Annotated in this window: 94 protein-coding genes, 2 tRNA genes and 3 pseudogenes (1 of these 99 only partly in view); 49 read left to right on the top strand and 50 right to left on the bottom strand. The window is 70.4% G+C overall.

Annotation, left to right across the window (positions count from 1 at the left end; translation table 11 throughout):
* Both ON759_RS12490 and ON759_RS12485 read right to left on the bottom strand, forming a co-directional pair.
* A pseudogene (locus ON759_RS12490) lies at nt 1-417 on the bottom strand (hypothetical protein); the annotation flags it as partial.
* Nucleotides 414-1,010 carry an RNA polymerase sigma factor gene (locus ON759_RS12485; RefSeq protein WP_271680718.1) on the bottom strand — a complete coding sequence of 199 codons (597 nt, stop codon included), beginning with the start codon at nt 1,008-1,010 and terminating at the stop codon, nt 414-416. The gene ON759_RS12485 and the pseudogene ON759_RS12490, both read right to left, overlap by 4 nt.
* A 109-nt stretch (nt 1,011-1,119) precedes the next feature.
* Between ON759_RS12485 and ON759_RS12480 the strand changes: the two genes are divergently transcribed.
* Nucleotides 1,120-3,729, top strand: coding sequence for an EAL domain-containing protein (locus ON759_RS12480; RefSeq protein WP_271680717.1), 2,610 nt, complete (start codon nt 1,120-1,122; stop codon nt 3,727-3,729).
* Here ON759_RS12480 and ON759_RS12475 read toward each other — a convergent pair.
* From ON759_RS12475 to xseA, 3 genes are all read right to left on the bottom strand, one after another.
* On the bottom strand, nt 3,726-5,423 hold the full coding sequence (locus ON759_RS12475; protein ID WP_271680716.1) for a vWA domain-containing protein: 1,698 nt from the start codon (nt 5,421-5,423) through the stop codon (nt 3,726-3,728). The genes ON759_RS12480 and ON759_RS12475 overlap by 4 nt on opposite strands.
* Nucleotides 5,424-5,485: 62 nt before the next feature.
* Nucleotides 5,486-6,913, bottom strand: a complete 1,428-nt coding sequence (locus ON759_RS12470; RefSeq protein WP_271680723.1) for an aldehyde dehydrogenase family protein — start codon at nt 6,911-6,913, stop codon at nt 5,486-5,488.
* A gap of 8 nt (nt 6,914-6,921) precedes the next feature.
* Nucleotides 6,922-8,271: an exodeoxyribonuclease VII large subunit gene (xseA, locus tag ON759_RS12465; RefSeq protein WP_271680715.1), complete on the bottom strand. Its 1,350-nt coding sequence runs from the start codon at nt 8,269-8,271 to the stop codon at nt 6,922-6,924.
* Nucleotides 8,272-8,294: 23 nt separating this feature from the next.
* Here xseA and ispG point away from each other — a divergent pair, with 23 nt between their 5' ends.
* Both ispG and ON759_RS12455 read left to right on the top strand, forming a co-directional pair.
* Nucleotides 8,295-9,578 (top strand): flavodoxin-dependent (E)-4-hydroxy-3-methylbut-2-enyl-diphosphate synthase, encoded by a 1,284-nt coding sequence (ispG, locus tag ON759_RS12460; RefSeq protein ID WP_271680714.1) that lies wholly within the window; start codon nt 8,295-8,297, stop codon nt 9,576-9,578.
* A complete protein-coding gene (locus ON759_RS12455; RefSeq protein WP_271680713.1) occupies nt 9,541-10,281 on the top strand; it encodes a phosphatase PAP2 family protein in 741 nt (246 codons plus the stop codon). Before ispG ends, ON759_RS12455 begins: the two co-directional genes overlap by 38 nt.
* Here the strand turns inward: ON759_RS12455 and ON759_RS12450 are convergent.
* Nucleotides 10,271-11,161, bottom strand: a complete 891-nt coding sequence (locus tag ON759_RS12450) for a GGDEF domain-containing protein (RefSeq protein ID WP_271680712.1) — start codon at nt 11,159-11,161, stop codon at nt 10,271-10,273. The two genes, ON759_RS12455 and ON759_RS12450, sit on opposite strands and share 11 nt — an antisense overlap.
* Before the next feature lie 79 nt (nt 11,162-11,240).
* Here ON759_RS12450 and ON759_RS12445 point away from each other — a divergent pair, with 79 nt between their 5' ends.
* Entirely contained in the window at nt 11,241-14,000 is a 2,760-nt protein-coding gene (locus ON759_RS12445) for a protein kinase domain-containing protein (RefSeq protein ID WP_271680711.1), read from the top strand.
* Here the strand turns inward: ON759_RS12445 and ON759_RS12440 are convergent.
* From ON759_RS12440 to thrA, 10 genes are all read right to left on the bottom strand, one after another.
* Entirely contained in the window at nt 13,970-14,539 is a 570-nt protein-coding gene (locus ON759_RS12440; RefSeq protein WP_271680710.1) for a hypothetical protein, read from the bottom strand. The two genes, ON759_RS12445 and ON759_RS12440, sit on opposite strands and share 31 nt — an antisense overlap.
* A gap of 74 nt (nt 14,540-14,613) precedes the next feature.
* A complete protein-coding gene (locus tag ON759_RS12435) occupies nt 14,614-15,513 on the bottom strand; it encodes a DMT family transporter (protein WP_271680722.1) in 900 nt (299 codons plus the stop codon).
* 44 nt (nt 15,514-15,557) lie between these two features.
* Complete coding sequence (gene murB, locus ON759_RS12430) at nt 15,558-16,604, bottom strand: UDP-N-acetylmuramate dehydrogenase (protein ID WP_271680709.1); 1,047 nt, start codon at nt 16,602-16,604, stop codon at nt 15,558-15,560.
* Between the two features lie 4 nt (nt 16,605-16,608).
* The gene (locus ON759_RS12425; RefSeq protein WP_271680708.1) at nt 16,609-17,664 is read right to left on the bottom strand and encodes a quinone-dependent dihydroorotate dehydrogenase; all 1,056 of its coding nucleotides are present in this window, start codon (nt 17,662-17,664) and stop codon (nt 16,609-16,611) included.
* A 4-nt stretch (nt 17,665-17,668) separates the two neighbouring features.
* Nucleotides 17,669-17,956: a DUF4190 domain-containing protein gene (locus tag ON759_RS12420; RefSeq protein ID WP_271680707.1), complete on the bottom strand. Its 288-nt coding sequence runs from the start codon at nt 17,954-17,956 to the stop codon at nt 17,669-17,671.
* Nucleotides 17,957-17,965: 9 nt separating this feature from the next.
* Nucleotides 17,966-19,498 carry an L-piperidine-6-carboxylate dehydrogenase gene (amaB, locus tag ON759_RS12415; RefSeq protein ID WP_271680706.1) on the bottom strand — a complete coding sequence of 511 codons (1,533 nt, stop codon included), beginning with the start codon at nt 19,496-19,498 and terminating at the stop codon, nt 17,966-17,968.
* A gap of 61 nt (nt 19,499-19,559) precedes the next feature.
* Nucleotides 19,560-19,636: transfer RNA gene (locus tag ON759_RS12410), tRNA-Arg, on the bottom strand.
* Nucleotides 19,637-19,734: 98 nt separating this feature from the next.
* A complete protein-coding gene (gene thrC, locus ON759_RS12405) occupies nt 19,735-21,027 on the bottom strand; it encodes a threonine synthase (protein WP_271680705.1) in 1,293 nt (430 codons plus the stop codon).
* Nucleotides 21,024-21,938, bottom strand: a complete 915-nt coding sequence (locus tag ON759_RS12400) for a homoserine kinase (RefSeq protein WP_271680704.1) — start codon at nt 21,936-21,938, stop codon at nt 21,024-21,026. Before ON759_RS12400 ends, thrC begins: the two co-directional genes overlap by 4 nt.
* An 8-nt stretch (nt 21,939-21,946) precedes the next feature.
* Complete coding sequence (thrA, locus tag ON759_RS12395; RefSeq protein WP_271680703.1) at nt 21,947-24,451, bottom strand: bifunctional aspartate kinase/homoserine dehydrogenase I; 2,505 nt, start codon at nt 24,449-24,451, stop codon at nt 21,947-21,949.
* A gap of 306 nt (nt 24,452-24,757) precedes the next feature.
* Between thrA and ON759_RS12390 the strand changes: the two genes are divergently transcribed.
* Both ON759_RS12390 and ON759_RS12385 read left to right on the top strand, forming a co-directional pair.
* The gene (locus ON759_RS12390) at nt 24,758-25,042 is read left to right on the top strand and encodes a type II toxin-antitoxin system TacA family antitoxin (protein ID WP_271680702.1); all 285 of its coding nucleotides are present in this window, start codon (nt 24,758-24,760) and stop codon (nt 25,040-25,042) included.
* A 38-nt stretch (nt 25,043-25,080) separates the two neighbouring features.
* Entirely contained in the window at nt 25,081-25,554 is a 474-nt protein-coding gene (locus ON759_RS12385; protein ID WP_271680701.1) for a GNAT family N-acetyltransferase, read from the top strand.
* Here ON759_RS12385 and ON759_RS12380 read toward each other — a convergent pair.
* The 4 genes from ON759_RS12380 to ON759_RS12365 form a co-directional block, all read right to left on the bottom strand.
* Nucleotides 25,508-25,909: a zinc ribbon domain-containing protein gene (locus ON759_RS12380; protein ID WP_271680700.1), complete on the bottom strand. Its 402-nt coding sequence runs from the start codon at nt 25,907-25,909 to the stop codon at nt 25,508-25,510. The two genes, ON759_RS12385 and ON759_RS12380, sit on opposite strands and share 47 nt — an antisense overlap.
* Before the next feature lie 2 nt (nt 25,910-25,911).
* Complete coding sequence (locus tag ON759_RS12375) at nt 25,912-27,255, bottom strand: hypothetical protein (protein WP_271680699.1); 1,344 nt, start codon at nt 27,253-27,255, stop codon at nt 25,912-25,914.
* A gap of 9 nt (nt 27,256-27,264) precedes the next feature.
* The gene (locus ON759_RS12370) at nt 27,265-27,591 is read right to left on the bottom strand and encodes a hypothetical protein (protein ID WP_271680698.1); all 327 of its coding nucleotides are present in this window, start codon (nt 27,589-27,591) and stop codon (nt 27,265-27,267) included.
* A 123-nt stretch (nt 27,592-27,714) separates the two neighbouring features.
* The gene (locus tag ON759_RS12365; protein ID WP_271680697.1) at nt 27,715-29,223 is read right to left on the bottom strand and encodes an MASE1 domain-containing protein; all 1,509 of its coding nucleotides are present in this window, start codon (nt 29,221-29,223) and stop codon (nt 27,715-27,717) included.
* Between the two features lie 129 nt (nt 29,224-29,352).
* Here ON759_RS12365 and ON759_RS12360 point away from each other — a divergent pair, with 129 nt between their 5' ends.
* Entirely contained in the window at nt 29,353-29,961 is a 609-nt protein-coding gene (locus tag ON759_RS12360; RefSeq protein WP_271680696.1) for a response regulator, read from the top strand.
* On the opposite strand, the gene ON759_RS12355 is transcribed toward ON759_RS12360, so the two are convergent.
* The 5 genes from ON759_RS12355 to ON759_RS12335 all read right to left on the bottom strand — a co-directional run bounded on the left by ON759_RS12355 (nt 29,962) and on the right by ON759_RS12335 (nt 35,471).
* The gene (locus ON759_RS12355) at nt 29,962-31,209 is read right to left on the bottom strand and encodes a dicarboxylate/amino acid:cation symporter (RefSeq protein ID WP_271680695.1); all 1,248 of its coding nucleotides are present in this window, start codon (nt 31,207-31,209) and stop codon (nt 29,962-29,964) included.
* Complete coding sequence (locus tag ON759_RS12350) at nt 31,206-31,994, bottom strand: L,D-transpeptidase family protein (RefSeq protein WP_271680694.1); 789 nt, start codon at nt 31,992-31,994, stop codon at nt 31,206-31,208. The genes ON759_RS12355 and ON759_RS12350 overlap by 4 nt, the downstream gene beginning before the upstream one ends.
* A gap of 73 nt (nt 31,995-32,067) precedes the next feature.
* On the bottom strand, nt 32,068-32,913 hold the full coding sequence (locus tag ON759_RS12345) for a MurR/RpiR family transcriptional regulator (protein ID WP_271680693.1): 846 nt from the start codon (nt 32,911-32,913) through the stop codon (nt 32,068-32,070).
* Nucleotides 32,914-32,925: 12 nt separating this feature from the next.
* Entirely contained in the window at nt 32,926-34,032 is a 1,107-nt protein-coding gene (locus ON759_RS12340; RefSeq protein WP_271680692.1) for a dipeptide epimerase, read from the bottom strand.
* On the bottom strand, nt 34,029-35,471 hold the full coding sequence (locus tag ON759_RS12335; RefSeq protein WP_271680691.1) for a C40 family peptidase: 1,443 nt from the start codon (nt 35,469-35,471) through the stop codon (nt 34,029-34,031). Before ON759_RS12335 ends, ON759_RS12340 begins: the two co-directional genes overlap by 4 nt.
* Before the next feature lie 388 nt (nt 35,472-35,859).
* Between ON759_RS12335 and ON759_RS12330 the strand changes: the two genes are divergently transcribed.
* The 4 genes from ON759_RS12330 (at nt 35,860) to ON759_RS14030 (ending at nt 43,544) form a co-directional block, all read left to right on the top strand.
* Nucleotides 35,860-38,898 (top strand): TonB-dependent receptor, encoded by a 3,039-nt coding sequence (locus tag ON759_RS12330; RefSeq protein WP_271680690.1) that lies wholly within the window; start codon nt 35,860-35,862, stop codon nt 38,896-38,898.
* 110 nt (nt 38,899-39,008) lie between these two features.
* Entirely contained in the window at nt 39,009-40,247 is a 1,239-nt protein-coding gene (lysA, locus tag ON759_RS12325; RefSeq protein WP_271680689.1) for a diaminopimelate decarboxylase, read from the top strand.
* Nucleotides 40,244-41,830, top strand: coding sequence for a serine hydrolase (locus ON759_RS12320; protein WP_271680688.1), 1,587 nt, complete (start codon nt 40,244-40,246; stop codon nt 41,828-41,830). The genes lysA and ON759_RS12320 overlap by 4 nt, the downstream gene beginning before the upstream one ends.
* 94 nt (nt 41,831-41,924) lie before the next feature.
* Nucleotides 41,925-43,544: a serine hydrolase gene (locus tag ON759_RS14030; RefSeq protein WP_425608481.1), complete on the top strand. Its 1,620-nt coding sequence runs from the start codon at nt 41,925-41,927 to the stop codon at nt 43,542-43,544.
* A 52-nt stretch (nt 43,545-43,596) separates the two neighbouring features.
* Here the strand turns inward: ON759_RS14030 and ON759_RS12305 are convergent.
* From ON759_RS12305 to rnd, 3 genes are all read right to left on the bottom strand, one after another.
* Nucleotides 43,597-43,672: transfer RNA gene (locus ON759_RS12305), tRNA-Ala, on the bottom strand.
* Between the two features lie 62 nt (nt 43,673-43,734).
* Nucleotides 43,735-45,036 carry an amidohydrolase gene (locus ON759_RS12300; RefSeq protein WP_271680687.1) on the bottom strand — a complete coding sequence of 434 codons (1,302 nt, stop codon included), beginning with the start codon at nt 45,034-45,036 and terminating at the stop codon, nt 43,735-43,737.
* Nucleotides 45,037-45,068: 32 nt separating this feature from the next.
* Nucleotides 45,069-46,172: a ribonuclease D gene (gene rnd / locus ON759_RS12295; protein ID WP_271680686.1), complete on the bottom strand. Its 1,104-nt coding sequence runs from the start codon at nt 46,170-46,172 to the stop codon at nt 45,069-45,071.
* 78 nt (nt 46,173-46,250) lie between these two features.
* Between rnd and ON759_RS12290 the strand changes: the two genes are divergently transcribed.
* The 11 genes from ON759_RS12290 (at nt 46,251) to hisIE (ending at nt 56,598) form a co-directional block, all read left to right on the top strand.
* A complete protein-coding gene (locus tag ON759_RS12290) occupies nt 46,251-48,107 on the top strand; it encodes a formylglycine-generating enzyme family protein (RefSeq protein ID WP_271680685.1) in 1,857 nt (618 codons plus the stop codon).
* A 34-nt stretch (nt 48,108-48,141) separates the two neighbouring features.
* Nucleotides 48,142-49,056: a M48 family metallopeptidase gene (locus ON759_RS12285; RefSeq protein ID WP_271680684.1), complete on the top strand. Its 915-nt coding sequence runs from the start codon at nt 48,142-48,144 to the stop codon at nt 49,054-49,056.
* A gap of 122 nt (nt 49,057-49,178) precedes the next feature.
* Nucleotides 49,179-49,493, top strand: a complete 315-nt coding sequence (locus ON759_RS12280; protein ID WP_271680683.1) for a YerC/YecD family TrpR-related protein — start codon at nt 49,179-49,181, stop codon at nt 49,491-49,493.
* A 10-nt stretch (nt 49,494-49,503) separates the two neighbouring features.
* A complete protein-coding gene (gene hisG, locus ON759_RS12275) occupies nt 49,504-50,418 on the top strand; it encodes an ATP phosphoribosyltransferase (RefSeq protein ID WP_271680682.1) in 915 nt (304 codons plus the stop codon).
* Entirely contained in the window at nt 50,415-51,713 is a 1,299-nt protein-coding gene (gene hisD, locus ON759_RS12270; RefSeq protein WP_271680681.1) for a histidinol dehydrogenase, read from the top strand. Before hisG ends, hisD begins: the two co-directional genes overlap by 4 nt.
* Nucleotides 51,710-52,792, top strand: a complete 1,083-nt coding sequence (gene hisC / locus ON759_RS12265) for a histidinol-phosphate transaminase (RefSeq protein WP_271680680.1) — start codon at nt 51,710-51,712, stop codon at nt 52,790-52,792. The genes hisD and hisC overlap by 4 nt, the downstream gene beginning before the upstream one ends.
* A complete protein-coding gene (gene hisB / locus ON759_RS12260) occupies nt 52,789-53,871 on the top strand; it encodes a bifunctional histidinol-phosphatase/imidazoleglycerol-phosphate dehydratase HisB (RefSeq protein WP_271680679.1) in 1,083 nt (360 codons plus the stop codon). The genes hisC and hisB overlap by 4 nt, the downstream gene beginning before the upstream one ends.
* A gap of 7 nt (nt 53,872-53,878) precedes the next feature.
* A complete protein-coding gene (gene hisH, locus ON759_RS12255; protein ID WP_271680678.1) occupies nt 53,879-54,481 on the top strand; it encodes an imidazole glycerol phosphate synthase subunit HisH in 603 nt (200 codons plus the stop codon).
* Nucleotides 54,478-55,224 carry a 1-(5-phosphoribosyl)-5-[(5-phosphoribosylamino)methylideneamino]imidazole-4-carboxamide isomerase gene (gene hisA, locus ON759_RS12250; protein WP_271680677.1) on the top strand — a complete coding sequence of 249 codons (747 nt, stop codon included), beginning with the start codon at nt 54,478-54,480 and terminating at the stop codon, nt 55,222-55,224. Before hisH ends, hisA begins: the two co-directional genes overlap by 4 nt.
* Nucleotides 55,218-55,991 carry an imidazole glycerol phosphate synthase subunit HisF gene (hisF, locus tag ON759_RS12245; RefSeq protein ID WP_271680676.1) on the top strand — a complete coding sequence of 258 codons (774 nt, stop codon included), beginning with the start codon at nt 55,218-55,220 and terminating at the stop codon, nt 55,989-55,991. Before hisA ends, hisF begins: the two co-directional genes overlap by 7 nt.
* Nucleotides 55,984-56,598, top strand: a complete 615-nt coding sequence (hisIE, locus tag ON759_RS12240) for a bifunctional phosphoribosyl-AMP cyclohydrolase/phosphoribosyl-ATP diphosphatase HisIE (RefSeq protein ID WP_271680675.1) — start codon at nt 55,984-55,986, stop codon at nt 56,596-56,598. Before hisF ends, hisIE begins: the two co-directional genes overlap by 8 nt.
* Before the next feature lies 1 nt (nt 56,599).
* On the opposite strand, the gene phaR is transcribed toward hisIE, so the two are convergent.
* The 3 genes from phaR to gluQRS form a co-directional block, all read right to left on the bottom strand.
* The gene (gene phaR, locus ON759_RS12235; RefSeq protein ID WP_271680674.1) at nt 56,600-57,085 is read right to left on the bottom strand and encodes a polyhydroxyalkanoate synthesis repressor PhaR; all 486 of its coding nucleotides are present in this window, start codon (nt 57,083-57,085) and stop codon (nt 56,600-56,602) included.
* 194 nt (nt 57,086-57,279) lie between these two features.
* Nucleotides 57,280-58,020 carry an acetoacetyl-CoA reductase gene (gene phbB, locus ON759_RS12230; RefSeq protein WP_271680673.1) on the bottom strand — a complete coding sequence of 247 codons (741 nt, stop codon included), beginning with the start codon at nt 58,018-58,020 and terminating at the stop codon, nt 57,280-57,282.
* A 35-nt stretch (nt 58,021-58,055) separates the two neighbouring features.
* Nucleotides 58,056-58,964, bottom strand: a complete 909-nt coding sequence (gene gluQRS, locus ON759_RS12225) for a tRNA glutamyl-Q(34) synthetase GluQRS (protein ID WP_271680672.1) — start codon at nt 58,962-58,964, stop codon at nt 58,056-58,058.
* A gap of 84 nt (nt 58,965-59,048) precedes the next feature.
* Here gluQRS and htpX point away from each other — a divergent pair, with 84 nt between their 5' ends.
* Entirely contained in the window at nt 59,049-59,945 is an 897-nt protein-coding gene (gene htpX / locus ON759_RS12220; RefSeq protein WP_271680671.1) for a protease HtpX, read from the top strand.
* Nucleotides 59,946-60,020: 75 nt separating this feature from the next.
* On the opposite strand, the gene ON759_RS12215 is transcribed toward htpX, so the two are convergent.
* Both ON759_RS12215 and epmB read right to left on the bottom strand, forming a co-directional pair.
* A complete protein-coding gene (locus ON759_RS12215) occupies nt 60,021-62,102 on the bottom strand; it encodes an EAL domain-containing protein (RefSeq protein ID WP_271680670.1) in 2,082 nt (693 codons plus the stop codon).
* A gap of 45 nt (nt 62,103-62,147) precedes the next feature.
* Complete coding sequence (epmB, locus tag ON759_RS12210) at nt 62,148-63,194, bottom strand: EF-P beta-lysylation protein EpmB (protein ID WP_271680669.1); 1,047 nt, start codon at nt 63,192-63,194, stop codon at nt 62,148-62,150.
* 111 nt (nt 63,195-63,305) lie between these two features.
* Here epmB and efp point away from each other — a divergent pair, with 111 nt between their 5' ends.
* From efp to folE2, 6 genes are read left to right on the top strand one after another with little or no spacing between them, the layout of a single operon-like run.
* Nucleotides 63,306-63,872 carry an elongation factor P gene (gene efp / locus ON759_RS12205; protein WP_271680668.1) on the top strand — a complete coding sequence of 189 codons (567 nt, stop codon included), beginning with the start codon at nt 63,306-63,308 and terminating at the stop codon, nt 63,870-63,872.
* Between the two features lie 3 nt (nt 63,873-63,875).
* On the top strand, nt 63,876-65,216 hold the full coding sequence (locus ON759_RS12200) for a TRZ/ATZ family hydrolase (RefSeq protein ID WP_271680667.1): 1,341 nt from the start codon (nt 63,876-63,878) through the stop codon (nt 65,214-65,216).
* Entirely contained in the window at nt 65,213-65,938 is a 726-nt protein-coding gene (gene ubiG / locus ON759_RS12195; RefSeq protein ID WP_271680666.1) for a bifunctional 2-polyprenyl-6-hydroxyphenol methylase/3-demethylubiquinol 3-O-methyltransferase UbiG, read from the top strand. Before ON759_RS12200 ends, ubiG begins: the two co-directional genes overlap by 4 nt.
* Nucleotides 65,935-66,612 (top strand): phosphoglycolate phosphatase, encoded by a 678-nt coding sequence (gene gph / locus ON759_RS12190; protein WP_271680665.1) that lies wholly within the window; start codon nt 65,935-65,937, stop codon nt 66,610-66,612. The genes ubiG and gph overlap by 4 nt, the downstream gene beginning before the upstream one ends.
* On the top strand, nt 66,609-67,295 hold the full coding sequence (locus tag ON759_RS12185) for a phytoene/squalene synthase family protein (protein WP_271680664.1): 687 nt from the start codon (nt 66,609-66,611) through the stop codon (nt 67,293-67,295). The genes gph and ON759_RS12185 overlap by 4 nt, the downstream gene beginning before the upstream one ends.
* A 48-nt stretch (nt 67,296-67,343) precedes the next feature.
* Complete coding sequence (gene folE2 / locus ON759_RS12180) at nt 67,344-68,273, top strand: GTP cyclohydrolase FolE2 (RefSeq protein WP_271680663.1); 930 nt, start codon at nt 67,344-67,346, stop codon at nt 68,271-68,273.
* 252 nt (nt 68,274-68,525) lie between these two features.
* Here folE2 and ON759_RS12175 read toward each other — a convergent pair.
* The 3 genes and pseudogenes from ON759_RS12175 to yidD form a co-directional block, all read right to left on the bottom strand.
* A pseudogene (locus ON759_RS12175) lies at nt 68,526-69,390 on the bottom strand (M23 family metallopeptidase).
* On the bottom strand, nt 69,390-70,736 hold the full coding sequence (locus tag ON759_RS12170) for a dihydroorotase (protein ID WP_271680662.1): 1,347 nt from the start codon (nt 70,734-70,736) through the stop codon (nt 69,390-69,392). Before ON759_RS12170 ends, ON759_RS12175 begins: the two are co-directional and overlap by 1 nt.
* Before the next feature lie 8 nt (nt 70,737-70,744).
* Entirely contained in the window at nt 70,745-70,975 is a 231-nt protein-coding gene (gene yidD, locus ON759_RS12165) for a membrane protein insertion efficiency factor YidD (RefSeq protein ID WP_271680661.1), read from the bottom strand.
* A gap of 97 nt (nt 70,976-71,072) precedes the next feature.
* On the opposite strand from yidD, the gene dksA reads away from it, so the two are divergent.
* Together dksA and ON759_RS12155 are read left to right on the top strand one after the other, a co-directional pair.
* Nucleotides 71,073-72,119 (top strand): RNA polymerase-binding protein DksA, encoded by a 1,047-nt coding sequence (gene dksA / locus ON759_RS12160; protein ID WP_271680660.1) that lies wholly within the window; start codon nt 71,073-71,075, stop codon nt 72,117-72,119.
* A gap of 185 nt (nt 72,120-72,304) precedes the next feature.
* Nucleotides 72,305-72,505: a CsbD family protein gene (locus tag ON759_RS12155; protein WP_271680659.1), complete on the top strand. Its 201-nt coding sequence runs from the start codon at nt 72,305-72,307 to the stop codon at nt 72,503-72,505.
* A gap of 73 nt (nt 72,506-72,578) precedes the next feature.
* Here the strand turns inward: ON759_RS12155 and ON759_RS12150 are convergent, their stop codons facing one another.
* The 4 genes and pseudogenes from ON759_RS12150 to cysS form a co-directional block, all read right to left on the bottom strand.
* A complete protein-coding gene (locus tag ON759_RS12150; protein WP_271680658.1) occupies nt 72,579-73,808 on the bottom strand; it encodes an MFS transporter in 1,230 nt (409 codons plus the stop codon).
* Nucleotides 73,805-74,248, bottom strand: a complete 444-nt coding sequence (locus tag ON759_RS12145) for a SufE family protein (RefSeq protein ID WP_271680657.1) — start codon at nt 74,246-74,248, stop codon at nt 73,805-73,807. The genes ON759_RS12150 and ON759_RS12145 overlap by 4 nt, the downstream gene beginning before the upstream one ends.
* A gap of 16 nt (nt 74,249-74,264) precedes the next feature.
* Nucleotides 74,265-75,035, bottom strand: coding sequence for a DUF4344 domain-containing metallopeptidase (locus tag ON759_RS12140; protein ID WP_271680656.1), 771 nt, complete (start codon nt 75,033-75,035; stop codon nt 74,265-74,267).
* 383 nt (nt 75,036-75,418) lie between these two features.
* Nucleotides 75,419-76,588, bottom strand: a pseudogene (gene cysS / locus ON759_RS12135) (cysteine--tRNA ligase); the annotation flags it as partial.
* A 106-nt stretch (nt 76,589-76,694) separates the two neighbouring features.
* On the opposite strand from cysS, the gene ON759_RS12130 reads away from it, so the two are divergent.
* From ON759_RS12130 to ON759_RS12070, 13 genes are all read left to right on the top strand, one after another.
* Complete coding sequence (locus ON759_RS12130) at nt 76,695-77,147, top strand: hypothetical protein (RefSeq protein ID WP_271680654.1); 453 nt, start codon at nt 76,695-76,697, stop codon at nt 77,145-77,147.
* Nucleotides 77,148-77,447: 300 nt separating this feature from the next.
* A complete protein-coding gene (locus tag ON759_RS12125; protein WP_271680653.1) occupies nt 77,448-78,449 on the top strand; it encodes an N-acetylornithine carbamoyltransferase in 1,002 nt (333 codons plus the stop codon).
* A gap of 41 nt (nt 78,450-78,490) precedes the next feature.
* Nucleotides 78,491-79,696, top strand: a complete 1,206-nt coding sequence (locus ON759_RS12120; protein WP_271680652.1) for an argininosuccinate synthase — start codon at nt 78,491-78,493, stop codon at nt 79,694-79,696.
* 13 nt (nt 79,697-79,709) lie between these two features.
* On the top strand, nt 79,710-80,150 hold the full coding sequence (locus tag ON759_RS12115; protein WP_271680651.1) for a GNAT family N-acetyltransferase: 441 nt from the start codon (nt 79,710-79,712) through the stop codon (nt 80,148-80,150).
* Nucleotides 80,147-81,241 carry an acetylornithine deacetylase gene (locus ON759_RS12110; RefSeq protein WP_271680650.1) on the top strand — a complete coding sequence of 365 codons (1,095 nt, stop codon included), beginning with the start codon at nt 80,147-80,149 and terminating at the stop codon, nt 81,239-81,241. The genes ON759_RS12115 and ON759_RS12110 overlap by 4 nt, the downstream gene beginning before the upstream one ends.
* 33 nt (nt 81,242-81,274) lie before the next feature.
* Nucleotides 81,275-82,609 carry an acetylglutamate kinase gene (locus ON759_RS12105; protein WP_271680720.1) on the top strand — a complete coding sequence of 445 codons (1,335 nt, stop codon included), beginning with the start codon at nt 81,275-81,277 and terminating at the stop codon, nt 82,607-82,609.
* Entirely contained in the window at nt 82,606-83,565 is a 960-nt protein-coding gene (gene argC / locus ON759_RS12100; protein WP_271680649.1) for an N-acetyl-gamma-glutamyl-phosphate reductase, read from the top strand. The genes ON759_RS12105 and argC overlap by 4 nt, the downstream gene beginning before the upstream one ends.
* Entirely contained in the window at nt 83,562-84,857 is a 1,296-nt protein-coding gene (locus ON759_RS12095; protein ID WP_271680648.1) for an argininosuccinate lyase, read from the top strand. The genes argC and ON759_RS12095 overlap by 4 nt, the downstream gene beginning before the upstream one ends.
* Nucleotides 84,858-84,860: 3 nt before the next feature.
* Nucleotides 84,861-85,997 (top strand): glutamate 5-kinase, encoded by a 1,137-nt coding sequence (gene proB, locus ON759_RS12090; RefSeq protein WP_271680647.1) that lies wholly within the window; start codon nt 84,861-84,863, stop codon nt 85,995-85,997.
* A complete protein-coding gene (locus tag ON759_RS12085; protein ID WP_271680646.1) occupies nt 85,994-87,253 on the top strand; it encodes a glutamate-5-semialdehyde dehydrogenase in 1,260 nt (419 codons plus the stop codon). The genes proB and ON759_RS12085 overlap by 4 nt, the downstream gene beginning before the upstream one ends.
* Nucleotides 87,254-87,401: 148 nt before the next feature.
* Nucleotides 87,402-89,612, top strand: coding sequence for a CHAT domain-containing protein (locus tag ON759_RS12080; RefSeq protein WP_271680645.1), 2,211 nt, complete (start codon nt 87,402-87,404; stop codon nt 89,610-89,612).
* 17 nt (nt 89,613-89,629) lie between these two features.
* Entirely contained in the window at nt 89,630-91,294 is a 1,665-nt protein-coding gene (locus tag ON759_RS12075) for a ShlB/FhaC/HecB family hemolysin secretion/activation protein (RefSeq protein WP_271680644.1), read from the top strand.
* 12 nt (nt 91,295-91,306) lie between these two features.
* On the top strand, nt 91,307-95,083 hold the full coding sequence (locus tag ON759_RS12070) for a two-partner secretion domain-containing protein (protein ID WP_271680643.1): 3,777 nt from the start codon (nt 91,307-91,309) through the stop codon (nt 95,081-95,083).
* A gap of 27 nt (nt 95,084-95,110) precedes the next feature.
* Here ON759_RS12070 and ON759_RS12065 read toward each other — a convergent pair whose 3' ends face one another.
* Nucleotides 95,111-96,472 (bottom strand): sensor histidine kinase, encoded by a 1,362-nt coding sequence (locus ON759_RS12065; RefSeq protein WP_271680642.1) that lies wholly within the window; start codon nt 96,470-96,472, stop codon nt 95,111-95,113.
* 233 nt (nt 96,473-96,705) lie between these two features.
* On the opposite strand from ON759_RS12065, the gene ON759_RS12060 reads away from it, so the two are divergent.
* Entirely contained in the window at nt 96,706-97,281 is a 576-nt protein-coding gene (locus tag ON759_RS12060) for an OmpA family protein (RefSeq protein WP_271680641.1), read from the top strand.
* A 9-nt stretch (nt 97,282-97,290) separates the two neighbouring features.
* Nucleotides 97,291-97,680 carry a DUF4280 domain-containing protein gene (locus ON759_RS12055; RefSeq protein ID WP_271680640.1) on the top strand — a complete coding sequence of 130 codons (390 nt, stop codon included), beginning with the start codon at nt 97,291-97,293 and terminating at the stop codon, nt 97,678-97,680.
* 107 nt (nt 97,681-97,787) lie between these two features.
* Here ON759_RS12055 and ON759_RS12050 read toward each other — a convergent pair whose 3' ends face one another.
* From ON759_RS12050 to ON759_RS12010, 9 genes are all read right to left on the bottom strand, one after another.
* Nucleotides 97,788-99,353: a hypothetical protein gene (locus tag ON759_RS12050; protein ID WP_271680639.1), complete on the bottom strand. Its 1,566-nt coding sequence runs from the start codon at nt 99,351-99,353 to the stop codon at nt 97,788-97,790.
* Between the two features lie 2 nt (nt 99,354-99,355).
* On the bottom strand, nt 99,356-99,712 hold the full coding sequence (locus ON759_RS12045; protein ID WP_271680638.1) for a hypothetical protein: 357 nt from the start codon (nt 99,710-99,712) through the stop codon (nt 99,356-99,358).
* A gap of 11 nt (nt 99,713-99,723) precedes the next feature.
* Nucleotides 99,724-100,269, bottom strand: a complete 546-nt coding sequence (locus ON759_RS12040; RefSeq protein WP_271680637.1) for a DUF4123 domain-containing protein — start codon at nt 100,267-100,269, stop codon at nt 99,724-99,726.
* Between the two features lie 148 nt (nt 100,270-100,417).
* A complete protein-coding gene (locus ON759_RS12035; protein ID WP_271680636.1) occupies nt 100,418-102,535 on the bottom strand; it encodes a type VI secretion system Vgr family protein in 2,118 nt (705 codons plus the stop codon).
* A 123-nt stretch (nt 102,536-102,658) separates the two neighbouring features.
* Nucleotides 102,659-105,319, bottom strand: a complete 2,661-nt coding sequence (gene tssH, locus ON759_RS12030; protein WP_271680635.1) for a type VI secretion system ATPase TssH — start codon at nt 105,317-105,319, stop codon at nt 102,659-102,661.
* Entirely contained in the window at nt 105,310-106,401 is a 1,092-nt protein-coding gene (gene tssG / locus ON759_RS12025) for a type VI secretion system baseplate subunit TssG (protein WP_271680634.1), read from the bottom strand. Before tssG ends, tssH begins: the two co-directional genes overlap by 10 nt.
* Entirely contained in the window at nt 106,398-108,233 is a 1,836-nt protein-coding gene (gene tssF / locus ON759_RS12020) for a type VI secretion system baseplate subunit TssF (protein WP_271680633.1), read from the bottom strand. Before tssF ends, tssG begins: the two co-directional genes overlap by 4 nt.
* Nucleotides 108,234-108,358: 125 nt before the next feature.
* Nucleotides 108,359-110,146: an MltA domain-containing protein gene (locus ON759_RS12015; protein WP_271680632.1), complete on the bottom strand. Its 1,788-nt coding sequence runs from the start codon at nt 110,144-110,146 to the stop codon at nt 108,359-108,361.
* Between the two features lie 117 nt (nt 110,147-110,263).
* Nucleotides 110,264-110,941 (bottom strand): response regulator, encoded by a 678-nt coding sequence (locus ON759_RS12010; RefSeq protein ID WP_271680631.1) that lies wholly within the window; start codon nt 110,939-110,941, stop codon nt 110,264-110,266.
* Nucleotides 110,942-111,145: 204 nt separating this feature from the next.
* Here ON759_RS12010 and ON759_RS12005 point away from each other — a divergent pair, with 204 nt between their 5' ends.
* The 3 genes in view from ON759_RS12005 to ON759_RS11995 are tightly spaced (at most 58 nt apart) and all read left to right on the top strand, a layout consistent with a single transcriptional unit that may run on beyond the window.
* The gene (locus tag ON759_RS12005; protein WP_271680630.1) at nt 111,146-112,249 is read left to right on the top strand and encodes a TraB/GumN family protein; all 1,104 of its coding nucleotides are present in this window, start codon (nt 111,146-111,148) and stop codon (nt 112,247-112,249) included.
* A gap of 58 nt (nt 112,250-112,307) precedes the next feature.
* Nucleotides 112,308-113,726, top strand: a complete 1,419-nt coding sequence (tssK, locus tag ON759_RS12000; protein ID WP_271680629.1) for a type VI secretion system baseplate subunit TssK — start codon at nt 112,308-112,310, stop codon at nt 113,724-113,726.
* Nucleotides 113,727-113,730: 4 nt separating this feature from the next.
* On the top strand, nt 113,731-114,035 hold the start of the coding sequence (locus ON759_RS11995; RefSeq protein ID WP_271680628.1) for a DotU family type IV/VI secretion system protein. 1,129 nt of this gene lie beyond the right edge of the window; the window shows 305 of its 1,434 coding nt (coding positions 1-305); the start codon lies at nt 113,731-113,733; the stop codon falls past the right edge of the window.

Genomic DNA, 114,035 nt, shown 5'->3' with positions numbered 1-114,035 from the left:
GGGCGCGGGGGCGGCACGGCGGGCCGGCGCGACGTCGGCCAGCGGGGGCGGCGGAGGCGGTGGCGCGACCATCGGACGCTCGATCATGCGCACGTGCATCGCGCCGTCGGCGTCGGCAGCCGGTGCGGACGCCGCGGCGGGCGCGGACGCCGGCTGGGTCGCCGGCGGGCGCAGCTGCCAGGTCAGGCCGGCCGCGATCGCGACCGTGGCCGCGACGCTGGTGGGCAGGATCCAGCGCCGTTGCCGCACCGGGGGGCGTTTCGGGGCTGGGGCCGGAGTCGCGATCGCGGCCCGGGCCGCGCCGAGGATGCGCGCATCCAGTGCCGGGCCGGGCTCGGTTCGGCCATGCAGGCGCGGCAGGCCGGCCGCAACGGCCTGTTCCTCGGCATCCAGCGGCGGGCGCGGCTGGCGGATCATGCCGGCAGCCTCGCGCGGAGCTTGTCCATCGCGTAGCGCAGGCGCGACTTCACCGTCTCGCGCCCGACCCCGGTCACGTCGCCGATCTCCTCCAGCGTCAGTTCCTGTTCCAGCCGCAACAGCAGGACCTCGCGTTGTTCCACGGGCAGGTCGTCCAGCGCCAGCTGCAGCTCGCGCCGGCGCTCGAACTCGGACAATACGCGCTCCGGCGTGTCGGGATCGGCAAGGCGGGCGGTGCGCAGGTCGGCGTCCTCGGGCGGCGGCGGGCGATGCTTGAGCGCGCGCCAGTGATCGCCCAGCCGGTGGTGGGCGATGGTGTACAGCCAGGTGGCGAAGCCGGCTTCCGGGGTCCAACCGGCGCGTGCGGCGATCACCCGTTGCCAGACGTCCTGAAACAGTTCGTCGGCGAGGGCATTGTCGCGCAAGCGGCGCAGCAGGTAGCGGTACAACTTCAGGCGGTGGCGGGCGTAGAGGACCTCGAAGGCGACGGCATCGCCCGCCGCGTAGGCGCGCATCAGGTCTTCGTCGCTGGCATCCGCCGGGTCCACGCCCGCCAGCCTAAGGCCGCGGGGCGGGGCGGGGAAGGGCGACATGCGCTGGGCTGCGGATCGAACGGCCATGCCCAAGGCCAACGCGCGAACGACTGCGGCGGGGTTGCCGGTTCCTGCGCCGGACCGCGTGGTCCGCAGTATGCTCACGTGCATGAACGGGGTGGAAGCCGTGCCAGCGCCGAGCAACACCCCTGGGACGTCCGAAGATCGCGACGCGGTCGAGCGTGCGCAGCTGCGGGCGCAACTGGAGGCAGCGGAACGGCGCATCCAGGCTCTGCAGCGGTCGGAACGCCTGCAACAGGCGCTCTACGAAATCGCGGACGTCTCGGCCGGCGACCTGGACACCCAGGACATGTTGCGGCGGATCCACGCCATCATTGGCGAACTGATGTACGCGGAGAACTGCTACATCGCGCTCTACGAAGGCGAACACGAGGCGGTCCGGTTCCTGTACTTCGTCGACCAGCACGATCCCTATGTCAACGACCCCGATGCCGACATCCCGGTGGCGGAGGGCGAGAACAGCCTGACCCTCACGCTGCTGCGCCGGGGCGAGCCGATGATGGGGCCCTCGACCCTGCTACGCGAGCAAAGCGGCATCCCCTGGGACCGCGAAAACGGGCCCGACAGCGCCGATTGGCTGGGCGTGCCGATGCTGCGCGAGGGGCGCGTGGTCGGCGGCATCGTGGTCCAAAGCTATGAACGCCCGTCGGTGTATTCCGACGACGACCGGGCGCTGCTGGCCTACGTGGCGCAGCACATCCTGGCCGCACTCGACCGTCACACCGCGCGCGAGCGGCTGGAACAGCGGGTCGAGGCGCGAACGCGCGAACTCAAGCAGGCCAACCTGGACCTGCAGGCGGAAGTGCTCGAGCGGCAGCGGGCGCAGGAGGTGCAGCGCGCGCTGTTCCGGATTGCCGAACTCTCGATCGCGAGCGCCACGCTGGAGCAGTTCTACGCCGAGATCCACAAGGTCGTCGGCGGGCTGCTCTACGCGCGCAACTTCTACATTGCGATGCTGAGCGACGACGGCACGATGCTGGAGTTCCCGTATTCGGTCGACGAGCGGGACACCCTGCGCGAGGCGCGCGAGGTCGGCAAGGGGCTCACCGAGTACGTCCTGCGCAGCGGCAAGCCTCTGCTCGCCGACCGCGCGCGGATCCGCGCGCTTGAGGCATCCGGCCGCGTGCAGAGCCGGGGCGCGCTGGCGCATTGCTGGTTGGGGGTGCCGCTGCACCGCGGCGACCGGGTCGTCGGCGTGCTGGCCGTGCAGAGCTATGCCGCCGAGATCAGCTTCAGCGGGCGCGACCAGGAGCTGTTGACCTTCGTCGCCTTCCACATCGCCAACGGACTGGCGCGCAAGCAGGCCCAGGATCGCCTGGTGCAGGCGCATGCCGGGCTGGAGCAGCGCGTCAGCGAACGCACCCGCGAACTGGCCGAGGCCAATGCGGAACTCATGGAGCAGATCGGCGAGCGCATGCGCGCCGAGCGCAAGCTGACGTACCAGGCAAGCCACGATGCATTGACCGGCTTGCCCAACCGCGCCCGCTTGCTGGAACGCCTGGGGCATGCGGTGGCGGCCGCGCGCGGTGACGGCGAAGCCTGCTTCGCCGTGCTGTTCCTGGACCTCGACCGCTTCAAGCTGATCAACGACAGCGTGGGCCATGTGGTCGGCGACGAGTTGCTGGTCGAGGCGGCGCGCAGGATCGTGGGCACGGTGCGGGCGAGCGACATGGTGGCCCGCCTCGGTGGCGACGAGTTCGCCATCCTCGCCGAGCGCCTCGATGGTCCGTCGATGGCGGAGGACCTCGGGCGGCGGGTGCTGGCCGCGCTTGGCGCGCCGGTCTGGATCGCCGGCCGCGAACTGTTCCCCACCGCCAGCATCGGCATCGCGATGTGGCACCCGCGTTACGGCAGCGGCGAGGACATGCTGCGCGACGCCGATGCCGCGATGTACCGGGCGAAGGGCGAGGGTCGCGACCGCTGCATGCTGTTCGACGAACAGATGCGCGCGCAGGTGGTGCGGGCACTGGACCTGGAGGCGGACCTGCGGCGCGCGATCAACGCGGATGCGTTCGAGCCGCACTTCCAGCCGATCGTGCGGATGCGCGACGGCGCGGTGGTCGGCCATGAGGCCCTGCTGCGTTGGCGCCACGAGACCCGCGGCTTGCTGGCGCCGGACGAATTCCTCGACGTCGGCGAGGACAGCGGGTTGATCGAGCAGGTCGACTGGCTGGTCTACGCGCGGGTGATCGCCTGCATGGCGCATGGACTCGAGGACGGTTACGTCGCGATCAACGTCTCGCCGCGGCACTTCCGCGCGCCGGGGTTCGGGCAGCGGTTGCTGTCATTGCTCGACGAGGCCGGGGTCGCGCCATCCCGCCTGCGCATCGAGATCACCGAAGTCGCCTTGCTCGAGGACGCCCCGCGGGTGAGCCGCACCCTGGGCCTGCTGCGCGAGCGCGGCGTGCTCGCCCAGCTCGACGATTTCGGCACCGGCTTCTCCGCCCTGTCCTACCTCCACCGGTTCCCGATCGCCGCGCTGAAGATCGACCGCAGCTTCGTGTCCGACCTGGGCGGCGAAGCCCGTAGCGAAAGCCTCGCGGTGGTGCGCGCGATCATCGCGCTGGCAGACAGCCTCGGCATCGAGATCATCGCCGAAGGCGTGGAAAGCGAGGCCCAGCGGGCGCACCTGCTGGACCTGCAATGCACGTATGCGCAAGGCTTCCTGTACGGGCGCCCGGAGCCCCTGGCGCGCTAGTCCGCCACCGCGGTGGTCGGCGTGGCCTGCATCCCGCGCACCGCGTCCACCAGTTGCACGAACTCGGCGCGCTGGCCCCCGCGGTCTTCGCCGCGCGCCCCGCGCGCCAGCGCCGCGATCGCGTCCAGCGACCAGCCGTCCATCCGCATGCCGCCGCGCAGCGCATCGGCGAAGCCGGCGACCGCGGCCGCGAAGCGCAGCGATTCGCCCGGCGCGGCCTGCAACTGGTCGCGGCGGATCGGTGCCTCGACCAGCCGGCTGGCGCTGCCCTGCGGCAACTTGTAGCGCAGCCGCAGGTGCGCGATCTCCTCGCCGCGCGCGTCGCGTCGCACTTGCGTGGGCGAAGCGGGCGTGCCGGCATAGCGCAGCGGCGGCAGCCGGTCCGCGCCGCTGCCGACCGGGGTGAGCTCGTACAGCGCGGTCACCTGGTGGCCGGCGCCGATGTCGCCCGCATCGACCTTGTCTTTGGCGAAATCCTCGTTCCTGAGCGCGCGGTTCTCGTAGCCGATCAGGCGGTACTCGGCGACCTGCGCCGGGTTGAACTCGACCTGGACCTTCACGTCGCGGGCGATGGTCAGCAGGGTCGCCTGCATTTCCTCGACCAGCACCTTGCGCGCTTCCTGCAGGCTGTCGATGTAGGCATGGTTGCCGTCGCCGACGTCGGCCAGGCGCTCGGCCATCGCATCGTTGTAGTTGCCGTCGCCGAAGCCGAGCGTGCTCAGCGCCACCCCGGACGCGCGCTGGTCGCCGACCAGGGTCTCCAACGCCTGCTGGTTGCTGATGCCGACGTTGAAATCGCCGTCCGTGGCCAGGATCACCCGGTTCACGCCACCCTTGACGAACGACTGCTTCGCCATCGCATACGCCAGCTGGATGCCTTCGCCGCCATTGGTGCTGCCGCCGGCTTCAAGCTGTGCCAGCGCGGCGAGGATCTCGCCGTGGCGATCGCCCGGCGTCGGTGGCAGCACCAGCCCGGCCGAGCCGGCATAGACCACGATGGAGACGCGGTCCTGCGCGCGCAGGTGCGGGACCAGTTGGGCGAACGCCTGCTTGAGCAGCGGCAGCTTGCCGGGTGCGTCCATCGAGCCGGAGGTGTCGATCAGCAGCACCAGGTTGGCGGGCGGCAGGGTCGCCTTGGGCACGTCGTAGCCCTTGATGCCGATCATCAGCAGCTGGCGCTTCGCATTCCACGGCGCGGGCGCGAGTTCGGTGGTCACCCGGAACGGTTGTTCGCGGGTGGCCGGCGCCGGATGCGCGTAGTCGAAGTAGTTCAGGAATTCCTCGGCGCGCACCGCGTCCGCCGGCGGGCGCACGCCTTGCCGCAGCATCCGCCGCACGTTGGCGTAGCTGCCGGTGTCGACGTCGATCGAGAAGGTGGAGACCGGCTGCTCCCTGGTCCGGCGCACCGGGTTGTCGTCGCGATGTTCGTAGCGTTCGGTGTTCTCGACCGGTGCGAATCCGGCTGGCGCGGTCGGCATCGGCGCGACCATGCGCGCGGCCATCCGCGGCGCGGCGACGGACACCGTGTCCAGCGTGGCGGCTTCCGCGGCGGCGACCGGGGGAGGCGGGGGCGCGGGCGAGGCGCCGACGGCGATGGACGCGGACGCGTCGGCGTCCGCCGCCTCGGGTGGCGCGGTGGTGCTGCAGGCGGCGAGCGCGACGAGGATGGCGGCGGCGAGGAACTGGCGTTGCATGGGTGTCTCCCGTGGCGTGGACGCCTCGGTGAACGCACCAGCCTGGCGAACGGGGTTGCGCCTCAGTCGCGCAGCACCAACAGGCGCTCCTCGGTCATGTCGTGGATCGCCCAGCGCACGCCTTCCCGGCCGAGGCCGGAGTGCTTGACCCCGCCGTAGGGCATGTTGTCGACGCGGAAGCTCGGCACGTCGCCGACCACCACGCCGCCGACCTCGAGCCGGTCCCAGGCGCGCATCGCATGGGCGATGCTGCCGGTGAACACGCCGGCCTGCAGGCCGAAGTCGCTGTCGTTGACCCGCGCCAGCGCATCGTCGAAATCGTCGAAGGCCTCCAGGCAGGCGACCGGCCCGAACGCTTCCTTGCGCTGCAGGTCGGCGTCGCGCGGTACGTCGCGCAGCAGGGCGGCGGGGAGCATGTTGCCGCGACGCTTGCCGCGAACCAGCGCGGTCGCGCCACCGGCGATCGCGGCATCGATCCAGCCATCGATGCGCTTGGCCGCGTCTTCGTCGATCACCGGGCCGATGAAGGTGGCCTCGTCGCGCGGGTCGCCGGCCTTGAGCTTCCTGACCGCGGCCGCGAGCTGCTTCGCCAGCGCGTCGTGGTGGTCGCGATGGACCAGGATCCGCTGCACGCTGATGCAGCTCTGCCCGCTCTGGTAGTAGGCGCCGAACACCAGGCGCTCGACCACCTCGGCCAACGGCCGGCCCGGATCGGCATCCACGATGCAGGCGGCGTTGCCGCCGAGTTCCAGGGTCACCTTCTTGCGCCCGGCGCGGGCCTTGAGGTCCCAGCCCACCAGCCCCCCGGTGAAGCTCAGCAATGCGATGCGTTCGTCCTCGGCGAGCGCCGCGGCGTCCTCGTTGCTGCAGGGCAGGATCGAGAACGCACCGGCCGGCAGGTCGGTTTCGGCCAGCACTTCGCCGATGATCAGCGCGCCCAGCGGGGTCTTCGCGGCGGGCTTGAGCACGAACGGGCAGCCCGCGGCGATCGCCGGGGCGACCTTGTGCGCGACCAGGTTGAGCGGGAAGTTGAACGGGGTGATGAAGCTGCAGGCGCCGATCGGCACGCGCCTGGTCATGCCGCGGTAGCCGCGGGTGCGCGGCGAGATCGCGAGCTCCAGCACTTCGCCGCCGATCCGCACCGACTCGTCGGCAGCGATGCGGAAGGTGTCGATCAGCCGGGTCACTTCGCCGCGGGCGTCGCGGATCGGTTTGCCGGCCTCGATGCACAGCGCCAGCGCGAGTTCCTCGCTGCGGGCCCGGAAACGGGCGACGCAGTGTTCCAGCACGGCGCGGCGCGCATCCGGCGGGAAGGCGGCCATCGCGGCCCGCGCACCGTGGGCCGCGGCGATGGCGGCGTCGATCGCCTCCGCGTCCGCGAATGCGCAGCGCGCCACGCGCTCGCCGCTGAACTTGTCGACGACCTCCAGCGCGGTGTCCGCCTGCACCGGGCGGTTGGCGAGGTAGTAGGGCCAGCGCTTGCGCTTCAGGGTCGATGTCATGCCTCGGGCTCCTTGCCTTCCACGCGCAGGTCGAGGCGGCCGTCATGCAGGCGCGCCTGCAGGCGATCGCCGGCGGCGACCGCGTCGATGCCACGGACCACGCGGCCTTGCGCGTCCTGCAGGATCGCGTAGCCGCGCGCCACCGTCGCCAGCGGGCTGATCGCGTGTAGCGACCTGGCCAGCCCGCGCAACTGCAACGCGTGGTGGCGCAGCTGGTGGGCGAGCAGTGTCTGCGGCTGCCCGCGGAGCGCGAGCAGGCGTTCGCGCAGGCGCTCGATGCGCCGCCGCGGGTGGGTGGCGCGCAGCACGGCCTCGGCATGGCCGAGGCGCGCGCGTTCGCCCTGCATGCGATGCCGCAGCGCACTGTCCAGGCGCAGGCGGGCCTGCATCGCGCGTTGCCGCAGTGCGGCCAGCCGCGCTTGCGGCCGCAAGGCCTGCAGCCGCAGGAAGGCGTGGTCGACGCGCTGCGCGCGCTGGCGCGCGGCCTGCGCGACGATGCCGTCGAGTTGTCGGTGCAGCGCCTGCAGCCGCGCGGCCAGGTGGGCGCGGTCGGGGACCAGCAACTCGGCGGCGGCGGAGGGCGTGGGTGTGCGCAGGTCGGCGGCGAAGTCGGCGAGGGTGAAATCGGTCTCGTGGCCGACTGCGGACACCACCGGCACCGGCGAGGTCGCGATCGCGCGCGCCAGCGCCTCGTCGTTGAACGCCCACAGGTCTTCCAGCGATCCGCCGCCGCGGGCCAGCACCAGCACGTCGTAGCGGCCGCTGTCGGCGGCCCGTTGCAGCATCGCGCGGAGCTGGGCCGCCGCGCCGTCGCCCTGCACCGGGACCGGCAGCACATCCACCTCGACCAGTGGGAAACGGCGCCGGAGCACGCTGAGGATGTCGCGGACCACCGCGCCGGAGGGCGAGGTCAGCACGCCGAGGCGGCGCACGTGGGCGGGCAGGGGGCGCTTGCGCGCGGCATCGAACAGGCCTTCGCCCTCCAGCCTGGCCTTGAGTTGCTCGAAGGCCCGGCGCAGCGCGCCCTCGCCGGCGTCCTCCAGGCCATCGCAGACCAGCTGGTAGTCGCCGCGCGCCTCGTACAGGGTCAGCCGGCCACGGGCGACCACCTTCAGCCCCTCGCGCGGTACGAACGAGAGCCACTGGCTCTTCGGCCGGAACAGGGCGCAGCGCACCTGCGCGCGGGCGTCCTTGAGGGTGAAGTAGAGGTGCCCGGAGGCCGGCCGCGACAGGTTGCCGATTTCGCCCTCCACCAGCACCAGCGGGAAGCTGCCCTCCAGCAGGTCGCGCGCCAGCGTGTTCAGCTGGCTGGGGCTGAGGACGTGCGCGGATGACGGCTCTGGCATGTGCGCAGACTAAACTACGCGCCATGAGCAACGCGTCCATTCCCGCCGATCCATCCCCCGCCGACGACCAGGGGCGCTTCGGCTCCGCGCCGCGCCGCGCCACCCGCCAGGTCGCCATCGGCGGGGTCATGGTCGGCGGCGCCGCGCCGGTGGTGGTGCAGTCGATGACCAATACCGACACCGCCGACATCGCCGCCAGCGTGAAGCAGGTCGCCGAGCTCTGGCGCGCCGGCTCGGAGCTGGTGCGCCTGACCGTCAACAACCCGGAATCGGCCGCGGCGATCCCGCGCATCCGCGACAAGCTGGCGATGATGGGCGTGTCGGTGCCGCTGATCGGCGACTTCCACTACAACGGGCACCAGCTGCTGGCCGCCGAGCCGGCCTGCGCCGAGGCACTGGCCAAGTACCGGATCAACCCCGGCAACGTCGGCTTCGGCAAGAAGAAGGACACCCAGTTCGCGCAACTCATCGAGTTCGCCATCCGCCACGGCAAGCCGGTGCGGATCGGGGCCAACTGGGGCTCGCTGGACCAGGCCCTGGCTGCGCGCCTCATGGACGAGAACCACGAACGCGCGGTGCCGTGGGACGCCAGCCGGGTGCTGCGCGAGGCGCTGATCCGCTCCGCGCTGGATTCCGCCGAACGCGCGGTCGAGCTGGGCCTGCCGCGGGAGCGGATCGTGTTGAGCGCCAAGGTGAGCGGCGTGCAGGAGCTGGTGGCGGTGTACCGCGACCTCGCCGCGCGCAGCGATTTCGCGCTGCACCTCGGCCTCACCGAGGCCGGCATCGGCAGCAAGGGCATCGTGGCTTCCAGCGCCGCGCTGGCCGTGCTGCTGCAGGAAGGCATCGGCGACACCATCCGCGTCTCGCTCACGCCGGAGCCCGGCGCGCCACGCACGCAGGAAGTGGTGGTGGCGCAGGAGCTGCTGCAGACCATGGGCCTGCGCGCCTTCACCCCGATGGTCACCGCTTGCCCGGGCTGTGGCCGCACCACCTCGGAGTTCTTCCAGGAACTCGCGAAGGTGGTGCAGGAGCATGTCCGCGCCAAGATGCCGGAGTGGAAGATCACCCGCCCGGGCGCCGAGAACCTGACCCTGGCGGTGATGGGCTGCGTGGTGAACGGGCCCGGCGAATCGCGCCACGCCAACATCGGGATCAGCCTGCCGGGGACGGGCGAGGCGCCGGCCGCGCCGGTGTTCATCGATGGTGAAAGGTCCGTCACCCTGCGTGGTGCGAACATCGCCAGCGAATTCATCGGGTTGATCGACGCCTATGTCGAACGGAAATTCGGGGCACCGCCTACCGCATGAGCCTGCGGAGGCCGCCGCCGCGCTCCGCGAGGACGCGCGCTTCGGCCTGGGGTTCCTGCGCGAACGCTGGCGACGGCTCCTGCTGCTGTTCGCGGGCCTGCTGCTGCCGCTATGGGGCTTCGGCGCACTGGCCGCGGAGCTGCATGAAGGCGAAGCGTTCGCATTCGATGCGCCGCTGCTGCTGTTCGCGCGCGATCTGGCCACGCACGGCTTCGATCGCTTGTTCGTGGCGGTCTCCGCCCTAGGCTACGAATGGGGCGTGGTGCCCGTCGACCTGGCGCTGGTCGCCTGGCTGGGGCTGAAGCGCTGGAAGCGGGAGGGGTTGTTCGCCGGCCTCGCGCTGGGAGGCTCGGCGCTGCTCAACCTCGCGACCAAGCAGTGGTTCGCGCGGGAGCGTCCGTCGCTGTGGGCGTCGATCGCGCCGGAGGCGACCTACAGCTTCCCGAGCGGCCACGCGATGGGTTCGATGACCCTGGCCTGGGTGGCGGTGCTGCTGGCCTGGCGCACGCGCTGGCGGCTTCCGGTCGGCGTCGCCGCGGTGGCGTTCGTGGTGCTGGTGGGCATGTCGCGCATTTACCTCGGCGTGCACTATCCCTCGGACATCCTCGCGGGATGGTGCGCCGCCAGCGCGTGGGCGGTCACCTGCTACCTGCTGGTGTTCCGCGGATTGCGACCCTGGCGGGAGACGGCGGTCAGTCGCTGACGCGCACGCGGTTGCGGCCTTCGCTCTTGGCGCGGTAAAGGGCGGCGTCCGCCGCGGCCATCAGGGCCGGGCGGGTGTCGCGCTGCGGCGCCAGCGCGGCCACGCCGATGCTCACGGTGATCCGTTGCGCCTCGCCGCCCGGCGCGAACAGGGTGCCTGCGACCGCCTCGCGCAGGCGGTCCGCAAGCAGGGCCGCATCGGCGGCCGTGCACTCGGGCAGCAACAGCGCGAACTCTTCGCCGCCGATCCGCGCGGCGACGTCGTCGTTGCGCGCATGCCGGCGCAGGACCGCGGCGACCTGGCGCAGGACCTCGTCGCCCCGGATGTGGCCATGGCGGTCGTTGATTGGCTTGAACAGGTCGACGTCCAGGATGCACAGCGACAACGGACGCCCGTGGCGAATCGCGCGCGCGATCTCCTTGTCCGCCAGTTCGGCGAAATGCCGGCGGTTGCACAACTCGGTGAGCGCGTCGTGGGTGGCGAGCTGGTAGATCTCCTCGTGGTAGCTCGCCTCCACGCTGTCCTGGCTGATGAACTTGAGGATGCTCTCGCCGACCGTGACTTGGTCGCCGTCGACCAGCTCGCGTTCGCCGTGCAGCTTGGCGTCGTTCAGGCGGGTGGTGTTGGTCGCCCCGAGGTCGGCGATGCGGTAGGCGTCATCGGTCCGCCAGATGCGGCAATGGGCGCGCGACACGCTCTGGTGGGCGATGACCAGGTCGGCTTCGCTCGAGCGGCCGACCAACACCGGCGCGTCGCCGATGTCCGCGCGCCGCCCCAGGCCCTCGCCATGGATCACGACCACGCAGGCCGAGCGCCGCGCTGGCCGCAGCGGGCCGGGGCTGTGCAGCGTGCGTTGGGTGGTGTCGTACGGGGATTCCATGGGCGCTCGCGGACTACCGGGGCCAGTGTATAGCGCGTGGCGCGATGGTGGGCACGTAGAATCCGGCCAAGGGGGGCGCATGGGACAGGACCGGCAGGACGACCAGGAACGGACCGCACTGCTCGAGACGCGCACGCGTGCCGTGGGCCCGGATGGCGATGGCGCCGCCGCGTTGCTGGCGCCGGGCATGCGCATCGGTCGTTACCGCATCGATGCCCTGGTCGGGCAGGGCGGGATGGGCGAGGTCTACCGCGCCGAGCAGCTCGAACCCGTGCGCAGGACGGTGGCGCTCAAGGTCTTGCGCGCGCAGACGCTCGATGCGCGGCACCTGGCCTACTTCGAGGTCGAACGCCAGTTGCTCGCGCAGATGCGACATCCGGCGATCGCCCAGGTCTACGATGCCGGCACCACCGCCGAAGGCCATCCGTTCTTCGCGATGGAGTTCATCGAGGGCAGCCCCGTCACGCGCTTTTGCGAGGCGCACGCGGTGCCGCTGCCGCAACGCATCGCATTACTGGTGCGGATCTGCGAAGGCGTGCAGCACGCGCACCAGAAGGGCGTGATCCATCGCGACCTCAAGCCGGCCAACCTGCTGGTCGACGAGGTCGACGGGCGCGCGCTGCCGCGGATCATCGACTTCGGCATCGCCACCGCCAGCAGCCTGACCGAGGGCCGCGAGGTCGCCGGCACGCCGGCCTACATGAGCCCCGAGCAGGCCGCCGGCGACCAAGCGCTGGTGGATACCCGCAGCGACGTGTACGCGCTCGGCGTGGTCCTCAGCGAACTGCTGATCGGACATCGGCCGCTGTCGGCCGGCGAGACGGTCACCGACCAGGCGCGCACGCTGCGCCTGCCGTCCGAGCAACTGGCGACCTTGCCGCCGGACGAGGCCGGGCGCCTGGCGCATGCGCTGGGCCAGCCGTTGGCGCGGATGCGCCGGACCCTGCGCGGCGAACTGGACTGGGTGGTGGCCAAGGCCATGCGCCACGACCGCAACGCGCGCTACGCATCCGCGGCGGCGCTGGCGGACGACCTGCAGCGTTTCCTGGATGCGCGTCCGTTGCAGGCCGTGCCGGCCACCCGCCGTTACCTGCTGCGCAAGTTCGCGCAACGCCACCGCGCGGGCATGCTCGCCGCGAGCGTCGCCTTGCTGGCCCTGCTCGGCGGGTTGGGCCTGTCCGTCTACGGCCTGTTGCAGGCGCGCACCCAGCGTGCGGTGGCCGAGCAGCGCAGCGCGCAACTGGAGCAGGTCGCGGCGTTCCAGCAGTCGATGTTGGAGGGCATCGACATCGAATCGATGGGCGTGGGCATGGCGGACGCGCTGCGCCGCCAGGTGGCGGCGGCCAAGCCCGGCGACCTGGCCGGGTTCGAGCAGGGGCTGGCGCATGCCAGCCCGGCCGACGTCGCGCGCGGGTTGGTCGACCACGACATCCTGGCCGGTGCGGGGCGTGCGATCGACCGCGATTTCGCGGGCCAACCGCTGCTGGCGGCGGATCTCCGCGAGTCGGTGGCGCGCGTTCGCCAGGCCTTGGGCTTGCCCGCCGAGGCCGCCGCCGAGTTCGCACGCGTCGCCGAGGCGCGCACGCGCTCGCTCGGCCCGCGCGATCCCGCGACCCTGCGAGCGCGCCAGCAGCAGGCCTCTGCGTTGCTGGAGGCGGCGGATGCCAAGTCCGCGCTGGCCCTGGCGCAGGCGACCCTGGCGGCAGGCGCCCAGCTGGCGCCGGCCGATCCGTTGCGGCTGCGCCTGCGCCTGCTCGAAGCCGATGCGGTGGCCGCGCTGGGCGATCGCGCGCGCGCGCGCGCCTCGCTCGAGCGACTGCGCGCGGATGCGCTGGAGCTGCGCGGCGAACGCGACCCGGCGACGATGGACATCACCAACAACCTCGCGATCCTGCTCGGCCGGATGGGCGAGCCCGAAGCGGGAAGGCGCCTGCTGGAAGGGCTGGTGCCGTTGCGCACGCAGGTGCTGGGCGAGGCGCACGCCGACACGCTGTCGTCGCTGCACAACCTGGCGGTGATGCGGATCATGACCGGCGACAAGGTTGGCGCGGTCACGCTGCAGCGCGGGCTGGTGCGGATCCAGACCCGACGGCTCGGCGCCGAGCATCCGCACACCCTGGGCGAACGCGGCAACCTCGCCTCGATGCTGACCGACAGCGGCCAGCTGGAGGAAGCCCTGCCGATCGCCCAGTCGGTGCTGGAGGCCCGCATGCGCGTGCTGGGGGCGGCCCATCCGCAGACCCTGCGCGCCCGCCTGAACCTGGCCACCGTGCATGCGCGGATGCAGCGCTTCGATGCGGCCATCGCGCTGCAGCGCGAGGTGGTGGACGCGCGCCTGCGGCTGCTCGGCGCACGCCATCCGGACACCCTGTTCATCGAACTCAACCTGGCCGCCACCCTGCATCAGGCCGGACAGTCGCGGGCCTCGCTGGACCTGCTGGCGCGGGTCCTGCCGCTGGCCCGGGAGGTGCTCGGCGACAAGCATCCGCAGGTGCACATGGGCTACGACATCCGTGCCCAGGACGCCGCCGACCTCGGCGATGGCGCGCTGGAGGTCGCATCCTGGCGGACCCTGCTGGACCTGCGTGCCGCCGCCTTCGGCGCTGCGGACGCGCGGACGGTCGATGCGGCCTGGCAACTGGAGGGCGCCCTGCGCGCGCGGGACGCGACCCGCGAGGCGGACGCGATCCGCCAGCGCTTCGTGCTGCCCTTGTTGCGGGCGGACCCCGGATCGCTCGACGAGGCGCGCGCGGCGAAGCGCCGCGACATCGAGCAGACCGAACGCGAGGAAGCGCGCGCCGCGGCGGCTCAGCGGGTGGCGGCGTCGGCGGGCAGGTAGGCCTGCGGCAACGGCTGCGAGGCGGTTTCCGGCGCCCATGCGAGCGACACGATCCACCAGCGGCGCCCGTCGTGCATCAGCTGGATGCTGTTGATGCCGCGGATCGGCGCGCCGCCCGCGGCGACCGTGCCCTCGTAGGTGCTGAACACCTGCGCGAGGTGGCCGAAGCGTTCGGTACGCCGGGCCAGCTCGCGTTCGCGGAAGCCGCGTTCGACCAGCAGCGGGCCGGACAGGGCGACATAGTCGTTCACTGCCAGCAGGCGGATGCCGACGCTGCCGTCGGCGCGCTCGCCGATCGGCATCATCCGCGCGCCCGGGATGAACAGCGAACGCAGCCGGTTCCAGTCGCGCGCCTGGCCGACCGGCCCCGAGATGACGGCATACAGCGCACCGAGGATGGCGTCGATGCTCTCGACGTCGGCCTCCGCCGCGGCGGGCGCGCTGGTGGCGACCGGGTGGTCGGGCGTCGGCGGCGCGGATTGGGCGTAGGTCGTGGCCGGCAACGAGAGCAGGGCGGCGAGCAGGAGGGCGGGGCGCATGGCGGCATCCAGGTCGGGACTGGCGCAGGGATAGCACGCGCGACGGCGATCCGCCCGTGCCGACCGGCAGGGCCTCAGGTCCCCGGCTCCACCGCCTCGCTGGGCGCGTTGCTGCGGTGCTGCCGGGCCAGCATCGCCTCTCGGTGGGCGATGTAGGCGGTGGCGGCGAAGATGATGCCGGCGCCGACCATCGTCCAGCGGTCGATGGCCTCGTCGAACCACAGCCAGCCGGCGAGGGTGACGATCACCAGTTGCACGAAGCTGATCGGGGTCAGCGCCGAGACCTCGCCGAGCTTGAGCGCCCGCGTCCACAGCAACTGGCCGAAGGTGCCGAGCACGCCCGACAGCACCAGCCACAGCCAGGCCATGCCCTGCGGGGGATGCCAGAACCACAGCGCCGCGGGCAGCGACATCGGCACCCAGAACAGGTAGGTCCACAGCACGATGGTGTCCGAGCCGTCTTCGCGCGAGAGCTGCTTGATCTGGATCGCAACGATGGCGGTGATCACCGCCGCGGCCACCGCGACCAGCGACGCCGCGGTGAAGGCATGCGACCACGGCCGCACGATCACCAGCACACCGATGAATCCGGCGATGACCGCCAACCAGCGCCGCAGCCGCACCCGTTCGCCGAGCAGCAGCACCGCGGCGACGGTGACGAAGATCGGCGAGGAATAGGCCAGCGACACGGCTTGGGCGAGGGGCAGGTGGGCGATCGCCCAGAAGCCCATCCACATGCTGACCACGCCGATCAGGCAGCGGATGAAATAGCGGCGCAGCTGGGTGGTGCGCAGCACGCCGCGCAGGTGCGCGCCCGGCGCGCCCGCGCGCATCGCCGGCCACAGCAGCAGCGGCAGCAGGGCGAGCAGGCCGAACAGGTTGCGGAAGAACGCGATCTCGGCGACCGGCTCGGTCCGCGAGGCCAGGCGGATGCAGATCGCCATCAGCCCGAACGCGACGGTGCTGGCCAGCATCAGGCCCGCGGCGCGCAACTGCAGGTTGGCCGCGGGGCCGGCGCTCACCACGCGTCGCCGACGATGCGCGGTTCGGGTTCGATGGCCACGCCGAAGCGAGCCTGCACCGAGGCGGCGATCCGCCGCGCCAGGCCGAGCAGCTGGGCGCCGCTCGCATGGCCATGGTTGACCAGCACCAGCGCGTGCGAGGCGGCCACCCCGGCGTCGCCGTCGCGCTGGCCCTTCCAGCCGCACTGGTCGATCAGCCAGGCCGCGGACAGCTTGCGGGTGTCGTCGCCGGCGCCACGGAACAGCGGCATGCCGGGATGCGCGCCGGCCAGCGCCTCGGCCTGCGGGGCCGGGACGATCGGATTCTTGAAGAAGCTGCCGGCATTGCCGAGCACGGCCGGGTCCGGCAGCTTGCGGCGGCGGATGCGGATCACCGCTTCGGCGACCTGGCTGGCGCGCGGCGCGCCATCGATCCCCATCGCCTGCAATTCCTCGTCGATGCCGGCATAGCCCAGGCGCGGCTCGAACGTGCGCGACAGCGCGAATTCGACCGCGGTGACCACGTGCGCGTCCGGCGCCTGCTTGAAGCGCGAGTCGCGGTAGGCGAAGCCGCAGTCGGCGGCATCAAGGCGGATGAAGCGGCCGTGCTCGCGATCGTAGGCCTCGACCGCATGGATGCAGTCTCGCACCTCGACGCCGTAGGCGCCGATGTTCTGGATCGGCGCGGCGCCCACCGTGCCCGGGATCAGCGCGAGGTTCTCCAGGCCGCACAGGCCGTGGCCCAGCGTCCACAGCACCAGGTCGTGCCAGCCCACGCCGGCGTCGGCGCGGACCACGGCGTCGCGGCCGTCGTCGGCGAGCAGTGCGATCCCGCGCGTCGCCAGCGACAGCACCACGCCCGTGGGATCTCCCGCGAACAGCAGGTTGCTGCCGCCGCCGAGGACCAGCACCGGGCCCTCGCGCAGCATCGCGTAGCCGAACAGCTCGGGCAGGGCGGCGGCGTCGGTCGCTTCCACCAGCAGCGGCGCGGTCGCGGCCACGCCGAAGGTGTTGCGGGCGTCGAGCCGCGCGCGTTCGACGATGCGGTAGCCCGTGCCCGGCATCGGCTCAGACCGGCGGGATGGTGCCGCGGCTGGGGGCTTCCTTGCGCCGGCGCAGGGCCTCGACGCATTCGCCGACCAGTGCCGGGCCGCGGTAGACCAGGCCGGTGTAGAGCTGCACCAGGGTGGCGCCCGCGGCCTGCTTGGTCGCGGCGTCGGCGCCGTGCAGGATGCCGCCCACCCCGACCAGCGGGATCGCCTCCGGCAGGCGCGTGCGCAGCATGCGCAGCACCGAGGTCGACTTCGCCATCAGCGGCGCGCCGGACAGGCCGCCCACTTCCTCGGCATGGCGTGCGCCCTCCACGCCTTCGCGGGCGATGGTGGTGTTGGTCGCGATCACGCCATCCACCTGCAGGTCGCCGAGCACCCGGCCGGCGGCATCGATGTCGCTCTCGGACAGGTCCGGGGCGATCTTGACCAGCATCGGCACGCGCTTGCCGTGCACGCCCGCCAGCGCCTCCTGCGCCTCGCGCAGCACCGACACCAGCCGGCGCAGCGCCTGTTCCTCCTGCAGCTCGCGCAGGCCGGCGGTGTTGGGCGAGGAGATGTTGACGGTGACGTAGTCGGCCAGCGGATACACCTTGCGCAGGCAGTGCAGGTAGTCGTCCTCGGCGGACTCGTTGGGCGTGTCCTTGTTCCTGCCGATGTTGATGCCCAGCAGGCCGTTGCGCCGGCGCGCGCGCTCGACGTTGCGCACCAGGGCGTCGACGCCGTCGTTGTTGAAGCCGAGCCGGTTGATCACCGCCTCCTGCCGCGGCAGGCGGAACATGCGCGGTTTCGGGTTGCCCGGTTGCGGGCGCGGGGTGACCGTGCCGACCTCGACGAAGCCGAAGCCCAGCGCGAGCAGCGCGTCGATGTGCGCGCCGTTCTTGTCCAGCCCCGCCGCCAGTCCCACCGGGTTCGGGAAGGCAAGGCCCAACGCCTTGGTCGGCAACGGCTTCGGCGCCGCGCCGACCAGCGGGTTCAGGCCGCTGCGGTAGGCGGCCTCCAGCGATGCCAGCCCCAGGCCGTGCGCGCGCTCGGCGTCCAGGGCGAACAGCAGCGGGCGCGCGAGTCCGTACAAGGCGTCAGCGGCCGGCGAAGGCGAGGAACGCGGCCAGCCCACCGAAGAACAGGAAGATCGCGAACACCAGCAGCACCGCCATCGCGATCGACAGGTAGCCCAGCACCAGGCCGGCGATCGCCAGGCCGTCGCCCTCCAGGCGCTCCGGCGCGCGGCGGATCTCGCTGCGCGCCATGTGCCCGGTGACCACCGCCGCCACGCTGCCCAGGAATGGCAGCAGGGTCCAGCCGAGGATGCCGGCGACGAGGCTGACCACGGCGAGGCTGCTGGTCTGGCGGAGGGTGGCGTTCATCGGCGTTCCTCAGAGGTCGAACTTGATGCCCTGGGCCAGCGGCAGCGCGTCGGAATAGTTGATGGTATTCGTTTGCCGGCGCATGTAGGCCTTCCACGCATCCGAGCCCGACTCGCGGCCGCCGCCGGTCTCCTTTTCGCCACCGAAGGCGCCGCCGATCTCCGCGCCGCTGGTGCCGATGTTGACGTTGGCGATGCCGCAGTCGCTGCCGCTGGCGGCCAGGAAGGCCTCGGCGCGCTTGAGGTTGGTGGTGAAGATCGACGAGCTCAGGCCCTGCGGGACCGCGTTCTGCATCTCGATGGCCTCGTCCAGTTCCTTGTACTTCATGACGTACAGGATCGGCGCGAAGGTCTCGTGCTGGACGATCGCGGCGTCGTTGCCGAGGCCGGTCACGATCGCCGGCAGCACGAAGTTGCCCGGGCGGTCGATCGCTTCGCCGCCGGTCTCCACCGTGCCGCCCGCGGCCTTGGCCTGGGCGATGGCGTCGAGGTAGGCGTCCACGCCGTCCTTGCTGTTGAGCGGGCCCATCAGGTTGGCCGGGTCGGTGGGGTCGCCGATCTTCTTCTCCACCTGCTTGTAGGCGGTGACCAGCTTGGCCAGCACGTCGGCGTAGATCGATTCGTGCACGATCAGGCGGCGGGTGGTGGTGCAGCGCTGGCCGGCGGTGCCCACCGCGCCGAACACGATCGCCGGGATCGCCAGCTTCAGGTCCGCGGTCTCGTCGACGATGATCGCGTTGTTGCCGCCCAGTTCCAGCAGCGAGCGGCCCATGCGGCGCGCGCAACGCTCGCCGACCATGCGCCCGACCTTGGTGCTGCCGGTGAAGCTGACCAGCGGGATGCGCTTGTCGTCCACGAACTCCGATGCCAGCTCGGTGCCGGCGTCGTTGAACAGGAAGAAGATGTCCGGGAAGCCGGCCTTCTTCAGCGCTTCGTTGCAGATCTTCATCGAGGCGATGGCCGACAGCGGGGTCTTCGGCGACGGCTTCCAGATGCTGATGTCGCCGCACACCGCCGCGACGAAGCTGTTCCAGGCCCAGACCGCGACCGGGAAGTTGAATGCGCTGATGATCCCGACCAGGCCGATCGGGTGCCACTGCTCGTACATGCGGTGGCCGGGGCGCTCGGAGTGCATGGTCAGGCCGTACAACTGGCGCGACAGGCCGACGGCGAACTCGCCGATGTCGATCATTTCCTGCACTTCGCCGTCGCCTTCCGGCTTCGACTTGCCCATCTCCAGCGCGACCAGCGAACCCAGCGCGTCCTTGTGCGCGCGCAGCGCATCGGCGCACAGGCGGATCGCCTCGCCGCGGCGCGGGGCCGGGGTCGTGCGCCACACCTTGAACGCGGCCTGGGCGCGCTCGACGAGGAGGTCGTAGTCGGCCTTGCTCGACGCATGCACGCGGCCCAGCACCTCGCCGGTGGTCGGGTTGACCGGCTCCAGCACGCCGGCGTCATGGGTCTTCGACCATTCGCCATTGCCGAGGTAAGTGCCGGATTCGACGGCCTGCAGGCCGAGTGCGGTGAGGACGGGATGGGACATGGACGGCTCCGGGCGTTGGGCGCGACGCGGCGGGCGCGAGGCGCGGGATACGGTGGCGAGGTGGCGACCCCGGCGCGATTCGAACGCACGACCTGTCCCTTAGGAGGGGACCGCTCTATCCAGCTGAGCTACGGGGCCACAAGCCCGCGATTATCGCAGCAGCGCCGCGACTCGGCCAATCCGACGAACGATCTGGCGAATCGCCGATGACATTTTCGCAGATCGCCCGGCCTGCTTCACCACATCCGCAGGCGGTCGCGCAGCGCGTCGGCGTCGTTCGCCATGGCCTCCGCGTGGCTGGGCCGCGCCAGCATCGCCGCCAGCGCGGGCGGGGTGGCGACCGGGTGGCCCAGCAGCGGCTCCACCACTTCGGGGAACTTGGCCGGATGCGCGGTGGCCACCACCGCCCAGTCGCCCGGTTCGCCGCGTGCGCGGAGGTGGTCGAGGACCTCGGCGGCGCAGGCGGTATGCGGGCAGGCCACGTAGCCCCGACGCGCCTGCGTGCGCACCACCGCGGCGCGGATCGCATCGTCGTCGACCGCCTCGGCCCGCAGCACGCTGCGCAGTTCGCCCGCGTCGGGATACAGCCATTGCAGGCGTTCGAAATTGCTCGGCGCGCCGACGTCCATCGCGTTCGCGAGGGTGGCGATGCTGGGTCGCGGCGTGTAGTCGCCGCCGGCGAAGAACGCGGGCAGCACGTCGTTGGCATTGCTGGCGAGCACGATGCCGCCGATCGGCATCCCCATGCGCCTTGCGAGCAGGCAGGCCAGCGCATTGCCGAGGTTGCCGGTGGGCACCACGAAGCCCAGCGCGCGGCCGGTCGCGCGCCAATGGCGCAACGCGGCGTGCGCGTAATACGCGGCCTGCGGTAACAAGCGGCCCAGGCTGATGCTGTTGGCGGAACCCAGCGGCACCTCGGCGCGATAGGCGGCATCGGAGAGCAGGGCTTTCGCGATGTGCTGGCAGTCGTCGAAGCTGCCGTCGACGCGGAACGCGCGGATGTTGTCGCCAAAGCAGCCCAGCTGGTGGGCCTGGCGCGGGGACACGCGTCCGTCCGGATACAGGATCGCCACGCGGAAGCCCGGACGCCCGTGGAAGGCGGCGGCGACCGCGGCGCCGGTGTCGCCCGAGGTGGCCACCACGATCGTCAACGGCGTGTCGCCGCGCGGGAGTGCCGCCAGGCAACCGGCGAGGAAGGCCGCGCCGTAATCCTTGAACGCCGCGGTCGGGCCATGGAACAGCTCGAGCACGTGGTCGCCGGGGGCGCCGAACGGCTGCAGGGGCGGGGCGATCGCCAGGGCATCGCTGCAGATGCCGGGCAGGGCCGCCGCCAGCGGGCCGTCGGCGAAGAACGGCGCAAGCAGGCGGGTGGCGACCGCGGGCAGGCTGGCGTCGTCGTCGAACTCGGCGGGTGCGCGACGCGGCCAGTCGTCCGGCATGTACAGGCCGCCATCGGGCGCGAGCCCGGCGGCGATGGCGTCGGCGACGGTGGTCGCCGGCGCGCCGCCACGCGTGCTGCGGGCCTTCATGGCAGCAGGCCTGCGGCGGGGGCGGCGATCGGGGTGAGGTGGCGATCGCTGCCGAAGCCGGCATCGGCGAAGGCCGCGGCCATCGCCTCCGCGGCGATGCGCGCCTGCGCCTCGGTTTCGCACCAGGCGAACACACTGGGTCCGGCGCCGGAAATGCTGGCGCCCATCGCGCCGGTGTCCAGCGCGGCCTGCTGGACCGCGGCGAAGCCCGCGATCAAGGGTGCGCGCCGCGGTTCCACCAGCACGTCACGCAGGCCGGCTCGGACCAGGTCGGCATCGCCGCGTTCGCAGCCCAGCAGGACCTGCGCGAGGTTGGCGCTCTGGGCGACGAACTCCTTCAACGCGTAATCGCCTTGCAGCGCGGCACGCGCGCGTCGGGTTTCCAGCACGGCGTGCGGATGCACGACGGCGGCATGCCACGCCGCGGGCACCTGCACCCGGGTCACCCGCGATGCGGTGGCGAGCACCAGCCCGCCGAGCAGCATCGGCCCCACGTTGTCGCCGTGGATGCCGCCGCTGGCCACGACTTCGCCGGCAAGCGCGCAGGGATACAGCGCCTCCGGTGTGAGCGGCGCATCCAGCAGGGCGTTCGCCGCAACCAGCGCGGCCACGCAGGACGCCGCCGAGCCGCCCAGCCCGGAGCCCAGCGGAATGCCTTTCTCCAGGCTCAGTTCGAAGCCGAACGGCACGCCGGCGACCTGGCGCAGCGAGATCAGCGCCATGCCTGCGGTGTTGCGCTCGGGTTGCAGCGGCAGGTCGGTGACCGTGCCGCGGATCGCGGCGATGCGCACCACCGGCTCGTCGATGCGGCGCACGTGGGCGATGTCGCCGATCCCGGCGATGGCATGGCCGAGGATGTCGAAGCCGACGCCCACGTTGCCGACCGATCCCGGCGAGAAGGCGCTGGCCATGTCGCCGCTCACAGGCGCGCGCCCAGCGCGGCGCACAGCCGCAGCAGGTCGGAGAACACGCCGGCCGCGGTGACCTCCGGCCCGGCGCCCGGACCCTGCACGATCAGCGGGTTGTCGCGATAGCGGCGGGTGGTGAATTGCACGCAGTTGTCCGTCAGGCGCAGGTGGGCAAAGGCATGGTCGGCGGGCAATTCGCGCAGCGCAACCCCGGCGCTGCCGTCCCGCTGCAGGCGGGCCACGTAGCGCAGCACGCAGCCGTTCGCGCGCGCGGCCTCGAGCCGCGCCTGCATCGGCGCATCCATCGCCGGCAGGCCGGCCATGAAGCCGTCGCGGTCGGCATCGCGCAACGCGTCCGGCACCAGGCTCTCCACCTCCACGTCGGCGAGCGACACCGGCAAGCCGGCCTCGCGCGCCAGGATCACCAGCTTGCGGGCGACGTCGGTCCCGGACAGGTCGTCGCGCGGGTCGGGCTCGGTGTAGCCCAGCGCATGGGCCTCGCGCACCAGTTCGGAGAACGGCCGGCTGCCGTCGAACTTGTTGAACAGCCAGGCAAGGGTACCGGACAGGATGCCGTCCACCGCAACCAGGTCGTCGCCGGTGTCGAGCAGGTCGCGCAGGGTGGAGATCACCGGCAGGCCGGCCCCGACCGTCGCTTCGTAGCGGAAGCGGGCGCCACCGCGCGCGCGCGCGGCACGGATCGCCTCGTAGCGCGCCAGCGGGCCCGCGCCCGCCTGCTTGTTCGGCGTGATCACGTGGATGCCGGCGGCCAGCCAGTCCGAATAGTGCGCGGCGACCGCGTCGCTGGCGCTGCAATCGACCACCACCGCATGCGGCAGGTGGCTGTCCAGCAGGTGCGCGCCGAGCGCGGCGAGGTCGGTCGCGACCGGCGCGTCCTGCATGCGCGTGCGCCACTCGGCGGCGTCGCGGTGCTCGCACAGCCACATCCGCCCGCTGGTCGCGAGGGCGCGCAGGCGCAGGTCGATATTGGCATCGCGGCGCAGGCGCGGCAGCGCCTCCTGCAACTGGTCGAGCAGGGCGGCGCCGACCTTGCCGGGGCCGATCACCGCCAGCGCGATGGTCTGCGGCGACAGCCAGAACGCCGCGTGCGCCGCGCGCAGGGCGCGGGCCTGGTCGGCGGCGGCGATCGCCACCGAGATGTTGCGCTCGGAGGCGCCCTGCGCGATCGCGCGGATGTTCACCCGTGCCCGCGCCAGCGCGTCGAACAGCCGCGCCGCGACGCCGGGCGTGCCGGCCATGCCGTCGCCCACCGCGGCCAGCACGCTGATGCCCGGCACCACCTGCACGCCCTGGACCTGCCCGCTGCGCAATTCGCGCGAGAACGCGTCCAGCAGCACGTCGCGGGCGGCATCGGCATCGAGCTCGCGCACCACCGAGCAGATCGAATGTTCGGAGCTGCCCTGCGAAATCATCACCACCGACACCCGCGCCGCGTGCAGCGCGGCAAATACCCGCTCGGCGGTGCCGGGCACGCCGATCAGGCCGGCGCCCTCCAGGCTGACCAGGGCCAGGCCGGTGTTGAGGGTGAGTCCCTTCACCGGGCCGCCGGCATCGCCCTCGGCATCGATGCGGGTGCCGGGGAAGCCGGGGTTGAACGTGTTGCGGATCAGGATCGGCAGGCCGCGCGCGATCGCCGGGGTCATCGTCTGCGGATGGATGACCTTGGCGCCGAAATAGGCGAGCTCGCAGGCTTCCTGGTAGCTCATCGCGGGCAGCGGGACCGCCTCCGGCACCAGCCGCGGATCGGCCGACAGCACGCCGTCGACGTCGGTCCAGATGTGCAGCTCGCCGGCCTCGAACAGGGCCGCGAAGATCGCGCCGGAAAAGTCGCTGCCGTTGCGGCCGAGCACGGTCGGCAGGCCGTCCGCATCGCCGGCGACGAAGCCGGTGGCCACTACCCGCGCTTGCGGATGGGCGCGTCGCCAGTCCGCCAGGCGCGCGGCGCTGGCGTCCCAGTCGACGATCGCCCCAAGCTCGCCGTGGCGCACGCGCAGGACCTCGCGTGCGTCCAGCCAGGCGTAGTCGCCGCCGCGCTGGCGCAGGTGCGCCTGCAGCAGGCGCGACGACAGCACCTCGCCCATGCCCTGGATGCGTTCCAGCGCGGCGCGCCCCGGCTGCCGGAGCAGGCCGACGGCGGACAGCAGTTCGGCGAGCTGCGCGCCTTGCGCGTCCAGCCAGGCGTCCATCGCCGGGTCGTCGCCCAGCAGCGCCTGCGCGGCCTCGCGATGACGCAGCCGCAGCGCGTCCAGCCCGGGCCGCCAATCGGCGCCGTTGGCCGCGGCCTCGGCCAGCGCGATGAGCGCGTCGGTCACGCCCTGCATCGCCGAGGCCACCACCACTTGCACCGGCTCCGGCGCGTCGAGCATCAGCTCGGCGACCCGGCGGATGCGCGCGGCATCGGCCAGCGAGCTGCCGCCGAACTTGTGCGCGCGGCAGCGCACGTCGGCGGGGTGTCGGGAGGGGTCTGCGGCGTCCTGCACGGGTACGGCGTTCATCGGGGCTCCGGGGTGGGGCCTCGCGTCCGGCAGGGAGGGGATCGTCGCCCCGTCGCTCTGTCGAGTGCGGGGCGGTGGTCTTGGGAGGTTATCCAGGCATGACCGACCGCACCGGCGTGGTACCGGTACCGGTGATGGTCGTGGTGGTGGTCATGCGGGACATGGGCCGACTCTGCTGCAGCGCAGCGAAGGCTGTCAAGCGGTGGTTGCGGGTGGAACCGATTGGTCGATGGGGGTCGATCGCAATGGCTTGTACGTCATTTGTGCTAACATGTGCGCCATTGTACGCTAACAGGAGTCGCCGCCATGTTGCCTGCCACCGCGGCCCGTTCAGCCCGCCTCGGGCTGCGCACGACCCCCGCACAGGAAGCCGTGCTGCGCCGTGCGGCCGACGTCGCGCACAAGTCGCTGACCGATTTCATCCTGGACGCTGCCTATCAGGCGGCCGAGCAGACCTTGCTCGACCAGCGCCTGTTCATGGTGTCCGGCAGCCAGTACCAGGCGATCCTGGACCTGCTGGATCGCCCGGAATCCGAAAACGCGGGACTGAAGGACCTGTTCTCTCGCCGTCCGGTCTGGGCCGAAAAGTGAGATTGACGGCACCTCAACCGCTCGATGCCTCGCATCGGGTGGAGGTGTTCGATTGCGGCAAGCCGACCCTCACCGAATGGTTGCTGCGCCATGCGCATCAGGCGCAAGGAAGCGGTTCGGCGCGCACATTCGTTTCCTGCGATGGCCCGCGTGTTGTCGGCTACTACAGCCTGACCGTCGGCCAGATCGACACGCTCGATGCGCCTGAGAGGGTGCGCAAGGGAATGGGGCAATACCCGATACCGCTGGTCATCCTGGCGAGGCTTGCGGTCGATCTGGACTACCAGCGGCGTGGTCTGGGGTTCAGTCTGTTGCAGGACGCCATCCATCGTGCCATCGCCGTTGCCGAACACGCAGGCATCCGCGCGATGCTGACGCAACCGCTGGATGGCGAGGCGGATGCGTTCTATCGGCGCTTCGGTTTCGAGCCGCTGCCGATGGGCGAGCGGCATCTGATCTTGTTGCTCAAGGATGCGCGGCGGATGGCGAGGACGCTCGCTGGTTCTGCTTGATGGTTTGGGTGCGTGCGTCAAACATCGACCAGATCCAGAATGGAAAGGCGAAGATGAAGGCTGCCCCGGCCGATCCGAGCAACCACAAGAACAGAATCGCGCCAATCACGATCATCCAGATGCCTCGTGAAGTTGCACCGGCATAGACCTGTCCTGCGCCCGACCACACGAAGCTCAACAGCACGGCGACTGCCGGGTCCTTTGCGGTGGGATGGACGACAGGTATTGCAGTGCTGTGCTTGGTGGTGACTTGCTGGCCCCCGCAGTGCTGGCAGTAACGCGCAGCTTCATCGATTCTGTTTCCGCAGTTTCGGCAAAATGCCACTGTCGTATCCTCCTGTACCAACGAGTTCACCACTACTGCTCAGGATTTTCTGCTGCACTGTCAGCTGCCGAAACGGCGTCATGCAGTGCTTGATCATTTGCGCTTCTGCTGTACTCGCCACATTGCCGAGCCTGCATGCTCGAGATGCCAGAATTCAGCGATCTTGCATAGGAAAGAAACTGATCTCGAGTACAGGAGCCCCCGGTTCTTTCGTAGTACGAATACTCGGCATCGAACTCGGTTTGAAACGACGAAAGCTCGTCAGGCGCGATTCTGGCGCAATCAAGGCTGATTTCTGCCCTGATCCCTTCCGGCAATCTAGCGATATCTTCCTCGAACTTCGCGAGGCTCTCGAAGTAGCCAGGATTTGTGAGGCCGAACTCCGATGGTGAGCCGAACTGGCGGCAAGACTGCTTGATTGCCGTGATGGCCATGTCCTTGAGCTCGGCAAGCTGTTCTTGCTGAGCGGCGATTTGTTCGACCTGTCGTGCTGTTTTCTGATCCATTTCAGCGCGTGCCAAGGACGCTTCATCCTGTCCGCAGGCCGCCAGTACTTTCTCGACCTCGCCGGAACGATCAATAGCCAGTTCATATGTGCCTGTTCCATTGCCGATTTCGAGCAGCATGGGAAGCGCCTCGCCAAGCATCGACGAGGCGATGAATACCGCCTTGTTTGCGTACTCTCCCAGTGCGAAATAGGTGTAAAGCGGAGTGCTGAAGACATTCCCGTCCTTGAATTTCACCCGTGCGACTGGCATCGAGCCATTCTCCAGATGCAGTGCGGAAAATGCACTTTGTTCTGTTGGCGATTCCATGCTTCCGACGATGGATTGGATTGTCATCCCTGTCTTTCTGGATTGCGGGTTGCAAGTAATTTCGACGTGGAATTGCGTATTGCGGCTGTCGAATGGATAAACACGAGTGGCGGCCAACGTTTTCCCGTCAATGCCGGAAGTCGTCTCGCTCAACTCCCACTCGCTCGTCGAAATTGTCGATGCGGCTGTATCGAACCAACTCCTTATGCTGCCGGCACCCGAATTGCGTGACCCATCGGCCTGACTTGTCAACGTATTCGCCACGGCGGCAAGAAACCAAAATCCGCCTGCCACGGCCAGGATTGCAGTCTTGATTCCCCGTCCTCCAACTTCAATGGGGTGGATCTTGGCCTGCTCGGCGAGGCTCTTGCGCTTCAACAAGTAGGATGAAAAACCGATGATCCAGAGCATCAGAGTGACGATGCCCCATGCGCCGGCTGACATGTTGAACAAGCCTTTCCCGCCGGGGATTTTTCCGATCTTGTGCTTGGTGGCGTCCAGATAAACCCAGACGGCAGAGGCCGCGACGACTGCAACCATGAGTGCATTGAGCAGGGGCATGTGCGGCTCCTAGACGAGATCGTTGATGCTTCGCTCAGCGAGCTGTGCGGTTGCCTTCTCGCTGGGTGAGTCGAACCCCTCATCCCGCAGCCGTTTTCGGATGTCTCGCTTCCAGGCGGCGGCGGTAGGAGCATCCGTGGCTGCGAGTGACGAGGCGTAGCGTTCCTCGAGCCGATGGAATGCCGCGATATCGTGATATGCGCGCTTCAATCGGCGCTTGTTTTCAGCCGCAACCCGCTGATTGGTTGCGGTCCAGTATGTGATCGAGCCTGTGATAAGGCTTCCCAGCACTGCGCTAAAGCCAGTCACCACGGCCAATAGAATCGAATCGTCCATTCGTTCCCCCTGAAGGCTAGGCTGTTCAGCAGCCAAGTCGCATGCGATCAGGGTGCGACAACGTTACGAAACTTCACATAAGAATTTTTCCAGCAGCCCGCTGGTCTGTATTCCATGTATTGTCTAACTTGCAGGCGTCCGGAACGCCACGACCAATCGCATCCCACGTGCACCGCTGCGAATGCGCAACCGCCCACCCAGCAACAACACCCGGTCGCGGATCCCCTGCAGCCCCATGCCGCCGTTGCGCAGCCGTAGCGATGCCGGGTCGATACCACGCCCATCGTCTTCGATGCTCAGCCCGATGCGGATACTGCTGCCGATGCTACGCGCTCGCAGGCGAACAAGAAGATTGCAGGCATCTGCATGGCGCACCGCATTGGTGGCCGCTTCCTGCACGATGCGGTAGATCGCGGTCTGGGTGTCGTCGTCCAGTCGTTCCAGCAGGCCGTCGCCGTCTTCGATATGCAGTCGATAGGCCATGCCGCTGGTTTCCATCAGGTCGCGGATGCTGCCCTGCTGTAACGACCGAGCCAATCCGAAGGCATCAAGACCGGCGGGGCGCAGGCTGTTCATCAGGCCGGATACGCGCCTCCGCATGTGGTCGAGGATCTCGCGCAGGGGCGCGAAAGCCTCGGGATCGCCGGCCTTGCGTTCGGCCAGCTTGATGCGGGTTTGCAGGGCAGTGAGGTTTTGCCCGAGTTCGTCATGCAGTTCCAAGGCGAGCCGGCGGCGGAGGTCTTCGGATATGGACAGGTTGCGGCGAGCGGCGCTACGCAGTTCATCGGAGAGGCGATCCAGACGGACATTGCCCGCAACCAGTGCATCGTTGCGCGCAGTGAGTTCGTCCACCGAGGCGCCAAGCAACAACCCGGACATGCCGATGATGGACAGGAACAACTGGACCTGAACGGCCGCCGCAGTATTGCCGGTCAGGATGCTGGCGGAGGCCACGGCGATATTGGCCAGCGGCAGGGCGATGGCCACGCCGCGCCAGCCGGTTCGCAGGGCGAAATACAGGACAGGCAGGGCGCACAGGCTCGTCGCGAAGAAATACACCGAAGCTCCTAGCAGATCCAGAGTGCTGGCATACAGCAGCAGGGCGGGCAGCAGGACCAGCGGGATGTCGCGCTTCCAACGTTGTGTCTGTGCGGCTTCGGAGCGGTTTCGCAATAGCAGCAATCCGAGTGGCGCCAGCATCAGCGTGCCGTTGATGTCGCCGAGGGCGATTTGCAGGAAGAGTTCCAGGCTGGATTCCGGCACTTCGCCATCGAACGGACGCCATGTGTTGAACACGGCATTCCCCAGCGCCGATGCGGCGATGGCCAGGAGCAATCGCTGCATCGACGAGGCATCGTCCAGCAACAGCGGCTGGCGAGAATGTCGCAACCACCACGGACCACTCATCAGGCCGATCATGCGGGCGAGGGTCAGCGCGGTCATCCAGCCGCCATGGCCGGTAAACATCTGCAAGCTATCCGGCAGGTAGATCGCCCACTCGGCAACCAGCAGGGCCGGCCAGAGCCGTGGTGGTGTGAACAGCAGCCACAGGAAGCGCCAACCTGCGGGCGGATGCCAGTACAGATTCGCGGGCAGCACCAGCAGGTAATGGCCTGCGGCATAGAGGGCCACGGCCAATGGCCACCTGGCCCAGGCGGGAAGCATGTGTTGCATCGGTCACATGGTAGCCGCGGCCGGACGGGCAACGGCGACTGGAAAAATTCCAGTTGGCACCATCTGCTGCGCTGTTACCCTGCGCCGATGATCCGCATCGTCATGGCCGACGACCACGCCATCGTTCGCGCCGGTTTCCGCGCCCTCATCGAGCAGGAGCCAGGTTTCGGGATCGTGGCCGAATGCAGCGCCATCGCAGACACGCGCGAGGCCGTGCTGTTGCAGCATCCGGACGTGCTGGTGCTGGATCTGTCGCTGCCGGGAGGCGGGTTGTCGCTGGTACCGGAGCTCCGCGAGGCGCTACCGGACATGGCCATCCTGGTGTTGAGCATGCACGACCACGAGCCCTGGATTTCGGAGGCGCTGCGACGCGGCGTGACTGGCTACGTGACCAAGGGCGCGGCATCCGACGAGTTGGTGGCCGCGCTGCGCGCCGTCGCCGCAGGTCAGCCCTATCTCAGCAGCGACCTGCAGCAGCCGGCCGCGCCGCGTGCCGGGCTGGAGGCGTTGAGCGAGCGCGAGCAGGAAGTGTTCCTGCGTCTGGCGCGGGGGGAACCCCCCAAACAGGCGGCCATCGAGATGGGTATCAGCGACAAGACGGTGTACCTGCACCGCGCCTCGCTGCGCGCCAAGCTCGGCGTCAACAACGACCTGGCCTTGCACAAGCTGGCGCTGGAACGGGGCCTGCTGGGCTGATCAGCCCTCGCGAAGCGTGCCGGGATCCCCGCGTTCCCGCGACGCGACCAGCGCGTTCGCGGTCATGTCGCCGGTGACATTGCCGACCGTCGCCAGCACGTCCGGGATCGCATCCACCGCCATCAGCACCGGCAGCGGTGCGATCGGCAGGCCCATGGCCTGGGTCACCGGCAGGTTGGTGGCGAGGAAGATTGCCTGCCCGGGCAGGCCCACCGAGCCCATGCTGACCAGCACCGACAAGGCCACGCCGGTGGCGAGCTGCGCGGCGGTGAGGTCCACGCCGAGCGCCCAGGCGATGAAGCTGGCGGTGGCCAGGTACTGGATCGGCGAGGTGATGCGGAACAGCGAGACCGCCATCGGCAGCACCAGCCCGGACACGCGCTGCGGGAAGCCGAGCCGGCGCTCGGCGCTGTCGAGCATCGCCGGCAGCGTCGCCAGCGAGGACTGGGTGCTGGCGGCGACCGCCTGCACCGGCGCGAGCCCGGCCATGAAATGCGCCAGCCGCTGCCGACCAACGACCACCGCCACCGCGACCAGCAACACCGTCGCCAGCAGGTAGAGCGCGCATTCCAGCAGCACGTAGATGCCCAGCGCCTGCAGCACGCCCAGGCCCGCACGCGCGGTCAGCGACAGCACCAGCGCGAAGATGCCGACCGGCGCCGCCCACAGCACCCAGCGCACGATCACGATCATCGCCTCGCTGACGGCCTTGAAGAAACCGACCACCTGGGTGCGCTGCGCGGCCTCGATCCGGGTCAGGGCGAAGCCGAAGAACAGGGCGAAGGTGACCAGCGGCAGCATCGCGCCGGCCGCAGCCGCGGCGACCGCGTTGCTCGGCACGATCGCCAGCAGCGCATCCGCCCAGCCGCCGGTCGCGGCGGGGAGTTCGGCCTCGTGCCCGCGCAACGCCGCGGCCACCGCCGGGTCGGGCTGCAACAGCGAGAGTGCCATCGGCGCGAGCACCGCGGTCATCGCCGCCGCCGCGGTCAGCAGGACCACGAAGGTCAGGATCGCGCGGCGCGCCACGCGCCCGGACTGCGCGGCGTCGCTGGCCTGGTTCACGCCGACGATCACCAGCGCCAGCACCAGCGGTACCACGGTCATCTGCAAGGCGTTGAGCCAGAGCTTGCCGAACGGCTGCACCAGGTCGGCGACCTGCACGCCGAGCGCCGGCGCCTGCCAGGCCAGCAGGATGCCGACCACCACGCCGGCCACCAGGCCGGCCATCACCCGCGCGGTCTGGCTCATCGGGTGGCCTCCGCACGGTCGATGTCGGGCAGCCGCCAGGCGCCCTTGAGCGCTTCGTACTGCGCGCGCGGCAGGGTCACGAACACCGGGTGCCGGCGCGCGTCCAGCCAGGCCAGCAGCGGCGCCATGGCGTCGGGGGCCATCGCCGTGCAGCCGGCGGTCGCCTCGCCCGGCGCCTTCCACAGGTGGGCGAAGATGCAGCTGCCGCCGTTCGCCACGGCGCCGTCGCGGTTGTGTTCGATCACGAAGCCCTCGCGGTAGCGTTGGTCGCCGTCGGCATGCAGGTCGCGGCGCATCGGTTCGGTGGACTGGTCGAGCCCCGCGGCCTTGGCGACGCTGCGGTCGACGATCCGGTTGTACATCGGCGAGGCCGGCACGTCGATGCACCAGTCGTTCGCGGTCATCGCCCGGTAGGGCAGGCCGGTGCGCACGCCCGCGGCATAGCCGAAGGCGGTGCCGATCGCGAACACGCCCGCGGGCGCCTTGCCGTCGCCCTCGCGCTTGACCGGGCCGTCGCTGCGCGCGGCATGCAGGCCGATGCCCCAGGCGGTGCCGGTGCGGCCCACGGTGATCGGCGCGGCATCGCCGACCTGTCGCCAGCCGTCGCCCGCGCGCTCGAAGCGGCGCAACTCGCCGCCGGTCGCATCCCAGTCGGCGGTGGTGACCAGCACCAGTTGGCCGGCTTCGGCCCACGGCGCGGCATCGGTGGACGCGGGCAGTCGGTGGCTGCACGCGGTCGCCAGGACCAGCGACAGGAGCAGGGGAGCGGTCCGGCGGATCGTCATGCGCAAGTTCCGGGAAGGGATGGCGGGAATGCTAGGGGAAAAGCGGCGATGCGGTCCGGCAGGTTGCCGGATCTCATGTCGCATGCAGCGCGGCGATGCGCTCCAGCGCGTCCTGCAGGCGCTCGCGGCACGCCTCGTCGGCTTCGCACAGGCGGATGTAGAGGCGGTCGAGCAGGTGTTGCTGCGCGGCGCGGTACAGCAGCGGGGCGACGTAAGCGCGGTCATCGTGCGCCGATACCAGCAGCGCGTGGTCGGCATGGGCGCGCAGCGGGTTGGCGCTGTGCCGGGTCACGGTGACGATGGGGCCGCCCCCTTGGGCACGGAACTGGCGCTGCAGCTGGGCCAGCGCCGGCTGGCTGCCGTGTTCGGAGAACAGCAGGAGCACGTCGCCGGGGCGAGTCGCGCCGAGGTGGGCGGCCATGTGCGCGGGGTCGGCTTCATGCACCGTGCGCAGGCCCAGCAAGCCCAACTGCTGCGCAAACGCGCGTGCGGGCAGGGCATCGTCGCCGGTGCCGAACGCGTAGCGCGTGCCGGCCTGGCCGATCGCGCGCGCCACCGCGTCCAGGGTGTCGGCGGGATTGATCAGCCGCGTGGCTTCCTCGGCCTCGGACTTGCGCGCCCACAGGCCGTAGCGCAGGGCGGGTGCTTCCGCCGCATGGGCATCGCCGCTGGCGGCGGGCCCGCTGTCGGCACGGACCACCGCTTCGCTGATCGAGAGCTTGAGGTCCGGGTAGCCCTTGAAGCCGAGCTTCTGGCAGAACTTCACCACGCTGGACTGACTGATCCCCAGCGCGTTGGCGAGTTGTTGCGACGAATAGTCGCGCAGCAGCTGTGCGTTCTCGAGGATGAAGTCGGCGATGCGTCGCTCGATCGCCGACATCCGGTCGCGCTCGGCGCGGATCCTCACCAGCGCGGTCATCTCGCGCCTGCCTCAGGCCGCCAGTTCGGCAGCGGGCGCGAGCCCGTCGATGGCGCGGATGCCGAGGCCCGGCGCATCGGTGATGGTGATCTCCGATTCGTTGAACAGCACGCCGCCGGCAACCGGGTCATGGCGGCAGAGCGAGGGACCGTCGAGGTCGACCTTGCTGATCACGTCGGACTTCGCGACCGCCAGGTGGACCGCGGCGGCCACGCCGATGCTGGATTCCAGCATGCAGCCGATCATGCAGTCGACGCCGTACATGCCGCAGATGTCCGCCAGCCGCACCGCGTTGGAGATGCCGCCGGTCTTCATCAGCTTGATGTTGACGATGTCGGCGGCGCGCATGCGGATCAGCTCGATCACCTCGCGCGGGCCGAACACGCTCTCGTCCGCCATCACCGGGGTGTGCACGCGCTCGGTAACGTAGCGCAGGCCGGCGAGGTCGTGCGCCTTGACCGGCTGTTCCACCAGCTCCAGCTTGACCCCCGCGTCCTCCAGCGTCTGCAGGGCGAACACCGCCTGCTTGGCGGTCCAGCCCTGGTTGGCGTCCAGGCGCAGCAGCGCGCGGCCCTCGACCGCGGCATGGATCGCCTTGGTGCGCTCGATGTCCAGGCCGATGTCCTTGCCCACCTTGATCTTCAACGACTCGAAGCCGCGGTCCACCGCCGCTAGCGAGTCCGCGACCATCTTGTCGATGTAGTCGACGCTGATCGTGATGTCGGTGGTGATCACCGGGTCGCCGCCGCCGAGCAGCTTGTACAGCGGCGCGCCGTACAACTGGCCCCAGAGGTCGTGCACCGCGATCTCCACCGCCGCCTTGGCGCTGGTGTTCTTCTCCATCGCCCCCTGGATGAGGTGGGTGATCCGGTTGAGGTTGGCGATCTCCAGGCCGACCAGTCGCGGCGCGATGTAGTGGCGCACCGCCTCCATGATCGAGCCGTGGGTGTCGCCGGTGATCACGGCGGTCGCGGGCGCGCTGCCGTAGCCCACGTGGCCGGTGTCGGTATGCACCATCACCACCACGTCCTCGACCTGCTCCACGGTGCGCAGGGCGGTCTTGAACGGCGTCTTCAGCGGCACGCGCAGCATGCCGAAGCGGATATCGCGGATCTTCATGGTGGCGTGGTTACCCGGACAATATTCGTGATGCGGTCGACGTAGTCGTGGTCCTTGCCGAAGCGCAGCGGCAGCAGCGGCGTGAGCGACACGCCGTTGAGTCGCATCGAACGCAGTTCCCCGCTGGAGTCGAGGTAGCTGCCGCCGCTGGTATCGTGGATGACGTAGGGCATGCCGTCGATGCGGCCGGCGAACATCATCACGTGCCCCGGGATGTAGATCAGGTCGCCGACATCCAGCGCGGCGACCGCGGCCATGCGCTCCGCACGCGATGCCGTGGGTTCGAAGCGCGTGCGCGCGAACACCGGGCTGACCGCCTGGTCGCTGGTGTTGCGCGGCAGTTGCACGCCCATGCTGCGGTAGACCTCGGACACGAAGCCGCTGCAGTCGCGGCCGTTGTAACTGTGGCCCCAGCCGTAGCGCTCGCCGAGAAACTTGAACGCCTGCCGCAGCAGGTTGGCGCGGGTCAGCGGGAGGTAGTCGCCGGCGGTGTCCGCAATCCGCGGCATCAGCGCGGGCGCGAAGCCGAGTCGCCCATCGGCATCACGCACCGGCAGGTCGAGGATCCATGCCGCGTACGGATGCTGGCCATTGACCGGCGCATCGGGCGCGGCCGGCGCCAGCGGGATGCGGGTGCCCATGTCCAGCTGCAGTTCGGATAGGCGCGGTTCCTCGCGGGTGAACACGGTGCGCGGCTTGGCGCCGGTGACCACGCGGTAGGGCGCGCGCGTCGCATGGGCGAGCACGGTGGCGCGGTCGCCCTCGGCGATGGCCTCGGCCTCCACCCATGCTGCGTAGCGCGGGCTGACCACGAACCGCCACTTGCCATCGGCGCTCGCGTGCACGACGACCAGTGGATCGCCAGGGAACAGGGCGCTCTCCTGGAAGCGGTCGATGTCGGTCTCGCCCTGGCTGCTGAACACCCGCAACGTGGTCGGGAAGGCGCGCAGCGCCGCCCGGCGCACCGCCATGCCGTAGCGGGTCGGCTGCTGGTCCGGGATCGCGGCCATCGCGCGATTGCCGGCGAAGCCCGCCAGCGTGTCCGCGGGGATGGGCTTGCCGGCTTCGTCCCACAGTGCCCGGGTCGGCGGCGACGCGAGATCCTCGATCCACGCGGCGACCTGGGCCCGGGGCAGGGTCGCCGGCAGTGCGGCGATGTCGTGCATCGATGCGTCTTCGCGCAGCAGGCGCGCGTTGCGCGCGTCGATCGCGGCGCGATCCATGAGCACCGTGTCCGCGTCCGCGGTGCGCGCGACCCAGAATTCGGCATCGAGGTACGCCTCCTGCACCCCGATCACGCCGCTGGGTGGTACTTGCCACGCGCTGCCGCCGCTCTGGTCGCGCGCGGCCGCGTGCGGGCCGCCGAGGGCGATCGCCAGGGCGAAGGCCAGCCAGCCGACCTTGCCGAACCGACGTGGACCGCTTTGTTGAGTGCGCATGTTCCTCCCCATGTCCCAGCTTGCCATGCCGCTGTCGGGCCGGGTATTCAGGCTTTCAATGAATACGTGATGCCATTGCGTTATACGACAAGAATAAATTATTGACCACCTCGCGACTGCGTGATACACAAGCCGGGAAACGCGGATCGTCTGGGGGACGTCCTGTTGGAAACCACGCTACGCGCCTTCGGGGTCATCGGCATGCTGGCCGGTTGGATCGGCGCGCGACGCCCGCGGCGTCCCCGCCACGCCTCCGCGCCGTGCCTGCATGCATCGCGCCTGCATCCGTCCTGGTTCGGCCAGGCGGCCACTTCCGCTTTCCGCCCATCCGCATCGCCGTCGGTGTCCGTCGGCGGCCCTTCCGTCGTGCCTCGTCCGGAGTGAACCCATGAGTCGTCGTCGCCACCTGCGCAAAACCGCCCTCGCGTTCGCGACGGGTCTCTGCCTGTCCACCCTGGCCATCGCGCCCGCGCTGGCGCAGAGCGCCACCGGCGCGGTCGCCGGACGGGCCACCAGCGGCGACGAGATCGTGGTCACCAATGTCGCGACCGGGGCCACGCGCACGGTGACCGCCGGTGGCGATGGTGGCTATCGGCTGGCCCAGTTGCCGGTCGGCGATTACCGGCTGCAGGTGCGTCGCGGCGGGCAGGACGTGGGCAGCGCGCACGTGGTGGTGGTGTCGCTGGGGGGCACCACCAACGTCAACCTCGGTGGCGACGGCAGCGTGACCAACCTCGCCGCGGTGGAAGTGGTCGGTTCGGCGGTGATCAACCGGGTCGACGTCTATTCCACCGAGACCGCCACCAACGTGACCCGCGAGGAGATCGCGCGCATCCCCGTGGACCAGACGCTGGGCTCGGTCGCCCTGCTGGCCCCCGGCGTGATCGGCGGCAATTCGTCGTTCGGCGGCATTTCCTTCGGTGGTTCGTCGGTGGCCGAGAACTCGATCTTCATCAATGGCCTGAACGTCACCGACTTCTATCGTCGCCAGGGCTTCTCGACGGCACCCTTCGCGTTCTACGACGAGTTCCAGGTCAAGACCGGTGGCTATTCAGTCGAGTTCGGGCGCAGCACCGGCGGCGTGATCAACGCCGTCACCCGGCGGGGCAGCAATGAATTCAAGGGTGGGATCCAAACCACATTCGAACCATCGGCATGGCGGGCGGAGGCCGACGACCACTACTACGCGGACGGGTCGGTGAACGTCCGCAGCAGCCAGGATCGCCAAAGCTTCAACAAGGCCAACGTGTGGGGATCGGGCCCGCTGATCAAGGACAAGCTGTTCCTGTTCGCGATGTACGAGTGGCGCGAAAATCCGTCGCGCTTCACCAACGCCTCCGGCAGCAGCCTGAGCGTGCGCGACTCGAGCAACGGCTTCTGGGGCGGCAAGCTGGACTGGCAGGTCAACGACGACCACCTGCTGGAGCTGCTGGCGTTCTCCGATGCGGGCGACTCGCTGACCAAGGTCTATGCCTACAACTTCGACACCGGAACGGTGGGAAGCGCGGCGCCGAGCGAGTCGACCTCCTCTGGCGGCGGCAAGAGCGGCTCGATCACCTACACAGGCCACTTCGGCGAGAACTTCACGGCGCGGGCGATGTACGGCATCAACCGTTCCAGTGCGTTCACCCGCTCGCCGGCCGACGGCCTGTGCGACTGGGTCACCTACAACAATGCCTCCTACGGATCGGTCTATCGGGCGATGGGCAGCCCGGTGCTGGGCTGCCACCCCGGTTCGAACGTGGTGAGCCACGAGGACGAGCGCAAGGCCAAGCGCCTCGACTTCGAGTGGACGCTCGGCGACCACCTGCTGCGCTTCGGCTGGGACCACGAGTTGATGACGACGGACCGGGTCACGTTCTACCCGGGCAGCGGCAAGCAGTACACGGCCTATGGCCGCACCAGCGCCACCCAGGTGCTCGACAACGGCACGCCGTTGCCGATCGGCGTCAATGCCTTCCTGATGGCGCGCGAACGGGCCGATGGTGGCGTGTTCGACATCGAGGCGAGCGCCTGGTACCTCGAGGACGTCTGGAACGTAACGCCGAGCTTGCTGCTCAACGTCGGCGTGCGCGTGGACAACTTCCTCAACAAGACCGCCGCGGGCGGGACGTTCATCGAGCTGGACAAGCTGGTGTCGCCGCGCCTCGGCTTCTCGTGGGACGTGAAGGGCGATGGCAGCACGAAGCTGTTCGGCAACCTCGGGCGCTACTACCAGCCGGTGCCGAGCATCGTCAGCTACAACTTCGCCGGCGGCCTGCTCGACGAACGCACGTTCTACGTCCTCGATGGCTGGCGCGCGGCGACCAATCCGGTGACCGGCGCGCCCTACATGGAGCCCATCGTCGGCGCGCAGATCGGGCCGGTGGACGACCAGTTCAACCTCAGCGTGCGCGACCTCCGCCAGAGCGTGGATCGCGACCTCGACGCGGTCTACCAGGACGAGGCGATCCTCGGCTTCCAGACCATGATCAACCAGGCCTGGTCGTGGGGCGTCAATGCCACGTACCGGCGCATGCCGAACGCGATGGACGACGTCCGCATCAATGCGTTGTGCGGCGTCCGCCATGGCACCCTGTTCCCGATCGCCAACCCCGGCGACAAGCTCACGCTGTGGGGCACGACGGCGCTCGGATGTGCGCAGGACGGGTGGGTCACCATCGATACGTCGAAGGAAGGCTACATGACCTCGACGACCAACCAGATCGTGGGCTACTCGGCGCCGAAGCGGACCTACACGGCCGTGGAGTTCCAGGTCGACCGCGCCTGGGACGGGAAGTGGGCGTTCAATGCCTCCTACCTGTGGTCGCGGTCCGAGGGCAACCACGAGGGGCCGGTGAACTCGGACACCAACTACGGCGACACCGGCATGGTCCAGCACTGGGACCACCCGGCGAACAACCAGGACTACGGCCCGCTCTTCAACGACCGTACCCACCAGATCAAGCTGCGGGGCAGCTACGAACTCAACGACATGTGGTCCTTCGGCGCGACCCTCGTCGCCCAGTCCGGCGGTCCGATCAATGCGTTCGGCGTGACCTGGCCGAACGACTCGCTGGCTGCGGGCAGCGTGACCTCCATCGGTTCCGGTGGCGGTTCGTTCTGGCACTGCATCCCGCCCGCGGGCCTGCCCAATTGCTCGACGGTCCCCGTCGCCAACCGCGTCTACGAGTACGCGGGACGTGGCTGGGGCGGTCGCCTGCCCTGGACCTACAACCTGGGCGCGAACGTGACCTGGACCCTGCCGGTGCCCGAGGTCGACCTGAAGCTGCGCCTGTCGGTCTTCAACTTGCTGGACCAGCAGCGCGTGATCAACGTCAGCCAGCGTTACGAAGCCCAACCTGGCCAGGTGCGTCCGACCTGGAACACCGGCACCCGCTGGCAGTCGCCACGCTATGCGCAGCTGGTGATGACCTGGAACTTCTGACGGCACCGTGACCACCGGGCCGGCGACGGCCCGGAGCATTTCCCCTGGGGCGGTCCGGTGGTCGGGCCGCCGCTTTTTTTGGTACGAACATGCAAACGGATGCCCCCGACATGCGGACCCTGGCTGGCGTCGACCTGGCGGCGCTGGCGCAACGCGAGGGCACGCCGCTGTACGTGTATTCGACGCCGGCGATCCTGGCGCGGGCGCGCGCCCTGCAGTCCGCGCTGGCCGGGCTGGATGCGGGGATCTGCTACGCGGTCAAGGCCAACGGCAACCGCGCGCTGCTGGCCTTGCTGGCGGGCGAGGGGATCGGCGCCGACATCGTGTCCGGTGGCGAGTTGCGGCGGGCACTGGCCGCCGGGATCCCGGCGGACCGGATCGTGTTCTCCGGGGTCGGCAAGTCCGCGGGCGAGATCGATGCCGCGCTGCAGGCCGGGATCGCGCGCTTCAACCTGGAGTCGCGGCCGGAACTCGACCTGCTGCAGGCGCGTGCACGCGCGCTCGGCGTGTGCGCGCATGCCTCGGTCCGGATCAACCCGGACGTCGATGCGCGGACCCACGCGAAGATCTCCACCGGACGCGCGGAGAACAAGTTCGGGGTGTCGATCGCCGAGGCGCATGCCTGGTTCGATGCCGGCGCCACCTGGCCGGACGTACACCTGGATGGGCTGCACATGCACATCGGCTCGCAACTGCTGGACCTCGCGCCGGTCCGCGAGGCGCTGGCGCGGATGGCCGGGGCGTGGCGCGACCTCGCGGCGGCCGGCCATCGGCTTTCCTGCATCGACGTCGGTGGCGGGTTGGGCGTGCGCTACCGCGAAGGCGAGCACGCGCCCGCCGCCGTCGACTACGTGGCCGCGATCCGCGAGGCGCTGGCGGGGTTCGATGGCAGGTTGCTGGTGGAGCCGGGCCGCTGGCTGGTGGCGGAAGCCGGCGTGCTGCTGTCGCGGGTGCTGCTGGTGAAGGAGGGCGCGTCGCGACGGTTCCTGGTGCTGGACGCGGCGATGAACGACCTGCTGCGGCCGAGCCTCTACGACGCCTGGCACGACATCGTCCCGCTGGTCGACAGCGGCCGCGAGCGGCTGGCCTACGACGTGGTCGGCCCGGTGTGCGAGACCGGCGACACCTTCGCCATCGACCGCAGCTTGCCGCGCTGCGAGGCCGGCGACCTCGTCGCCATCCTCGGGGCCGGCGCCTACGGGGCATCGATGGCCTCCAACTACAACTCGCGCCCGTTGCCGGCGGAGGTCATGGTCGACGGCGGCCGCTACGCGCTGGTCCGCCGGCGGCAGGACTTCGATGCGATGATCGCCGGTGAGTGCTTCGCGACCGACTGGACGACTGCATGACCTCGGCTCCTCGCTGGTTCCTTGCCTTGCTGCTGCTGGCGCTGGCGCTGCCTGCCGCTGCAGTTGCCCGGACCCCACCCGCCACGCCCAGCCCCGAGGCGATCGATGCGGCGGTGCGCGCGACCATCGCGCGCTACCAGTTGCCCGGCATCGCGGTCGGCGTGGTCGCCGATGGCAAGGTGGTGTACGCCCGCGGCCATGGCGAGACGGTGGCCGGCAGTGGCCAGCCGGTGACCGGCGCGACGCTGTTCAAGATCGCATCGAACAGCAAGGCGATGACCGCCGCCGTCCTGGCGCGCCTGGTCCAGCAGGGCAAGCTCGATTGGGACGACCCGGTGGTGAAGCACCTGCCGGCGTTCGCGATGCACGACCCGTGGGTCACCCGCAACATGACGGTGCGCGACCTGCTGGTGCACAACAGCGGCCTGCCGGAGGGCGGCGGCGACCTGATGCTGTGGCCCGAACCCAACCTATTCACCCGCGACGACATCGTCCGCGGCCTGCGCCACATCCCGCCGGCCTACGGGTTCCGCGCCGGCTACGCCTACGACAACCTGCTGTACGTGGTCGCCGGGCAGGTGGCGGCCGCAGCGGGCGGGGCGTCGTACGAGGAGCTTGTCCGTCGCGAACTGTTCGCGCCGCTGGGCCTGGCCGGATGCCGGGTCGGTACCTTCCGCCTGGCCGATGCCGGCAGCGTGGCGCAGCCGCATGCGCGGGTCGACGGGCGCAACGTGCTGACCCGCGCGGATGCCGACCTCGTCCCGGAGATCGCCTCCGCACCGGCGGGCGGCATCCGCTGCACGCTCGACGACATGCTGGCGTGGATGCGCAACTGGTTGGCGCCCGATGCATCCCAGCTGGCCTGGCTGGGCCCGGTGCAGCGTGCCGAAATGTGGAAGGCGCGCACGCCGATGCCGATTTCCGCCTTGCGCAAGCGCTGGGACGACACCCATTACTACGCCTATGCCTACGGCTTCCGGGTCGCCGATGCCGATGGCGAATGGACCGTGTCGCACACCGGCACCTTGGGCGGCATGTACTCGATGATGCTGCTGCTGCCGGATCGTCGCTCGGGCTTCGTGTTCATGATCAATGGCGAGGGCGGCAATGCCCGCACCGTGCTCGGCGAGGTGCTGCTCAAGCTGTTCACCGCGCCGGACGCCTCGCTGGGCGTGGACGGCTATGCCGACGACCTCGCGCGTCCCGTTGCCCCGACGGCCGTCGCCTCCACCAGGCCGGCGCTGCCCGACATCGCCACGCGCGTCCCGGTGTCCGCGGCGCAGATGCACGGGTGGCTCGGCACCTGGCGCGACCCGTGGTTCGGCGAGGTGCGCATCTGCGCGGCCGGCGACGGGGTCGAGTGGCGCGCGTCGAAGTCGCCGCGGATGCACGGCCGCATCAGCCTGCTCGCTGGCCGGCATTTCCTGCACTGGGACGACGAAGCGGTGGACGAGGACGCCTGGCTGGACTTCAGCGGCAGCGGCGACGCACGCAGCCTGCGCATGGCCAAGCGCAACCCGGAGGGCGACTTCAGTTCGGACTACGAACACCTGGCCTTCACCCGGGTGGGCGGTTGTGACTAGGCGTGGCCTCGCCCTGTCCGCCGCACTGCTGGCCGTCATCGGCTGCAGCACGGTCGCGCCGAGCCCCGAGCCGACCCTGTCGCCAGCCCGAACGATGGAGGAAGCCGGGCTGGTGGACCTGCGCAGCCTCGTGCCCGACCTGTCGCAGGACATCAAGTATTTCGGGCGCGACAACTTCGTCGGCGCACCGGTGGACGGCTACCTCGCGCCACGCTGCTGGCTCAAGCGCGAGGCGGCCGAGGCGCTGGCGCGGGTGGAGGCCCGGCTGCGCCAGCGCCACCAGCGGCTGCGGGTGTACGACTGCTACCGGCCCGCGCGCGCGGTGGCGCATTTCATGCGCTGGGCCAGCGATCCCGCGGATCAACGCACCAAGGCGACCCATTACCCGACCCTGCCCAAGGCCGCGCTGGTGGGTGAGTACATCGCCCCGGTGTCGGGCCACAGCCGCGGCGCGACGGTGGACCTCACCCTCTTGCAATGCGATGCGTCAGGCGCGGAGTGCCGCGCGCTCGACATGGGCACCGACTTCGATTACTTCGGCAGCCGCGCGAACACCGATGCTTCCGACGTCGATGCAGTCCAGCGCGCAAACCGCGGGCAATTGCGCGACGCGATGGCCGCGGAGGGCTTCCGCAACTACCCGATGGAGTGGTGGCACTACACGTTCCGCCCGGAACCGAGCCCCGACACCCTCTACGATGTGCCCGTGACCGCACCCGACACCCAGCGAGAGGCCCGGATCGATGCCCTGATGCAGCGCTACGACGGCGACGTGCCGGGCGCGAGCCTGCTGGTGCTGCAGGATGGACGCGCGCTGGTCGACCGCGGCTACGGCCGCTCGGACCTGGAGACCGGGATCGAGGCTGGCCCGGGCACCAACTACCGGCTGGCCTCGGTCAGCAAGCAGTTCACCGCGGCGGCGATCCTGCTGCTGGCCCAGGATGGCGTGCTCTCGATCGAGGATCCCGTGCGCAGCTGGCTGCCCTCGCTGCCAGCCTCCGCCGACCGGGTCACCCTGCGCCACCTGCTGACCCACACCTCGGGCCTGGCCGATTACGAAGACCTGATGCCGCCGGATGGGGTGCAGCAGATCCGCGATGCCGGCGTGCTGGCATTGCTGGAACAAGCCGCGCCGCCGTCGTTCACGCCGGGGACGGCCTATCGCTACAGCAACAGCGGCTACGCGCTGCTGGCCTTGGTGGTGGAGCGCGCGTCGGGGCAGGCGTATCCGGCCTTCCTGCGCAGCCGCATCTTCCAGCCGCTGGCGATGCACGACACCCTGGCCTACGTGGCCGGCGGCCCCGCGGTGCCGCATCGCGCCTGGGGTTACAGCCGACGTGGCGAGGACTGGGTGCGCACCGACCAGAGCGCCACCAGCGCGGTGCTGGGCGATGGCGGGATCTATTCGAACGTCGATGACCTGGCTCGGTGGGACGCAGCGCTGTACGACGACCGCCTGCTCTCGGATGCCTCGCGGGCGCTGGCGTTCGCCCCGCAGGTGGCGGTGGCGGGGGAGGGCATCGACGCGCACTACGGGTTCGGCTGGCGGATCACCGGCGACACCCAGTGGCATTCCGGCGAAACCATCGGCTTCCGCAACGTCATCGTGCGCTGGCCGCGGCAGCGCCTGACCGTGGTCCTGCTGAGCAACCGCAACGAAGACCCACCCTACGCGACTGCGCTGGCGGTCGGCGCGCTGTTCCTGCGCGACTGAGCCGGCTGCGGGCATGAAAAAAGCCGGCGCATGGCCGGCTTCCTTCGGATCGTGGTGGAGCCAGGGAGGATCGAACTCCCGACCTCGTCATTGCGAACGACGCGCTCTCCCAGCTGAGCTATGGCCCCACGAGGGAGCGCAAGTCTAGTGGAAGCCGGGGCCGGCAAGCAAGCGCCCGCCGGGCGCCCGGTCAGGCCCCGGTCCCGCGCTGGTGGTCCAGCACCAGCTGCAGCATCGCGCGGGTGCCGACCTTCAGCGCGTCCTCGTCCAGGAAGAACGCCGGCGAGTGGTTGGACGGCGCCCGCAGCGCGTCCTGCCCGCGTGGCGTGGCACCGACGAAGAAGAAGAACCCCGGCACCTCGCGGGCGTAGAAGCTGAAGTCCTCGGCGCCCATGTTCAGGTCCATCGCCACCACGTTGGCCTCGCCCACCGCCCTGCGCAGGCTGGGCACCACCCGCTCGGTCAGCGCGGGATCGTTGTAGGTCACCGGGTTGCCCGGCTTGTCCGGGATCTTCGCCACCACCGTCGCCCCGTGCGCGGCCGCGACCTTCTCGGCGACGTTGGCGAGGTCGGCGAACACCGCGTCGCGCATGCCGTCGTCGAAGGTGCGGATGGTGCCGATCAGCTCCACCGAATCCGGGATGATGTTGTAGCGGATGCCGCCCTTGATCGCGCCGAAGCTGACCACCACCGGCAGCCGGCTGATGTTCTGGCGACGACTCACGATGGTCTGCGCGGTGCCGATCATGTCGGCCGCGGCGACGATCGGGTCGATCCCGCCCCACGGCCGCGAGCCGTGCGTCTGCCGGCCCTGCACCACGATGTTGAAGCGGTCCGAGGCCGCCATCGCCGGGCCGCTGCGCCAGCCGACCTGGCCGGCGTTGAGCGTGCTGAACACATGCAGGCCGAAGATCGCCTGCGGCTTGAAGCCGGCGAACAGGCCCTGCCGCAGCATCTCGCTGGCGCCGCCGGCCTCGCCGTCGGGCGGGCCTTCCTCGGCCGGCTGGAACACGAACAGGATCTCGCCGGGCAGGTCGGCGCGCGCCTTGGCCAGCGCCTCGGCCACGCCCATCAGGATCGCCGTGTGCGCATCGTGGCCGCAGGCGTGCATGACGCCCACGGCCTCGCCGCGGAACGTCGCCGTCGCCTTCGACGCGAACGACAGGCCGCTGCGCTCGGTGACCGGCAGTGCGTCCATGTCGGCGCGCAACGCGATCCGTGGCCCCGGCTTGCCGCCGCGCAGCACGGCGGTGACGCCGGTGGTGGCCACGCCGGTGCGGATGTCGTCGAAGCCGAGGACGCGCAGGTGCTCGGCGACCTGGCGTGCGGTGCGCACTTCGCGGTTGCCGAGTTCCGGGTGCTGGTGGAGGTCGCGGCGCCAGGCCAGCACCTTGGCATCGACCGTCGCGGCCATCGCCTCGACCTGGGGATCCGCCGCCGAGGCGGGCAGGGACGACGTCGCCGCGAGCGCGGCGAGCAGCAAGTGGCGCATGGCGTGGTTTCCCCCGGGGTGACGGCGCGATCCTAGCGCGTCGGCGGGGCGGATTCGCCGAGCAGCGGCTGCAGCCGTGCCTGCAACTGGTCGCGGCGCCAGCCGGCCAGCGGGCCGGTCCAGCCGCCGCCGTCCTGCAGGCCTTCCAGCAGGCGGCGCGAGGCCAGCAGTCCTTCCGGCATGCCGAGCTCGCCCGCGATGGCCGCCACCGCGTCCTGCATCGCGCGTAATTGCCGCTTGTCGCGGTCGTCGCCGCGTGCCGGCGGCGCATCCGCTTCGTCGTCGAGCGGGGTCGACAAGGCCAGCCAGAGCGCGTCGCGCAGCCCGCGCGGGGCCTTCGGGGCGGCATCCAGCTGGGCGTCGAAGGCGCGGCGCTCGGCCGGGTTGGTGCGCGCCAGGGCCACCGCGAGTTCGTTGTCGAGGATCCAGCTGCGCGGCTTGTCGCTACGCCGGGCCTGCGCGTCGCGCCAGCGCAGCAGCCGCAGCAGGCGCACCTGGCCGGCGGCATCGAGGAACTGCGCACTGCGCATCGACAGGTGCGGCCAGCGCTCGCCGTCGTCGCTGGCCGCAGACGCCAGCAGGCGCGCGCCGTCTTCGGATTCCCACGCGCCGCGGCCGTTCGCCGCCAGCTGTGCCTGCAGGCTGGCGTGCAGGGCGTGCAGGTGGCGCACGTCGTCCGCTGCATAGGTCAGTTGCGACGGCGAAAGCGGCCGCCGCAGCCAGTCCGAGCGCGTCTCGCCCTTGTCCAGCGCGATGCCGGTCTCCGCCAGCACCAGCTTCTGGTAGCCCAATCCCGCGCCGAGACCGCACAACGCCGCAGCCAGCTGGGTATCGAACAGGGGCTGCGGCAGCACGCCGCAGAAGTGGCGGAAGGCGACCAGGTCCTCGCTGGGGCTGTGCATCACCTTGAGCACGGTGGGCGCGGCCAGCAGCGCGGCCAGTGGCTCGCGCATGCCGTCGACCAGCGGGTCGACCAGCAGGATGTCGTCGTCGGCGGGTCCAAGTGCGACCTGCACCAGCGCCAGCTGCGGCCAGTAGGTGCGTTCGCGGATGAATTCGGTGTCCAGCCCGATGACCGCGGGCAACCGTGCGAGGGACGCGTGCAACGCGTCGGGGGTGTCGATCCAGTGCGGCATCCCGGCATTATGCGGGTCGCGGCGGGGATCGCTTACCCTAACCGCGCCGGGCGCCGTCCCGGCGCATGTCACCGGAGCATGGAGCGAGGTTTGCGCGCAGGCTGGACCGCCATCGCCGTGATCGCCTGCGGACTCGCCGGATGCGGGCCGCGCGAGGCGCCCACGCCCGCGGCCGCGCCCGCGACACCGACCGGGACGGTGCGGATCAGCGGCGACGATGCGATCGCCGCCGTATTGAGCTGGTCGCTCCCGGCGGTCGAGCTTTCGCGCACGGAGGCCGCATCCGCCCGCCAGCGTGCGCGCAAGGCGCTGGCCGCCGGCGACCTGTTCGAAACCGCCGACGCCGCGATCCCGATCCTGTTCGGGTTGCAGCGCCTGCAACCGGGCGATGCCGGGGATGCCGCCCTGCTGGAGGAAGCGCGCGCGGCGCTGCTGGCGCAGGGCGAAGACGCGCTGCGCGCCGGCGACGACGACCTGGACGCCCTGCGCGCGGCGCAGCGACGGGGTGCGGTGCTGCGACGGCTCTGGCCGCAAGACCCGGCAGTGATGGCCTACCTCGCCCAGGTCGACCGCGCCGAGCGCGCCTGGGACTGGAGCACGCGCGGCGAGGCCTTGCTGGCGGCCGGCAATCCCGGTGCGCCGGGACGCGAGGACGAAGCCGGCGCCTACCAGGCGTTCGCCGAGGCGCTGGTGTTGGTGCCCGGTTCCGCGCGCGCGGCGCAGGGCATGGCCGCGGTCGAGAGCGCACTCATCCGGCGCGCCGAAGAGGCCGCGCAGGCCGGCGATTTCGCCCGTGCGCAGGCGCAGCTGGCGCTGGCCGCCCGGGTCCGCCACGACCCCGACACCATTCCCGCGGCATTGCGCCGCATCGATGCCATCCGCGGCGCGCGCGTGCGCTGGCTGCGCGACCAGGGGCTGATCGCGCTGGGCGACGCCGGCGGCCTGGACGTGGCGCGCGAGCGGCTCGCCGAGATGCTGCGGATCGCCGACCCGCGCGATCCGGCCAGCGTCGAATTGCGCAAGCGCATCGACCTCGTCACCCACTACGGGTTGTTCCGTCCCGGCCAGGTGTTCACCGACGGCATGCAGGACGGCTCGCGCGGGCCGGAGCTGGTGGTGGTGCCGCATGGCGCGTTCCGCATGGGCTCGGCCAAGGACGACCCCGAGGGCGACGATGCCGAGCGCCCGCAGCATTACGTCCGCCTCGACCGCGGTTACGCGATGGCGCGACGCGAGGTGACCGTCGGCGAATTCCGTCGCTTCGTGCAGGCGACCGGTTACGAACCGCGCGCCAGTTCGCGTGGCCACTCGATGGTGTACGACGGCCGCAGCGGCAACTTCGTGCGCGCCAGCGGGATCGACTGGCGCTCCGCCTACGACGGCCGCCCGGCGCGCGAGGACGATCCGGTCCTGCACGTCACCGCGCGCGACGCCGAGGCCTACGCCGACTGGTTGTCCGCGCAGACCGGCGCGCACTACCGGCTGCCCAGCGAGGCCGAGTTCGAGTACGCCCTGCGCGCGGGCGGGCAGGGCCGCTATCCCTGGGGCGATGCGCCGATGCCGCCGGCCGGCAGCGAGAACGTCACCGGCACCGCCGACGTGTCCCCGCAGGGGCGGCGCTGGAGCAATGCCTTCGCGGGCTACGGCGACGGTTGGTGGGGGCCGGCGCCGGTGGGCTCGTTCGCGCCGAATGCATACGGTCTTCACGACCTCGCTGGCAACGTCAGCGAGTGGGTGGCCGACTGCTGGCATGTCGGCTACCGCCGCGCACCGGCGACCGGCGCCGCCTGGGTCAACCCCGGCTGCCGCAACCGGATGTACCGTGGCGGTTCCTGGGCCAGCGCGCCGGCGCAGGTGCGCTCGGCGTGGCGCGCGTTCGGCGGCACCGATGCCACCAACGCGCGGATCGGGTTCCGGGTGGTTCGACAACTTTGACGATGACGGCGCCAGCAGGCGCGGGGAGCAGGCGATGCGACAGGATCCGTTCGGCAATCAGGGCGCGCCGCGCCGTCGGGGACTCGGGGGCGGCGGCCTGCGCATCTGGGTGCTGGTGGCGTTCGCGGCCTATGCCGCCTACTACTACTTCTCCAACCGCACCGTCGATCCCTACACCGGCGAGCAGGTGATGATCGACAAGAACCTGAGCGCCGCCGACGAGAACGCGCTGGGCCTGCAGGCCTACCAGGAGATCCTGAGCCAGGAGCGCCCGGTCGACCCCAATTCCGAGGTGGCGCGGCAGATCCGCTCGATCGCCGAGCGCCTGATCGCGCGGGTGGACGAGGTCGAGGCCGACCTCGCCGCGGAGAAGGGGCTGCAGGCGCAGAACTTCGCCGCCAACTTCGAGTGGCAGGTCAACGTGATCCAGTCCGACCAGGCCAATGCGTTCGCGCTGCCGGGCGGCAAGATGGCGGTCTACACCGGCCTGGTGCCGGTGGCGCGCAACCAGGACGGGATGGCGGTGGTGATGGGCCACGAGATTGCCCACGCGCTGATGCGCCATGGCGCGCAGCGCATGGCGCGCGGCAAGCTGGAGCAGATCGGGCAGATGGCCGGCGCCGCCAGCGGGATGGACGCCGGCACCCTGCAGACCGTGATGTCGGCGTATGGCGTCACCTCGGCCTTGCCGTACGCGCGGGCCCACGAATCGCAGGCGGACGAGGTCGGGCTGATGCTCGCCGCTGCGGCTTGCTTCGATCCGGCCGAAGCCGTGCCGCTGTGGGAGCGCATGGGCCAGATGAGCGGCGGCCAGAGCCCGCCGGAATTCGCGTCGACCCACCCCAGCGCCGAGTCCCGCATCCAGCACCTGCAGGCGCTGCAGCCCAAGGCGCTGGCCTTCCGGCAGAAGTATTGCGGCCAGGCCGGTACCGCAGCGGCCAACGGCTGAGGCGACCGCGCCACGGCGTCGCACGGGGACGGGCCGCAAGGCCCGTCCTGCGTTTACGGGGGTGGTTGACGCAGCTCGCATCCGTGGATTAATGTACTAACACGTTAATACATTGGATCACGATGAAGAGCCGGCCCTACAACCCGCCCAAGCGCCAGAGTGCCGCGGATTTCCGCGCGCTGGCGGAGGCGTTGGCCGCGCTCGACGATCCGCGCCAGGTCGCCGCGTTCCTGCAGGACCTGTGCACGCCGGCCGAGCTCGAGGCGATGTGCGACCGCTGGAAGGTGGTGCCGTTGCTGCGTGCCGGCGAGCCCTACCGCGGCATCCACGACAAGACCGGCGTCAGCGTCACCACCATCGGCCGCGTCGCCCGCACCCTGGAGCAGGGTGCCGGCGGCTATGCCGCCGCGCTCGCCGCGCACACTCCTTCCCATTGAGGTCACCGGCATGAGTCCCGTCGCCGCCCCCGGCGTGCGCGATCGCCTGCGCATCGCCATCCAGAAGAACGGCCGCCTCAGCGAGCCCGCCCGCGCCTTGCTGGGCAGTTGCGGCCTGTCGTGGCGGGAAAGCCCCGACAAGCTGTTCTGCTACGGGGACAATGCCCCGGTCGACCTGTTGCTGGTGCGCGACGACGACATCCCCGGCCTGATCGACAGCGGGCTCTGCGACCTCGGCATCGTGGGCCGCAACGTGCTGGCCGAGCAGGCGGCGGAGCGCGCCGGCGATGGCCGCGGCGCCAACTTCCGCGAGTGGCGCGCGCTCGGCTTCGGCGGCTGCCGGCTGTCGTTGGCGGTGCCGCAGGGTTGGGACTGGCAGGGCGCGGCGCAACTGCAGGGACGCAGGATCGCCACCTCGTACCCGGCGCTGACCCGCGCATGGCTGGCGGCGTCGGGCGTGCAGGCCGACGTCGTGGTGCTGTCGGGGTCGGTGGAGATCGCGCCGCGGCTTGGGCAGGCCGACGTGGTCTGCGACCTGGTCTCGAGCGGGGCGACGCTGGCCGCGAACCAGCTGGTGCCGGTGTGCGACCTGCTGCAGAGCGAGGCGGTGCTGGCGGGGCCGGTCGCCGACCTCGACCCCACCCTGGCCGAGACCGCGCAGATGCTGCTGCGCCGGATCGACGGGGTGATGCGCATCCGCGACAGCAAGCTGCTGATGTTCCAGGCGCCGCGCGCGGCGGTCGCGCAGGTGCTGCGCCTGCTGCCGGACGCGGAACCGCCCACCAGTTACCCGATGGAGGGCGAGGACATGCTCGCGATGCAGGCGCTGTGCCATGGCGTGGTCACCTGGCAGCGGCTGGAGGAGCTCAAGCGCGCGGGTGCGCGCGGGCTGATGGTGCTGCCGGTCGAGAGGATGCTGGCATGAAGCGCATCGAATGGTCCGCGATGGACGACACGACCCGCGCGCAGCTGCTGACGCGGCCGACGCGGTCGCTGGCGGCGGGGGTCAAGGCACGGGTGGAAGAGGTCATGGCCGACGTGGCCGCGCGCGGCGATGTGGCCCTGCGCGTGCTGACCGAACACTACGACAGCGTGCGCCTGGAGGCGTTCGAGGTCGATGCCGCGGAACGCGCTGCCGCGGTGGCCGCGGTGGGCCCGGCGTTGCGCGCCGCGATCGACGAGGCGGCGTCGCGCATCGACGCCTTCCACCGCGCCGGCATGCCGCGCGCGTACGCGCTGGACACCGCGCCGGGCGTGCGCTGCGAACGCGTGCTGCGGCCGATCAGCCCGGTCGGGCTGTACGTGCCGGCCGGCAGCGCGCCGTTGCCTTCGACCGCGCTGATGCTGGCGATCCCGGCGCAACTCGCCGGCTGCGGCGAGATCGTGCTGTGCACGCCGCCGCGCCGCGACGGCAGCGCCGATCCCGCGGTGCTGGTCGCCGCCACCTACGCGCCGAACGCGCGCATCTTCAAGCTCGGCGGGGCGCAGGCGATCGCCGCGATGAGCCTGGGCACGGCCAGCGTGCCGCGTTGCGAGAAGCTGTTCGGCCCGGGCAATGCCTGGGTCGACGAGGCCAAGCGGCAGGCGTCGGAGCGCCCGGACGGGCCGGCGATCGACATGCCGGCGGGACCGTCGGAAGTGCTGGTCGTCGCCGACGCCCGCGCCAACCCGGTGTTCGTCGCCGCCGACCTGCTGTCGCAGGCCGAGCACGGGCCGGATTCGCAGGTGATCCTGCTCAGCGACGATGCGGCCCTGCTCGACGCGGTCGCGGTCGAGGTCGAGCGCCAAGTCGCGGCACTGCCGCGCGCCGACATCGCGCGCAAGGCGCTGGCGCATTCGCGGCTGATCCGCGTGGGCGACATCGCCGAGGCGATCGCGATCAGCAACGACTATGCGCCGGAACACCTGATCCTGTCGGTACGCGAGCCGGAACGCTGGCTGGACGACGTGCGCAATGCCGGCACGGTGTTCCTCGGCGACTGGACGCCGGAGTCGCTCGGCGACTACTGCAGCGGCAGCAACCACGTGCTGCCTACCGGTGGCGCGGCGCGCGCGTGGAGCGGGCTGTCGGTGTCCAGCTTCATGAAGTCGCTGACCGTGCAGCACGCGACGCGTGCCGGACTCGGCGCGATCGGCCCGTGCGCGGTGACCCTGGCCGAGGCCGAGGGCCTGCAGGCGCACGCCCGCGCGGTGCAGTTGCGACTGGCGGCCGGCGCATGAGCACCGCGTCCCGCCTGCTGCGCGAGGACCTGCGCGATTTCGCCGGCTATGCCTCGGCGCGCTCGCATGCGGTGCAGGGCGAGGTCTGGCTGAACGCGAACGAGTCGGCGCTGCCCTCCGTCGCGGATCCCGACGGCACGCTGCGGCGCTACCCGGATCCCCAGCCGCAGGCGCTGCGCAGCGCCCTCGCGCGGCTCTACCGCGTTCCCACCGAGGCGCTGCTGGTCACCCGCGGCAGCGACGAGGGTATCGACCTGCTGCTGCGCGCGTTCTGCCCGCCGGGGCGCGGCGCCATCGTGATCGCGCCGCCGGTGTTCGGGATGTACGCGGTCTGCGCGCGCCTGCACGGTGCGCGTGTGGTCGAGGTCCCGGCGCTGGATACCGGCGAGGCCTGGCGCAGCGACCTCGGTGCGATGGCGAACGCCGCCGAAGCCTCGGGTGCCGGCCTGGTGTTCGTCTGCAATCCGGGCAACCCCACCGGCGAAGCGGTGCCGGCCGACGCGATCGAGGAGCTCGCCGCGCGGCTTGCCGGGCGCGCACTGGTCGTGGTCGACGGCGCCTATGCCGAATTCGCCGACGAGGTGCTGGACCCCGCGCTGCTGGACGCGCACGACAACCTCGTGCTGTTGCGCACCCTGTCGAAGGCGCATGCGCTCGCGGCTGCGCGGATCGGCAGCGTGCTCGCCTCGCCGGAAGTCGTGCGCCTGCTGCAGCGTTGCCAGGCGCCGTATCCGCTGGCGCAACCGGCAGTCGCGGCGGCGCTCGCGGCGTTGGCGCCATCGTCGCTGGCGCAGGTTGCGGATGGGGTGGCGCAGGTGCGGGCGGAGCGCGCGCGCCTGCAGGCCGCACTGGCGTGCCTGCCCGGGGTGCGCGCCGTGTATCCCTCGCAGGGCAATTTCGTGTTGGCGCGGTTCGACGATGCGCAAGCCGCCTACGAGGCGCTGCTCGCGGCGGGCGTGGTGGTCCGCGACATGCGCGCCACGCCGGCGCTCGGCGATGCCCTGCGCATCAGCATCGGCACGCCGGCGCAGGACGATCGCGTGCTTGCGGCGCTGTCTGCCATGCGGAGGGCGGCATGAGCGCGCCGGTACCGGTACTGTTCGTCGACCGCGACGGCACCCTCATCGCCGAGCCGGAGGATTTCCAGGTCGATGCCTACGCGAAGCTGCGCTTCGTCGACGGCGTGATCCCCGCGATGCTGCGGTTGCGCGACGCGGGCTGGCAGTTCGTGATGGTCACCAACCAGGACGGGCTGGGCACCGAGGCCTTCCCGCGCGACGCGTTCGAAGGCCCGCATGGGCTGATGCTGCAGGTGTTCGAGAGCCAGGGCATCCGCTTCCGCGAGGTGCTGGTCGACACCAGTTTCCCCGCCGACAAGGCGCCGACCCGCAAGCCGGCGACCGGGCTGGTGACCCACCTGCTGCGCGACCGCGGGATCGATTGGGCGCGCAGCGCGATGGTCGGCGACCGCGAGACCGACATCGCCTTCGCCGGCAACCTCGGCATCCGCGGCTTCAAGCTGCGCAGCCCGCAGTTCGGCGATGGCGTGTCCTGGGCCGACATCGCGCATGCGCTGGTGGACGCGCCGCGGATCGCGCGGGTGGCGCGCCGGACCCACGAGACCGACATCGTGGTCGAGGTCGACCTCGACGCATCCCCGAAGCCGGAGGTCGCGACCGGGCTGGGCTTCTTCGACCACATGCTGGAGCAGCTCGGCACCCACGGCGGCTTCGGCCTGCGCCTGCGTTGCAGCGGCGACCTGCACATCGATGAACACCACACCGTCGAGGACTGCGCGCTGGCGCTGGGCCAGGCCCTGCGCGAGGCGCTGGGCGGCAAGCGCGGGATCGCCCGCTACGGCTTCGTGCTGCCGATGGACGAGGCGCAGGCCACCGCCATGCTGGACCTGTCGGGGCGTCCGTACTTCGTGTTCGAGGGCACGTTCGCGCGCGAGCGCGTCGGCGACCTGCCCACCGAACTGGTCGCGCACTTCTTCCACTCGCTGTGCCAGGCCGGCGGCATGACCCTGCACCTCGCGGTGCGCGGCGACAACGCCCACCACCAGGTCGAGGCCTGCTTCAAGGCGGTGGCGCGTGCCTTGCGGATGGCACTGCGCCGCGAGGGCGACGCGCTGCCCAGCAGCAAGGGCGTGCTGTGAGGCGGCGATGAGCGAGCTGGTCATCATCGATGCCGGCGGCGCCAACCTCGGGTCGGTGCGCGCGGCGTTCGCCCGGCTTGGGATGGCGCCCGAGGTCAGCCGCGAACCGGCGCGCATCGCCGCGGCCTCGCGCCTGGTCCTGCCCGGCGTCGGCGCGGCCGGCCCGGTGATGGCGATCCTGCGCGAGACCGGCCTGGACGTTCTGCTGCGCGCGTCGCGCACGCCGCTGCTGGGCGTCTGCATCGGCATGCAGGTGCTGTTCGAGCGCAGCGAGGAGGGCGATGTCGCCGGCCTCGGCTTGCTTGCGGGAACGGTGCGGCGGTTGCCGGCCGGCCCCGGCGTGCGCCTGCCGCACATGGGCTGGAACGCGTTGCAACCGGTGGGCGATTCACCGTTGCTGGCCGGCATCGAGGCCGGCGCGCAGGCGTACTTCGTGCATTCCTACGGCGTCGCCGCCAGCGGCGACGCGATCGCCACCTGCACCCACGGGCAACCGTTCTGCGCGGCGGTCGCGCGCGGCCATGTCGCCGGCGCCCAATTCCATCCGGAACGTTCGGGCGAGGTCGGCGCGCGCTTCCTGCGCAATTTCCTGGCATGGACACCGGCGTGAGCATCCTCCCGATTCCCGCGATCGACGTGCGCGATGGCCGCGTGGTGCGGCTCGCGCAGGGCGATTACGCGCGCGAGACCCGCTACCCCGCCGATCCGCTGGCGCTGGCGCTGGCCTATGCCGATGCCGGTGCATCGGTGCTGCACCTGGTCGACCTCGACGCCGCGCGCGCTGGCGGCTACACGCTGGCCCCGCTGCTGCAGGCCCTGGCCGCGGACGGACGACTGGCCGTGCAGACCGGCGGTGGCGTGCGCGACGAGGCCGACGTGCAGCGCATCCTCGACGCGGGGGCGGCGCGGGTGGTGATCGGTTCGCTGGCGGTGCGCGAGCCGGCGCGGGTGGCGGGCTGGCTGCGACGCTTCGGCGTCGAGCGGATCGTGCTGGCGCTGGACGCGCGCCGCGCCGACGACGGCAGCTGGCGCTTGCCGGTGCATGGCTGGACCGAGACCGGCGACGGCACCCTGGAGGCCTTGCTGGCGGACTACGCGGATGCCGGTGCGCGCCACGTGCTGTGCACCGACATCGACCGCGACGGCATGCTCGCGGGACCGAACTTCGTGCTCTATGCGTCGCTGGCCGCGCGTTGGCCTGGCCTGGCCCTGCAGGCCTCGGGCGGCGTGCGCGAACTCGCCGATGTGCGCGCGGCGGCGGAGGCGGGATGCGCCGGCATCGTGCTCGGGCGCGCCTTGCTGGAAGGCCGGTTCACCGTCGCGGAAGCGCTGCGCGAGGCCGCGTCATGCTGAGCCGGCGGATCATTCCCTGCCTGGACGTGCGCGATGGCCGCGTGGTGAAGGGCGTGCGCTTCCGCGACCACGTGGACATGGGCGCGATCGAGGCGCTGGCGCTGGCCTATCGCGATGCCGGCGCCGACGAGCTGGTGTTCTACGACATCACCGCCAGCCCGGAAGGGCGCGGTGTCGACACCGGCTGGGTCACCCGCGTCTCCGACCTGCTGGACATCCCGTTCTGCGTGGCCGGCGGCATCGACAGCGTGGCCCGCGCCCGCGCCGTGCTGCATGCGGGCGCCGACAAGGTGTCGGTCAACACGCCGGCCCTGCAGCGCCCCGGTCTGGTGGACGAACTGGCCGCCGCGTTCGGCAGCCAGTGCGTGGTGGTCGGCATCGACTCGCTGCGCGACGACGACGGCGAATGGCGGGTGCGCAGCTTCACCGGCGACCCGGCGCGGACCCGCGCCGAATCGCGACGCACCCTTGACTGGGTGCGCGAGGTGCAGGACCGCGGCGCCGGCGAAGTGGTGCTCAACTGCATGGGCAGCGACGGCGTGCGCGCGGGCTACGACGTCGCCCAGTTGCAGGCGGTGCGCGCGGCATGCGCGGTGCCGCTGGTGGCGTCGGGCGGGGCGGGGGTACCGGCGCATTTCCTCGCCGCCTTCGCCGAGGCCGATGTCGACGCGGCGCTGGCCGCCAGCGTGTTCCATGCCGGCACGGTGGCGATCCCGGCCCTCAAGTCCTTCCTCCACGACCACGGCATCGAGGTGCGCCTTGGCTGACACGATTCCATTCGACCCGGCCACGCTGGCCTGGGACAAGCAGGACGGCCTGCTGCCGGCGATCGTGCAGGACGCCGACACCCTGCGCGTGCTGATGCTCGGCTACATGGACCACGACGCGTTGGCGGCGACGCTGGCGAGCGACCGGGTGACCTTCTTCAGCCGCAGCCGGCAACGCCTGTGGACCAAGGGCGAGTCCAGCGGGCATGGGCTCGCGCTGGTGGCGATCGAAGCCGACTGCGACGCCGACACGCTGCTGGTGCGTGCGCGCCCGGCCGGGCCAACCTGCCATACCGGGGCAGTGAGCTGCTTCCCGACGGCGCCGGCGGACAGCGTGGCCGCGCTCGATGGCGTGGTCGCCCGTCGCGTGGCCGATGCGCCCGAGGGCAGTTACACCCGGCGGCTGCTCGACGCGGGGATCGCGCGGATCGCGCAGAAGGTCGGCGAGGAAGGCGTCGAGACCGCGCTTGCGGCGGTGACCGCCGACGATGCGGCGCTCCGCGGCGAGGCCGCGGACCTGGTCTACCACCTGCTGGTGCTGTTGCGCGCGCGTGGCCTGGCCTGGGACGACGTGCGCGCCGAACTGGCGCGCCGCGCCGCCGGCTGACTCAGCGCGGCTTGCGGGTGTCGTGCCCGCGGGTGCCGGTCGGGCTGCCCATGCCGCCGACCAGGTTCTTCTGGAAGTCCTTCCACAATTCCATGTTGCGCTCGGTGAGCTGGTTCAGCATGGTCCACGGCGTCTGCCCGAGCATGCCGCCCATCTGCTGGCGGAACTGCTGCTGCTGCTCCAGGAACAGCTGCATCGAACGCTCGAGGTAGTTGCCCATGAAGCCCTGCAGCGAATCGCCGTAGAAGCGGATCAGCTGGCTCAGCAACTGGGTGGACAGCATCGGCTGCCCGTCCTGCTCGTGCTCGGCGATGATCTGCAGCAGCACCTGGCGGGTCAGGTCCTCGCCGGACTTGGCGTCGCGCACCTCGAAGGACTCGCCATCCACGATCAGCTGGCGCACGTCTTCGATGGTGATGTAGCTCGAGATCTCGGTGTCGTACAGGCGGCGGTTCGGGTACTTCTTGATGATCCGGATCGCAGTCATGGAGCAAACACTCTAGCGGCGCTGGCCGCAGCATGGCGCAGCGCAGCAAGAGTTGCAACCGGCGCAGCATGGCTGCAGCAAAACGGGCCGGCAAGCCGGCCCGATCGCTGGATGCCTGGTCCCTGGAGACAGGCGCGGATGGTGCGTGGAAGCAGGCGGTGGGGCGACGTTGGCGGAGCGGACTTCGCGAATCGCTACCAGCCCATGTGGTGGCCACCGTTGATGTCGAGGTTGGATCCGGTGATCCAGCCCGCCTGCTCGTCGGCGAGGAAGCCGACGCCGTAGGCGATCTCCTCCGGCGTGCCGAGGCGGCCGGTCGGGATGTCGGCGACGATCTTGGCGCGCACTTCCTCCGGCACCGCCATCACCATGTCGGTGGCGATGTAGCCCGGCGAGATGGTGTTGACGGTCACGCCGTTGCGCGCGTTCTCGCGCGCCAGCGAAATGGTGAAGCCGTGCATGCCGGCCTTCGCGGCGGCGTAGTTGGCCTGTCCGTACTGGCCCTTCAGGCCGTTGATCGAACTGATCTGGATGACCCGGCCCCACTTGCGCTCGCGCATGCCCTCGATGACCGGGCGGGTGACGTTGAAGCACGAGTTGAGGTTGGTGTTGATCACGTCGGTCCACTGGTCGGCCTTCATCTTGTGGAAGGTGCCGTCGCGGGTGATGCCGGCGTTGTTGACGAGGATGTCGATCGGGCCGAGCGCGGACTCGACCTCGCGCACCATCGCCTCCGCCTCCTGCGGCGAGGTGACGTCGCCCTTGGCGAGGAACACGTCGTAGCCGGCGTCCTTCATCTTCGCCTGCCACGCCCGGCCGCGCTCCTCGTTGCGGTAGTTGGTGGCGACCTTGTGGCCCATGTCGGCGAGGCGCTTGACGATGGCGGTGCCGATGCCGCCGGTACCGCCGGTGACGAGGGCGACTCTGGAAGACATGTGCTGCTCCTGGGCTGCGAAGGGATGCCCGGATTCTAGGCATCCCCGGCGACATTTGCGTTGTGCATCGCGGCGGATCGCGGGATCGCCCGGGTTGGCACGCGGTCCAGCTGGAACGCCGCGGTGGCCGCCGCGAGGAAGCCGGGCAGCGTGCGCCGGTCCGCGGCCGGCAACGGGGCCTGCCCGAGGCAGCGCCATAGGCCGTGCAGGGTCCCCGCCGGGTCGGTCGCGTCCACCGGCAATGCGGCGTCCGACTTCGACAGCTTCCGCCCGTCCTCGCCCAGCAGCAGCGGCAGGTGCGCATGCCGCGGGACCGGCAGCCCCAGCAGATGCTGCAGCAGGATCTGGCGCGGGGTCGAGTCCAGCAGGTCGGCGCCGCGGACCACGTCGGTGATGCCCTGCGCGGCGTCGTCCACCACCGCCGCCAGCTGGTAGGCCCAGAGGCCGTCCGCCCGCAGCAGCACGAAGTCGCCGACCTCCAGGTCCACCCGCTGGGAGACCCGTCCGTGCACCGCGTCGTCGAAGGCGATGTGGCAGCCGTCCGGGACCCGCAGGCGGATGGCCGGGTCCGGGCGCGGGGCGGTGGCGATGCAGCGCCGGTGGATGCCGCCGGTGGCGGCGAGGTCGGCCCGGCTGCAATGGCATTCGAAGGCATCGCCTTGCAACAGCAGGCGATCCAGTGCCGCCCGGTACAGCGCGCCACGCGCGTGCTGGTAGGCGATCGCCCCGTCCGGCAGCAGGCCGAAGGCCGCCAGCGTCGCCAGCTGCCCGGCCGCGGCGCCCGCCACTTCGCGCGGGGGGTCGATGTCCTCGATCCGGACCCGCCATTCGCCCCCGGCCTGGCGCGCCAGCAGCCAGCTCCCGAATGCCGCCAGCAGCGAGCCGGCGTGCAAGGGGCCGGTGGGGGAGGGCGCGAAGCGCCCGCGGTAGGGGGAGGTCGGCATCGGCGGCTTTCAGATTGAATTTACCAACGGGCAGCCACACTTCCGGGGAAAGCCGCGACCGGTTCCGCGGCGGGATGTACATCCATGTTCAAGCGACTGTTCCTGTTCCTGGCGACCAACCTGGCCGTCCTGGCCCTGGTCAGTATCGTCATGTCCCTGCTCGGCGTGAACCCGCGCAGCTTCGGCGGCCTGCTGGTGATGGCCGCGCTGTTCGGCTTCGGCGGCTCGATCGTGTCCCTGCTGATGTCGAAGTGGATCGCCAAGCGCACCACCGGCGCCCACGTCATCGAGCAGCCGCGCAACGAGGTCGAGCAGTGGCTGCACGCCACCGTCCGCCGGCAGGCCGAGGCCGCGGGCATCGGCATGCCGGAAGTGGCGATCTACGACGCGCCGGAGATCAATGCCTTCGCCACCGGCGCCAACCGCAACAATGCGCTGGTCGCGGTCTCCACCGGCCTGCTGCGTTCGATGGACCGCGACGAGGCCGAGGCCGTGCTCGCCCACGAGGTGAGCCACGTGGCGAATGGCGACATGGTCACGATGGCGCTGCTGCAGGGCGTGCTGAACACCTTCGTGATCGTGCTGTCGCGCCTGGTCGGGCGCGCGATCGACGGCTACCTGGGCAACCGCGACGGCTACGGCATCGGCTATTACCTCAGCGTGTTCGTGCTGGACATGGTGTTCGGCCTGTTCGCCTCGATGATCGCGATGTGGTTCTCCCGCCACCGCGAGTTCCGCGCCGACGCCGGCGGTGCCGCGCTGGCCGGCCGGCCGAAGATGATCGCCGCGCTCGAGCGCCTGTCGCGGACCTACGGCGAAAGCAGCCTGCCCAAGCAGGTGGCCGCGTTCGGGATCAGCGGCGGGGTCGGCCATGGCCTGCGCCGCCTGCTGATGAGCCATCCGCCGCTGGAAGAGCGGATCGCCGCGCTGCGCAACGCGCAGCCCGACGGTGGCCGCGTCCGCCAGGGCGTGGTCGCCTGATCCGGCCCGAGCCGCGAAGCACCAACGAGAAGCCCGCCATCCGGCGGGCTTTTTCTTGCCGGTGCACGCGTCGGCTCAGCTGAAGTCGTAGTTCATGTCCGGGCCGGCGGGTGCCAGGAAATCGCCCTGCACGTAATCGACCCCGGCGGAGAACAGCAAGGTCATGCTGGCGGCATCCTGGACGCGGTCGGCGATGGTCTGGATGCGGCGCTCCCCGGCCTCGCGGGCGATCTCGCGGACCTGTTGCTGCGACTGCGCACTCTTCGACAGGTCGTCCATGAATTGCGGATCGATCTTGAGCAGTGCCGGCTCGATGTGCGCGAGCAGCTGCAATGAGTTGAGGCCGGCACCGAAGCGCTCCAGCACGATGCGGACGCCCATCGCCGCCATCGAGGCGACGAAATCCTGCACCGCGCGCAGGTTGGTGAAGACCTTCGACTCCTGCACGCCCAGGACCAGGCACTCGCCGGCGACACCGGCTTCGGCCAGCAAGCCTTGCGCGAAGGCCGGCATCGCCGGGTCCAGGATGGCCTCCTGCGAGACCGACAACATCAGCCTCGTCCGCTTGCCCGCGCGTTGCCGCGCGGCCGCCAGCGCGATGGCATGCGCGATTGCCCAGCGGTCGATCCTGCCGAGCAGGCCATGCTCCTCGGCGATCGGCAGGTAGGTATCGGCTTCGACCGGCTCGCCGTCGCTGCCGTGCAGGCGCAGGAACATCTCGTACATCTCGCTGCCGTCGCCCTGCAGCGCGATCACGGGCTGGAAGTCGAGGCGGAAGGCATCCTCCTGGATGGCCTGCTCGATCCGCGCCACCCATGCCGCGATGCGCTCCAGTTCCGCGCGATCCACCGCGCCCGGGTCGTACAGCTCGGCGCGGTTGCCGCCGACCCCGACCGCGGCGACGATGCCCTGGCTCGCCTTGGCCAGCACCTGGCTGGTACTCGCGATCTTCTCGCCGATCTGCACGCCGCCGATGCTCACCGTCGCGTTGAGCGAATGGCTGCCAACGGCCAGCACGTGGGCGGCGAATGCCTCCCGGATCCGCTCCGCGAGCTGTGTGGTGGCCACGTGGTCGCTGTCGCGCTGGAGCAGCGCGAGCTGGCGTTCGCCGAAGCGGGCCGCGATCGCTTGCGGGGCGCTTGCCTGCAGGCGCTCGCCCATCGCGGCCATCAGCTGGTCGGCGGAATCCAGCCCGATCACGTCCAGCAACTGGCTCGCGTGGTCGGCCTCGATCAGCAACAGGGCATGGTTCGCGCCCTGCGCCGCGGCCTCCGCCACGGCCGCGTCGAGCGAGGCGACGAAGGTGGGCCGGTTGAGCAGGCCGGTGGCCGCATCGCGTTGCTTGAGGTCTTCCAGCTGGCGGGCGAGTTCCGGATCGTGCCCCGCGGCCTGGCGGCGGAAGATGACCTGCTGGCAGGGCTCGCCTTCGTATTGCGCCGCGGTGAACTCCATCACCGCGGGGAAATCGCGGCCCTCGATGTCGCGGGCGGTCAGTTCGTAGCGCGGCGGCGGCGCCTCGCCCTTCGAGAGGCGCTTGAGCAGCAGCTTGAAGTCGCCGACATGCGCCGGCGCCACCAGGTCGAGTAGCGACATGCCTTCGACATCCTCGAACGCTTCGTAGCCGAACATCTCGAGGTAGGCCTGGTTGGCGCGGATGTGCATGCCTTCGTGGATGTAGGCAATGGGCTCGCGCGAGGAATCGATCAGGCTGTCGCAGCGGCGTTCGGTCTCCCGCATCTGCGATTCGAGCTGCCGCTGCGAGCGCCGTGCGTCGAGGTCGGTCCACGCGTTGCGCACGGCCCGCAGCAATTGCTGCGGGCGCCCGCGCAGGGCCACCCCGTGCGCGCCGAGCGCCTGCACGTCATCGAGGATTTCGTCGGTGACCCCGTCGAGCACGGCCAGCAGGGGAACGTCGCGGCCGCTGCCGCCGACCACCATCGCCACCTCGTTGAACGGCAGCAGGCGGGAGGCGTGTTCCGCGAGCACGAGGTCGACCGGCTGCTGCGCCAGCATGGCGGCGAGTTCGTCCAGCGATTCGGGGCGCAGCGGGCGCACGGCGATGCCGGCATTGCGCAGGCTGCTGACGATGGCCTCTGCCTCGTTGACCTGGTCGTCGACCAGGGTCAGTCGAAGCGCGGTGTCCTTGCCGATGGCCATGCGATGCGGGTGTCCATGGTGCGGAGGGGGTGTGGTCAGGCTACATCATTCCGCGGGCGCGATGCGCCCGATCGCGGCCTGCAGCGGAGTCTTGCCGGGCTCGCCGGCGATCTCGCGGACCAGTCGTGGAACGAGGTAGCCCGGCAGGCGCGAAGCGAGCCCGGCGTGCAAGGCGAGGGCCTCGCCGTCGGGCACTTCGAAGTGGGCGGCGCCGGCCACGCGGTCAAGTTGGTGCAGGTAGTACGGCAGCACGCCCGCGGCGTGGCCGCGTTCGCACAGGTCGGCGAGCGCGTCCACGCTGTCGTTGACCCCGCGCAGCAGGACCGCCTGGTTCAGCAGGCTGGCGCCGGTGGCGCGCAGGGCGGCCATGGCGGCATCGACGGCGGGATCGAATTCATTGGCGTGGTTGGCATGGACCACGATGGTGACCGGCCAGGGCAGGCCGTGCAGCCAGGCGAGCAGGCCGGCATCCACGCGTTCGGGCAGCACGATGGGGAGCCGGGTGTGCAGGCGCAGGCGGCGGACGTGCGGGATGCCGCGCAGGGCCTCCGTGAGCTCGGCGAGCTTGTGGTCGGCCAGCGAGAGCGGGTCGCCGCCGGACAGGATCACCTCGTGCAGCGAGGGGTCGGCGGCGACCAGGGCCACCGCCTCCTGCCAGCCGGCTGCGGCGGCGCTGTCGTCCGCGTATGGATAGTGGCGGCGGAAGCAGTAGCGGCAATGCACCGCGCAACTGCCCGTGGCCACCAGCAGGGCGCGGCCACGGTATTTGTGGATCAGGCCACCGCCGCGCCGCGCCGCGCCGTCGCCGACCGCGTCCAGGCCAAATCCCGGCACGATGCGGTCCTCCTCCAGCACCGGCAGCACCTGCCGCAGCAGGGGGTCGGCGGGGTCGCCGTGGCGCATCCGCGCGATGAACCCGCGCGGTACCCGGAGCGGGAACTGCCGTGCCGCGGCCTCGGACAACCTGCCGGCCAGCGCCCCGAGCCCCAGCATCGCCAGCAGTTCGCGGGGGTCGCGCACGGCCTCGCGCCATGCCGCCTGCCACCGGCGAGGCGCGGGGTGCTGCAAGGGGGCGGGGGCTGCGGGTATCATGCGGGGCTTCGATCCAATGCCTGTTCCGGCTTGGCCCGCCACGGGCCGGGGCGGGGCGAACCTGAACCCGACATTCTATGCCGCCCGCGGGGGTGGCCCCAAGGAGCACCCATGGCCACCCTCGGCATGAACGACGTGAAGAACGGGATGAAGATCCTGGTCAACAACGAACCTTCGATCATCACCGAAACCGATTACGTCAAGCCGGGCAAGGGCCAGGCCTTCACCCGCGTGCGCTATCGCCAGATCCGCACCGGCCGCGTGCAGGAAATCACCATGAAGTCGACCGACTCGGTGGAAGCGGCGGACGTGGTCGATACCGACATGCAGTACCTGTACACCGACGGCGAGTACTGGCATTTCATGAACCAGGAAAGCTTCGAGCAGGTCCAGGCCGACAAGGCCGGCGTTGGCGATGCCGCCAAGTGGATCAAGGGCGAGGAGGAGTGCGTCGTCACGCTGTTCAACGGCAACCCGATCCAGGTCACCCCGCCCAATTTCGTCGAGCTGAAGATCGTCGAGACCGACCCCGGCGTGAAGGGCGACACCGCCGGCACCGGCGGCAAGCCGGCGACGCTGGAGACCGGCGCGGTGGTGCGCGTGCCGCTGTTCGTCGGCCAAGACGAAGTCATCAAGGTCGACACCCGCAGCGGCGAATACGTCTCGCGCGTGAAGTAAGCGATGACCGACCTCGCCCCGCAGGCCTGCGATCTCATCATCGAAGCCGGCTGGGTGGTGCCGGTCGTCCCGCACGGCGTGGTCCTCGCTGACCACGCCGTCGCCGTCTCCGGCGGCGCGATCGTCGCGGTGCTGCCGACCGCAGAGGCGCGCGCGCGCTACCAGGCGCGGCAGGTCGTGTCGCGACCGGATGCCGCGTTGGTCCCAGGGCTGGTCAACGCGCATACCCACAATCCCATGAGCCTGTTGCGCGGCGTCGCCGACGACCTGCCGCTCAAGGTGTGGCTGCAACAGCACATCTGGCCGATCGAGGCCGCGGTGATCGGCCCCGGGTTCGTCGCCGACGGCGTCTCGCTGGCGATCGCCGAGATGCTGCGCGGCGGCACCACCTGCTGCAACGAGAACTACTTCTTCCCCGATGTGCAGGCCGCGACCTACCGGCAGCACGGGTTCCGCGCCCGGGTCGGGCTGCCGGTGATCGACTTCCCGACCGCGTGGGCGGCCTCCGACGACGAGTATTTCGACCGCGCCGGCGAGGTCCACGACCAGTGGCGCGACGATCCGCTGGTCGCCACCGCGTTCGCCCCGCATGCGCCGTACACGGTCAGCGACGCCAACTTCGAGCGCGTGCGCCTGCTCTCCGACCAGCTCGACATCCCGGTCCACCTGCACCTGCACGAGACCGCGCAGGAAGTGCAGCAGTCGGTCGAACAGCACGGGCAGCGCCCGATCGCCCGGATCGACCGCCTCGGCCTGTTCAACGACCGCCTGATCGCGGTGCACATGACCCAGCTCACCGAGGCCGAGATCCACCTGTGCGCCGAACGCGGGGTCAGCGTGGTGCATTGCCCGGAATCGAACCTCAAGCTCGCCTCCGGATTCTGCCCGGCGTGCGCGCTCGACCGGGCCGGCGTGAACCTCGCCATCGGCACCGATGGCTGTGCGTCCAACAACGACCTCGACATGGTTGGCGAGACGCGCACGGCCGCGCTGCTGGCCAAGGCGGTGGCGCAGGACGCCGCCGCGCTGGATGCCTTCACCGCGCTCCGCGCGGCCACCCTCGGCGGCGCCAGGGCGATCGGCTTCGACCACCTGGTCGGCAGCCTGGAACCGGGCAAGCAGGCCGACATCGCCTGCATCGACCTGGCCGCGCTGGAGACCCAGCCGTTGCACCACGTGGTTTCCCAGCTGGTGTATGCGGCCGGCCGCCACCAGGTGCGGGACGTGTGGATCGCCGGCGTGCGCAAGCTGGCCGATTACCGCCTGGCCGACATGGATGCCGACGCGCTGGTCGCCAAGGCACGCGAATGGCGCGCGCGCATCGCGCAGGTGCGCAGCGCATGAACACCGAATCGGGCAATTTCTCGCAGGCCGAGCTCGACAAGTTCGATGACTTGGCGCAACGGTGGTGGGACCCAAGCGGCCCGCAAAAGGCCCTGCATGCGCTGAATCCACCACGCCTGGCCTATGTCGCGGAACGCACCCCGCTGCGCGACGCGGCGGTGCTGGACGTCGGCTGCGGCGGCGGCCTGCTGAGCGAGGCCCTTGCGCGTGCCGGTGCGCGGGTCACCGGCATCGACCTCGCGCCGAACCTGCTGAAGGTCGCGCGGCTGCACGGCCTGGAACTTGCCCAGCAACAGCCTGGCATCAAGGTCGATTACCGCGAGATCGCGGTCGAACGCCTGGCCGAGGAGATGCCGGCGTGCTTCGACGCCATCACCTGCATGGAAATGCTGGAGCATGTACCCGACCCCGGCGCGATCGTGCGCGCCTGCGCCACCCTGCTGAAGCCGGGCGGCCGCCTGTTCCTGTCGACCCTGAACCGCACCCCGGCCGCGTTCGCGCTGGCCATCGTCGGTGCCGAATACGTCGCCCGCCTGCTGCCGCGCGGCACCCACCAGTACCGCGACTTCATCAAGCCGTCGGAGCTCGCGGGCTGGCTGCGCGAGGCCGGCCTGGTGCTCGAGGACGTCAGCGGCCTGGCCTACGAGCCCTGGCGCAATGCCGCGCGGCTGGTCGCACGCACCGACGTGAACTACCTGGCCTGCGCGCGCAAGCCGGCATGAGCGCCCTCCGTTTCCCCGCCCTGGTCCTGTTCGACCTCGACGGGACCCTGCTCGACAGCGCACCCGACATGGCCGCGACGGTCAACCGCATGCGCGCCACCCGCGGGCGGCCGCCGATGCCGCTGGAGGCGTTGCGCCCGCATGTGTCCAAGGGCTCGCGGGCGATGAGCGCGGCGGCGTTCCCGGAGCTGGGCGGCGAAGTGCCGGGCGAGATGATCCGCGAGTTCCTCGATGTCTACGAACAGGAACTCGGTCGCCACGGCGCGCCGTTCGCCGGCGTGGCCGAACTGCTGGCGGCGATCGAGGCGGCGGGGAGCCGCTGGGGCATCGTCACCAACAAGCCCGAATACCTGGCGCGGCAGGTCCTGCCCAAGCTGGGTTGGGACAGCCGCAGCGCGGTCCTGGTCGGCGGCGACAGCCTGCCGGAACGCAAGCCCCACCCGCTGCCGTTGCTGCATGCGGCGGAAGCCGTGGGCGTTGGCATCGCCGATTGCGCCTACGTCGGCGACGACGAGCGCGACATCGTGGCCGCGCGTGCCGCCGGCATGCACTCCGTCGTCGCGCTGTGGGGCTATCGCCTGCCGGGCGACGACCCGCTGGCCTGGGGCGCCGATGCGCAGGCGGCGACCGCGCGCGACCTGCTTGACGCGGCACCGTGGCGGGGCGCGCCATGAGCGACCACGATGCGTTGCAGGGCTTCCTCGACAAGTGGCGCGCGCGTTGGCCCGAGTGGCGGGTGGCCGAGGCATTCGTGCCGATGCCGGAACGTGAGCGCGCGGCGGCGTGGTTGTCGCTGCGCGACGAACTGGGCCAGGCTGCATGGGGCGGGGAGGATCCGCGCCCCGGCGACGCCAAGCTGGCCTGGTGGGCGGAAGAGCTGGATGGCTGGGCGCGCGGTCGGCGTCGCCATCCGCTGGGCGTGCTGCTGCAGAAGGTCGCGGCTCCCTGGGACACGCTGGCGGCCTGCCTGCCTGCGCTGCGTGCGAGCCGCGAACGCCCCGCGGGCCTGGACGCCGCCCTGTTCATGCTGGAGCCGTATGCCGAAGCCCTGGCGGGCGTATCCCAGCACCTGTTCGAAAGCCAGGCCCCGGCACCGGCGCGCAACGTGGTGGTCTCGCTCCTGGCGGAGCGGCTGCTCCTGAACGCATCCGGGGTAACCCCGCTGGGCGACCTCGATGTGCGGGGCTGGGCACGCGGCCTGCTGGACCAGTGGCCCCCGCCTGGCGATGGCACCCGGCCCGGCCGGGTGCATGCGGCGATCGTGCGCGGGCGCCTGTCGCGCTTCGCCGACGGCAAGTCGCCGCCGATGCCCGCGATCTCGGTGGCGCTGGCGGCCTGGCGCGCCGCGCGCGCCTGAGACGCAATGTTGCGCGGGCGCTCACGCCGGCGCCGGTAGAATCGCGGCATGGAATCGCGTACGCCCCAACACCCGCAGCCCTTGCCCGACGTCGCCCACGAGGCGGCGGCGCTGGCGCGCCCGCTGGACTGGGTCGGCATGGAGGCGCTGGCCTTGCCGATCCGGTTGGCCGGCGGCGACGCAAGCCCGTTGCTGGTCACGGCCGAGGTCGATGTCGCGGTGGACCTGCGCGATGCCGGCGCCCGCGGCATCCACATGTCGCGCCTGTACCTGCTGCTGCAGGACCAGCTGGCCAACGAACCGCTGACCGCCCCCGGGCTGCGCCGGCTGCTGGATGCCTGCATCGCGTCGCAGCAGGGCCTGGCGACCCGCGCGCGCCTGCGCCTGCGCTACGAACACCTGCTGCTGCGGCCGGCGCTGGTGAGCGCGCATGCGGGCTGGAAGCGTTACCCGGTCGAGGTCGAAGCCGAGCTGCGCGACGGCCACCTGTCGCTGTGGCTGGGGCTCGCGGTGGACTATTCGAGCACCTGCCCCGCCTCGGCGGCGCTGTCGCGGCAGGCCAACGCCGCGCGCTTCGAATCCGATTTTGCCGGCGCCAGGCCGCTGTCGAACGCGTTGGTGCGCGACTGGCTGGCGTCGCCGCGCGGACTGGCGGCGACCCCGCATGCGCAGCGCAGCCGCGCGCGGGTGCGCGTGGAGTTGCGCCCCGCGTTCGCCGAGCTCCCGCTGGCGGCGCTGGTGGACGCGGTCGAGGCGTCGTTGGGCACGCCGGTGCAGACCGCGGTGAAGCGCGAGGACGAGCAGGCCTTCGCCGAGGCCAACGCCGCGAACCTGATGTTCTGCGAGGACGCTGCGCGCCGGGTGGCATCGGTGCTCGCCGCCGATGCGCGGGTGGCGGCGTGGGACGTGCACGTGGCCCACTTCGAGAGCCTGCATCCGCATGATGCGGTGGCCTCGGTGAGTGGGCGCAATTCCTGAGATCGCTCCCTCCCTTGCGTAGCAGGGGAGGGCTGGGGTGGGGTGCTTTTGGTAGGGATGCCTGATAAGAGCACCCCCTCCCAACCTCCCCCTGCGCTTCGCGCAAGGGGAGGAGACAGGGCCTACTTGGCCTACTTGCGCCCAACCACCAGCAACTGGTCGATGTGGGCATGGGACCGCGCCGCGCAGTGATGCGCATCACCAGATTCTGCAGCGCGCCGCCGCGCGGGACGCGGGACGTGCTGCGGGCGGCTATTTCGCGCGCTCAAGCACCAGCAAGGGGTCGATCCGCACGTCGAACCAGTTCATGCCCCAGTGCAGGTGCGGGCCGGTGGCGCGCCCGGTCGCGCCGACCGCGCCGATCACATCGCCTTGGCGCACCACGTCGCCGGGGCGCACGTCGATCCGCGACAGGTGCAGGAAGTTGCTGCTGATCCCGTGGCCGTGGTCGAGCACCAGCGTCCCGCCGGTGAGGTAGAGGCCGGCATCGGCGAAGCTGACCACGCCATCGGCGGGCGCCTTGACTGGAGTGCCGGCAGGGGCGGCGATGTCCATGCCCGAATGCGGCGATTTCGGCGTGCCGTTGTACACGCGCTGGTTGCCGAAGCGGCCGCTGATGCGGCCCTGCAGCGGCCACGCGAACACCTGCGAACCCGGTGCGCGCATCGTCGCGCTCGCGTGCGGCGGACACCCGGGCCTGTTCACGCTCTATGCGCTCGGCGATCGCCTTCGGCGGGTCGACGGTGGCCGGCGGCACGCCGTCGATCCGCTCGACCGGCCAGTCGCGTGGGGTGATCGCGATGCGGTGCTCGACCCAACCGGTTGCCGGCTGCTTGATCCGCAGCACCGCCTCGCCAGTCGCGTCGCGTCCGATACCGAACACGAAGCTGCCATAGGGCGTGACCCGCAGCGTGCGCCCGGCGTATTCCACGACTGCCGCGGGGTGTGTGTTGCCGATCACCATGGCGCCCTGCGAGGCGCTGGCGGGCAGGCGCGTGGCGCGCGCCGGAATCGCGCCGCCGCCGCCGATCGCGGATTCGCCCGATGGCGCCGTCTGCGCGGGCACGACGCCGGCGAAGGCCAACAGCAACAGCGAGAGGATCGCGGCGCGCGCCATCAACGGTCGAACTGCAGGCGCTGGCCCATAGGCGCGCCGACCAGCGCCGTGCCGTCCCAGGCCAGGGCGCCGTTCACCCAAGTCGCGGCGATCCGCGAGCGGAAGGTCGTGCCCTCGAACGGCGACCAGCCGCACTTGCTGAGCACGTCCTCGCGGCGCACGGTGTAGGGCGTGTCGTCGACCAGCACCAGGTCGGCGGCGTAGCCCTCGCGCAGGAACCCGCGGTCGGCGACGTCGAACAGCTGCGCCGGGGCATGCGCGAATTTCTGCACCACCTGCGCGGTGCTCAGCCGGCCTTCGTGGACGAGTTCCAGCGCCGCGTTCAGGGCGAACTGCACCAAGGGCAGGCCGCTCGGCGCGGCGGCGTAGGGTTTGGCCTTCTCCTCCAGCGTGTGCGGCGCATGGTCGGTCGCCAGCACGTCGAGCACGTCGTCGGCCAGGGCCTGGATGATCGCCTCGCGGTCGTGCGCGTCCTTGATCGCCGGATTGCACTTGATCAGGTTGCCCAGCCGCGCGTAGTCCTCGCGCGCGAAGCGGGTGAAGTGCACGCAGGTTTCGGCGGTGATCCGCTTGCGGCTGCCGTCGGCGCGCACCAGCGGCCCGCGTTCGAACAGCGCCAGCTCGTCGGCGGTGCTGATGTGCAGCACGTGCAGGCGGCTGTCGTGGCGGCGTGCCAGCTCGAGCGCGAGGCGGGTGGACTTGATGCAGGCCTCGCGCGAGCGGATGTCGGGGTGGCAGGCCACCGGGATGTCCTCGCCGTAGCGCGCCTGGTACTCGGCGAACGCCGCATCGATCATCGGCGTGTCTTCGCAATGGGTGATGATCGGCGTCGGCGCTTCGCGGAACACCGCGTCCAGGATGACCGGGTCGTCGACCAGCATGTTGCCGGTGGAGGCGCCCATGAACACCTTGAGGCCCGGGGTCGCCCGCGGGTCGATCGCGCGGATCGCGTCCAGGTTGTCGTTGCTGGTGCCCATGTAGAAGGCGTAGTTCGCGCGGGCGCGTCCCGCGGCGCGGCGGTACTTGTCCTCCAGCGCCGCGGCGTCGAGCGTCGGCGGCTTGGTGTTGGGCATGTCCATGAAGCTGGTCAGGCCGCCGGCGACCGCGGCGGCGGATTCGCTGGCGAGGTCGGCCTTGTATTCCATGCCCGGTTCGCGGAAGTGCACCTGGTCGTCGATCATCCCGGGCAGCAGGCGGCGCCCGGCGGCATCGACGACGGTCTCGCCCTCGCGCGCGGACAACCCGCCGCCGACCTGGTCGATGCGGCCGTCGACGAAGCGCAGGTCGCCGTCGAACTCGCGGCCTTCGTTGACGAGGCGGGCATTGACGATGAGCGTGGAGGCCATGGCGTTTCCTATTCAGGGGGGACGGGGTCGTGCCCGCCGGGGTGCAGGGGATGGCAGCGGCCGATGCGCCGGGCCGCCAGCCAGCCGCCTTTCAGCGCGCCGAAGCGGCCGATCGACTCCATCGCGTATTCCGAACAACTGGGGACGAACCGGCAGCGGGTCCCCAGCAGGGGGCTGATCCAGCGCTTGTAGCCGCGCAGCAGCGCGATGAGGAGTTGGTCGATCACGTGGCCTGCCAACGGCCGCGCAGGGGGTGGGCGCGGTTGCCGCTGTCTCCCCGGCAGGGTATAACAGCGCGCTTTCCCGTCTCAAGGGAACACCGAGGAACACCCGCACGTGGCAGCGAAGAAACCCGCGAAGAAGGCCGCCAAGCCGGCCAGCAAGCCCGCCGCCAAGGCGCCCGTGAAGAAGTCGGCAGCGAAGAAGGCCGCGCCCGCCAAGAAGGCGGCGCCAGCGAAGAAACCGGTGGCGAAGCCGGCGGCAGCGGCGAAGAAGCCGGTCGCCAAGAAGGCGGCGCCGGCCAAGAAGGCTGCGCCGGCCAAGAAGCCGGTCGCCAAGCAGGCGGTACCTGCGAAGAAGCCTGCGCCCGCGAAGAAGGCCCCCGCGCCCGTCGCGAAGAAGCCCGTGCCCGTGAAGGCGGCGCAGGCCTCCAAGCCTGTACCGGCCAAGGCATCCGCGCCCGCCAAGGCGCCTGCACCGGCCAAGGCAGCGGCGTCGAAGCCCGCGCCTGCAGCGCCCGCCAAGCCTGCGACGTCGAAGCCTGCGCCCGCCAAGGCGACCAAGCCGGCGCCGATCGATCCCAAGCCCACTGCGCAGGGCGTGAAGACTGCGCTGGCCGGCAATCCGGCCTCGCCGGTCACCGCGCCGCGCAAGCCGGGCAAGGTGGCGGTGGCGGTCGTCTCCAAGCCCGCGTCGCCGACGCCGAAGGGCAAGATGAAGGTGGTCGCGTACCGCACCGACGAGGCCACCGGCCGTCCGATCGTGCCGGCGGGCTACAAGCCCGCGGCCGACGAGGAGTACATGAGCGCGCTGCAGCTTGAGTACTTCCGCCAGCGCCTGCTGCAGTGGCGCGCGGACCTGGTGGAGGAATCCAAGCAGACCATCGAGAACCTCAAGGAAGAAGTCCGGGACGTCGGCGACGAAGCCGAGCGCGCGACCCGCGAGACCGAGAACTCGCTGGAACTGCGCACCCGCGACCGCTACCGCAAGCTGATCGGCAAGATCGACAGCACGCTGAAGCGCCTCGACAACGGCGACTACGGCTATTGCGTCGACACCGGCGAGGAGATCGGCCTGGACCGCCTGGAGGCCCGCCTCACCGCCGAGCGCACGATCGACGCGCAGGAGCGCTGGGAGCACCTGCAGAAGCAGATGGGCGACTGAGCAGTCCGATCCGCGATGCAATGGAACGGCGCCTTCGGGCGCCGTTTTCGTTGGCGCCGGATCCGCGTTCGCGTTCGTCAAGCCCGTGCTAACGGAAGCTGCACGCGGGGTGTACATCGCGATCGGCATCCTGCACGCGTGGCCCGGCAACGGCGCCACGCCATCCCCCAAGAAGGAGCATCGCCATGAACAAGGACATCATCGCCGGCAACTGGAAGCAGCTGAAGGGCAAGGCGCAGGCCAAGTGGGGCCAGCTCACCGACGACGTGTTCGACGTCAGCGAGGGCAACAGCGAATACCTCGCCGGCAAGCTGCAGGAAACCTACGGCTGGCAGCGCGACCGCGCGAACAAGGAAGTCGAGGACTTCCGCAAGACCCTCAACTGACCGCAACCGCCGTCGCGCCGAGCGCGCGGCACGCGATCCGGGGCCGGCGCATGCGCCGGCCTCTTCGCGTTCATCACTGCAGGTCGCGCAGGTCGAGCCGGCGCAGCCGCGGTGCGCGCCACGCGGTGCCGGCGACCACCGCGATCGTGGTGATGCCGCCCACCACGACCGATGGCACCAGGCCCAGCAGCCGCGCCATCGATCCTGAGTAGAACGCGCCCAGTTCGTTCGACGAACTGATGAAGATGCTGTTCACCGACGACACCCGGCCGCGCATCGCGTCCGGCGTCGCCAGCTGCAGGATGGTCGAGCGCACGACCACCGAGACGCCGTCGAACATGCCCGAGACCAGCAGCAGGAACGCCGACAGCCAGAACGAGGTGCTCAGGCCGAAGCCGATCATGCACGCGCCGAAGCCGGTCACCGAGGCCAGCAGGATGCGGCCCGCGTTCGCCTGCAGCGGATGCCGCGACAGCCACACCGCCACCGCGACCGAGCCGAGCGCGGGCGCGCCGCGCAAGATGCCCAATGCCTCCGGCCCGGCATGCAGCACGTCCTTGATGAAGGCGGGTGCCAGCGATATCGCCCCGCCGAACAACACCGCGAACATGTCCAGCGCCAACGCGGCGAGGAGGATCTGGTGGCTGAACACGAAGCGCAGGCCTTCGGCGATGCTCGCGAACACCGGGCCGCGTTGCTGCTGCTGGGCGGGCTCAGTCACCGGCATCGCCAGCAGCGCGGTGGCCGCCGCGACCGCGAACAGTGCCGCCAGGCCGTAAGCCACCGACTTGCCGGCGCTGCCGACCAGCACGCCACCGATTGCCGGTCCGGCGACCAGCCCCGTCTGGAACACCACGCTGCCCATGCTGGCGCCGCGTGCGAATTGCGCGCGCTTGAGCACCCGCGCGAACAGGGCGTTGTACACCGGGCCGAGGAACGAACGCGCCACGCCGCCGATCGCGATCGCCACGTAGATCGGCCACAGTCCCTGCAGCGGCAGCCAGCCCGCCGCGACCATCGCCAGCGCCAGCGCATTGAGCGCAAGGCCGGCGCAGGCCACCGCGCCGAGCTTGCGCCGCGGCAGGTGGTCGACCAGGTAGCCCGAGAAGGGCGCGACGCAGAAGAACGGGATCACTTCCGCCAGTCCGATCAGGCCCAGCGACCAAGGATCGCGGGTGAGCTCGTAGACATGCCAGCCGACGGTGACCGTGACGATCTGGTAGGACAGCAGCGTGCAGATGCGATACAGCATCAGCCAGCGGAAGCCGGCGCTCGACAGCGGCGAGGCCGGCACCTCGTTCATGCGCCTGCGGCGGCGCGGGCGTGCTCGCGGATGAAGGCCAGCAGCGCGGCAAGTCCGTTGCTGCGGGTCGGCGAGAGGTGCTTGGCGAGGCCGATGGCGGCGATGTACTCCGGCTCGGTGGCGAGGATCTCGGCCGCGCTGCGGCCCGAATAGACGCGCAACGCGAGGTAGACGAGGCCGGAGACGATCGCCGAATCGCTGGCGGCGGCGAAGTCGAGGCGGTCGGCGTCGCCCGAGGGCACCACCCAGACCATCGACTGGCAGCCGTGCAGGCGGTTCGCGTCGGTCTTCCAGGCATCCGGGAAGGCCGGCAGCTTGCGGCCGAGGTCGATCAGGTACTGGTAACGCTCAGACCAGTCGCCGAAGAAGGCGAATTCGTCGGCGATCGCCGCCTGCGCTTCGGCGGCGGTCGGTTCGAGGGGGAACGTAAGGGGAGTCATTGGCAAATCTGGGGGGTCAATCCGGCGATTTGTTAACAACTCTGCTAACAAAGTTATCGATCTTTTGCCATTCGGCATTGCATTTCTTTAAACGACCGGTAGGCAAGGTGCTGGCTGCTAACGCCAAGCTTGCGGCATTGGACGGGTCTGCGCCGTAAAGCCAGCAGTTCAAGTTCGCAAATCGCTGTGCGTTGAAGGCGTGCTCATCGGCGTACGAAGAGGTTGAAATTTCAGGTGCGAGCATTAACAGCATCGCGCCGCGAAATCTATTAAAAATATCTTGCTTTGCAATGCTCTCATTTGAACGCTGATCTGTAATTTCGGCGCTTTCAACTGCTCTGGCGTATTGGTACATCATCCAAAATGATAATTGGTCGGCGACATCTTCTTCCCGGCCAGAAATGGGGATCTCGTATTGATGAATCATAGCGTGAGAAATCTCATGAAACAGAATGAAATATCTTCCGCCTCCAAAGGCCCATCCTTTTTCTTCCTCAGTCTTTAGATTTTTAACTTGATCGTAGATAAGTTTTGTAAGTTCATGACAGAAAACAAGGATTCTGTCATTCGGTATATAGTACGCATTCGGATGGCCGCACTTTACGAAATCCACCCTTGTTGGATATTTCAGGGTGACCATTGAATTGGCTCTATCAAGCAGAGGCTGATTGTTCAACGAGCCGTTCTTGTTAATTGGATCGTTACGGCCCAAATAGAGCTTCTCTGCACCTGCTTGCGTTGGCAGGAGCAGTGCTAGGCAGGTGAGCGTGATTTGGATCTTATGCATCACACACATTCGCATAGCTATCTGCGACTCCACTCGGTCTTGTGAGGCGAATCTTCTAATGAGATGCCTTCGGCCGCTAGTTGGTCGCGTATGGCATCCGCTCGTGCAAAATTGCGAGATTTTTTGGCTGTAGTACGTTCGTCGACGAGCGATTGAATTCGCGCGTCGTCATCAGATCTGGTTCCTCGTGTCTGCCACGTGACGGGATTTTGTTGCAATAAACCTAATGTTTTTCCTGCTCCGAGGAGTTCCGATTTTAGCTTATGCAATGCCATTGCAACGTTTGAGTTCCTTTGAGCTACTGCTTCCTCATATGCAATTTGCCACGCGGTTAAATCGTACTGGGGTTTGTTCCTTAAAAGGCTTTCTACCGATCTAATCGAGGCGGCCGCGCTCGCCTCCGTAGAGTCTGAAGGCATTACAGCGGGAGCTTTGCCCTTCAAATAGTTTCGTGCTCTCTTTGCGATGGAGGAAATCTGGGCCAATGCCTTTGGCGTATTTAGGTCGTCGTCTAAGGCTTGCTCGATGATTTCAGGAATAACTGGAGCAGCCGAGATGTCGGCAAGATCACGAAGGGTGCGATATAGCCCATCCAGCGTGCGCACCGACTGTTCGATCAGGCCGTCGGACCACTCCAGCGGCTGCCGGTAGTGCGCGCTGAGCAGCGCGTAGCGCAGCGCCTCCGGCGGATGCGCGCGGACCAGGTCGTGCACGCGTTCGATGTTGCCCACCGACTTGCTCATCTTGGCGCCGCCGAAGTTGAGCATGCCGTTGTGCAGCCACCAGCGGGCGAACACGCGCCCGCCGTGGGCGCATTCGCTCTGCGCGACTTCGTTCTCGTGGTGCGGGAACTGCAGGTCGACGCCGCCGGCATGGATGTCGATGGTCTCGCCGAGGTGCGCGGCGGCCATCGCCGAGCATTCGATGTGCCAGCCTGGGCGTCCGCGGCCCCAGGGCGAGTCCCAGCCGGGCAGGTCGTCGCCGGAGGGCTTCCACAGCACGAAGTCGCCCGGGTCGCGCTTGTACGGGGCCACGTCGACGCGCGCGCCGGCCAGCATCTCCTCGGGGTCGCGGCGCGACAGCTTGCCGTAGCCGGCGAAGCTCGACACCGCGAACAGCACATGGCCCTCGGCGGCATAGGCGTGGCCGTCGGCGACCAGGCGCTCGATCATCGCGATCATCTGCGGGATGTGCGCGGTCGCCGCGGGCTCGATGCCGGGCGCGAAGTCGCCGGCGACCCCGAGCATCGCCATGTCCTCGCGGTAGGCGGCGGCGTAGCGGTCGGTGATCGCCGAGATCGGCACGCCCAGCTCCCGCGCGGCGGCGTTGATCTTGTCGTCGACGTCGGTGATGTTGCGCGCGTAGCGCAGGTCGCCGTGGCGGCGGCGGAGCAGGGCGGCCAGCACCCCGAACACCACCGGCCCGCGGGCATTGCCGATGTGCACGTAGTTGTAGACCGTCGGCCCGCACAGGTACAGGGTCGGCGCGGCGGGGTCCGCGGGAACGAAGGGTTCGACCCGGCGGGTCAGGGTGTTGTAGAGATTCAGGCTCATGGCGGCGCGCGATCGTGGCCGGCCATTGTAGCGAGCCGGCGGTCGCGACCGGCCGACGACAGCGGCGATTCATCCCCTCCTGGCGCTTCACCGATAGACTTGCCCGATGTCCTGCCGGATCTTCGCCGCCTCCGCTTGCCTGTTCGCCATCGCGTCCGGGACGCCGGCGCGTGCGCAGGATCCGCCGCGCGAGGTCACCATCCCGCAGGAGAACGTGCGCTACGACTATGCCCAGGTGCTGGCGGTGGAGCCGGTCTACCAGGTCCTTCGCACGACGCGCAGCGAGCGGGTCTGCGACGCCAAGGCCGCCGGTGGCAATGGGATCACCCGGGTGGTCAGCGCGGTGAAGGAGCGTCTGCGCAGCCCCGCGACCCGCGAGGAACGCGAAGCGGGCCTGAGCAACTGCCGCATGGAGCCCGTCGTGCGCGAGTTCCGCCGCGCGATCGCCTACGACGTCGACTACTCGTACAAGGGCAGCAAGTTCCGCACCCGCATGGACCGCGACCCCGGCAACCGCCTGCGGGTGCGCGTCTCGATCACCCCGCAGCCACTGCCCTGAGCGGCTGCGCTTGCGTGCCGCGCCGCAACATGCGAGCATCCGCGCGTTCATGGACCTGCACCTCGCCACGCGCCACGCTGATGCCGCCCGGATGGCTTCCGGGATGACCTCGCGCGCGCGCCGACCGGAAACCGCCCCGACCGCTGGGTAGTCCGGACGCACCACCATGCGTACACAGACAGAACCCAGCCAGCGTGCTGGGTTCTTGCGTTTTGACGTGCAGGATGCACGAACGCCGCGGGCGCAGGATGCGCGGGCGCGGCCAGGTTTCCCGTTTTCCACGCCACTGCCGAGCCCACCATGAAGCACTTCCTCAACACCCAGGACTGGTCCCGCGACGCGCTCGACGCCCTGCTGGCCGATGCCGCCGCGTTCAAGCGCAGCAAGCTCGGCGACGCGATGAAGGGCCGTTCGATCGCGCTGGTGTTCTTCAACCCGTCGATGCGCACCCGCACCAGCTTCGAACTGGGCGCGTTCCAGCTGGGCGGCCACGCGGTGGTGCTGCAGCCGGGCAAGGACGCATGGCCGATCGAATTCGACCTCGGCACGGTCATGGACGGCGATACCGAGGAACACATCGCCGAAGTGGCGCGGGTGCTGGGGCGCTACGTGGACCTGATCGGCGTGCGCGCGTTCCCGAAGTTCGTCGACTGGCAGCGCGACCGCGAGGACATCGTGCTGAAGTCGTTCGCGAAGTATTCGCCGGTGCCGGTGATCAACATGGAGACGATCACCCATCCCTGCCAGGAGCTGGCGCACGCGCTGGCACTGCAGGAACACTTCGGCACGACCGACCTGCGCGGCCGGAAGTACGTGCTGACCTGGACCTACCACCCGAAGCCGCTGAACACGGCGGTCGCCAATTCGGCGCTGACCATCGCGACCCGCCTGGGCATGGACGTGACCCTGCTGTGCCCGACGCCGGAGTACGTGCTCGACCAGCGCTACATGGACTGGGCGGCACGGAACGTGGCCGAGAGCGGCGGCTCGCTGCAGGTCAGCCACGACATCGAAAGCGCCTATGCCGGCGCCGACGTGGTCTACGCCAAGAGCTGGGGCGCCTTGCCGTACTTCGGTAATTGGGAACCCGAGAAGCCGATCCGCGACCAGTACAAGCACTTCATGGTCGACGAGGCCAAGATGGCCCTGACCAATAACGGCGTGTTCAGCCACTGCCTGCCGTTGCGCCGCAACGTGAAGGCCAGCGATGCGGTGATGGATTCGCCCAACTGCATCGCCATCGACGAAGCCGAGAACCGCCTGCACGTGCAGAAGGCGGTGATGGCCGCGCTGCTGCGCTGACCCGACCACCGCCCGCATCCCAACGCCCCACTGGATCCCACATGACCACCCCCAACGACTCCCGCGACATCGTGCTGGCCTTTTCCGGCGGCCTCGACACCAGCTTCAGCGTGCCCTACCTGCAGGAGCGCGGCTGGAACGTGCACACCGTGTTCGCCGACACCGGCGGCGTGGATGCGGAAGAGCGCGCCTTCATCGAGCAGCGCGCGGCCGAGCTCGGGGTGGCCAGCCACGTCACCATCGACGGCGGCCCGGCGATCTGGTCGGGCTTCGTGAAGCCGTTCGTGTGGGCGGGCGAGGGCTACCAGGGCCAGTACCCGCTGCTGGTCAGCGACCGCTACCTGATCGTCGACGCCAGCCTGGCGCGCGCGCGCGACCTCGGCACCAACGCGATCGCGCATGGCTGTACCGGCATGGGCAACGACCAGGTGCGCTTCGACCTGGCGGTGAAGGCGCAGGGCGACTACCGCATCGTGGCGCCGATCCGCGAGATCCAGAAGGAGCACACCCAGACCCGCGCCTACGAGCAGGCCTACCTCGAGGAGCGTGGCTTCGGCGTGCGCGGCAAGCAGAAGCAGTACACGATCAACGAGAACCTGCTGGGCGTGACCCTGTCCGGCGGCGAGATCGATGCCTGGGAGGCGCCGGGCGAGGGCGCGCGCGGCTGGTGCGCGCGCCGCGAGCAGTGGCCGGCCGAACTGCTGGAAGTGGCGCTGCGCTTCGAGCGCGGCGAGGCGGTGGCGCTGGACGGCACCGCGATGCCCGGCGAGAAGATCCTCGCCAAGCTCAACACCATGTTCGCCCAGTACGGCGTCGGCCGCGGGATGTACACCGGCGACACCACCATCGGCCTGAAGGGCCGCATCGTGTACGAAGCGCCGGGCCTGGCCGCGCTGCTGGCCGCGCACCGCGCGCTGGAGGAAGCCGTGCTCACCAAGCACCAGAACCGCTTCAAGCCGGAGGTCGGCCGCAAGTGGGTGGAACTGGTGTACGAGGGCTTCTACCACGACCCGCTCAAGGCCGACCTCGAGGCCTACCTCGCGTCCTCGCAGGCGCAGGTCAATGGCGAGGTGGTGCTGCGCACCAGCGGCGGCCGCGTCGATGCGGTCGCGGTGCGCTCGCCGCACATCCTCAACAGCAAGGGCGCGACCTATGCGCAGTCGGCGGACTGGGGCGTGGAGGAAGCCGAAGGCTTCATCAAGCTGTTCGGCATGAGCAGCACGCTGTGGGCGCAGGTGAACCGCTGAGGATGCCGACCCCATGAGCGCACTGCGCATCAGCACCGACCCGGCCGAACTCGACCTGGCGCTGGTCCACCGTTTCCTGAGCACCGAGGCCTACTGGAGCCGCGGCATCCCGGAGGCGACTGTGGCCCGCGCCCTGGCGAATTCGCTGTGCTTCGGCGCCTACCTCGACGGCGTGGGGCAGGTCGGCTTCGCGCGGGTGGTGACCGACCAGGCCACCTTCGGCTACCTCGCCGATGTCTTCGTGCTGCCGGAACACCGGAGCCGGGGCTACGCGAAGCAACTCGTCGCGGCAGTGATGGCCGACCCGCGCCTGCAGGGCCTGCGACGGGTCACGCTGGCCACGGCGGACGCGCATGCGCTGTACGCGGGGTTCGGTTTCCATGCGCCGGCGCGACCCGAGGTGCTGATGGAAATCCACCGCCCCGACGTCTACACCTGCGGGGAGGCCTCGTGAGCAACGACCTGGAAGGCCTGCTGCGCCACCTCGAGGCGCTGGTCGCGTTCGACACCCGCAACCCGCCGCGGCTGATCGGCACCGGCGGGATCTTCGATTACCTGCGCGCGCACCTGCCGGGCTTCCGCATTGAGGTCAGCGACCACGGCGAAGGCGCGGTGTCCCTGTTCGCGGTGCGCGGCAACCCCGGGCGCGTGTTCAACGTGCACCTGGACACCGTGCCCTCGTCCGAGGCGTGGAGCGCCGACCCGCATGTACTGCGCATCGACGGCGACCGCGCGATCGGCCTCGGCGCCTGCGACATCAAGGGCGCCGCCGCCGGCCTGCTGGTGGCCGCGAATGCCACCACGGGCGATGCCGCGTTCCTGTTCTCCAGCGACGAGGAAGCCAACGATCCCCGCTGCATCGCCGCCTTCCTCGCCCGCGAGCACGGCTTCACCGAGGCGATCATCGCCGAACCCACCCGCTGCGAGGCGGTGCTGGCGCATCGCGGCATCAGCTCGGTGCTGCTGCGCCTCAAGGGCGAGGCCGGTCACGCATCCGGCGCCAACGCGCTGGCCGCGAATGCGCTGCACCACGCGATGCGCTGGGGCGGCCATGCGCTGGACCTGGTCGACGCCGAGGCGAACGCGCGCTTCGGTGGCCTCACCGGCCTGCGCTTCAACATCGGCAAGGTCGAGGGCGGGATCAAGGCCAACGTGATCGCGCCCAGCGCCGAGCTGCGCTTCGGCTTCCGACCGCTGCCCTCGCATGACGTCCAGCAACTACATGCGCGGTTCCGGGGGTGCGCCGCGCCGGCCGCGCTGGCGCATTACGAAGAGACCTTCCGTGGCCCGTCGCTGCCCGCCGGCGACACCGCGACGGCGGAGGAGCGCAGGCTGGCCGCGCGCGACCTGGCCGACGGGCTGGGCCTGCCGATCGGCAACGCCGTCGACTTCTGGACCGAGGCCTCGCTGTTCTCGCAGGCCGGCCTGACCGCCTTCGTGTACGGCCCGGGCGACATCGCCCAGGCCCACACCGCCGACGAATGGGTGGCGCTGGAGCAGTTGCAGCGCTACGCCGACGCCGTCACCCGCATCCTGGGAACCTGACCTGCCGTGACCCCGATCCTCACCCCGCAAGCCGTGCACGACCCGCAGACGCGGCAGACCATCGTCCGCCTGCTGTCCAGCATGGGCAGCGCCAAGGAAATCAGCCAATACCTGAAGCGCTTCTCGCAGCTCGACGCGGCGCGCTTCGCCGTGGTCAAGGTCGGCGGCGCGGTGCTGCGCGACGACCTCGACGCACTGGTGTCGTCGCTGGCGTTCCTGCAGGACGTCGGCCTGACCCCGATCGTCATCCATGGCGCCGGCCCGCAGCTGGATGCCGAGCTGGCCGCCGCCGGCATCGAGAAGCAGACCATCGACGGCCTGCGCGTGACCTCGCCGGAGGCGCTGGCGATCGTGCGCCGGGTATTTCATGCGCAGAACCTCAAGCTGGTGGAAGCGCTGCAGGCAAGCGATGCGCGCGCCACCAGCATCGTCTCCGGCGTGTTCGAAGCCGACTACCTCGACCGCGCCCGCTACGGCCTGGTCGGCGAGGTCAAGCGGGTCGACCTCGCGCCGATCCAGGCCAGCCTGCAGGCGGGCTCGATCCCGGTGATCGCCTCGCTGGGCGAGACCGTCGGCGGGCAGATCCTCAACGTCAACGCCGACTTCGCCGCCAACGAGCTGGTGCAGGTGCTGCAGCCGTACAAGATCGTGTTCCTGACCGGGACCGGCGGCCTGCTGGACGCGGACGGCAAGGTGATCGACTCGATCAACCTGTCCACCGAGTACGCGCACCTCATGCAGCAGCCATGGATCGAGGGCGGCATGCGGGTGAAGATCGAGCAGATCAAGGACCTGCTGGACGGGCTGCCGCTGGCCTCGTCGGTGTCGATCACCCGGCCCGCCGAGCTGGCGAAGGAGTTGTTCACCCACAAGGGCTCCGGCACCCTGGTGCGCCGCGGCGAGCGCGTGCTGCAGGGCAATGCGTGGGCCGACTTCGACCTGCCGCGGTTGCGCGGGCTGATCGAGTCCGCATTCGGGCGCAAGCTGCTGCCGGACTACTTCGAGACCACCGTGCTGCATCGCGCCTACGTCAGCGAGAACTACCGCGCGGCGGTGATCCTCACCCGCGAGGATGCCGGCACCTACCTCGACAAGTTCGCGGTGCTCGACGATGCGCAGGGCGAAGGCCTGGGCCGCGCGGTCTGGCTGGTGATGCGCGAGCAGAATCCGACCTTGTTCTGGCGCTCGCGCCACGGCAACCCGGTCAACGGGTTCTACGACGCCGAGTCCGACGGCTGCATCAAGCAGGCCAGGTGGAAGACGTACTGGTACGGCCCGGCGGGCTTCGACCTGATCGAACGCTACGTGCACACCTGCGCCATGCGCCCGGCCACGCTGGAGGACGTTCCCATGGAGGGCGGGGCATGAGCGTGTTGCGCGTCGGCATCGTCGGCGCCCGCGGCCATGTCGGCGCGGAGCTGATCCGCCTGCTCGCCGGGCACCCCGCGTTCGAGCTGGCCTACGTCACCTCGCGCGAGCGCGCCGGGCAGCCGCTGGCCGCGCACGTGGACGGCTATGCCGGCGACCTGCACTACAGTTCGCCCGCCTACGAGGACCTGCCGGACCTCGGCGCCGACGCGGTGGTGCTGGCTCTGCCCAATGGCAAGGCGGGGCACATCGTCGGCCAGTTCGACGCGGCCGGAGCCGATGCGGTCCTGCTGGACCTGTCGGCCGACTACCGCTTCGATCCGTCCTGGTACTACGGCTTGCCGGAGCTGACCCGCGCGCGTTACGAGGGCCAGCGCCGGATCAGCAATCCCGGCTGCTATGCCACCGCGATGCAGCTGGCGATCGCGCCGATGCGCAGCGTGCTCGAGGGCCCGGTGCAGTGCTTCGGCGTGTCCGGCTATTCCGGCGCGGGCACCACGCCGAGCGACAAGAACGACGTCGCGCTGTTGCGCGACAACCTGATGCCGTACGCGCTGACCGGGCACGTGCACGAGCGCGAGGTCGCGGCGCAGCTGGGGCACCCGATCGAGTTCATGCCGCACGTGGCGCCGCATTTCCGCGGCCTGACCATCACCGCCAACCTGCACCTGTCGATCGCGTTCGATCGCGACGAGGTGCTGGCGCGCTACCACCACCGCTACGGCGGCGAGCCGCTGGTCAAGCTGCAGGACGAGGCACCGTGGGTGAGCCGGATCGCCGGCGCGCACCACGTCGCGCTGGGCGGATTCGCCCTGTCGGGCGACGGCCGGCGGCTGGTCGTCGTCGCCACCGAGGACAACCTGCTCAAGGGCGCGGCGACCCAGGCGCTGCAGAACCTCAACCTCGCATTCGGCCTCGACGAGGTCGCCGGGATTCCGCTGGAGGACGCGGCATGAGCGCATTGTTGTGGCAGAAGCCGGGCGTGGCCGTCGATGCCCGCATCCAGGCCTTCCTCGCCGGCGACGACGTGGTCCTCGACCGCGAATTCTTCCTGCACGACATCGCCGCGAGCGCGGCGCATGCCGAAGGCCTGCAGCGGATCGGCATCCTGTCCGCCGATGAGCTCGACGGGCTGAAGCGCGAACTCGCGGTGCTGGCCGACGACTTCCGCAGCGGCGCGTTCGTGCTCGATGACCGCTACGAGGACGGGCATTCGGCGATCGAAGCGCGCCTCACCGAACGCCTGGGCGATGCCGGCCGCAAGATCCACACCGGGCGGAGCCGCAACGACCAGGTGCTGGTCGCCACCCGGCTGTGGCTGAAGGAACAACTGGCGCGCGTGGCAGCGGTGTCGCGCGAGGTGGCGCGGATCGCACTCGGGCGCGCGTCCACCGAACGCGGCCTGCCGATCCCCGGCTATACCCACATCCAGCGTGCGGTGGTCTCGTCGGCGGGCATGTGGTGGGCGGGGTGGGCGGAAGCCTTCATCGACGATGCGATCCGCGCGATCGACACGCTCACGCTGGTCGATGCCAATCCGCTCGGCACCGCCGCCGGTTACGGCGTCAACCTGGCGCTGGATCGCGAGCACACCACCACGGCGCTCGGCTTCGCGCGGCTGCAGGTCTCGCCGGTCTACGCGCAGCTCTCGCGCGGCAAGTTCGAGCTGGCCGCGCTGGAGGCGCTGGGCAGCGCGACGCTGGACCTGCGCCGCCTGGCCTGGGACCTGTCGCTGTACACCAGCGCCGAGTTCGGCTTCGTCGCCCTGCCGGCGCAGTACACCACCGGCAGTTCGATCATGCCGAACAAGCGCAACCCCGACGTGATCGAACTGATGCGCGCCACCCACGCCAGCGTGGCCGCCGCGCGCACCGAGATCGAACAACTGCTGTCGCTGCCCTCGGGCTACCAGCGCGACCTGCAGGCGTCCAAGGGCGCGATCGTGCATGGCTTCGGCCGCGGCCTGGCCGCGCTGGAGCTGCTGCCCGACCTGCTCGCGAACCTGGAATGGCGCGAGGACCGCCTGCGCGCCGCGATCGACGCCGGCATGTACGCGACCGATGTCGCGGTCGAGGCCGCGATCGCCGGGGTGCCGTTCCGCGAGGCCTACAAGGCCGCCGCGGTCGCCGCCGATTCGGCCGGGCAGGGCAGGACGCCGGAAGGCTCGCTGGCCGCGCGCACCTCGCCCGGCGCCGCCGCCGACCTGCGGCTGGACGCGCTGCACGCGCGCCTGCAGGCGCTGGGCTGAGCGATGGCCGCCTTCACGCCGCAAGCGCTCCCGGCGTGGCGACGCGCGGTGCTGAAGGTGGGCAGCAGCCTGCTCGCCGGCAGTGGCGGGCTCGACCCCGTGCATGCGCGCGAGCTCGCCGCCTTCATCGCGGCGGCGCGCGCGCAGGGCCGCGAGGTGGTGCTGGTCTCGTCGGGTGCGGTCGCGGCGGGGCGGGGGCGGATCGGCGCGGCGGGCAACGGCATCGTCCAGCGCCAGGCGCTGGCTGCGCTGGGCCAGGCCTCGCTGATGGGCTTCTGGCAGTCGTTGTCCGACGTGCCCGTGGCGCAGGTGTTGCTGACGCATGACGACCTGCGCAACCGCCGCCGCTACCTCAACGCGCGCACTGCGCTGCAGGCACTGCTGCAGCTCGGCGCGCTGCCGGTGGTGAACGAGAACGACACCGTCGCGGTGGACGAACTCAAGCTGGGCGACAACGACAACCTCGCCGCCGCGGTCGCCTCGCTGGTCGAGGCCGACCTGCTGCTGATCGCCACCGACATCGGCGGGCTGTACACCGGCAATCCGGCGCGCAATCCCGCCGCCCGTCCGGTACTGCGGGTCGAGCGCGTCACCGCGCACACGTTTTCGATGGCGGGGAGCGCAAGCGCGCTCGGCACCGGCGGCATGCGCACCAAGCTGGAAGCGGCGGCCAAGGCCGCGGCCGCCGGCATCCCCACCGCGCTGTTCTGTGGGCGCGATGCCGGTACCGTGGCCGCGTTGGCGGGCGATGTGCTGCACGGCACGCTGGTCGCCGCGCAGGGCAACCGGATCAACGCGCGCAAGCAATGGCTGCGGCATGCGCCCGTCGCCGGCGTGCTGGAGGTCGATGCCGGTGCGCGCGCTGCCTTGCAGCGCGGGGCGTCGCTGCTGCCCGGCGGGCTGCGCAAGGTGGCCGGCGACTTCCGCCGCGGCGACGTCATCGAGGTCGTCGGCGAGGACGGCCAGCCGCTGGCGCGCGGGCAGGCGCAGTACAACGCGGTCGAGGCGGCGCGCATCGCCGGTCGCCACAGCCGCGACATCGAACCCATCCTCGGCTTCCGCTACGACGAAGCCATGGTCCACCGCGACGACCTGGTCCTGCTGGACGGCGTCGCCAACCCGACGGAGGCGACGGCATGACCGGTTACGTGCGTGGACTGGCGCTTGCCGCGCGGCAGGCGCAGGCGGCGATCGCGGCTGCAGATGCGGCGACCCGGCGCCGGCTGCTGGAGACCATGGCCGACCAGCTGCTGGCCGGCGAGGCGGCGATCCTGGCGGCGAATGCCGACGATCTCGCCAAGGCTGCGGCACACGGTGCGGGAAAGGCCACGCTGGATCGGTTGGCGTTGGATCCGGCGCGCGTGCGCGGGATGGCCGAGGCCCTACGCGAGGTGGCGGCGCAGGCCGATCCGCTGGGCGAGGTGACCCGCCGCGAGACGCGTCCGAACGGCCTGGTGGTCGAGCGCCAGCGCATCCCGCTGGGGCTGGTCGCGATGATCTACGAAGCGCGCCCGAACGTGACCGCGGAAGCCGCGGCGCTGTGCCTGAAGGCCGGCAACGCGGTGCTGCTGCGCGGCGGGTCCGAGGCCGCGGCCAGCAATGCCGCGATCGCCGCCTGCCTGCATGCCGCCCTGCGCGAGGCCGGCCTGCCGGAAGCGGCGGTATCGCTGGTCGCCGACCCGGCCCGCGAGCACGTACTCGAGTTGTTGCAGCTGGCCGACCTGGTCGACCTGGCAATCCCGCGCGGCGGCGAGAGCCTGATCCGCTTCGTCGCCGAGCATGCGCGGGTGCCGGTGATCAAGCACTACAAGGGCGTCTGCCACCTGTACGTGGACCGCGACGCCGATGTTGCGCTGGCGCTGGACCTGCTGGTGGACGGCAAGGTCTCGCGCCCCGGGGTCTGCAACGCGCTGGAAACCCTGCTGGTCCATCGCGACATCGCGCCGGCGTTCCTGCCGCACGCCCTGCAGCGGCTGCAGGCGCACGGCGTCGAGGTGCGCGGCGATGCCGCCACCCGCGCCTTCGATCCCGCCCTGGCGCCCGCCACCGAGGCCGACTACGCCGCCGAATTCCTCGACCTGGTGATCGCGGTGAAGGTGGTCGACGACCTGTCCGCCGCGCTGGCGCACATCGCCCGCCATGGCTCCGACCACACCGAGGCGATCGCCACCAGCGACCCCGACGCCGCGGAGGCCTTCGTCCGCGGCACGCGCAGTTCGGCGGTGATGGTCAACGCGTCCAGCCGCTTCAACGACGGCGGCCAGCTCGGGCTGGGCGCGGAGATCGGGATCTCCACCACCCGCCTGCATGCCTACGGCCCGATGGGCGTCGAGGCGCTCACCATCGAACGCTTCGTGGTGCGTGGCGAGGGCCAGGTGCGGCATCCGGTTGGCTGAACGCGCGGCGCACGCCGGATGACGGGCCGACCGGCCAGCGATCCATAGCCAATAAGTCCTATGCCTTACCGCGAATAGGCTAGGCGGGGGAGGCTTCCTAGACTGCGACGCACTGCACGCAGGCCCGTCCTGCATTGGGAGTGCCCGCATGTCGCGCACCGCGCCATCCTTCGCCCGCCCGTTGGCGATCCTGCTTGCCTTGTCCTTGGCGTCGGCACCTGCCTTCGCTTCCTGCGCCCCCGATGCCGGCACGCGTGGGCAGGACGCCCCGCCGCCGGTCGCACAGGCATCCGTGGCTCCCGTCGCGCCCGCGGAGGCGCCGGCTGCCATCGGCGACGACGATCGCGCCGCGCTGGCGGCGCTCGGTCGTCTGGAGGATGCCGATACCGCGCTGTCCCTCGCGGCTGAAGGCGCGGCGCTGTACGAGCGCGAAGCGGTGAAGCTGGACGGCTATGCCTATTGCAGCCAGGCGGTCGAACTGGCCGAGAAGGGCGAGTTCCGCGAGAGCGCCCGCGCCGCGAGCAAGGCCCTGCACGTGGCCCTGCAGAGCGGCAACACCGACTTGCTGGGCAAGGCCTACCGCGACCTCGCGATCGCCTTCAACTACGCCGGCCAGCTGGAGCGCGCGGAGCAGTTCGCCACGCTCGCATTGAAGTACCCGGGCGTGGATCCGACCCAGGTCAACGGACCGGCACGCAAGGTCATCGGCGACGTGCGGACGCGCCAGCGGCGTTTCGACGAGGCCATCGCCAGCTACGAGCAGGCCGCCACCGAGAGCTCCGCGCGGTTCCGCCCGCTGGTGGACGCGTCGCTGGCAAATGCGCTGATCCTGTCGGGCGACCTGCCGCGCGCGCGCGCCACCCTCGACGGCCTCGCGCAGCCCGCCGAAGCCCGCCAGCGCGCGCAACTGCAACGGACGCGGGGCCGCCTGTTGTTGGCCGAGGGAAAGCCGGCCGAGGCGCTGGCGCTTTACCAGGCATTGGCCGATGCGCCCGCCGACGGCGACGAGACGTTCTACCGCGCGTGGGCGCTGGACGGCATCTCCAAGAGCCAGGCCGCGCTGGGCCAGGATGCCGAGGCCGCGCGTGCGCTGGACGAGGCGATCGATACCTTCGACCGCGCCCGCGCGCAGTTCCGCAGCGACGAATTCAAGATGGGCCTGTTCTCCGACCTGCAGGCGGTATTCGAGCGGGCGATCGTGTTGCACGACAAGCTCGGCCAGCCGGCCCGCGCGTTCGACATCAGCGAGCGCAGCCGCGCGCGTGCGCTGCTCGACGCAGTGGCGGGGCGCGCCGAACTAAAGGGCGACAGCGGGGCGGCGATGGACGCGGCGCAGCTGCAGGCCATGCTCGCGCCGGACGAGGTGGTGGTGGCCTACCACACGCTGCCCGACCGCCTGGTCGCCTGGGTGCTGTCGCGCGATGGCGTGCGCGAGGCGAAGTTCCCGCTGGCGCTGCCCCGTGCCGACCTGGGCCGGCTTGTCGATGCCTACCGCGACGCGTTGATCAAGCTGAATCCGAAGGCCGCGGGCATCGGCGACCAGATTGGACAGCTGCTGCTGGCGCCGCTCGGGATCGCGCCCGGCAAGCGCGTGGTGATCGTGCCGCACGGGCCGCTGCACTACCTGCCGTTCCAGGCGCTGCGGCTCGACGGGCAGTACCTGATCGAGCGCAACCCGATCTCGATCGCGCCGTCGATCAGCATCGCCGCGCGCCTGGCCCAGCGCACCCCGACCGCGCGCGCGGAGCTGCTGGCCTTCGGCAACCCGACCATCTCGCCCGACGTGGCCGATCCGCTGCCCGGCGCCGAACGTGAAGTCCAGGCGCTGGCCGCGCAGTTCCCGGGGGCGACGCTGTACTTCAACGCCGAGGCGAACAAGACCAACTTCGCCGCTGCCGCTCCGAAGGCGCGCCTGGTGCACGTCGCCGCGCACGCCATGGCCGACACCCTGGACCCGCTGCATTCGAAGGTGCTGCTGGCGGACGAGGACGGCAAGCCGAACTACCTCGAGGCCAAGGACGTGATCGGCATGGACCTCGGCAACGTCGCGATGCTGGCCCTCTCCGCCTGCGAATCCGGGCTCGGCCGGGTGGACAACGGCGACGAGGTGCTGGGGTTCACCCGCTCCTTCCTGTCGGCCGGTACCTCCACGCTGCTGGCTTCGCTGTGGCCGGTGTCCGACGCCGCCACCGAGAAGCTGATGACCACGTTATATGCCGACCTGGCCAAGGGCGTGGTCGTGCAGGACGCGATGCGCGACGCGCAGCGCGCGGTGATGGCCGATCCGCAGACCGCGCATCCGTTCTATTGGGCGCCGTTCAACCTGATCGGCAACTGGCGACTCACGGTGGGCCAATGAACCAGGGAACCCGAGCGATGAACTTCCAGTCCCGCCACCGTCCGCCCCGTCCGCGCCACCTCGCGGGTGCGTTGTGGCTCACGCTCGCGTCGTTCGCGCAAGCCGCCGAGCCCGCAAGCCAGGAGGCGACCCCTTCATCGGCGGCCGGTCCGCAGCAGGCGCAGGCCTTGCCCGAACCGCAGATGGCCGCGCAGCCGAGCTTCGTCCTGCAGGGCGTGGAATTCGTGGGTGCCAGCGGCATCCCGGAGGCCGAACTGCAGGGTGTGGTCGCCGACCGCATCGGCGCCAGCGTGAGCTTCGCCGACCTCGAGCAGCTTGCCGCCAGGGTCGCCGCGCACTACCACCAGCGCGGGTTCCCGCTCGTGCAGGCGTACGTGCCGGTGCAGGAAGTGGTGGATGGGCGCGTGCGGATCATGGTCAGCGAAAGCGTCCTCGGCAACGTCGCCATCGACATGGCCGATGGCACGCCGCTGCAGCGCGAGCGGGTCGCGCGCACGCTGGCGGTGCTGGAGGCGGGGAAGCCGCTGAATGGGCCGCGCTACGAGCGCGCGATGCTGCTGCTGTCGGACCTGCCGGGGATCAAGCCGCAGTCCGCGATTTCCGCCGGCGCCACTGCCGGCACCACCGACTTGTTGGTCAAGGTGGGGTCGCGCGATCGCCTGCAGTTCGGCCTCGAGCTGGACAACCACGGCACCCGCGACTCCGGCCGCCTGCGCGCCACCGGGAGCATGCGCTGGGCCAGCCCGTTCGAGCGCGGCGACAACCTCGACCTGCGCTTGATGCTGGCGCAGGGCATGCACACCGCGTTCGGGCGCCTGTCCTACGAGACGCCCGTCGGCTATGGCGGGCTGCGCATCGGTGGCGGCCTGGCGCGGGTGCAGTACGAGCTCGGCGGACCGTTCGCGCCGCTGGAGCCGACCGGCGTCGGCGATGTCGCCGATCTCTCCTTCAGCTATCCCATCGTGCGCCAGCGCGCGATGAACCTGTTCGTGCGCGGGATGCTGGACAACAAGGACCTCATCGACCGCTTCGAGGCGGTCGGCTTCGAGACCCGCAAGCGCATCCGCGGCGGCGGCATCGGCCTGTCGATGGAGCGCCGCGATGGCGTCCTCGGTGGTGGCTACACGAGCGCGAACGCGATGCTCTACCACGGCAACCTCGACATCCGCGACGCGACCAGCGAGGCCTTCGACCAGCCGCCGTTCGGCTACGGCACAGAGGGCAGCTTCGGCAAGTTCACCCTGCAACTCGCCCGCCTGCAGGCGGTCACGCCCAAGGTCAGCGTGTACCTGGGCGGAGGCCTGCAGCGCGCCAGCAAGAACCTCGATGCCTACGAAAAGCTGTCGCTGGGCGGGCCGAAGGCGGTGCGGGCGTACGCGGTGGGCGAAGTGCTGGTGGACGATGGCTGGATGGCCACTGCCGAATTGCGCGTCGCGCCCACCCCGGAGGCGACGGTATTCGCGTTCTTCGATGCCGCGCGCGGCGACTTCTTCCACGACCCGCGTCCGTTCGACCTGGTCACGTCGCGCAGCCTGCGCGGTCACGGACTCGGCCTGAACTGGAGCCGCCCGGGGAAGACCAGCGTCAACCTCACCGTGGCCTGGCGCGACACCGGCCCCGGCCTCACCGATGGCGGCGACCGCAACCCACGTCTGTTCTGGTCGATCCAGAAGGCCTTCTGAAGGAGCACCACCATGCGCACCAAGCACAGCATCCAGCAGGCTCGCCCGATGCGCCGGCGCAGGCTGGCGCTTGCCTTGTTGGCGGCGATCGCCGCGCCGGCGGCCATGGCGCAAAGCCTGCCCTATGGCGGCAACGTGGTGTCCGGTGGCGCCACCATCGGCTATTCCGGGACCACGGCGACGGTGAACCAGTCCACCCAGGGCGCGATCATCAACTGGAACAACTTCAACGTCGGCGCGGGCTATGGCGTCACCTTCAACCAGCCCAACGCGAGCGCGGTGATCCTCAACCGGGTGATCGGCAACGGCTACGGGATCAGCCCGACGACCATCGATGGCGCGCTCACCGCGAACGGCCATGTCTTCATCGTCAACAGCGCGGGCATCACCTTCGGCAGCGGTGCGCAGGTGAACGTGGGCGGGCTGGTGGCTTCGACGCTGGCGATCAGCGATGCCGACTTCCTCGACGGCCTCGCCACGGGACGCTATCGCTTCGACGGCGCCACCGGTGCGTCCCAGGTGCGCAACGACGCCGACCTGCAGGCGGGGGCCGGTGGCGTCGCGCTGGTGGGGCCGGTCGTGATCAACAGTGGCGCGATCGTCACCGATGGCGGCAGCATCGGGGTCGGCGCAGGCACGTCGGTCACCCTCGATTTCGTGGGCGATGGGCTGACCCAGGTCACCATCGACCTCCCGCCGACGGTCGATTCCGGGATCGTCCAGGACCGCTTCGGGTCGATGACCGCGGATGGCGGTCGGATCCTCCTGCGGACCGCGACGACCGCTGGCGGCACCGGTGGCGCGATCTATGCCTCGGGCCTGCTGCGGGCGCAGACGATGAATAACATCGCGGGCCGGATCGAGCTGACGTCGGCCGGCGGGACCGTGATGCTGGGCGCGCCGGGGGTGTTCTCGGACGCCAATTCCCCGTTCACTGCCGGCACCATCGACGTCACCGGCGCGGGCAGCCAGTCGGGTGGCAGCGTGTTGTTGCAGGGCGCGGCCGTGACGCTTGTGAACGAGGACGACGACCCGGTCGATCCGATCGACCCCGCGTCGCCGGGCAGCCTGATCGATGCCTCGGGTGGCGGTGGCGGCGGACAGGTCGAGATCCTCGCCGGCGGTGCCGCACTGCTGCTGGCGAACGCGCAGGTGCGGGCGGACGCCCTGGTTTCCGGCGATGGCGGCAGTGTCCGCATCAGCGCCGGCGCCACCGCGCTGGCGGGCGGCACGCTGGTCAGCGCGAACGCCCAGTCAGGCGCCGGTGGCAGCGTGGATATCGGTGGCGACGCGGGCCTGCTCGCGTACGGCGCGCTTTCCGCACGGGGCGCCACCGCGGGTGGCGACATCACCACCTACAGCGGCGGCGATTTCGACCTCCGCGGCTTGCAGGTCGACGCCGGAGGCGGCGCGCCGGGCACCTGGACCCTGTGGGCCCCCAACATCCGGGTGGTGGACGGCGCGGCGCTCGGTTCGCTATCGACCGCAATCGGGGGCAACGATGTACAGGACGCGGAGATCAACACCGCACTCGCGAACGGCACCAGCGTCACGCTGCGCGCGGGGACCTCGCCGAGCGACGCCGGCGACATCGGCTTCGATGCCGGCGTCGCCATCGCCTCCATGGCCGGGAGCCTGGCGTTCCGCGCCGACGCGCAGGGCGGCATCTACGGCGACGACTTCAGCATCATCGCGGCCGGCGGCTCCCTGTCGATGGATTTCAACGCCGATGCTTCGGGCGCCAATACCGGCTTCGCCGGCATCGCCTTGTCCGGCGCCACGCTCGACAGCAACGGCGGTGCCATCCTGATGTACGGCCAATCGGATCCGCTGTCCGGCCTGGCCAGCAACTACAACAGCGGTATTTCATTGATCGGCAGCAGCATCCGCACGGGCGGCGGCGAGCTGGTGCTGCGCGGCGCGACCACGGCGGCGGATGCCGGCAGCGACGACGCCGGCGTGGTGCTGGATGGAACGACCGTCGATACCGGCGGTGGCGCGGTGGCCTTGCATGGGCGAGGGACGGACTTCACCGGCGGCGTGGTCCTGCGCGGCAGCAGCATCGCCAGCGGGGGCGGCCGGATCGACGTGGCCGGCAGCAGCGATGGCGACGGTGCGGGCATCGAGCTCGATGGCGGTTCCAGCATCACCGCCGGCAGCGGCCTGGTGGTGTTGCGCGCAGGCAACGCCGGCGCCAGCGACGCGATCCGCCTCGCCGGCACCGTGTCCAGCGGCACGGCCGTCAACCTGCGGCCGGGCGGGGTGGATGCCGATGGCGCGGCAACCGATTTCACCGGCGAGGCGATCCTGCTGGGCACGACGGGCAACGGATTCGCGCTCGACGGCGGCGAGTTGGCGCGGATTTCAGCGCCCCGGCTGGTCGTCGGCAGCAGCCTGCATGCAGGCGCGATCCAGGTGCTCGGCGCGATCGCGCGCACGGGCGACCTGACCCTGCAGAACGATGGCGGCAGCGGCGGCATCCAGGTGCAGGCGGCGCTCGATGTCGGGAACGGCACGCTCGCCTTGTCCACCGGCGGCTCGATCACCCAGTCGGCGACCGGCGCGATCACCGCGCACAGCCTGCTGGCCCGCGCCGACGGCGATGTGTTGCTGGCCGCTGCGCAGAACAACGTCGCCGCGACCACGCTCGCCGGCAACGCCGGCGGTGACTTCGAGTACCAGGACGTGGATGCGCTGGCGATCGGCAACGTCACCGCGACCGGCTTCGATGCCGGCAGCGGGACGCTGGCTTCGATCGGCGCCAGCGGCATCCAGGCGGGGGGCGACGTCTTCGTGCGCAACCTGCAGGGCGACCTGGTGCTCGGCGCGGACGTGTCCGGCACCAACATCGACCTGGTGATCGCCAACACCTTGCAGAACACGGCGGGCGCCAGCCTGCTCGCCTCCGGCGACTGGCGCGTGTGGGCGAGCACGTGGGTGGGCGAAAGCCGTGGCGGACTCGCCGGCAATGGCGCGCTGCCGAACCTCTACGGCTGCCAGTTCCAGGGCGCCTGCGGGGTGAGCGTGCCCGGCGCGAGCGACCATTTCATCTACGTGCAGCAGCCCGTCGCGGTCATCACCTTCGATGATGCCACCCGCGAATATGGCCTGCCGAACCCGCTCTTCACCTTCAGCGTGAGCGGCGCGATCCTCGGCGATACCGCGGCCAACGTCGCCAGCGGCAGCGCCACGAGCCCCGCGACGGTCGGCAGCGATGTCGGGGCCTACCCGATCTCCGGGAGCTTCACCTCGGCCGCGGGCTACCAGTTGCAGTTCGTGCCCGGCACGTTGCGGATCACCCCGGCCACCCTGGTGTTCACCGCGGACCCGTTCGTGCGCTACCTGGGTACGCCGAATCCATTGTTCACCGGCACCGTCACCGGCTTCCGCAACGGCGACACGGTGGAGAGCGTCTTCGGCACCACGCCGGTCTGGTCGAGCCCGGCCGGCATCCTGTCGCCGATCGGCTACTACCCGGTAAACGGCGGCACCAGCGCGAAGAACTACGTTTTCGTGCAGGCGCCGGGCAACGCGACCGCGCTGCAGGTGATCCCGTTGCCGCAGCTGTCGTCGACACCGACCGACCTCATCAGCGACCCCGTGAACACCTACCTGTACGATCGCAACATCGCGGGCGCGCCGGTCTGCGCCGTGAACGCCACCCTCGACGACCAGGCCCTGGCCGCGAGCGGTGACGCGTTGTCGACCGAGTGGTCGAAGGTCCGCTCGCGCCCCAACCTGGTCAATTGCTTCGACGCGGAACGTCGCAGCGGCTGCAGCGACTTCTGAGGCGGTCACCTCCCTGCATCGCCGGGCTCAGGCGGCGTCGCGCGCCGTGTTGAGGCCGCTGCGGGTCGCCAGCAAGGCCCGCAGTTTCGCAGGGGCGGCCGGCAGCAGCATGGCATGCGCGTGCAAGCGGCTGGCGTTGTCCAGCAGGGCGCGGTCGGCGCGGGGGCACAGGATGATCCGGGTGGCCTGCGGGCGACGCTCGGCGGCCCGCGCCACCGCGGCCCAGGCCGGATCGTCGGCGCCGTCCACGGTGCACAGCAGGGCGTCGTGGCTGCCGCCGGTGCCGTCGAGCGCGGCCAATGCGCGCGCGGCATCCTCCGCCGGTTCGGGCGCATAGCCCCAGGACGCCAACATCGCCGCCAGCGCGTCACGGCGCGCCGGGTCGCGGTCCAGCAGCAACGCGCGGGGCGGCCGGCGTGCCGCCGAGGCACGCGGCAGGTCGAGCCAGAAGCAACTGCCGCCGTGCAATCGCGAGCGCAACTCCACCCGCGTGCCCAGCAAGGCGGCCAGCCGCGAGACGATCGAGAGCCCCAGGCCGAAACCGTTGCGCGCATCGCGTTCGGGGTTGCCGACCTGGAAGAATTCATCGAACAGGCGCGGTTGGTGCACCGGTGCGATGCCGATGCCGTTGTCGCGGACCTCGATGCGGACATGGTCGCCGCGCCGGCGCGCGGCGACCAGCACGCGGCCGCCGCGCGGCGTGGCCTTGATGGCGTTGTCGACTAATCGGCCCAGCAGGCTGGCGAGCATCCCCGGATCGCTGAAGACGGCCAATTCACCCGCGTGCCAATGCAATGCGACGCCGGCCGCCCCTGCCTGGGTGGACTGGAGCGCCGACAGTTCGGTGAACAGGCCGGCCAGCGCGCAGGGTCCTGCATGCGCCTGCAGGGTGCCGGCATCGAACTGCGACAGCAGCAGCAGGCCATCGAGCACCTCGGTGATGGTGCGCATGCCCGCCTGCAGTTGCGCGAGCTCGCGCCCTGCGCCGGTGGGCGCGGCGCGCTGCAGCTTTTCCAGCGCCAGGTCCATCGCTTGCAGCGGTTGCCGCAGGTCGTGACCGGTGGCGGCCAGCAGGCGATCCTTGGCGCGGACCGCGCCGTCGGATTGCTGCATCAACCGGACCATTTCGGCGGCCATCTGCCGGCGCTGTTGCGCAGCGTCCTCGAGGGCGGCCTTCAGTCCCTCGATTTCACGCAGGAACGCGAGGTACAGCGGCGCAAGCGCGTCGTCCACCTCGGTGGGGATGGCGCCTGCCTCGATCGCGGCAGCGGCCGCGCGTGCGTCGCCCCGGATGCGGCGGAGGATCCAGGCGCGCGCAGCCGCGGCGCCCAGCACGCCCGCGCCGACTGCCGCGCCCGATGCCAGCAGCCAGGGCTGCAACGCATCCATGAGACCTCCGACCTGTGTCCGCCGAGCGTAGGCCGCGGCCCACCCGCGGGCGATATCCCATCGGCGCTAGCGCTGCCGTGATCCGGGCGCGCGATCTAGGCCGAACGGCGTATCGAATTCGCTCCCGACGCGGCGCAGACTCGCTGGGCAAGGATCGACTGCGTGCGGCCGCGCGTGATTGCCACGCCTGGGCGCGCAATCGCCCCCGGTTCCCTTCCACGACGAGGACACCCATGAACACGACCAAGATGCTCCGCCCGTTGCTGGCCATCGCGATGCTCGCGGGCAGCGGGATCGCCTGCGCGCAGGACGCGCAGCCGGCGCAGGATCCGCCTTCGGTGGATTCGATCATCAACAGCCTCAAGGCGGATCCCGCCACGGAAGGCCCGGGCCAGACCCGTGCACTGCGCCCGGGCGCGGCGTCGATGTCGACCGCGCCGGCGCCTGCACCCGCGGCCAAGCCCAAGCCCGCCTCGATCAACATGCAGATCAACTTCGAATACAACTCGGCGGAGATCGCCGGCAGTTCGACCAAGACCATGGCCACGCTGGCGAAGGCGCTGGCCTCGCCGCAGCTCGAGGGGCGCCGCTTCACCGTGGTCGGCCATACCGATGCCAGCGGTTCGGCGTCGTACAACAAGGCGTTGTCCGACCGCCGCGCCGCGGCCGTGCGACGCTACCTGATCGACAGCGGCATCGATGCCGACCGCCTCCGCGCCGTCGGCAAGGGCGAGAGCGACCTGCTCAACAGCGGCGATCCGAATGCCGCCGAGAACCGCCGCGTCGAGATCCAGGCCACCGGCGGCTGAGCCGGGACGATGCCACTGCAGGTCGTCAATGGCGCGCAGCTGGTGTGCAGCTTCGGCATGGCGCCGTCCAGCCTGGTGGTGTTGCCCGCGAACCGCGTGTTGTCGGGCAACCAGCCGGCCGCGAACATCATGGACCACAAGCCGATGGTCAACATCATGCCGTTCGCGATGTGCATGAGCCTGGCCAATCCGCAGGTGGCGGCCGCGACTTCCGCCGCCAGTGGCGTGCTCACGCCGCAGCCTTGCATCCCGATGACCCAGACCCCGTGGGTGCCGGGCGCGCCCACCCTGTTGATCGGCAACATGCCGGCCGTCGACAACACCTGCACCTGCCAGTGCCTGTGGGCGGGCGTGGTCAGCGTCGTCAATCCGGGGCAGGTCACCGAACTGATCCCCTGATCCGCGGTCACTGAAGCGAAACGGGCGGCCTTGTGCCGCCCGTTGTCATGATGGCGCCACCCACGCGCCACGCCTGCTGCCTCCGCGCTTCGCCCGCGGATCGCACGTCAGCCCAGCATGCTGCCCGCGTTGCCGAGCGAGTTCGCGGCATTGCCCATCGCGCCCGCCGCGGCGGCCGTGGCGGATTGCGCGGCACCCACCGCACCCTGCGCGGCTTGCGCCGCCGCCGCCGAGGCATTCCCGATCGCCCCTTGGGCACTGGCGATCGCGCCCTGCGCGGCTTCGCCGGCAGTGGCGGCGGCCTGCTGCGCGGCCCCCTGGGCGGCATTCAAGGCGCCTTGCGCCGCCCCGTTGAGGGCCTGTTGCGCCTGCTGGGTGGCCTGGTTGGCCTGGGCCAGCCCTTGCTGCGCGGCCTGGTTGACCTGCTGCTGGGCCTGGGCGGCTGCCTGTTGCGCGCCCGCGATCGCCTGTTGCGCGGCATCGCCGGCTTGCTGCTGTGCGCCGTCGACCGCGGCCATGGCCTGGTCGATCGCACCTTGCGCCGCCTGTTGCGCCTGCTGCTTCATGCCGTTGACCGCGTCCTTGGCCTGCGCGATCGCGGCGCCCGCTTGGTCGCGGACGGCCTGCTGCGCCTGTTGCACGGCGTCCTTCGCGGTCCCCAAGGCCTGTTGGGCGGCGGCGTTCGCCGTGGCCTGGGCCTGGTCCAGCGCCTCCATCGCCTGGTCCATCGCGCCCAAGGCCTGGTCGGCCAGTGCGTCGGCCTGGTCGAGGGCGCCATTGGCCTGGTCGAGCAGCGGCCCGGCGACGTCGTTGAGCGCGCTCGCCGCGTTGCCGAGGGCGTTGTTCGCCTGCGCGGCACGCCGCGCGAGTTCGTCCTGCAGGGCGCGCACGTACGGGCAATCGGAGGCCGGGAAGTCGATCGGCAGGTTGGGGAAGCTGGAGGGCAGGGCATCGAGCAGGGACGCCACCTGGCCGAGCGCATCGCGCGCGTTGCCGAGCACGGCGTCGCGCGCGCGCTGCAGCGCGGCTGTGCTCGCATCGCGGAGCATCGCCTGCGCCTGGTCGATGGCCTGGTTGGCGGCGCCGAGCGCGTTGCCGATGCCGTCCTCCACCAGTGCCATCGCATTGTCGACCATGCCCATCGCGCGATCGATCGCGTCCTGCGCGGCCTGCTCGGCGGTGGCCATGGCGTTGTCCAGCGCCTGCGATGCGGTGTCGAGCGCGCCTTGCAGTGCACCCTGCGCCTGCTGCTGGGCCTGGTCGACGGCGGCCTGCGCCTGCGCCAGCGCGCCCTCGGCCGCGGCACCGGCCTGCCGGCTGGCGGCATCCAGCGCCTGGTTGGCCTGCGCCAGGGCACCCTGTGCCATGTCGTTGGCGGTGGCACGCGCGTTGTCCAGGGCCTGGTTGGCCTGCGCCAGCGCCCCTTGGGCGGCGGCACCCGCTTGCGCAGCGGCGGCCTGGGCGGCCTGTTGCGCCTGTGCGACCGCGCCATTCGCGGCGCCCGACGCCGCTGCGGCGGCATTGGAGACGGCCGTCTGGGCTTCGCCGATCGCACCCTGCGCGGCCTCGGCGGCACTGGCGGCGGCGGCGCTGGCCGCCTGTTGCGCCTGCTGCACGGCGTCGCCGGCGGCGGCGCCGATCCCGGACAGGCCTTCGGTGAGTCCTTCGAACATGGTCAACCTCCGGTGCCGCGCCGGTAGTCGGCGTATGCGGCCGCAGTCCACATCTCGATCATCAGCGCGCGATCCAGTTGCGGGCTGCCGCGGTCCGCGAGCACCCCGACGATGCTGGGATCGCCGGCCACCCGCGCGTTGCCGAACAGCATGCAGGCCACCGCATAGGCGGCGACCGCCCGCTGGCTCTTGAGCCCGGCCTTCCGGCAATGCGCGATCACCGCATCGAGTTCGGCATCCAGCTGGTCCAGGGGCAGCGGGGTGGCCCCCCCCAGGTGGCGGTTCAGGAAGTCGGCGAGGTTGTGGCGCAACTGCACCTCGCCGATGGCGGCCATCTGTTTGCGCTTGATCGCGAGCACGCGGGCCTCCTTCAGGCCACCGAGGCCAGCGGCAGGGCCTGGGGGTCGGCCATGCCGTCGCGGGCGAAGTAGAGTGCCGCGTCCGGCGCACGCGCCTCGACCCATGCGCCCTGGATGGGACCGAAGAACTCGCGTCGGGTCGGCGGGTCGAAGGTCGGGATCACCGTGCGGAACGCGCGGGGATCGTAGAAGCGGAACAACATCGCCTTGCCGTCCGCCGCGCGGACCCGCAGCACGCGGCGCAAGTGGGCGCGCACGCTGCGCAGGTCCTGGTCGGCGGCGGTCGCCAGCACGATGCCCCAGTGCCCGTTCCAGCCCTCGTGCAGGGCCATCCGCGTCGCGGCGCTCTGCGGCGCCAGCCGGACCAGCCACGGCGCGGCCGCGCTGAGCATCGGGTCCAGGCTGCCCTCGAACAGGCAGGCCGATTCCGGCGCCGCCTGGGCGAGCCGACCCGGCAGGCCGTCGATCATCGCCCCGTCCATGACCGCGTAGATCGCGCGCCCCGGCTGGGCGAACACCATCCTGTGCAGGGACTCGAAGTGGCCTTGCGGAATCACCGGGACTCGTCTCCACGCATGTGCAGCGGCATCCGGTCGGGCCGGGTGCCGGTCTGGTCCGGACGCGGTCCCCCCGGGCCGCGGCGGCGGGGGACAAGCGGCTTCGCCCCCGTGCACCCTTGTGTACGGAAAAATTGCACGCGACGGGTCATGCCATCAGCGCTTCGAGTGCGGCGCGCGCGGCTTCGCATTCGGCGCAGAATGGTTGGCCCGCCAGCGCGGCATTGCGCAGCGCTTGCGCCTGGAGCTGCTGGATCGGGTCGATGACGCTCCCGTCCTGGGTCGAATGTGTCCCGGCGGCGTTGACGATCATCGTGCCGATCGACGTGATCGCGGCCGATGGGGCGCCGCCGGAATTCTGCTTGATCATCGGGCCCACGACCGACACCCCGGATGGATCGATGACGATCCCGCTGGCGCCGACCTTGAGGCTGATCAGGCCGTTCGCCTCCATGACAAGCTGCGTGCCGCCATGGATGGCGATTTCCTGCTTGGAGGCGATCTCCATTTTCGCCTTGCTCAGCAGCTTGGCCTCGGATCCAGACTGGAACTCCAGCGGTCCGTCGACGACCGCCACGGTCATCTGGCCCTGCACCGCGATGCCCTGGTCGCCCTTGACGTGCAGGTGGTCGTTCGCCTCGATCGTGGTCTTGCGGTAGTCGCCGACCTTCAGGTCGAGGCTGCCGCCGATCTGGTGGTGCTCGTTCGCCTTGACTTGGACGTTCAGCGCCTTCTGCGCTTGCAGGAACACTTCCTCACTGCCCTTCTTGTCCTCGAAGCGCAGCTCGTTGGTGCCGCCGCCGCCCTTGGACGACAGCGTCTTGATGGTCGAACGGGTGGCATGCGCAGGCAGGTCGTAGGGCGGCTTGTTGATCCCGTTGTAGACGCAGCCGGTGACCAGCGGCTGGTCCGGGTCGCCCTCCAGGAAGTCGACCACGACTTCCATGCCGACCCGCGGGATGAACATCGTGCCGTAGCCGTTGCCTGCCCAGGCCTGGGCCACGCGCACCCAGCAAGAGCTGTGGTCGTCGTACTGGCCTTGGCGGTCCCAGTGGAACTGGACCTTGATCCGGCCATGCTGGTCGACGTGCAGCTCCTCGCCGGCGGGGCCGGTGACCAGTGCGGTCTGCGGCCCGCGCACCAGCCCTTTGGGCGTGCTCAACGGCGCCCGCCACGTCACCGCGTGCGGGTGCAGGGTGAATTCGTTGCCGTACTCGGCGGCACCGTCGTTGCCCAGGTTGTTGCGCCCGTGGTGCCAGACCGACAGCACCATGTACTCGATGTTGAACTCGTCGAAGGGATGGTCTTCGAGCGTGAAGGTATGGCCCGGGGCCAGCGTCCGCACCTGGCTGTCGCCGCGGAAGCGCATGTGGCCGGCTTCCTCGGCCTCCATCAGCACGCGCGAACGGTACTTGCCGACTTCCGGGTCGACGAAGGCCCCCGGGTAGCGGTAGCGCTCGAGGTCGCGGTCCGCGCCGATCGACAGCACCGTCGGGGTGTTCTCGCGCAGTAGCCGCTTGCGCTCGAAGTCCCAGTCGCCCAGCGTCACCTTGCGGGTGCGCATCTGCTGGTCGAGGGCCAGGGTGCGGATCGCGTCGTAGTCCTCCGCGGTGCCCTCGTGGTGGAAGGGCAGGGTGGACGGCTCGAGCGCCGGGTTGCCGCGGTTGTGGTCGGTGAACACCAGCAAATGCCGGCTTTCCTCCGCATCGTCGTGGCGGAAGTAGTAGTGGATGCCCTCGCGCTCGACCAGCCGGGAAATGAAGTCGAAGGTGGTCTCGTGGTACTGCGTGCAGTAGTCCAGCGCCGGGTGGTCCTCGTGGAGGTCGAAGCGGAAGTCGCTGTAGTCGAACTCCTCGAAGATCGCCTCGATGATCTCGCGCACCGTCTTGCCCTGGAAGATCCGGCAATCCTCGTGCTGGGTCATGAACCAGAACCAGGGGACGATGTCGCATTCGTAGGCGTACAGGTCCTCGCCCTCGGCCGAGGACGCGCGCCCGGTCCGCTGGAAGCGCGAGACCACGCCGTTCCAGTGGCGCTCGCCGCCCATGTGGCGGGTGTCCCAGGCTTCGATGCGGAGGATGGCGGGCTTGCCGATGATCCGCCGCGGGTCGATGTCGTCGCGGCTGGAGAGCAGGCGCAGGCGGAACTCGAACAACTGCGACATGGCCTCGTGCCCGGCCATCTCCGCGATCAACAGGTCGTCCTCCCCGTACTCGTGCAGGGTGAGGAAGTACATCCGGTTGCTGGTGGAAAGGCTGGGAGGCATGCGCGTGGCCGGTATCGGTGCCGGTGGTCGTATCCTCGCCGCTGCCGGCGCGGCGCGACATTCGCCCGAAGTGCTATCCGCGCGGGGAAGCGGATAGCGCGAAGGGCCTAGGCCGGGTGGGGATCAGGCGACCTCGTAGGCGAAGCCGCCGTCGGCGGCGACGCCGATCCGGATGGCGCCGATCGCGCCTCCTTCCGCCATCCGCTCCAGCACGTGCCCCGAGACCTCTGGGAGGATGGTGCCGGTCAGGATGTTGTCGATGTTGCGCGCGCCGGAGTCGACTTCGGTGCAGCGCGCGGCGATGGCGTCCACCACCGCGTCGTCGTACTCGAAGGCGGCGCCGTGGTTGGCCTTGATCCGCTTGCCGATCTTGTTGAGCTTCAGGCGCACGATCTTGCGCAGGTTCTCGTCCTTGAGCGGGTAGTAGGGGATCACCGCGGTGCGCCCGAGGAACGCCGGCTTGAACACGCGGTTGAGCTCGGGCTTGAGCAGTTCGTTGAGGTATTCGACGGTCGGCACCTCCTCCGACTCGTTGCACGCCTGCATGACCAAGTCGGTGCCGGCGTTCGAGGTGAGGATGATCAGGGTGTTGCGGAAGTCGATCTCGCGGCCTTCGCCATCCTCCATGCGGCCCTTGTCGAACACCTGGAAGAACAGCTCCAGCACGTCCGGGTGCGCCTTCTCGATCTCGTCGAGCAGGACCACCGAGTAGGGGCGGCGACGCACCGCCTCGGTCAGCACGCCGCCCTCGCCGTAGCCGACGTAGCCGGGCGGACTGCCCTTGAGGCTGGAGACGGTATGCGCCTCCTGGTACTCGGACATCGCAATGGTGATCATGCTGCGCTCGCCGCCGTACAGCGCGTCGGCGAGGGCGATGGCGGTCTCGGTCTTGCCGACACCGGAGGTGCCGACGAGCAGGAACACGCCCTTGGGCTTGTCCGGGTCCTCGAGGTTGGCCCGCGAGGTGCGCACGCGCTGGGCGATGGCCTCGAGCGCATGGCCCTGGCCGATCACGCGCTGCTCCAGGGAGTCGCGCAGCCGCAGCACGGTCTGGATTTCGTCGGCGACCATGCGGCCCACCGGGATGCCCGTCCAGCCGGCGATGATCTCCGCGACCGCGCTGGAATCGACCACCGGCAGGATCATCGGCTCGAAGCCCTGCAAGGACTTCAGCTCCACGCGGAGGGCATTGAGCGCGGCCACCGCATCGGCGCGCCCCGGGTCGTCGGGGGACAGGGCCTCGACCTTGTCGAGCTCGGCGTGGATCTTGCCGACCAGTTCCTTCTCCTGCGCGAAGCGCGCTTCGTCGGCGGCCAGGGCTTCGCCGACCTTCGCGCTTTCCTCTGCGATCTCGCCGAGCCGCTTGCCGTGGTCGCTGCCGCCGGCGGCTTCCTTCTCCAGATGCGCGCGCTCGGTGGCCAGCACGTCGAGCCGGCGCTTGGCATCCTCGATGCGCGCCGGGGTGGCGTTCTGCCCGATGGCGATCTTGGCGCAGGCGGTATCGAGCACGCTCACCGCCTTGTCCGGCAATTGGCGGCCGGGGATGAAGCGCGAACTCAGCTTCACCGCCTCGACGATCGCTTCGTCGAGGATGCGCACCTTGTGGTGCGCGGCCATCGCCTGGCCGACGCCGCGCAGCATCGACACCGCCTTGGCGTCGTCGGGCTCGTCCACCTTGACCACCTGGAATCGGCGGGTGAGCGCGGGGTCCTTCTCGAAGTACTTCTTGTACTCGGACCAGGTGGTCGCCGCGATGGTGCGCATCTCGCCGCGCGCCAGCGCCGGCTTCAGCAGGTTGGCGGCGTCGTTCTGGCCGGCCGCGCCGCCGGCGCCGATCAGCGTATGCGCCTCGTCGATGAACATGATGATCGGCTTCGGGCTGGACTTGACCTCCTCGATCACGCCCTTGAGCCGATTCTCGAACTCGCCCTTCACGCTGGCGCCGGCCTGCAGCAGGCCGAGGTCGAGCGAGAGCAGCTCGACGCCCTTCAGCTGCGGCGGCACGTCGTCGGCGGCGATGCGCAAGGCCAGGCCCTCGACCACCGCGGTCTTGCCCACGCCGGCCTCGCCGGTGAGGATCGGGTTGTTCTGCCGGCGCCGGGTGAGCACGTCGACCATCAGCCGGATCTCCGCGTCGCGGCCGAGCACCGGGTCGAGCTTGCCGTCGCGCGCGCGCTGGGTCAGGTTGATGCAGTACTGGTCGAGGTTCGGCGTCTTGCTCGGCCGGCCGCCGCCCGCGGCCGCGCCGGGCGCGGCGGCATCGCCACCGACCGCGCCGCCGGCGTCGCCGAGCGCGCGTGCGTCCTTCGCCTCGCTCGAGGCCTCGGTCAAGGCATGGAAGTTCTTGGTGAGTGTTTCGAGGTTGATCTTCTCCAGCGAGCGCGCGCTCACGCTCACCAGCCGGCGCAGTTCCGCGTCGGCGAGCAGCGCGACCAGCACGTGTCCGCTGCGGATCCTGGCCTCGCCGAACTCGATGGAAGCCCAACCCCAGGCGGCCTCGAACAGTTTCGGGATCATGGCCGACAGCGCGGGTGTGCGCTGGTTGCCGGTCTTGAAGCCGTCCAGCGCCTTGCCCAGTTCGCGTTCCAGCGCCTCCGGGGCGATCTCGAACTGGCGCAGGATCCTGCGGATGTCGCTGTTCTCGACGTCCATCAGCTTGGCCAGCACGTGTTCGACTTCCACCTCGTAATGCCCGCGCGACATGCACAGGCCCGCCGCGCCCTCCATCGCGCCGCGGACGGTGGTGTTCAGGCGCGCGATCAGCGCGCGCAGGTTCAGTGCCATGATTGGCCTCCCATTGCGGAAAAGTGGAATTCGCAGTCGTTCGCCGGGCGCGGGTCGCGACGCCCGCCGAGCCAGGTGTTCCAGCCAAGTTGCGGGCGGTCGCCATCGCGCGCGCCCAGCCGCAGCCGCGGGACCTGGTCCGCGCGCAGGGAGAGCCGCACGCGCAGGTCCAGCGCCAGCCCGGTCAGGAAGCGGCTCAGCTCGACCGTGTCGGCCAGTCGCGCGCCGCGCGGCAGCAGGCTGTTGAAGCGGTCGCGGTCGACCGGCCCGATGGTCAGGCGCAGCGTGGTCTGGCGGTCCCAGTAGCGCCGGCCGAGCACGCAACCTTCGCCCAGCGCATGGTTCGCGCGTCCCAGCCGGGTGCGCGCGTCGCCGGCGATCGGCTGCCAGGTGCCGAGGCACCCGGTTGCCCGTACCGGTGCGCCGACCACCGCCGAGACCACCTGCGCGATCGCGCGTTCGCCGTGCGGGCGTTGCGCGATCAGGCCGGCGAAATAGGTCATCGCCGCGCTCGGCAGCGGCTTGCCCGCCACGCCACGCTTGCCCGGGTGCATCCGCGCCTGCAGGGCGGGCGTGCCCATCCCGACCAGGAACTCGAGGTAGCGCAGCACCGAGTTGTGGAAGCCGAACTGGCGTCCGATCTCGGGGCGATGCTTGGCCCAGGCGAGCCAGAACAGCGCGACCAGGCGATGGTTGAACAGGTCGAAGAAGTCCTGCGCGCTGCGGTCGCGCTGCTGGACCTGGCGGGCGATCAGCTGTTCGGTGTAGATGCGCGGCAACACGCCGGAAGGGCCGGTCAGGCCCATGAAGTTGACGCCGACCTGGGTGGTCGTCCCGGATTCCGCCACCGCGTCGAGTTCGGATGGCGGGAACGCCAGCGACGCGGGGACGGTGAAGCGCAAAGGCCCGGGCCGGGCGCCGGTGCCGCGGCCGTCGAACCCGTGCGCGCTGTACAGCAGCCGCACCGCCTGGAAGAAGCCGAAGCGCCCGGGCTCCGCCAGCAGGCGATCCAGCGCAGGCCGCATCGGGTCGCCCGGTGGTACCCGTGCGGCGAGCGCGGCGTCGGAAGCGGCCTCGTTCATGCGAGTGGCAGGCTCCCGCTGCGCGGCGGGAACCGCACCATCCAGCCTTCGCGCTGGAGCGTGCGCACGCTGAGCCGGGTGTACGAATTGGCGGTGCAATACAGGCCGAAGAAACGGTCCAGCACGCAGGCCATGAGGTACACGCCGGCGCCGACGTACTGGTTCTCGTCGAACGACAGTTCCACCTCGGTCCCGCGCACGAAGGCCTGTCGCGGCGCACGGCCGATGCGGGTGACCGATGGATGGCCGGCGACGTCGGCGATGCCGGCGATCTGCTTGCGCACCGTCGCCGAGTCCGCGAAGTTGTAGAGGCTGAGGATTTCCAGCAGGGCCTCGCGGCCGCCGTCGACGATCGACAGGTGGTTGAGCGAGAGATGCGAGATGAGCCGCCACTGGTTGGCCAGTCGCATCGGCGCGCGCCAGGTCGCGCTGGGCTTCTTCAGAAGGCGGGCGCTGGCGATCACGCCACCCTGCTCGGGCTGCAGCCGGCTGTCGTCGCCGCCGAAGGGCAGGGCCGAGGGCAGGTCGCGGTTGGTGCAGGTCAGGCTGATCGACAGCGTGTCCACGGCGGGCGCGCGCGGGTTCATGTCGCGGTCGACCAGGCTGATCATCACGTCGGCGCCGTCGTCGTTCGGCAGCGGCGATGGCCTGCGCTGCAGGTACCAGTAATGGCCGCCGCCATCGTCGTGCAGGCCGTGGCGGACCGAGTAGGCGGGATGGAACTCCACCACCTCGCTGCCGGCCGGGCCACGGGTCGACTTGCGTACCCAGTCGACCGAATAGACCTCCAGTCCCAGCGGCCGGCGCACGTCCGGCACGACCTGGTATTCGTGGCGCTCCTGGCTGACCCGGATCGGCTCGCCCTGCTGCTTGAACAGGTTCACGATCGGCGTGCAGAACAGGCGGAAACTGTCGGCCGAGACCGCCTGTTCCAGCCGCTGCAGGCGTTCCGGCCGGCCGACGCTGCCCAGCTCGATGGCGATTTCCATGCCGCGTTCGAAACGGCTGGTGTCGAGGCCTTCGATGTCGACGAACAGGAATTTCTCCGGCAGCACGAAGTATTCCTGCAGCAGCCGGTAGCCGAGGAACGAGCGTGGGTCGTAGTCGAGCAGGGCGTCCTCGTCCTCGAAGCCGACCGGCTTGAGCGCATGCGCGGGCAGGCGCAACGGCGGCACCTGCGGCAGGTCGTCGGGCGCGCGCAGCGTGATCCCGGTGGCGGCGTTGAGCAGCAGCTCGTGCAGGGCATGCACCAGCGGGCTCTCGCCATCCAGGTACAGGCGCAGGCGGTGGATCGGCAGCTTCGACAGCGGCAGTTGCCCGGTCGCCTCGATGCGCAGGCGGACGGTCGCCACGGTGTCGTCCTGGGTCACCGCGAACGCGGAGCGCTCGGCGGCCTCCAGCCGGGCGTCGGCGATCCGGATCGGCCAGACCTCGACCGGGTAGCCGGTGCGGTAGCGCACGGGCAGGCCCTGCACGGGCCGGGTCAGCAGCATGCTGTGGCGCGGGAGTTCCTGCGCCGTGGTGATCTCGGCGCCGGGCGCGAGTTCCAGCTGGGCGATCGACATCGACGGCACAGGCCGCAGGAAGTGCGGGTAGAGCACCGACAGCATCGCCTCGGTGATCTGCGGGAACTCGTCGTCGAGCTTCTTGTGGATGCGCGAAGTGAGGAACGCGAACGATTCGATCATCCGCTCGACGTGCGGGTCCTCGCAGACCTCGCCGTCCATCTGCAGGCGCGAGGCGATCTTCGGGTACTTGGCCGCGAACTCCTTCGACAACCGTCGCAGGTAGGTCAGTTCGTTCTCGTAGTACGGCAGCAGCTCGTCGAGCATGGCGTCCCCGCGGCATGGTCCGGCTGCCGCGAAGCGCGCGGCAGTCGTCGACACAGGCTAGGGAGCGCCCCGAGGCGCGGCCATTCGCCGGAAGGCCTATGCCCTCCGGCGGTCGGGTCCGCACGTCACTCTTCGACGCAGAATTCCTCGTCGGGCACCGCGCAATCGCGCAGTTCCGCGCTGCCGCGGGTCTTGATCCCGCTGGCGGCGGCGCTGCCGGCCACCGCCTTGGGCAGCAACAGCCACATCCGCACCGGCTGGTTGGTCTGCAGCGCCATGCGCCCGGCATTGTCGCCGAAGCCCCAGAAGAAGTCGCCGCGGATGCTGCCGCGGATCGCGCCGCCGGTGTCCTGCGCGAACACCAGGCGACGCATCGGGCCTTTGCCGCCGGGTTGCATGCCGTCGATGAAGACCGGCGCGCCCAAGGGGGTGGCGCGCGGGTCGACCGCCATCGAGCGTCCGGCGCTCAGCGGGACACCGAGCGCCCCGATCGGGCCTTCCGGCCCGTCGCCGATGCGACGGAAGAACACGTAGCTCGGATCGAAGATCCCGGTGGCGGGCACCGCCGTGCCGGCCCCGACCGCCTGTCCGGCGGGCTTGCCGCCGGCGACGCCTTCGTACTCGGACATGTCCATCCGCGCGCCGCCGCTCGATCCCGATGGCGAGGGAGTAGGGGTCGTCGCAACCGCCGTGTCTTCCACGGGTGCCGAGTACGACTCGTCGGCGACCGGGGCCTGCATGAGCAGCTGGATCATCGCCTCGACGTCGGCGGATTCCACCTGCATCGGCGCCTGGTCCACCGTGGCGACTGCAGCCGGGCGCTGCGGCCGCTTGGTCGGCCGCTTGGCGGTCGCCGGCTTCGCCTGCGGACGGCTGGCGGCGCTCGCGGAACCGCCACCGGACAGGGCGGCGACGATCCGCGCGACCTCGTCGTCCGCGGCATCCTTGCGCGCGCCACGGGTGGCGCCGACGCTGCGCGTGCCGCCGGGAACCGCCACGTCCTCCGGCTCCATCAGCGCACGCGCCTTGATCGCCAGCAGCATGGTGTCGGCGTCGCCGCGGGTCGCGTTGGGCAGGAACGGATGGCCGTTCTGCTCGGCATAGGCCAGCCGGATCAGGCCGCCATCCTTCAGCTGGATCTTGCCGGAGCCCTGGATCTGCATCGAGTACAGCTTGAACGGATCGGCCACCCACGCGAGCACCGGCGCATCGAGGCCGGTGGCGTCGATGTCCTTGCGGGTGTAGTAGGGACGGATCGCGTCGCCGGCGATGCGCACGCGGTAGCGCTTGTCGCGGGTGCCGGGCGCGGCGCCCCCGAGGTCGATGCGGTACTGCCGGGCGCCGGCCTCGCCGGCGTCCGCGCCGACCAGGCGGCCCTGCGCAGGCTTCAGCCAGCGCGTGGCGAGGCCGGCGACGGTGCGCGAGTCCACCAGGTACATGTCGCGCGGGATGCCGTAGACCGGATAGCGATAGGCGCCCTGGCGCTGCAGCGAACCGGCGATCAGCGGCTCGAAGTAGCCGGTGAGCTTGCCGGTCGCGGCGCGGGTCGGCGTCAGCATCTGATAGGCGTAGAACTCGTCGTGGATGAACTGGCGCAGGGCCTGGTCGTTGTGCGGCAGGCGCGCGAACTTGCTGCAGATCGGCGCCCACGCGGCGCGACGCTTCATCGCCTTGCAGTTCGAGGCGAAGCTCGCATGGGTTTCCTCGAAGCTCTCGTCCTGCCAGCCGGGGATCTCGTCGAACAACACCGGGACGTAGGCGGCGTTGCGGGTGGCGAAGGCGGGCCCGAGGTCGGGGTTGGTGGGCGCTTCCGGCGCGCTTTGCGCGGCGGCCACGCTGCATGCTGCGATGGCCAGCGCGAGCAGCGGCGTGCGGATGCGCGCGGCGAAGGTCGTGGTGGGATGCGGTTGCATGGGCCTGTGCCTCGACGGCCGCGGTCCGGCCGTGCATGTCGGCGAGAGGCTGCGCCTGGCGCGCGGCGCGGACAATACGGCGTACGCACTATGGCCTGCGCGCGGCAGGACGCGGGCTCACAGGTCCTGCAGCTTGCGCGAGGCGACCACCGCCTCGACCCGGTTGCGCACGTTCAGGGCGCGGAAGATCGCGGCCAGGTGGATCTTGACGGTACCTTCGCTGATGCCGAGCTCGCGCGCGATCAGCTTGTTCGGCTTGCCCTGCGACAACAACCGCATCACGTCGATCTGGCGCTCGGTCAGCAGCTTGCGCAGGCCATCCACCGAGCGCGCCGGATCGGCGACGGGCGGCGGCGGGGCTGGCGTGGCCGCCGGCTGCCAGCCCTGTGCCTGCGCGTTCGCCAGCAGCAGCGGCGGGATGTAGATGCCGCCGGCCAGCACCAGGCGGATGGCGGACAACATCACCTCCGGCGAATAGGCCTTCGGGATGAAGCCGAGCACGCCCAGGTCCATCAGCGCGCGCATGAGCTCGACATCCTCGGATCCGGACAGCACGATCACCGGCAGCGCCGGCGCCTGTTCGCGCAGGCGCGCCACGTGCTGGTGGCCGTGGGTGCCGGGCATGGTGATGTCGACGAGGGCGAGGTCGAGCGTGTCGGCATGCGCCGCCACCGAACGATCCAGCTCGTCGAGGTTCATCGCGACCACGGTCTCGATGCCCGGATCCAGCTCCGCAAGCTTGATCTTCACGCCTTCGATGATCAGGCGGTGGTCGTCCGCGATGAGCACCTTCATTGCGGCCCCTTCATGCGATGTCCCCAGGATGCGCGAGTGGCGATCACGTCGTGCTCGCCTTGGATCACGATATTCCGCGCGCGAGTCGGCCAGCAATACGACATCGCCCTTCCAACGACATAGCTCCTACGGCATATGGTTGCGCCGCGGCGCGCGCCGAAGAATGCCGGGCATCGCGCCAACCGGCGCCATCCACGGACCCCGATGCGCCAGTCCGCGTCCTCGCGTGTTCTTCGCGTCCCCGCTTGCCTGGTGCTGGCGGCGTGGCTCGGGCACGCGCCGGCGATCGCGCAGAACCGCGGGGTGAGCGCGCAGGCCGCAACCGACGCCGCCGCCGCGCAGGTACCCCGGCAAGCGCCCGCGACGGATGTCGTGCGGCAGGACGATGTGGTGCCGGCGATCCCGCAACCTGCGCCCGTGGCTCCTTCGCTGCACGCGCCGCTGTTGCGCGGCGTGTTGTTCAAGGTGGTGCCGCCTGTGCCCGCGTCGGTGCCGGCGGAAAGCCTCGCTGGCGACGTCGCGCCTTCGCCGGTGCCGACACCGGCCGCCAGCTACCTGCTCGGCACCATCCACTTCGGCACGCCGGAAGAGCAGGGCATCGACTACGCCGCGCTCGAGCGCCTGTTGGGCGAAACCGAGACCTTCGTCAACGAGGCCGACCTCGACGCGCCCTGGCAGCCGGCCTACGACGGATATCGCTGGTTGCCGGTCGAGCAACCCCTGTCGGCGATGGTCGGCGCCGCGGAATTCGAACGGGCGCGTGCGCTGCTGCCGACCGTGCGCGCGCAGGACCTCGAGCGCATGAAGCCGTGGGCGGTCCTCGCCCTGCTCGAGGCGCGCGGCGAGTCCGGCGGCGACGCGACGATGGACGCGCGGCTGCAGCGGATGGCCGCGGCCGCCGGCAAGCGGCTGATGCACCTGGAGACGCTGGAGCAGCAACTGCAGGCGCTCGATTGCGTGCCTGCCCAGGAGCATGCACCGGTCCTCGTCGACCGGCTGCGCGCGTCGTGGGTGCTGCGGGTGGAGTCTGCGCAGGCCATGGCCTATTACCGCGCGCGCATGCTCGAGCCCTGGCTGGCCGACATCGACCGCATGGAAGGCTTGGGCGAGCAGGCGCGCAGTGTCGAGCAGCGTGCGCGGCGCTGCCTGCTCGAAGACCGCAATGCGCGCTGGCTGGGCCAGTTGCAGAGCCTGTTCCAGGACGGCCCCAGCTTCGTCGCGGTGGGCGCGGTGCACCTGGTCGGGCCCGACGGGCTGCTCGCGGCACTCCGGCGCGATGGCTACCGGGTGGAGGCGATGCCGCTGTGAACGCGCCCACGACGATGACGCGCCGCGCGCGCGATGGATGGCAAGGAGGACACCCGGGATGAGCGGAGAACGACAAGTCCATTGGGGGCAGGGCGCATTCCTGAGCCCGCAGCACCTGCAGGCGCAGGACTTGTGGCAGCAGGCCGGGCGGCATGCGCTGCACCTGCGGCTGACGCCGTTTCCGTGGGGGTTCGAGATGCTGCGGGTTCGCGAGGACGCGCTGGCCAGCGGCGTGGTCGACGTCGAGCGCTTCGCCCTCGTGACGCGCGATGGCGAGCGGCTGCTCGGCGGCACCCTGGACACCGCGCCCGGCAATGCCCGGGTACCGCAGCGGAACATCGCCGACCTGCCGGTCTCCAGCAGCGACCCGATCCCGGTCTGGCTGGTGTTCAACCGCGAACGCGCCCTGCAGGGGCTGGCCACCCGCGAATCCGGCCGCCTCGCGTCGCGCCACGCGCTGGCCAGCGACAGCCTGGGCGATCCCTACGATCCGCAGGCCCCCGAGGCCGAGGTCGATTTCCTGCTCCACCAGGCCAACATCGTCACCGGCCTGGACGAGAACGCCGAGGCCATCGTGCGCGGCTCGGACAGCTACAAGTTCGCCGAGCTGGTCCCGGCGGGGCCGGGCAAGTTCAAGCTGTCGGCGGACTACATCCCGCCCACCACCGCGATCTCGGCCTCGCACAACCTCGCGCGCTGGACGCGCGCGCTGCGCGACCTGCTGGTCTCGCGCGGGCAGGACTTCGCCTCGGTGAAGCGCCAGCGCGGCATCCGCGCCGCCTCCACCAGCGCGCAGGAAGTGATGCGGGTGCTCATGATGCAGACCTTCGCCCGTCACATCCCGCTGTTCCAGGAACATGCGCGGCTGGGCACCGTGGGCGCGTACGCGATGTACCAGGACCTGCGCCGCCTGGTCGCGGAATTCTCGGTGTTCTCGGAGGACATCGGCTATTTCGGCGAACTCGCCGCACGGCCGCGCGAGACCGAGCTGCCGGACTACGACCACGAGGACCTGCGCCGCTGCTTCCGGATCGGCTTCGACCGCGCCGAGGCGCTGATCAAGGCGCTCACCGTCGGCGCCGAGGTCGGCATCACCCTGGCCTACGACGGGCGCTTCTACCGCGCGGACCTGCCGGCCAACCTGTTCGAGAGCGACAAGACCCGCTTCTACCTCGCCTTCGAGTCCGAGCAGAAGGGCGCCGACCTGTTCGCCCGGCTCTCGCGCACCGGCAAGATCGCCTCGATGGACGAGATGCCGCGCCTGCTTTCGGCGGCGCTGTTCGGCCTGAAGATCGACTTGCTGCCGGTGCCGCCCGAGGAGCTCCCGCAGAAGAGCCCAAACACCACCTACTTCCTCGTCGATACCACGCATCCCTTCTGGCAGATGATCAAGAACGGCCGCAACATCGCGGTGTTCTCGGACCTGCCAGCCGACTCGACCGTGATCAAGCTGTTCCCGGTCGCAACGCAGGACTGAGCGCATGGCCCGTCTTCTGCAGCATTTCCTCCCGGTGTTCTCGTTCGGCCTGGCGCTGGACGAGAAGGTCGCGGCGGGACAGGCGGGCGATCCCGCCGCCGCCGTGGTGGCCCGCGCGCGCGAACTGATCGACCGCGCCAAGACCGCGGCGCAGGCCGACGGCAAGCGCGCCGACCAGATCGATGGCGCCGCGTTCGCGGTGGTCGCCTGGATCGACGAGATCATGGCGCGCAACCCGTCCTGGCTGGTCGCGGGCACGCCGCCGCTGCAGGTGGTGATGTTCAACACCAACAACGCCGGCAACGAGTT

The sequence above is a fragment of the Thermomonas mangrovi genome, assembly GCF_028201335.1.
Taxonomy (GTDB): domain Bacteria; phylum Pseudomonadota; class Gammaproteobacteria; order Xanthomonadales; family Xanthomonadaceae; genus Thermomonas; species Thermomonas mangrovi.
This window is presented reverse-complemented; position numbering and strand designations above follow the sequence as displayed.

Bases quoted from the DNA above. Each gene is read 5' to 3' on its own strand.
- ON759_RS12085 (WP_271680646.1), top strand. From the start codon at position 85,994: ATGACCGGTTACGTGCGTGGACTGGCGCTTGCCGCGCGGCAGGCGCAG.
- ON759_RS12035 (WP_271680636.1), bottom strand. From the start codon at position 102,535: ATGCCTCCCAGCCTTTCCACCAGCAACCGGATGTACTTCCTCACCCTG.
- ON759_RS12150 (WP_271680658.1), bottom strand. From the start codon at position 73,808: ATGAACGAGGTGCCGGCCTCGCCGCTGTCGAGCGCCGGCTTCCGCTGG.
- thrC (WP_271680705.1), bottom strand. From the start codon at position 21,027: ATGAAGGCCCGCAGCACGCGTGGCGGCGCGCCGGCGACCACCGTCGCC.
- ubiG (WP_271680666.1), top strand. From the start codon at position 65,213: ATGAACACCGAATCGGGCAATTTCTCGCAGGCCGAGCTCGACAAGTTC.
- ON759_RS12355 (WP_271680695.1), bottom strand. From the start codon at position 31,209: ATGAGCCAGACCGCGCGGGTGATGGCCGGCCTGGTGGCCGGCGTGGTG.
- hisG (WP_271680682.1), top strand. From the start codon at position 49,504: ATGAGTCCCGTCGCCGCCCCCGGCGTGCGCGATCGCCTGCGCATCGCC.
- ON759_RS12480 (WP_271680717.1), top strand. From the start codon at position 1,120: ATGAACGGGGTGGAAGCCGTGCCAGCGCCGAGCAACACCCCTGGGACG.
- ON759_RS12300 (WP_271680687.1), bottom strand. From the start codon at position 45,036: ATGCGCCACTTGCTGCTCGCCGCGCTCGCGGCGACGTCGTCCCTGCCC.
- ON759_RS12335 (WP_271680691.1), bottom strand. From the start codon at position 35,471: ATGCGCACTCAACAAAGCGGTCCACGTCGGTTCGGCAAGGTCGGCTGG.
- hisH (WP_271680678.1), top strand. From the start codon at position 53,879: ATGAGCGAGCTGGTCATCATCGATGCCGGCGGCGCCAACCTCGGGTCG.
- ON759_RS12140 (WP_271680656.1), bottom strand. From the start codon at position 75,035: ATGCATAAGATCCAAATCACGCTCACCTGCCTAGCACTGCTCCTGCCA.
- ON759_RS12005 (WP_271680630.1), top strand. From the start codon at position 111,146: ATGCGCCAGTCCGCGTCCTCGCGTGTTCTTCGCGTCCCCGCTTGCCTG.
- ON759_RS12050 (WP_271680639.1), bottom strand. From the start codon at position 99,353: ATGTTCGAAGGACTCACCGAAGGCCTGTCCGGGATCGGCGCCGCCGCC.
- ON759_RS12440 (WP_271680710.1), bottom strand. From the start codon at position 14,539: ATGCGCCCCGCCCTCCTGCTCGCCGCCCTGCTCTCGTTGCCGGCCACG.
- ON759_RS12420 (WP_271680707.1), bottom strand. From the start codon at position 17,956: ATGAACGCCACCCTCCGCCAGACCAGCAGCCTCGCCGTGGTCAGCCTC.
- hisB (WP_271680679.1), top strand. From the start codon at position 52,789: ATGAGCGCGCCGGTACCGGTACTGTTCGTCGACCGCGACGGCACCCTC.
- tssK (WP_271680629.1), top strand. From the start codon at position 112,308: ATGAGCGGAGAACGACAAGTCCATTGGGGGCAGGGCGCATTCCTGAGC.
- ON759_RS12455 (WP_271680713.1), top strand. From the start codon at position 9,541: ATGTCGAACGGAAATTCGGGGCACCGCCTACCGCATGAGCCTGCGGAG.
- gph (WP_271680665.1), top strand. From the start codon at position 65,935: ATGAGCGCCCTCCGTTTCCCCGCCCTGGTCCTGTTCGACCTCGACGGG.
- gluQRS (WP_271680672.1), bottom strand. From the start codon at position 58,964: ATGCCGACCTCCCCCTACCGCGGGCGCTTCGCGCCCTCCCCCACCGGC.
- rnd (WP_271680686.1), bottom strand. From the start codon at position 46,172: ATGCCGCACTGGATCGACACCCCCGACGCGTTGCACGCGTCCCTCGCA.
- argC (WP_271680649.1), top strand. From the start codon at position 82,606: ATGAGCGTGTTGCGCGTCGGCATCGTCGGCGCCCGCGGCCATGTCGGC.
- ON759_RS12350 (WP_271680694.1), bottom strand. From the start codon at position 31,994: ATGACGATCCGCCGGACCGCTCCCCTGCTCCTGTCGCTGGTCCTGGCG.
- ON759_RS12065 (WP_271680642.1), bottom strand. From the start codon at position 96,472: ATGGATGCGTTGCAGCCCTGGCTGCTGGCATCGGGCGCGGCAGTCGGC.
- murB (WP_271680709.1), bottom strand. From the start codon at position 16,604: ATGCCGGGCACGGGCTACCGCATCGTCGAACGCGCGCGGCTCGACGCC.
- htpX (WP_271680671.1), top strand. From the start codon at position 59,049: ATGTTCAAGCGACTGTTCCTGTTCCTGGCGACCAACCTGGCCGTCCTG.
- ON759_RS12330 (WP_271680690.1), top strand. From the start codon at position 35,860: ATGAGTCGTCGTCGCCACCTGCGCAAAACCGCCCTCGCGTTCGCGACG.
- ON759_RS12120 (WP_271680652.1), top strand. From the start codon at position 78,491: ATGACCACCCCCAACGACTCCCGCGACATCGTGCTGGCCTTTTCCGGC.
- ON759_RS12125 (WP_271680653.1), top strand. From the start codon at position 77,448: ATGAAGCACTTCCTCAACACCCAGGACTGGTCCCGCGACGCGCTCGAC.
- ON759_RS12145 (WP_271680657.1), bottom strand. From the start codon at position 74,248: ATGACTCCCCTTACGTTCCCCCTCGAACCGACCGCCGCCGAAGCGCAG.
- ON759_RS12340 (WP_271680692.1), bottom strand. From the start codon at position 34,032: ATGAAGATCCGCGATATCCGCTTCGGCATGCTGCGCGTGCCGCTGAAG.
- ON759_RS12485 (WP_271680718.1), bottom strand. From the start codon at position 1,010: ATGTCGCCCTTCCCCGCCCCGCCCCGCGGCCTTAGGCTGGCGGGCGTG.
- ON759_RS12080 (WP_271680645.1), top strand. From the start codon at position 87,402: ATGTCGCGCACCGCGCCATCCTTCGCCCGCCCGTTGGCGATCCTGCTT.
- ON759_RS12285 (WP_271680684.1), top strand. From the start codon at position 48,142: ATGCGACAGGATCCGTTCGGCAATCAGGGCGCGCCGCGCCGTCGGGGA.
- tssF (WP_271680633.1), bottom strand. From the start codon at position 108,233: ATGCTCGACGAGCTGCTGCCGTACTACGAGAACGAACTGACCTACCTG.
- ON759_RS12155 (WP_271680659.1), top strand. From the start codon at position 72,305: ATGAACAAGGACATCATCGCCGGCAACTGGAAGCAGCTGAAGGGCAAG.
- ON759_RS12280 (WP_271680683.1), top strand. From the start codon at position 49,179: ATGAAGAGCCGGCCCTACAACCCGCCCAAGCGCCAGAGTGCCGCGGAT.
- proB (WP_271680647.1), top strand. From the start codon at position 84,861: ATGGCCGCCTTCACGCCGCAAGCGCTCCCGGCGTGGCGACGCGCGGTG.
- ON759_RS12095 (WP_271680648.1), top strand. From the start codon at position 83,562: ATGAGCGCATTGTTGTGGCAGAAGCCGGGCGTGGCCGTCGATGCCCGC.
- ON759_RS12200 (WP_271680667.1), top strand. From the start codon at position 63,876: ATGACCGACCTCGCCCCGCAGGCCTGCGATCTCATCATCGAAGCCGGC.
- ON759_RS12215 (WP_271680670.1), bottom strand. From the start codon at position 62,102: ATGGCCATCGGCAAGGACACCGCGCTTCGACTGACCCTGGTCGACGAC.
- ON759_RS12115 (WP_271680651.1), top strand. From the start codon at position 79,710: ATGAGCGCACTGCGCATCAGCACCGACCCGGCCGAACTCGACCTGGCG.
- amaB (WP_271680706.1), bottom strand. From the start codon at position 19,498: ATGTCCCATCCCGTCCTCACCGCACTCGGCCTGCAGGCCGTCGAATCC.
- phaR (WP_271680674.1), bottom strand. From the start codon at position 57,085: ATGACTGCGATCCGGATCATCAAGAAGTACCCGAACCGCCGCCTGTAC.
- ON759_RS12055 (WP_271680640.1), top strand. From the start codon at position 97,291: ATGCCACTGCAGGTCGTCAATGGCGCGCAGCTGGTGTGCAGCTTCGGC.
- ON759_RS12435 (WP_271680722.1), bottom strand. From the start codon at position 15,513: ATGCTGGCCAGCACCGTCGCGTTCGGGCTGATGGCGATCTGCATCCGC.
- hisF (WP_271680676.1), top strand. From the start codon at position 55,218: ATGCTGAGCCGGCGGATCATTCCCTGCCTGGACGTGCGCGATGGCCGC.
- ON759_RS12290 (WP_271680685.1), top strand. From the start codon at position 46,251: ATGGAGCGAGGTTTGCGCGCAGGCTGGACCGCCATCGCCGTGATCGCC.
- hisC (WP_271680680.1), top strand. From the start codon at position 51,710: ATGAGCACCGCGTCCCGCCTGCTGCGCGAGGACCTGCGCGATTTCGCC.
- ON759_RS12060 (WP_271680641.1), top strand. From the start codon at position 96,706: ATGAACACGACCAAGATGCTCCGCCCGTTGCTGGCCATCGCGATGCTC.
- ON759_RS12170 (WP_271680662.1), bottom strand. From the start codon at position 70,736: ATGGCCTCCACGCTCATCGTCAATGCCCGCCTCGTCAACGAAGGCCGC.
- ON759_RS12070 (WP_271680643.1), top strand. From the start codon at position 91,307: ATGCGCACCAAGCACAGCATCCAGCAGGCTCGCCCGATGCGCCGGCGC.
- tssG (WP_271680634.1), bottom strand. From the start codon at position 106,401: ATGAACGAGGCCGCTTCCGACGCCGCGCTCGCCGCACGGGTACCACCG.
- efp (WP_271680668.1), top strand. From the start codon at position 63,306: ATGGCCACCCTCGGCATGAACGACGTGAAGAACGGGATGAAGATCCTG.
- folE2 (WP_271680663.1), top strand. From the start codon at position 67,344: ATGGAATCGCGTACGCCCCAACACCCGCAGCCCTTGCCCGACGTCGCC.
- ON759_RS12130 (WP_271680654.1), top strand. From the start codon at position 76,695: ATGTCCTGCCGGATCTTCGCCGCCTCCGCTTGCCTGTTCGCCATCGCG.
- ON759_RS12320 (WP_271680688.1), top strand. From the start codon at position 40,244: ATGACCTCGGCTCCTCGCTGGTTCCTTGCCTTGCTGCTGCTGGCGCTG.
- thrA (WP_271680703.1), bottom strand. From the start codon at position 24,451: ATGAACGCCGTACCCGTGCAGGACGCCGCAGACCCCTCCCGACACCCC.
- ON759_RS12445 (WP_271680711.1), top strand. From the start codon at position 11,241: ATGGGACAGGACCGGCAGGACGACCAGGAACGGACCGCACTGCTCGAG.
- ON759_RS12400 (WP_271680704.1), bottom strand. From the start codon at position 21,938: ATGGCCAGCGCCTTCTCGCCGGGATCGGTCGGCAACGTGGGCGTCGGC.
- ON759_RS12075 (WP_271680644.1), top strand. From the start codon at position 89,630: ATGAACTTCCAGTCCCGCCACCGTCCGCCCCGTCCGCGCCACCTCGCG.
- tssH (WP_271680635.1), bottom strand. From the start codon at position 105,319: ATGGCACTGAACCTGCGCGCGCTGATCGCGCGCCTGAACACCACCGTC.
- xseA (WP_271680715.1), bottom strand. From the start codon at position 8,271: ATGCCAGAGCCGTCATCCGCGCACGTCCTCAGCCCCAGCCAGCTGAAC.
- ON759_RS12450 (WP_271680712.1), bottom strand. From the start codon at position 11,161: ATGGAATCCCCGTACGACACCACCCAACGCACGCTGCACAGCCCCGGC.
- epmB (WP_271680669.1), bottom strand. From the start codon at position 63,194: ATGATACCCGCAGCCCCCGCCCCCTTGCAGCACCCCGCGCCTCGCCGG.
- ON759_RS12010 (WP_271680631.1), bottom strand. From the start codon at position 110,941: ATGAAGGTGCTCATCGCGGACGACCACCGCCTGATCATCGAAGGCGTG.
- ON759_RS12360 (WP_271680696.1), top strand. From the start codon at position 29,353: ATGATCCGCATCGTCATGGCCGACGACCACGCCATCGTTCGCGCCGGT.
- ON759_RS12185 (WP_271680664.1), top strand. From the start codon at position 66,609: ATGAGCGACCACGATGCGTTGCAGGGCTTCCTCGACAAGTGGCGCGCG.
- ON759_RS12475 (WP_271680716.1), bottom strand. From the start codon at position 5,423: ATGCAACGCCAGTTCCTCGCCGCCGCCATCCTCGTCGCGCTCGCCGCC.
- ON759_RS12390 (WP_271680702.1), top strand. From the start codon at position 24,758: ATGTTGCCTGCCACCGCGGCCCGTTCAGCCCGCCTCGGGCTGCGCACG.
- ON759_RS12375 (WP_271680699.1), bottom strand. From the start codon at position 27,255: ATGCCCCTGCTCAATGCACTCATGGTTGCAGTCGTCGCGGCCTCTGCC.
- ispG (WP_271680714.1), top strand. From the start codon at position 8,295: ATGAGCAACGCGTCCATTCCCGCCGATCCATCCCCCGCCGACGACCAG.
- lysA (WP_271680689.1), top strand. From the start codon at position 39,009: ATGCGGACCCTGGCTGGCGTCGACCTGGCGGCGCTGGCGCAACGCGAG.
- ON759_RS12370 (WP_271680698.1), bottom strand. From the start codon at position 27,591: ATGGACGATTCGATTCTATTGGCCGTGGTGACTGGCTTTAGCGCAGTG.
- ON759_RS14030 (WP_425608481.1), top strand. From the start codon at position 41,925: ATGGAGGAAGCCGGGCTGGTGGACCTGCGCAGCCTCGTGCCCGACCTG.
- phbB (WP_271680673.1), bottom strand. From the start codon at position 58,020: ATGTCTTCCAGAGTCGCCCTCGTCACCGGCGGTACCGGCGGCATCGGC.
- hisD (WP_271680681.1), top strand. From the start codon at position 50,415: ATGAAGCGCATCGAATGGTCCGCGATGGACGACACGACCCGCGCGCAG.
- ON759_RS12345 (WP_271680693.1), bottom strand. From the start codon at position 32,913: ATGACCGCGCTGGTGAGGATCCGCGCCGAGCGCGACCGGATGTCGGCG.
- ON759_RS12015 (WP_271680632.1), bottom strand. From the start codon at position 110,146: ATGCAACCGCATCCCACCACGACCTTCGCCGCGCGCATCCGCACGCCG.